We start from the raw sequence: 115343 nt of genomic DNA, 5'->3' as shown, positions 1-115343 counted from the left end.
GTTCTTGCCCGCGAGCCAGCTGTCGTACTTGGAGCGCTGGTTTCCCTCGTAGCCGCTGCCCTGTCCGGGCTTGTCCTCCAGGTAGTTGATGACGGGGCAGAAGATGTCGACGTCGTCCGTGGCGGAGTGGCCGTCCGCCTCCTGGATCGCGGAGGTGATGATGATGCGGGCGCTTGCGTCGACGGCGTGCAGCGCTTGCGCTTGTGCGATGAAGTTCGACCACTGACCGGCGTTCGAGCCCGGTTCGTCCACCGGGTAGTAGAACAGGCGATCGAAGAAGCCCTGCGCCTTGGCGTAGCTGATCCAGCTCGAGAGCGTGGATCCGCTGCCATCTAGGCGGATGGCCGTGAGCTGCGCGCCTGCGAACAGCGTATCTCCCGTGCCCGCCACGTAGGGCATCACGTGGGTCTCGTACGGAGCCGCGCTGGCGCCGAGGGGCGGCTGGAAATCGCTGTCGCTGATGGTGAAGCGATGATCGAGACCGGAGCGGAGGTAGCGCGACCTGAGCGTGTTGGCCTTTTCTTCGTTCCAGCTCGTGTCACAGGAGTCCTGACCGGTGTGCGCCAGGCACGGCGCGCTCCAGCCCATGCCGAAGGCGGACTTCAGCGTGGCGGTGCTGGGCAGCGAGAACGTGCCGACGTGCAGCGAGATGGGAATGGTCTGCTGCGTGGTTCCGGCAACCTGGATGGCGAGCTCTCCCGCGTAGTCCCCGGGAGCGGCGTCGGCCTTCACGCGCACGTCGACCCACACCACGCGGCTTTCGTTCGCGGGGACGTCGAAGGGAAACGCAGTGCGCTTCTCTCCGGCATAGGTGTCCACGTCGGGGATCAGCGGATCCGGCCAGCGCCCGCTGGCACCTTCGCTGTTCGAAGGCGTCCCCACGTCGTAGTAGCCCTCGCGATAGAGCGTGATGTCTGCCACCGGGATGGGTTTCTGGATCACGACGCTGACCCCACTCGCGGCGCCGGAGAGCACGATCTGGAACGGCTCGACTTCGTTCTGGGCGGCCCGTAGGTGTGCGGAGGTTTCGCCGGCGGGGGCATCGGTGGGGCGCACCTTCTGATTCGGACCGACGACGCCGGCCGTGACGGCCAGCGCGGCGTTGGAGCTCGAGAGAAGGGCAATCGCCAGCAATGTTCCCCGCATTCCAGAAAGCATATCAGGCGAAGCACTTCGCCACAGCGGTGCAGCTTGCCCCGGTGCACATCTGCCATTCCGTTGCATTTCTGCGGAGGAGCTCATTGGCAGCGTTCTTGCTGAGTGCGCTCTGCTCTCGTTTGGTTTGCCATGAGTCCGGACGTTCGGGACATCCTGCTGGTCGACGACAACCCCGCGAACCTCACCGCCATCGAGGTGGGGCTGGGCGACTTGGGCCGACGCGTGGTTCGGGCGGCGAGCGGAGAGGATGCGCTCCGACGACTACTGGAGCTGGACTTCTCCCTCATTCTTCTCGACGTCCAGATGCCCACACTGGACGGATTCCAAACGGCTCGTCTGATCCGGCAGCGGCCACGATCGCGAGGCACGCCCATCATCTTCATGACGGCGTTCGACTGCGATGACAAGGAGGTCTTACGCGCCTACGAGCTCGGCGCCGTGGACTTCTTGTTCAAGCCCGTCGTCCCGGAGATCCTACGCTCGAAGGCTTCTGTCTTCGTGAACCTCCAGATTCAAGCGGAGCTCATCCGCGAAAGCGTCCAAAAGGACCATGAACGACAACTCGCTGCGGAGCGCGCTCGGTGGGAGGAGGAGTCGCTTCGGCAGCGGATCGACGACGCGAGGCGTGTTGCCGAAGAAACTGCGCGGCGTGCACGAGAGCTGTCGGCAACCGTCAACGAGCTCGAGGACGCAAAGCTTCAGCTGACCCGGGTGAACGAAGAGTTGGCGACTGCGGATCGCCGAAAAGACGAGTTCTTGGCGGTGCTCGCCCACGAGCTGCGCAATCCGCTCGCTCCACTCTTGACGCACCTGGAGCTACTGGGAATGCGGGCAACGGAGTCCGCAGACGTGGGGCTGCAGCGCACCGTCGAAACGATGGATCGCCAGGTTGGACACCTGAACCGCGTCGTCGACGACCTGCTGGACGTGTCCCGCATCACGACGGGCGACATTCAACTCGTCTGGGAGCGGGTAGATCTCTCCGACGTCATCCAACAGGCGTGCAATATCGCTCGCCCTCTGCTTGCGACTCACCAGCATCAGCTCGTGGTTTCGCTGACGGAATGCCCGATGTTCGTGAAGGGAGACTCCGTGCGACTCACGCAGATTGTCGCCAATCTGCTCAACAACGCAGCGAGATACTCGGACCCGAAAGGGCGCATCTCGCTCACGCTCCGCCAAGAGGCGGACGAGGCGGCAATCCGCGTGGAAGACCGGGGGCGAGGGATCGCAGCGAATGCTCAGGAACGCATCTTCGAGATGTTCACGCAAGAGCGCAGGGGTGGGGGTGGTTTGGGTGTGGGCCTCGCGCTCGCACGGCGACTCGTCAGCCTGCACCAAGGGACGATTTCCGTCGCCAGCGAGGGGTTGGGCAAGGGCAGTGTGTTCAAGGTTCTTCTCCCAGCGTTGAAAGACGATGCGCCGAGCCCGCAGCGTCCTGCTGCTTGTGGAGCGGAAGCTGCTCTCGCGCCACTGCACATCGTGCTCGTGGAGGACGACGTCGACATCCGACAGGCAATGCTCACTCTTCTCCAGCGCTGGGGCCATCACGTGGAGGTGGCGGACACCGGCCCGCGTGGGCTCGACCTGATACTGAAAGCGGTACCGGACGTCGCCGTGATCGACCTGGGGCTGCCGGAGCTCGACGGATGTGAGGTGGCACAGCGAGTCCGCGACGTGCTGCCCAAGGAGCGTGTGTGCTTGATGGCCATGACTGGATTTGGCCGCAAAGAAGATCGCCACCGTGCGCTGGCCGCGGGCTTCGACGTGCATCTGGTGAAGCCAGCCAGCGCGCGCTCGATCGCGAAAGCCTTGGCCGACGTTCCGCGCCACTGACCCGACTGTCTGGAGGTATTCATGACACAGGCCATCACTGCGCAGCATCTCGACCTGGACCACAAGATGCTCCTTGGTGCGCTACGTGCATTTCAGCGAGGGGATTTCGCGGTGCGGTTGCCGGACGAGCTGATCGGCATCGATGGGGAGATATGCAGCGCCTTCAACGACCTCGCTCAGACGGCGGAGTCGCTATGCACGGACGTGACTGAGCTCCGCCGAAGTGTTGGTCAGGAGGGACGCACGCAGCACCGGATCAAGTCGCTCGATGTCCGCGGGGGCTGGGCGACCTACGTGTTGGCCGTCAACGCGCTGCTCGACGACCTCACCGCGCATAGCAACGAGGTCGTAAACGTGGTCGCTGCCGTCGCCCGGGGTGATCTGACGCAGTTTGTCGACGTGGATGGCGGAGAAGACATCCTCCAAGGGGACTTCCTGCGCTCCGCGCGTTCCGTGAACGCGATGGTCCGCCAGCTCGCTGTCTTTGGTTCTGAAGTGACGCGCGTCGCCCGTGAAGTCGGCATCGAAGGAAAGCTGGGGGCCCAAGCTCAGGTGGAAGGCGTTTCTGGCACTTGGAAGGAGCTGACCGACAACGTCAATCTGATGGCCAAGAACCTCACGGCGCAGGTTCGTGAAATCGCGCGGGTTACCACTGCGGTCGCCCAAGGCGATCTCAGCAAGACCATCAACATCGAAGTTCAGGGTGAGATCCAGGAACTGAAGCGGACCATCAACACCATGGTGGGTCAGCTCAGCGCGTTTGCCGACGAGGTCACGCGCGTGGCGCGCGAGGTGGGCACGGACGGGATCCTGGGCGGGCAAGCCCAGGTTCGCGGCGTTTCCGGGGTGTGGCGCGAGCTCACCGAAAACGTGAACTCCATGGCCAACAACCTGACCTTCCAGGTGCGAAACATCGCGGAGGTGGCCAGTGCCATCGCCGCGGGTGACCTTTCCAAGAAGATTACGGTGAAGGTCGAGGGAGAAATCTCGGAGCTGAAGAACACCATCAACACCATGGTGGATCAGCTCGGATCCTTCGCCGACGAGGTCACGCGCGTGGCGCGGGAGGTGGGCACGGACGGGATCTTGGGCGGGCAAGCCCAGGTTCGCGGCGTTTCCGGGGTATGGCGCGAGCTCACCGAGAACGTGAACTCAATGGCCAACAATCTCACGGACCAGGTGCGTAACGTGGCGGAAGTGGTCACTGCCATCGCCGAGGGTGACCTTAGCCACAAGATCACCGTCGACGCGCGCGGCGAAATGCTCACGCTCAAGAGCACCATCAACTCCACGGTCGACAAGCTCAACAGCTTCTCTTCGGAGGTGACCCGAGTCGCCCGCTTGGTCGGCACGGAGGGCACTCTCGGAGTTCAAGCCGACGTCCGAGACGTTTCGGGGATCTGGAAGGAGCTCACCGACAACGTCAACACCATGGGCCAAAACCTCACGGACCAAGTCCGTGACATCGCGGAGGTCACGACCGCAGTCGCAAACGGCGACCTCTCACGGAAGATCACGGTGGAGGTTCGTGGAGAGATCCTGACGCTGAAGAACACCATCAACAACATGGTGGACGCGCTCAGCTCCTTCGCGGACGAGGTCAACCGCCTAGCCCGCGACGTGGGTACGGAAGGCGTCCTCGGCGGACAGGCCGTCGTCGGTGACGTTTCTGGGATCTGGAAAGAGCTCACCGACAACGTCAACTCGATGGCGCGCAACTTGACGAACCAGGTGCGCAACATCGCCGGCGTTGCCCGTGCCGTGGCGGGAGGAGACCTCTCGAAGAAGATCACTGTTGACGTGCGGGGCGAAGTCCTCGACCTGAAGAACACCATCAACGCGATGGTGGACCAGCTGAATGCCTTCGGCGCAGAGGTCGCTCGCGTCGCTCGCGAGGTCGGCGTGGAAGGAAAGCTCGGCGGACAAGCGCGGGTCGAAGGGGTTCAGGGTACTTGGAAGGAGCTCACGGACAATGTGAACCTGATGGCCAAGAACCTGACGAATCAGGTCCGCGACATCGCAACGGTGACCACAGCCGTTGCCCGGGGCGACCTCACGCGACAGATCGCAGTGGATGCCAGCGGCGAGATCCTGGAGCTGAAGAACACCATCAACACCATGGTGGACCAGCTTGGTGCCTTCGCGGACGAGGTCACGCGTCTGGCCAGCGAGGTGGGGATCGAAGGCAAGCTCGGCAGCCAAGCAGATGTTCGTGGCGTGTCGGGCACGTGGAGGGATCTGACGGATGCCGTCAACTCCATGGCCAACAACCTTACCGATCAGGTCCGCAACATCTCGCAGGTGGCCACGGCCATCGCTCAAGGGGATCTGGAGAAGAAGATCGTGGTGGATGCTCGAGGAGAGATCCTCGAGCTGAAGAACACCATCAACACCATGGTTGACCAGCTGAGCTCCTTCGCAGAGCAGGTCACGCGGGTCGCTCGCGAAGTGGGAACCGAAGGCAAGCTGGGCGGCCAAGCGTCCGTGGAAGGTGTTCGGGGAATTTGGAAAGAGCTCACCGACAACGTCAACCTGATGGCAAGCAACCTCACCAATCAGGTGCGCGACATCTCACAGGTATCGACGGCGATCGCTCGGGGAGATTTGGGGCGCAAGATCACGGTGCAAGTGCGGGGCGAGATTCTCGACCTGAAGAACACCATCAACACCACGGTGGATCAGCTCAGCTCCTTCGCGGACGAAGTGACCCGAGTGGCACGGGACGTGGGCGTCGAAGGCAAGTTGGGCGGTCAAGCCGAGGTACGTGGGGTGTCGGGTATTTGGAAGGAGCTCACCGACAACGTCAACTTGATGGCGAAGAACCTGACGAATCAGGTTCGTGACATCGCGACGGTGACCACCGCCGTGGCCAATGGCGATCTTTCCAGGAAGATCACTGTCGAGGTTCGTGGCGAGATCCTGGAGCTCAAGAACACCATCAACACCATGGTGGATCAACTCAGTTCCTTCGCCGCGGAGGTAACCCGCGTCGCCCGCGAAGTTGGGACAGAAGGGATACTCGCTGGGCAGGCGGAGGTGCGCGGTGTTTCCGGCACCTGGCGGGAGCTCACGGACAACGTCAACCTGATGGCTAGAAACCTCACCGAGCAAGTCCGCGGGATCGCGCGCGTTGTGACGGCCGTCGCCAACGGCGATTTGAAGCAGAAGCTCACGCTCGGAGCCAAGGGCGAGATCGCGACGCTTGTCGAGACGATCAACAACATGATCGTGACGCTCTCCACCTTCGCGGACCAGGTGACGAGCGTCGCGCGAGATGTCGGGATCGAGGGCCGCCTTGGCGGGCAAGCAGACGTACCGGGCGCGGCGGGGATGTGGAGCGATCTGACCAACAACGTGAACGAGCTCGCCGGAAACCTGACGCGACAGGTACGCGCCATTGGAGACGTGGCGACGGCCGTGACCAAGGGAGATCTCAGCAGATCCATCACGGTAGAGGCGCGAGGCGAGGTCGCTCTTCTGAAGGACAACATCAATCAGATGATTCGAACTCTCGCCGAGACGACTCGAGTCAACATGGAGCAGGATTGGCTGAAGACCAACCTCACCCGTTTCACCAGAATGCTCCAAGGTCAGCGCGACCTTCTGACCGTGGCCAACCATGTGCTTTCCGAGCTTGCCCCGGTGGTGGACGCTCAGCACGGTGCCTTGTACATGGTGGAGCGCAGGGAGACCGAGACCAAGCTCCGGCTGTTCGCTTCCTACGCCAACGCGAAGCGCAAGGCATCGGCGTCGGAAATCGAGCTCGGAGAAGGGCTTTTGGGACAGGCAACGCTGGAGAAGAGCCGCATCCTCGTGACGGATGTTCCCAGCGACTACATGAAACTGGGTTCCGCCTTGGGCAGTGCGGCACCGAAGAACGTCGTCGTCGTGCCCATCCTGTTCGAAGGGGAGGCCAAGGGCGTGATCGAGCTCGCTTCTTTTCGGCCGTTCACCGACATCCAGCTCGACTTTCTGGACCAACTCTTGGAGAGCCTCGGCATCGTCGTAGCAACCATCGAGGCCACCATGCGCACGGACGAGCTCTTGAGACAGTCGCAGGGCCTCGCCGAGGAGCTGCAAACACAGCAAGACGAGCTGCAACAGACGAATGAAGAGCTCGAGGAGAAGGCCCGGCAGCTGACTCAGCAGAAGAACGAAGTCGAACGCAAGAACCGCGAGGTCGAGCTGGCCAAGCAAGAGCTCGAGGAAAAGGCGGAGCAGTTGGCGGTGACCTCCCGCTACAAGTCTCAGTTTCTCGCCAACATGTCTCACGAGCTGCGCACGCCCCTGAACAGCTTGCTGATCCTTTCGCGCCAGCTCGCGTACAACACCGACGGGAACCTGGACACCAGGCAAGTCGAATATGCCGAGACCATTCACCAGTCGGGAGCCGACCTGCTGACCCTAATCAACGAGATCCTGGACCTGGCGAAGGTCGAATCGGGGACCATTGCCCTCGAGCCGACGGACGTCGAGCTCGGCGATCTGGCGAACTACGTGGAGCGCTCCTTCCGGCAGATCGCGAGCGAACGTCGTTTGGCGTTCGACATCCGCGTGGACGATGCGCTGCCCAGAAGCATTCAGACCGACGACATGCGGCTAAAGCAGATCTTGCGCAATTTGTTGTCCAATGCCTTCAAGTTCACCTCCGAAGGCGAGGTGAGCCTGCGGGTGCGCGCCGAGAGCAATGGCGCAGCCCCCTGTGTGGCGTTCTCGGTGAGCGATTCGGGAGTAGGCATCCCCCGAGACAAGCAGAAGCTCGTGTTCGAGGCCTTTCAACAGGCCGACGGTAGCACCAGCCGAAAGTACGGTGGGACGGGACTGGGCTTGGCGATCAGTCGGGAGATTGCCACTCTTCTGGGAGGGGAGCTTCGGCTCACTAGCGAACCCGGCTTGGGGAGCACGTTCACACTGCTGCTTCCGCGGGGCGGTGGTAGCCCCCTCGGTCCGGAGTCAGGCACGCCGACTGCCAGCGCCGTGCCCGATGTCCGCGAGTCCATTGTGCCCGGAGATCGCATCTTGCTGTTGGCGACAGACGATTCGGCACTGGCACACCTGGCATTCGAACGCGGCGGCACGTTCGGCTTTCGTGGCGTCGTAGCCACGACCGGCGCGGAAGCTCTGGAACTTTCGCGCAGTCTCCGGCCCCACGCGATTCTACTGGATCTGTCCGTTCCGGACATGAACGGGTGGGTGGTGCTCGATCAGCTGAGCCACGATCCAGCAACTCGCCACATCGCCGTCCACGTCGTCACCGAAGAGCAGTTCCACAGGCGGGCGCTGGCCGCCGGCGCCCGCGATGTGGTCCCCAGACCTCCGAGCCAGGCGGACATGGATCTCTCGCTGCGCGAGCTGGGTGCGTTTCTCGCTCGCTCGGAGCGGCGCCTCCTGCTCGTCGACCCGGATGCTGCGCGGCGCGAAGCGCTCGCCGACTTTTTGGCTTCGAACGACGTAGCGATCGAGCAAGCCGCTTGCATGGGCGATGACGTCGACCTCGATTGGGCGGATTGCGTCGTCGCCGCGACCCTCGATGCGCTCGACGAGACAGACTCGGCTCGCCTTCCCGTCGTGTTGTGGCCCAAGGAGGCGCCTGACCTGAGCGCCTCAGCTCGCGAGCGACCCGTCGTTGCGAGGTGTCGCGAGCAAGTGCTGGAGGCAGTGTCTCGGTTCTTGCACCTGTCCATCGGGGACCTGAGCGTCGAACAGCGGAAGGCGCTGGAAATCTGCGTCAGGAGAGACCCGACGATATCCGGCAAGCGGGTGCTGATCGTCGACGACGACGTGCGCAACCTGTTCGCCATCGCGGCCGTGCTCGAGCAGCACGACGTCCTCGTTTCCCACGCGGAGAACGGCCGGGACGCGCTTCAGCGGTTGGCGGAAGGGCCCTGCATGGATGCGGTGTTGATGGACGTGATGATGCCGGAGATGGACGGCTACGAAGCAACCCGAAGGATCCGCGCTCAGCCTCAGTACGACGGTCTGCCAGTGATCGCGTTGACCGCCAAGGCAATGAAAGGTGACCGAGAGAAGTGTCTGGACTCCGGCGCGTCGGACTACATCACCAAACCGGTCGAGCCGGAACAGCTCCTGTCACTGCTCCGCGTCTGGTGCACGGACGAAGCTGACTCAAGACTTCGAGACGGAACATAGGGCCAGCGCGCCAGCCGCAGACGACGTTCGGGCTCGCCCGAGAACGATCTGGTGGAGCTCACGGGCCAGCATGGCAAAGTGGATCGGCTTGGCGAGCGCGGAAAAGAAACCCAAGGCCCGGTGTCGGGTCATCACACCATCGTTGCTTCGCGAGCTCAAGGCGACGACGCAGACCTTCGGATCGATGCCATGCAACTCCGCCAACGTCGTCTTCCACCCGACCACGTTAAGATCCAGGAAGACGGCGTCGAATAGCTCGCCATCTTCCGCGCTCCGCCGATAGCTCAGAACGGCTTCCTCACCCGTCTCGACCGCCTGCACACAGTGCCCCATTTCCTGCAAGCAGCCCTCCAGCACGCCTCGGTCCGACGAACTCGCGCCCACCAACAGCAGACGTACTGCACGCTTTGCGTACGTTCCCGAGACGCCAACCGTGGGCGACGAAACCTGCGAATCACAAACGCTTTTGATCTCGTTCAGCAGCGGCCGGACGCTCGGATGGACCGCGCCGCTTTCGAGAGCGAGCGCCGCGTTCGAGCGAATACGCGCGAAGGATTCGGATCGACGTGCGTTGGCCTCCGCGCGCAGCACGAGCACCACGCCGACACGGCGCTGTTCTTCCGCCAGCACTGCCGCCACGTTCTGCCCGACCGGCACCTCACGGCCGTTCCGGTCTACCAACACGAGTTCTGGATTGGACCCGTCCGACGATATGGGCACTGGCGCTCGCGTCCGCCGATCCAAGAGCCGAACCACGCGACTCAAGGGCTGCCGCAGTGCCTCGGATTCCGACCAACCCGTCAACCTCTCCGCAGCGGGGTTGAGAAGCGTGATGCGCCAATCCCCGTCCGCAGCGACAACCGCATCGCCGATGCTGCGAAGGATGGCAACTTGGCGCTGCCGGTCGGCGTAGATTCGACGCTCGAGAGCCAGCTCCTCGCGCAGTTGGGACTCTCTCCAGTAGCGGCGTTCTTGCTCCAAGCGCAGCTCGTGGTGTCGTCGCTCCACTTCACGCAACTCTTCCGCATGTCGAGAGATCTGAAGGGTCTTGTCGAACAAGTCGATGAATACCCGCACCTTCGCCAGAAGCACTTCGGGGATTATCGGCTTGAACAAGAAGTCGACTGCCCCGAGCGCATACGCGCGCATCACTTGGCTCTCTACTGGGTCGTGCGCGGTCAAAAAGATAATCGGGGTGGACTCGCTCCGGGGGCTGCTGCGAATCAACCGAGCGGTCTCCAGTCCATCTATCCCTGGCAGGTGTAGGTCCAGCAAGATGAGTGCAAATTCGCGGTCCATCAACAACCGCAACGCTTCCTCGCCCGAGGCGGCCGTGGTCAAGCGGACGCGTCGCTCGGCAAGGAGCGCGTCGAGCGCGCGCAAGTTCGCCGGATGATCGTCTACGGCCAGGACTGAAATTTCGGCGTACGGATCCATGTCGCTGCCTCGCGGTGACGACCCTCCACGACTAGGATTCGCTCCAATGGCGGTTCAGTCAATCGCCGACGGCGTGTCGCAAAACACCCCACCACAATCCGCAGAGAATTAGACCTGGCCCTGCAGCGCCGCCACGGTCAAGAGGTGCGCCGCCAGGTCCGTCTCCGCCTCGTTGCTGCTGACGATGTTCCGCTCCCGGCTGGTGCCGGAGACGGCGAGCAGCGAACCGCGCCGCGGTTTCTGCAGGCGGTCGTCGAAGAGAGCCTTGGGCGCGCGTTCTCTCAGTAGCGTCACCAGGATCTGGAAGTTCTCGTGAACGGTGCGACCGATGCGCTCTCCGAGCCCGGTGTAGCGAAGAGAGCCGGCGCGCAGCAGTAGGTGGCCACTCCCGCTCCGGTGCATCACGTACAGCACCGGCTCGCGCTCCTCGCTGCTCGACTGCTTGCTCACGGTGGACTTCTTGCTGAGCACCAGCCCGCCGCTGAGGGCCGCTCGGCTCAAGCTCAGTTTCTTCTCCGTGTGCTGTTCGTTCGTCTCCTCGTGCCGTACGTGCGTAGCGACCAAGAGCGCCAGCATGTCGGCGTAGCGGAAGTCGTCGAGGCCATCGGGGGTGAAGCTGAAGCTCCGGGGTGACGCCATCGCGTCGGAGGAAGCCACGCTCGCAGCGTCGCAGGCGACGGCGCCGTGGCCACGGCCGCGGAGCAGCGCGAGGACGCTCTTGGCGGCGTCCAGCTCGTTGCCCGTCCACAGCACCACCGGCGGCGTGGCCGCCAGCGACAAACGCAGCTCGTAGGCACCGACTCCGAGCACCGGAGCAAGAGCGCCCACCTCCCCCTCCAGGGGGCCCGCGGGAGAAAATCGGGTCAAGGCGACGACGAACACGACGTTCTCAGTATGCCCCTTGACACTAATTTATCAGTGGATAAGTTCCTGCCCGCCATGGCCCGCCCCGCCAATGCCGACGCCGACGCGACACGCCGCCACATCCTGACGGCTGCCACCGCCGCGTTTGGTCAGCACGGCCTCGATGGTTGCACAGTGCGGGAGATCGCCACAGCGGCGGGGGTCACCTTCGCAGCCGTCCACCACTACTTCGGAACCAAGGACGAGCTGTACGCCACCTGCCTCGATCAGGCGTTCGCGGAGCTTTCGGCGATCGGCGCGGAGATCGCTGGGGTGGTCGCGCGCTCCAAGTGCCCGGTTCAAGACGCCGTCCGTCACGCCTTTCGCGCCGCGCGCGCCAAGCCCGACCGCAGTCGCTTCCTGCTTCGCGCCTTCGTTTACGAGAGCTCTCCCATCGCGCAGGACCGGGTGCGCAAGGCGCAGCGGATGCTCCTGGGCAGCGCTACCGAACTGCTCGCGCCCCGCGACTATGGCAAGCGCATTCCACTCGTGGGCATCGGGATCCTGATCACGCGCTTTGCCGTGGCTCCGAAGAGCGAGCTGTCGCTGTTCGCGGAAGAGACGGGCGACGCGAATGCCGCCATCGAGGCGTATCTCGTGGATGTGGCGACACACACACTGGAGGCCGCGTGAGCCCGCGCCTACGCACCACGCTGCTCGTGATCGTGCTCGCGGGGCTGCTCGCCGGCGGCATCGCGCTGCACCGCACCGGCCAACTGCGGCCTGACGTGATTGGTGCTTGGATCCGCTCGCTCGGGATCTGGGCAGCTCCGGTATTCGTGGCGGCCTTCGCTGCGGGGCAGCTCTTGCATCTTCCGGGCACGGCCTTCGTGGTCGCGGCACGTACGGCCTGGGGTCCGGTGTTCGGTTTTGCCTTGGCCTATGGCGCCGCCGTGGTCGCCGTCACGGTGCCCTTCGTGCTCACGCGCCGCGCCCGCGGCACGGGCGAGCGCAGCTTTCGGCCCCGTTGGCGCTGGCTGGCGCGCCTGTTGGACCGAGTGGAAGTGCACCCGGTCCGAAGCGTGGTGCTCCTTCGGCTGGTGCTGTGGCTGTCTCCGCCTCTGGGTTACGCCCTCGCCTTCACCGGCATTCGCACTCGAGACTACGTGGTCGGCTCCGCGCTCGGGTTGGCCCCTTGCATCGCCCTCGTCAGCTGTGGGGTGGGATGGATCTTCGGATGATGAAAGCAATTCGATTCACGAGCTATGGCCCCGCGGACGTGCTCCAGCTGGCAGACGTACCAGCACCGGTCCCCGGTCCCCGGGAGGTGTTGGTGGCGGTGCACGCAGCCGCCGTCAATCCGGTGGACTGCAAGATCCGCGGCGGCAGCCACCGCGCCATCATCCGCCCCCGATTTCCCGTCGTCCCGGGGATGGACCTCTCCGGCGTCGTGAGCGCCGTAGGCAAGGACGTGACGCGCTTCCGCGTCGGAGACGCCGTGTTCGCCTCACCGAATCACCACCGCATGGGAAGCTACGCCGAGCTCGCCGTGGTGAGCGAGAGCGAGCTCGCCCGCAAGCCCGCGTCCCTGACGCACGAGCAAGCCGCATCACTACCGCTGGTGGCGCTCACCGCTTGGGACGCGCTCGTCACCCGCGGCCACCTGCGGCAGGGCGAACGGGTGCTGATCCAGGCCGGCGCCGGCGGCGTGGGCTCGGTAGCGATTCAGATCGCGAAGCACTTTGGTGCGGAGGTGCTGGCCACCTGCAGTCGAGGCAACGTGGAGCGAGTGCGAGAGCTCGGCGCCGACGTGATCATCGACTACGGCGCAGAGCGTTATGAAGACGTGGCTCGCGGAGCAGAAATGATCGTCGACAGCCTCGGTCCCGCTCACTGGCGGCGCGAGCTCACCACGGTTCAGCGCGGTGGTCGCATCATCGGCCTGACGACCGGACTGCCGGAAGCCGCCAAGCGGTTCGGCCCCGCGCTGGGCATGGCGTACGCGCTGACTCAGATCGCAAGCTTCGTGATCCGCGCTCGTTTGTCGAAAAATGTGCGCTTCGTGCCGATGTCACGGGCTCCCAGTGGAGAGACGCTGACGCGCATCGCGGAGCTCGTGGAAGCGGGTGCACTCCGACCGGTGATCGACAGCGTGTTGCCTCTGGAGCAGGCAGCGGAAGCGCATCGCCGCGTGGAGGGCGGGCATTGCCACGGAAAGGTGGTCCTCGCCGTCGCGAGCTGAGTCGCCCCATGCGTTATGCTCCTTCATGTAGCAAAGGAGCGTGGTGTGATCGAAGACGTCGAGGTGAAGCCAGGTCACCGCCTGGAGGACTACGAAGCCTACGCGCATCTGTCGCGAGCCGTCGACGAGCTGCGCCGGGAAGCAGAGCCCCTCGTGAAGGCGCTCTCCGGACGCACCGTGTGGATGGTGAACTCCACCGCCAAAGGGGGCGGCGTCGCAGAAATGCTGCCGAGACAGGTCGCGTTGCTCAACGAGCTGGGCCTCCAGACCCGTTGGTGCGTCATCGGCACGGAACGTACGGAGTTCTTCGATCTCACCAAGCGTCTGCACAACGCCATTCACGGCGCCGGCGCCCCCAGCTTCAGCGCGGACGACCGCGCCCTGTACGAGACCGTCGGCAAGGAGCTCGCAGCCGAGCTCGGCCCACGCCTCGCTCCGGGCGACGTGCTGGTGGTGCACGACCCACAACCTGCGGCCATGGGCGCCCGCATTCGCCAGAGTCAAGACGTCGTCGCCATCTGGCGCTGCCACATTGGTCTGGACGAGGAGAATGCGCAGACGCAAGCCGCCTGGAAGCTGCTCGAGCCGTACCTGCACGAGTACGACCACGGCGTCTTCACCGCGCCGGAATACATTCCGCACTTCCTGGCGGGGCGCTCCTCTCTCATCACTCCCGCCCTCGACCCGCTCACGAACAAGAACCGACCGCTCTCGGCGCACCGCCTCACGGGCATCCTGTGCAACGCCGGACTGATGCTCCAGCACAACCCGGTGCTGCCCGGCCCCTTCGCCAAGCCCGCGCTGCGACTCCAGCCGGACGGCAGCTTCGGACCCGCGGTGCAACCCGACGAAATCGGGCTCCTGTTCCGACCCACGGTCACGCAGATCTCTCGCTGGGATCGCCTGAAGGGCTGGAAGCCGCTGCTGGACGCCTTCACTCAGCTCAAGCAGCAGTACCCCGCCCTGGAAGAGCTGTCGGAGGTGCAGAAACGTCGCTTCTCGTTGTGTCGCCTGGTGCTCGCCGGTCCCGAGCCGGCCGCCGTGGCGGACGATCCCGAAGCCAAGGACGTACTCGAAGAGCTGATCCAGGGCTACGTGGCCTTGCCCAAGGACGTGCAGAAGGACGTGGTCATGCTGTCGTTGCCGATGGGGTCGACACGAGAAAACGCCCTGATGGTGAACGCGCTGCAGAGCTGCTCGTCCATCGTCGTTCAGAACTCCGTTCGTGAGGGCTTCGGCTTGACGGTCACGGAGCCGATGCTCAAAGGCGTGCCCGTGCTCGGCTCGCCGGCGTGTGGCATACGCCAGCAGATCCGCGACGGCATCGATGGCCGGCTGCACCACGACGCATCGGATCCCGCCGTCATTGCCACCGCGCTGGTGGAGATGCTGAACGACCCGGTCGGCCGCGCCGACTGGGGCCGCCACGGCCAGCGCCGCGTGTACGACGAGTTCCTGATCTTCTCCCAGCTCCGCCGTTGGCTCCGAACGCTCGCCGCCGCCGTGGATCGCGGCAGCCTCACTCCGCCGAGGCCGAGCAAGTTCCCGCCGTCGTCGCGCTGATCTTGCTGTGCGGCGACGACCGTGAAACCCTCTTCGGGTGAAGCGCTGGATTGTCCCGTTGGTCTGCCTCGCTAGCGTCGCCGCCTGCGACAAGAAGGAGCCCTCTCCCACCCCCGCGGCGTCCGCAGCCGCACCGGATCTGGGCGCCAAGTATGCTGCGATGACGCCCGATCAGCGGGTGCGCGCCGCGCGCTCGGCGTGCCTCGTCGGCGACGACTGTGATCCGAAGACCGCAGAGGCGTTGCTCGGAGCGGCGAAGGACGCGAAGGAGCGCGAGTCCCTCGCCGGTGCAGCGCGACCGGCGTTCGCTTCGCAGTACCAGCGAGCGCTGGATGCAAAGGGCAAAAAGGCCGACGCCGTCGTGGCCGATGGTGACAAGCTCGTGGTCAAAGGCAGCGCTTGCACGCGCTTTTTGCTCGAGAACTTCCTGGGCGGCGCCGAGCACGGTTCGGCCAAGGCGCTGGGCTTCCGGCGCATCGAGTGCGACAGCAAGGCCCTCAAAGCGGGCGCCGACCTCTAACGGCCGCGGTGGTGATACGCTCAGCAGCCGCATGGCTCACCCCCTAGAGACGGTCATCCGCAACGCCCACGGCTTCGTCGTCATCGGCGACTCTTCTCAGGGGCGCTTTCCGGCGCAGAGCTACAACAACTACACCAAGACCGGTGTGAAGTTCTACGCTTTGGACCTCGGTGGCCTGACGGAATCTCGCGGCGGCACCAAGGGTGGCAAGGTGTACACCAAAGTGGAGGACTTGCCGGACGACCGCGGAGACCTCGCCGTGATCTGGGTGAAGCCCAAGAGCGCGCGCCACGCGGTGGACGTAGCCCGGGACGCGGGCTGCAAGCGCGTGTGGTTCAGCTTCGGCTCCGGTCATCGCGAAGCGGTCGAGCGCGCAGCCGAGCTCGAGATGGAAGTCGTCGAGATCGGTCGCTGCCCAGTGCATTTTCTGGCGGACCAGGTACCGGCCTGCCGCGCCCACACCGTTCTGCTCAAGCTGACCGGCGGCTACGGCAAGCCGCCGCAGTTGGATCCGAACGCCCGGCGCCGCGAGCTGGTCTGATCCGCCCCGATGCGTCGGCCCCGCGTTCGCCCCAAGATCGAATTCGTGGTGGACCTGCCGCCGAGCGAGGTGCTCTCCCGCTTTCGCGCGTGCATGGCCGAGCACGACCGCGAGTGCAAGGGCAGCATCTTGGGCGAGTGCATCGAGGTCACGGTGATCGCGGACAAACAGCATTTCTGGTCGCCCCAGCTCAGTCTGCAGCTGTCGGAGCACGAGCGCGGCACCGTGATCTACGGTCGTGTCGGACCGACGCCCCAGGTGTGGACCATGCTGATCGCGCTCTATGCCATCGTCGCCATCAGCTCCATCTTCGCGATGTTCTTCGCGTTCTCCCAGTGGCTCCTGGATCAGCCGCTGTGGGCGCTGTGGGCACTACCCTTGGGCCTCGGGCTCACGGCCATGGTGTACGGCACGGCGTACGTCGGCCAGCGGTTGGGTGCGGATCAAACACACGCCCTCGCCAAGGTCGTCACCAGCGCGCTCGACCTGCCCGAAGACGCAATGCACGTGTGAGGGCCGTGCTACCTTTGCTTCGTGACGGATCCCGCAGCGAAGGCGCCGACGCTCGAGGACCTCGACGCCCTACCCCGGGACATCAAGGGCGAGATCATCGAGGGCGTGCTGTACACGATGACCCGCCCTCGGGGTCCGCACCAGCGCATCATTCGCTCCGTCGGAAGCCGCGTTGGCGACCCGTTCGACGCCGTTCCTCTCGACGTGGCCAGCTTCTGGCGCTGATTCAGCGTCCGAGCTCCACCAGATACACGTCGCGCGTGTTGCCGCGCTCTCGTCCGATGAAGAAGCGCGTCGGATCCCCGGGTACCATCGCCAGCCCCTCGTATTCCTCGCCCGGCCTTCCCAGCTCCATCTTCCAGCCTTGTCGCAGGTCCACCACGGCGAAGCGCCGCAGGCCACCATGCCCGACGAGGCGCATGCTTCCCGGCAAGAACTCCCACCACTCGTGCTCCGTCACCATCAGATCTCTCGTCTCCCCGCTGACGGCGCTGCCCACGACGAGGTGCTCCGGCGCCCCGAGCTTGGTGCGAGTGAGGTAGGCAACCTTCGTCCCAGAAGGATCGAACAACGGCTCGCTGTATGCCGGATCGCTTCGAAGCACGACGAGCTCCGGCTGAACGGTCGCCGTGCAGTTCACCTGTTGGTCCATCACGTAGCAAAGGCGCGAGAGGTCTCGAGCCACGCTCACGTTGGAGAGGAAGCTCATCGCGTTCGCGGCCTTGACGATTTCGTCTCGCCGACCACCGTCCAGCTGCAAGAGGTCGACGTTTGCGTAGCCTCGTGAGTGCATCGCCTGGAGCTCGGAGGACTCGCCCAGAAGAGCTCTCCCCGCCTCCGGGTCCAAACCGAGCACCGTGCCACAGTCCTTGCCCAGGCTCTTCGGGCGAGCCAGCGCGGATAGGGACACGGAGTAGAGTTCGCACTGGCTCGTGCGATACACGAGCGTGTTGCCGGCGACGTCGTACACCCGCACCCTCGGGATCTCGCGCTCCAGCGCCCCGCTCGGCAGAGAGAAGACGCGCAAGTTCCAGTTTTCGTCGGCGACGAGCAGGTGCTTCTCGTCGTCGCTGATCCGCACGCGGGTGCTGGCGCGCACGGGGATCGGCCGACTCTGGCCTCCAGCCCGAAGCTCGAGCTCCTTCCGCCGGTGCACCACCACGTAGGTGTGCTTCTTGGACATGGTGACGGTGCCGGCGTCCTTGGCAAACAGCGTGATCTCGACCCCGCTGGTGTCTTCGTCGCGAAGCGCTGCGTCGGTGACATCAAAGACCGGCTCCGGCTCTGCCACCACCACCGCTGGCGGCGGCTTCGCCGCTTGCTGCAGCGGAGGGGGTGGAGGGCGCAGAGGCTCGGGAGGTCTAGGTGGCGGAGGCGAGGCGCAAGACACGAGCAACGGAAGCACGCAGCAATGAAGTCGCATCGTCAGACCAACGCCGGGGTGAGACGTTTCCTTACAGGCTCTTGCCGTCGATAATGCCCACGTCCAGGGACATCACGTCGATGGCGTCCACGCAGCCGAGATTCACGCGATAACCGAAGCCGTCGTCCCCATGATACGGGTAGATGCCGCAGGTCTTGCAGAACAGATGGTTCACGTCGTGGTCACCCCAGCGGTAGTCCGACAGCTCCTCCACGTTCTCGATCGGTTCGAAGTCCTCTGCCGGGAAATACGTCGACGACATGACCGCGCCCTTGCGCTTGCAGATGGAACAATTGCATCGCTTCCCCGTCGTGATGGGCTCGCTCCGAAAAGCGAAGCGGAGTTTGCCGCAATGGCAGCGCCCTTCGTAGCGGATCTTGGCCATGAGGCGCGAGCTACCAGCCGTCCGGAATGCCGTCAACGGTGTGGCCGCGGCGCCCCGACAAACAAAATCAGAGCAGGCGGGCAACGGGAACGCGCAGGTGATCGGCGCCCAAGATCTCCGGCTTGTTCGCGATGCACAAGCGCTCTCCCGCTTCGATGCGCGCCTGCAGCTCGCGTTGGCTCACGTGATCTTCCGAGTCGATCCACTTCCACACGGCCGGACGCTCGACCTCGCCGTCGGCGTCCCGGGCGAGGTTCTTGAGCACGGCATCGCTGAGCGTCACGCCGTAGGTCAGCGTCCAGGCTTCACTGTGGGCGGGAGTCCAAGCGCTGAGCAGCTCGAGGGGACCCAGGCGCGTGTGGATGGAGAGCGCGCTCGAGTTCCATTGCGTGGCGCCGATCTGCCGGCGCGCGCGATACGTCTTGAGACCCACGGCCTTGGTGAGCCCACCGAGACCGGCCAGCCCCTCTTCCGGAAGCTGCGGCGCCATGCTGGCGAGATTGTGCGCCATCCAGATGCCCTGCTCGTGCGTGGGGATGGCGATGAACATGGCGAGGGGCACGAACTGACCGGAGCCGCTCTTTACCTTCATGGCTTCCCGAGTGCTCGGCAGCAGATCTGCCTCGTTGGCTCCAAAGCCCACGATGCCTCCCGGCAGCTCCGCGCCATCGAAGAACACCCAGCGCGGCATGGGCATGCCCTCGGGTCCGAAGGTGGCGCCGTCCAGATGACGAAGCAGCTCGAGGAACGGGCCCGAAGCGCTCTTCAACGGATCGAAGCGCTGCTGGATCTCCAGGCCGAAGGGACGCAGGTCGAAATGCTCTTGGTGCTCCGCCGTGGCCACCACGAAGGGCGAGAGCCGCTCGAGGAGACGCGGATTCTGCGGTGAAAGCAGGGTCATGCCGTCCTCCAGCGCACCAGCGCCCGTGGCGCACGACCCACGGCGGCCGGCGTCACTCCCGTGAGCTCCAACTCTTCTCCACCCTCGATGCGCGCTTGCAGCCGCTGCAGCGCAGGGTGATCCGCTTCGTCCACGGGGAACGCGTCGTCCGGTGAAGCCAGCGGTGGTTTCAGTGCCTGCTCTTGCGAGGCGTCGTCCACGGCCCACTCGAAGACACACGTGGCCGGATGAGTGTGCGCCGGCACCCACGCCGCGCGCACCGCGAGAGGCCCGAAACGCGTCTGCGCCGCGAGCCGATGCGAGCCCCATTGAATCGTACCCGTGGCGCGCTTCACCCGCAGCATGGCCAGGGCGATGGCCAACGTCTCTGCGGAAGTTGCCACGGTGTCGAAGTTCGGCACCAGCTCCAGCAGGGACGAGATCGAGTACACGAGCCAATGACCTTCCGCGACCATGGGCGTGGCCATGCACATGGTGAAGGGCACGAACTCCGCCGGCGCTATCTCCGAGCGCAGCGGTTCCGGCAGCTTGTCGTGGCTACCCCCGAGCCCAACGATGGCCCCCGGCAGCTCCGCGCAGTCGTAGATCGCCCAGCGCGGCATGCGCATGCCCAGCGGGCCGAAGGTCATCACGTCCACGCGATCGATGAGATCCACGAACGCCTCGCTGCGCCGCCGCGTGGGATCGTAGAAGCGGTCCTTCGAGAGCCGCACACCGAGGGGGCTGTCGTCGATGCGCCGGAGCAGAGGCGCGGTGGCGATCACATAAGGCTCGAGACCGAGAGCGTCGGCTTCCACCTTTCGACGCTAACATCAGCGGCTCCCATTTGTTGGTCCGCCGCGGAAACCGCCATGACGGACGCCAGTCGCTGTACCCGGCAGGGGTGGCTGCCCTGGCACAATCATCTACTATCACGCGAGGCGGGCTTGGAATGGCGGGACCGGAGTGCAGAGCGGCGTGGACGCAGCACGTGTGGAAGGGGATCGCGATGCTCCCCGATTCCACCGTTGGCGAGATCCGCGCGAGCATGCGTCGGGAACACCTCAAGGACCTGGAAGCGTCGCTGCCCATTCGCTGGCTGCCTCTGGCAGTGCACATGGACTTGCTGGAGGCCGCCTACGGCGCCTTGGGAGATACGCGGTACCAGCAGTTCTGGCGTGATCGCACCATGACCTCCCTGCAGAACCCGCTCCTGTTCGGCAAGGCCTTCAAGATGGCGTTGAAGACCTTCGGAAAGAGCTCCCTCGGGATCTTGCGAGGCGTGCCCGTCAGCATGCGCTACGCCATTCGAGGGTCGGGCGAGCTGCGGGTCGAGCTCGAGGGCATGGATCAGGCGCGCTTCATTCACGACGGATTTCCGCCGAAGCACTCCGAGGGACTTACCTGGGCGAGCTCCTGGCTCGGTGCCCTCGAGGGCGTGATGTCTGCCGCGGACCAGAAGGTCCGTGTGACCCTCGACAAGCACGAGCCCGCCCACGGCTACTTCGAGTACCTGGTGGAAGCGGCGGGCTGAGGTGCAACGCCGAAGTGCCAACCCCGGGTTGGCGGCGCGCGCGAATACCCCCGCACTTCGCTGATCTCTTCGCTGGCACATGGCTTGCTGTTACGGATCGGATGGCTCGGATCCGGAACTTCCCCGTCGCTGCATTGCTCGGCGTGGTGGCCCTGGTCGTATCGGTGGCGAGCACCTCCGGAGGTTGCTCCAGCAGCGCGCCGGAAGCGGCGAGCGACCGCTACATACCCGCTACCTGCGGCGACGGCGTGTGCAGCCACGACGACGACGAGGTGTGTGAGAACTGCCCGGCCGACTGCGGCGAGTGCCCCGTGTGCGGCAACGGCACTTGCGAGCTGGAGACCGGGCTCGAGTCGTGCGAGTCCTGTGCGGAAGACTGCGGCGCGTGTTCGGTGTGCGGGGACGGAATGTGCGCTGCCACCTCGGGCGAGAACTGCACCAACTGCGCTGACGATTGCGGCGTGTGCGAGGGCTGCGGCGACGGCACCTGCTCCGAAACGGAGACCTGCGAGTCGTGCTCGGCCGACTGCGGCGCTTGCGATAGCTGCGGCAATGGCACGTGCGACGCCGGGGAAACCTGCGACAGCTGCGAGGACGACTGCGGCGTGTGCGCCACCTGCGGCGACGGCACCTGCGACGCAGACGAAGACTGCAAGTCGTGTGCAAAGGACTGCGGCACTTGTCAGCGCAAAGGCTGCGTGCAGGGCGACTTCAAGTTCTACTACGGCGGACTGCACGCCCACACGCACATCTCCGACGGTCAAGGCACGCCGCTTCAAGCTTTCAAGCACGCGAGCCAGGTGACGAAGCCGCCCTTCGACTTCTTGTGGCTTTCGGATCACCGCAACGGCATCACTCCCGCCGAGTGGGCGGGCTGCAAGGCCGCAGCGAACAAGTACAACTCCGAAACCTTCGTGGCCGGCTGCGGTTGGGAGAAGACGGTGTTCGAAGGCGCCAAGGGCATTGGCCACTTCAACACCCTGTTCCCCGACAAGTTCTTCAACCCCAAGGCGAACATCCCCGGCATCTATCAGTCCATGGCGGACTGCAAGCAGTGCGTCGGGCAGTTCAACCATCCGCCGTGGCCCGGCACCTTCAAGAACTACGCGTTCTATCCGGTGGCCGAGGACAAGGTCCGGCTGATGGAGTTCAACGGCCACGGCAGCTTCCCGGACAAGCTGAAGGCCTACTTCACGGCGCTGGATCACGGCTGGCTGGTGTCGCCCTCGTGGAACGAGGACAACCATCACGGCGGCTGGGGAGACACCTCGAACGCCACACTCTTGTGGGCGGCAAAGCTCACCCGCGGAACCGTGCGCAGCGCCGTGCTCGCCAACCGCACCGCGGCCACCAACGACGACACTTCCCGCATCGAGATGGTGGCGGACGGCGTGTGCTGGATGGGCTCGAAGCTCCACGGCTTTGGCGACAGCAAGATCACCGTCACGCTCACGGACAAGCAGGCCAAGGACGGCTTCGGCCCGGTGAAGCTGTACGGCCCGGGACAGAAGCTCCTCGCCACCAAGAAGTGCGCCGGCAAGAATCCCTGCACGGTGAGCTTCCCGCTGAACGTCACCAAGAAGACCTATGTGGTAGCCATCGCCAACCAGCAGGACGGCGACGTGATCATCTCCGGACCGATCTGGTTCGAGAAGTAGCCTTCACACGGCCTTGGCGCGCAGGGTGGCGAAGGCGACGCCACCCTGGGTCGCGACGCCAGCGCGAAGAGCTCACGGTTTGGGCAAGCGAGCTCTCGGCTGATGCTGAGAGCTCGGTGTTTGTCATAGGCATCGCCAACGCGGAAGAGCGCGGAGACGCCTCCGCACTCGCACGTCGGCGTGCCGAACCAGGACCTCCAACGCCAGGTGGCGTCGTGAGCACCCGGCTGCCCCCCGAACACCTCCGCCTGTGGCGAGAGTGCAAGCTCGTGGTCCGTCTGGCTGTGAGCCGACCGGCGCCGTCACGAGCGGCAACGCGTTCACTGGGATCGCTACTCCGGCGCCTTCGCGGCGAGGCCGGGCTGACCCAGGCCCGGCTCGCGGAGCTGGCCGATGTCACCGACGCGACCGTCAGCAGGATAGAGAGAGCGCGGTTCTCTCCGAGCCACGACCTTCTGGTGAGATTGGCAGCGGCGGTCGGCGCCAACGAATCCGATCTTGTCGCGAGGAAGGCTTGCCGACAAGCCGCAGCGGCTCGGTCCCGCACAGGCCCGCCTACTGGCCATGGTCCGAGGCTGGGACGACGCGGCCATCGACGATCTCGTCCGGGCAATCAAGCTGATCACCGCTGCCGCCGTCCGGAGTGCAGGCCCGCCCGGAAAGCCCAGCGGGCAACAACAACGAGCGCGTCGCCGAAGCGGGCGTTGACCGCCTCCTCCAGCTTCAAGTACCTGCTGAACGCCTCGTCGCAGGCGGCGGCTCGAAGACGCTTCTGCATGCGGAGGATCTTCTTGGTCTGACGGTTGTAGTTGTCGTCAGCCTTGAGCAACGGGTCGATCGCCCACGTGAGGGCATCGTCGTCGAAAAACTTGCGGACGAGGGTCGGGGGCTCGCTCTGCTTCACAGGCGGTACTACGTTTCGACCAGCGTCCGACTTGTACCGGGTGCTTGCCAGGACTCCGGCACCAGAGCCTGAGTCGCCACTGCCCCATCGTTGTCGAGTTGGCGGGACGCTAGCGGCTGCGTGTCCCGCGAGCGTCGAGGCGTAGCTAGCGACGATTGGGATGGCAGGCGCAAGACCGCGTGGCCGCAGTACGTAGTACCGCCATGTGGGCCTCGCTCCGACGCCGAGCAACCTGCGAAAGCGGCCATTTCCATGCTCGTCCATCGGTGCTACAAGATGGACACGATGGGGCATCCTGGGCGCTGGCGGTAACCGTGGCGGATTCGCCGAGTGGCCTTTCGCCGAGCTGGCAACCCGACGACCAGCGTGCTCGGCGGCGCATTCGCTCGATGGCTCGCCACCTCCAGTCGGTACATGGCACTCCGGATTTGGGGAACCAAGCCGATCCCCTGTCCGAAGGTGTGTACATCTTGTTGACATACCAGACGGACCTGGAGCGTGCTCGTTCCGTCTATACTTCACTGCGAGCGAGATACACGACGTGGCAACTTGTCGCAGCGGCCCCGGACCTGGAGGACATTCTACGTCCTAGCGGGTTCCAGAAATCGCGTGCGCTCCTGGTGCGCAACCTGCTTGAATCTGTCCGCACGAGATTCGGGACGTACAGTTTGAACGCGCTTCGAGACATAGATGAGGCGGATGCCGAGCGAGAGCTGCGGCGCCTTCCGGGGCTAGACACCAAAGGTGCCCGGTGCATCCGCCTGTACTCGTTCGGCCATCGCGTCTTCCCCGTTGACTCGAACACGTTCCGCATCTTTCGGCGATACGGGGTGCTCAAGCGGGACGCCATCTACAGGCGCCGAGCCTTGCACAACGAATTACAGCAACTGGTTGCTCCTGCGTACCGACATGGGCTCCATGTGAACCTCGTCGCTCACGGACAGACGGTGTGTCGTCCAACAGCTCCGTCATGCGGCACCTGTACGCTGTCGCGCTCCTGCCAACGGAATCTCTTATGAGCAAGACATCGAAACCGCTCTCCGTCGATCTGTTCGCTGGTGCTGGGGGCCTCTCGGAAGGTCTTCGCCTTGCGGGGTATCAGACAGTGGTGGCCAACGACTGGGACGAGTGGGCCGCGGAAACCTACAGCGACAACCACACCAAGCACGGTACAATCTTCGTCCCCGGGGACATCACGAGCGCCAAGGTCCGGAAGGAGATCCTGACGGCCACAAAGGGCAAGGAGATCGACTTGGTAGCAGGCGGTCCTCCGTGCCAAGCGTTCTCACAGGTCCGCAACCACGATCGGGAAACGGACGACCCCCGCAACTCCCTGTACCGTCATCTCTTGGGCATCGTGCGGCAGCTCCAACCGAAGGTTTTCGTGATGGAGAATGTCGTCGGCATGAAGAACCTGGCTGGCGGCAAGGTCGGCGGCAAGATCCTCCGCGACCTTGGGATGAATGGCTCCTACAACGTGGCGTGGTCGATCCTCGATGCAGCGGACTACGGAGTTCCGCAGACTCGACGACGCGTTCTGATTGTAGGGGTTCGTTCCGACATGGGTCTTGATCCCCGCTTCCCTCGCCGCACCGGCGCTGCTGAGCGGTTCCAGCTCATCCGCTCCCTGGACCGGCGCAGCCGTCCATTCTATCGGATGCCAGAGGAGCAGCTCGCAATGGGGGAGATGAGCGTGCTCGATCGCCTCTTGGATCCGGACAACCTGGAGTTCGTCACCGTCCAACAGGCCATCGGGGACCTTGTCGGATGGAAGCCCGCCGAGCGGCTAGAGCGTAAGCCCTCGAACGAAGCGTTCCGCTACCCAGGAAAGGCAACGACCGCCTATCAGCGGATAATGCGGGGCTCGCTGACCGAGGTCTACAACGGCGATGTACCTTCGATCCGCGAAGACACGACCAGACGGCTCGCTGCTATCCCTCAGGGCGGGAACTTCCGTGACATCCCGCCCGAGCTGCAAGGTCGCTACCTGAACGGGACGAAGTGGGGCCCCGACATCGGCCGCGACGAGCTGAGCCGGAAGCACTACTACGCCTACCGGAAGCTGCACCCGGACTACTTTTCTTGGACGCTGAATACCAAGACGGATTGCGTCTACCACTACGAGGCCCTGCGGGCCTTGTCGGTCCGAGAATTTGCCAGGCTCCACAGCTTTCCGGACTCCTACACTTTCCTGAACGGCGACCGCCACAGCCGCTACGCCCAGGTTGGTAACGCCGTGCCCCCGCTGCTGGGCAAGGCCATCGGCGAGGCATTGCTTCCGCTGATCCGTCCGGCCCGCTACAAGGCGTCCCGGCAGCCTTCGTTCCGGGTGGCCGAGAGGACCGCTACGGTCTGAGGGTCTCCGCGTGTTTCAGGAGGTCGGCAAGCGAAAGGAGCCGAGCTTCCTCCTTGTAGACTTTCAACGGAGCGAACCGCTCGCCGTGGGTCTCTTCCAGTAGGTCCCGGTTCACGTGGTACACACGGTTGAAGTGGAAACCGCCAGGACCTTCGGGAGGTGAGAGGACATCACGCAGTCGGGCGACATCCATCTCGTTCGTCATCAGCACGAAGTCCACGGATGGGGCCTGGATCTTGTTGGCCCGGTAGTACGCGGCTTCCTGTCCAAACTGGTCGAGTCGATCCTGCCGCAGACTCCACTTCGCCGTAAGAATCCATCGCGTCAGGTCGCCCGCAGGCGTCGTGACCGCCAGGTCGGGCTTGGGCACCTTGTCCTTTCGCTTCCCAGCGGACGTGAGCGGCTTCTTGAAGCCCGGCAGGTTGTTGGCGGCCGTGCGCACGACCAACTGCTCCCGTGGCACGCCCGAGACATTCAGGAGAAGCCACTCCAGCGTGTCCTCGAAGCCTTCGCCGCGGACGTTCTGTCGCTTCTTCTCGATAGTGAAGTAGTGCTCGGCCCGTCGTTCAATCTCGGCTACGACTTCGACCAGTTCGCGGGTTTTCTCAAGCCCGAGTCTGGCCACGAGCAGATCGGCGATGTCGATGAGGAACTCGGAGACCGACTCTTCGACCTCTTCCGTTCCTCCACCAGCTTCCACGATCTGGTCCACGGTCCGTTCGACGGCACGTGCGAGCTGCTGCTCCCGCTGCTTGAGGTACTCCTCCACGCAGGCGCGGAACAAGTGGTCCAACGTGGGGGGCAGCTCTTTTCGTTCGATTCCCCAACGGCCACAAAGCAAGTCGGTGAACAGCACGGCGCGGCCATGGAAGCTACCGCCGGGTTGCATGTGATTTGAATCCATCACGTGCGCCAGCCTTGTCCGCCGGTCGATCGAGAGGAGCAGGTGGTACACGTGCTCCCAGGCGTTGTCGGCCGTCACCGCGTCGGTGTTCGCGAAGTATGCCTCGATGGCCTTCGCCCGAACTGCCTGTCCGAACGGAGACCCGGACTGTCGAGCCTGCTTCTTGGGGGCCATTCCGACGGCAGACTAGTGGGAGTCCCGCTCCGAGACCACCTCCTATCGACCGCCGTGCAGACGCGCAGACACGCACGGCGAGGATCTGCGATGCGCTCCGTCAACGAGTGCGGCGGGGATCCCAAGTCTCCGCAAAAGATCGGCAGCCTGAACCAACGTCCGGGGGTTCCAGGCCGTACTCGACGGCATGGAAGTCCTGCGCAACGACACAACTTCTGGGTTCGATAGGGTCGAGAGTGCCATCCGCGAGGAGAGCAAGCTACTCCGTGCGCTTGACCTCCGGAAGGAAATCTACGCTTTGACCGCTGCGCAAGAGGTGATCAGTTCGGCAGCCGACTTCGATGCAGACGAGATTCGAGCGAAGATAGAGTTGCTCCATGGTGCGGTAATTCCCGGGCTTCGTGCTCATTTCGACGGACCAGCAAGTCCCGAACAGAAGGTACCTCCCCTCCTTCTACTGATGGACGCCTACCGAACCCTTGGCACTTCGTGGACGCTCACGGGCAAGCAATCTCACGGGGCGGCGGCGTTCAAGAAGGGGCGCGGTGCTGGAGTGGAAATGCTCCACGTCCTCTTGGATGGCGGCACGCCGTTCGAGTTCTTCACCACAGGCTTGCCAGCAGCGCAGTTGCGTGTCGGTGCGATTCCCTCCCTTCGGGTGTCTGAGTTGGCGGTGATGCCGGAATCGGCCGACTTGATTCCACTCGCAGAAGTCCTCGACGACACGGCAAACAAGGAAGTTACGGCTCTCGGTCACGCGACGGGCCCTGCCCGCCTGCCCACGGATCTGGGCGTGGCGGAGGGCGAGCGTTTGGGTTTCGACCAGTGGGGGCGGGAACGAAGCGCCTCGTTCGTCGGACGAGTCGTTGGCAACGACGCGCCACGAGTCGGCGAGTGACCGTGGACGAACTCGCAGGTGTTGCCCAACTACCGGACGACGTTTCTCGGCAGCGTGTCACACAGGGTGAAGTGAACGAGTTGTCGGAGGTGCTGAACACAATCGCGGCGGCTGAAGACATCACCGGCGACGCAGGCTCACACTCGGTGACCTTGAAATCGTCGTCATGCTCTTCGATGTCTTGAAACTCTAAACCGGTAGACGGTATGAGCGGCCCGGCGGTATTCACTCATCCAATAGAACGCACCGCGAGCCTCCTAAAGGCGTCGCCTGAACGCGAGGGGTTCCACCCTCCAAGAGTCAGACACTGAGATCCGAAGCGATGCTGCTCGCGAACTATCAGCAGAGCTAGCGATCTCCGTTTCCGGTCCCGAGGTCAGCAGCATCAGCCATCGGAACCTGCTTCTGTTGGCGATCCGATGGCGATTACGCTCCAGCGAGGCACCCGAGTCGGAAGAAGATGATGACGAAGACTGACCGACCCGGCTTGCCGTACACGGTGGACGAGCAGGAAGCGAAGTGCCCTTGCGGGATCGAGGGGCTGGGCGTGCGCCACCCCGACATTAGCGGAGAGCGACACGCTCCAGGCGTTGATGCTGGCGGCTCGGTTGTTGGCGAACCAGCTCTCGGACTTCGTGGAGAAGGGCGGGAGGATCGCCCACGCCGGCACCGACGACCTGTTCGAGCTGGTGCAGGTGTTCGGGAGCTGGGTAGTCGAGGCGCCAATACTCTGGCTCGCTTGACCATTCACCGGCGGCGGCGTCCCTCGCTTCCTGAACAGCGGTTCACTTCGCCGCCGCCGCAGGCGCGTTTCTTGCGTCCCTTAGGACGCATGCAACAAACTGCGCTCAACTGTGGCTTGACACGGGCGCCTCTTGCGCTGGCGGGGCTGCTATCATTAGGCTTCGCCGCGTTTGAGGAGCCGGTGGAACTGACCTACGACCCGGACTTGAACCACCGCGAGAAGCACCGTGGGACTTCGGCAGTGGCTCGTGTCACCGAGGATGAAGACGGTGCCCTCGTTGGAAAGTGCTCGTCCGAGATCGACACCGAACTGGCGCAGCGACTTCTCGATGAGGGCGTCCGCTGGAGCCCAGCAACCGACCGCAGCCCGATCCCCAAGTACGTGTTCAACACCTACAAGGGCGTGCCCTACCGGGCCCACCGGCGAGGGAACACGCGCAACTACCACGGCTTTCCCGATGTGAAGAACCGCATCCCGCGAGCCGTTCGTGACCAGCTCCGGGCGCTCGCCACAAAGGAAGGCGCCCAAGCCGAGTTCGACAATTGGATGCAAGAGACCGAGAAGTACACCTAGATGGCTGACCCCGAACTCACGTTCGACCTCACCTGGGAGGAGCAGAAGGCGGACACTGATCCGACCTGGGGGCGGTTGTGCGTCAAGCTCGGCGACGAGGTGCTTTGGGGCCGCAAGACGGCGGACGGCTCGGAGGGCGTTCGGTGGACCTGGGGCGAGCTTGCGGAGCACCTGGCCGAAGTGTGGAGCTGGTTGGTTCTCGAAAACGGGTGGCCAGCGGGACCAGTGGTCCGCGACCCCAAGACCTTCCTTGCCATAAGCCAAGAGTGGCTGGACTCGATGGACGCGGACGAGGCGGCGGAGAACGAGAACATGATGTTCGAGTTCCGGCATCGGCATGACCTCGCTATGGGAGTTCAGGGCAAGCTCTTGCCGCAGCTCTGGGTGGTTCGCGAAGGGCTACGAGCCTGGGTTGTCGGTAAGACATCGGGCGCCTTACTTTCATCGGAGCTGGTGTTCGAGGCACTCGAAGGGGTTGTGGAGAAGGTGGTTCGACGAACCGCTTCGTCTACCGACGAACGCTGGACAGACCTTGCGAATGCGTGGCAGCGGCGGATGGATCGAAGCTCGTCCGAGCTTGCCGCAATTGCGGTCGGGGTGAGCACCGGCGAGCTGTCAGAGCTGGCTGATGGCGACGTATCCGGGACGTTCGAGATCGACCCGCAGCAAGCGCCAGACGCATTCTCGTCGAACGAACTTCTCGCTGCTGCAAGGATGTCGGTGCCTACGACGGATGCGTCCGTCGTAAAGGCAATCATCGCGTGCATGAGGGCGGCGCCCAAGGTGCAGACGCCAGAGCTTGACCAGATGGCGGTCAATGCACAAAGCGTACTGGGCGCTGGCAACGGCGACACGAAGCCCGCACTTGTCGGCTACCGAATGGCCCGTTGGTTGAGACAAAGGCTCAACATAGGGCCCGACGAGCGTGTCGAGCCTCGAACACTACTCGCACAGTGGAACGTGAAGATCGATGAACTCGGCATCGATGACGAGAACATCGAGGCAGTTGCGTGTTGGGGACCATCGCATGGCCCAATCATCTTGGTGAATCCCCACGGACGACATTCCTGCGAAGAGCCTGGACGACGTGCGACGCTTGCGCATGAGATCACCCACCTCTTGCTTGACCGGACTGCTGCGCTTCCCCTTGCAGAGGTCATCGGCGGCAACGTGTTCCGTCCTGTCGAGCAACGGGCTGGCGCCTTCGCCGCGGAGCTGTTGGTCCCGATGGAGGTCGCGGGCCGTGCGTTTCAGAAGGGCACAGACGTTTTGGGGGTGCTGAAGACCCTCCAGCAGCACTACGGCGCCAGCGCCGAACTGGTCGCTTGGCAGGCTTACAACAGCAAGTATGCAATGAGCTGGCCGACGTTCTCGGTTCTCCGCAAGCAGGTCTCCCGTCCCGACAGGTTCCTCTGGACGGTCGGTTCCGGTGGTCGGAAGTAGGCCGCACCAAGCTCCTTTGTGCGGCTTGGTGCAGTGGTGGATTCCAGGTCCGTTGGTGCCCCGTAGTTCCGTCGCCCAGACCTTGGTCTCTGGCATGTCGGCAGCGCAAGCCCGGGCTGTCGTGGAACTGTCGTGGCGTCGGACTTTCAGTCCGGTGCATGCGGGCTGGTGCGGGCGCGGAGCACCGAAGCTGAAAGAGGTTCCACACTTGGCCCCATCAGGCCGCAGCGCTGTCGTGGGACGGAGACTTCGAATCCGGTGTTCGGAGGTTCGAATCCGGCGGGGCGCGCCGAGATCGTTGATCTTTCGGGTACTGCCTGTCGTAGGACAACGCCGCCACGACAATTCGTACTTACAGCGCCTGCTCCGTGACGGCCTCCTGTCCTCGATCTTGATTGTGACGGCGGCCAACTCGAGTAGCCTTCACACCGCCTTGGCGCGGAGGGTGGCAAACGCGACGCCACCTTGGGTGCGCACCGCCACGCAGATTTGATCGTCCTCGGCGGGGGTCCAGTGCACCTCCCGTCCTTCGCCCTCCACGGCGCCATCGGCTTGCCAGCGAGTGCTGATGGCGTCGGGACCGCCGTTCAGCGTCACCGCGATGCGATCGCCATCGCGCACGGCCGAGAGGCGCACATCGGGCGGCGCAAACAGCGGCAGGTCGTCGCTGCGGCGCGAACGGCGCGGCGTGGTCTCGCGCCACTGATCGATGAGCTGGGCGTCGAGCCCCGAGTCCTGGGGCGCGGGATCCACGTTGATGTCTACGCCGGCATCCACCGGCGGCGGATCCACCACGGTGCTGTCGCTGCCGGCGTCCAGACCCGAGTCGTCGGGCACGGGGTCGACGACGATGGCGTCCTGGCCCGCGTCTGGCGGCGGAGGATCCACGACGGCGACGTCCTTGCCGGCGTCCTTGGTCACGCCGGTGGTCGTGCTCTCACCGCCGCAGCCGGTGACCGCACCAGTGCCCACGACGAGCGTGGCGCCGAAGGCCACGCTGCGGGCGATCCTGAGGGCACGCCGGGCGCGCGCGGCCGGCGCGGGGCGCCCGGCGCTCTCCACGAACGCCTCGAACTCGGCGTGCAGCGCGTCCAGCTCGCGCTGCCACAGGCCGTCGGCTGCCGCGACCTCCAGGCCGAGCAATGCGGCGCGCCGCTCGATCGCGTCGCGGTCGGAGAGGTCTGCGCTCTCCGCCAGATCGATGGCGCGTTCCAGGTATTCCGCCGTATCCAGCGTGATGCGCCGAGTCAGCGCTGCGGCGCGCCGAGACAGCGCGAAGCGCTCGCCGCGCGGGTCTTCGTAGAAGTGCTCGATCACGCGCACGGTGTAGCCGAGCCCCATGGTGCGGTTGGCCACGCCGTCGGGGCGGAAGTTCCGCTCGCGAAACACCGCCGCGACGATCCGGAAGAGCAGCTCCGTGCGATCGTCCCCGATGCGATAGTCGAAGCCCAGGTAGCTACCGCCCAGGTTGCTGCTCGCGGCCAGCTCTTCCTGGAGCGGCGTGCCCACGTAAGGTTCCGCGCGACAGAAATTCACGGGATGGTCCGCGTGGGCGCGCATGAACTCCAGATTGGTCTTCACGTCCTCGATGTGCGCGCCCGGCTCGAAGATCAGCAGGTTGTAGCAGGCGAAGATGCCCGCCTTCCTGCAGGCGGACAGCGCCGCGCCGATGGCCAGGTGTTGCTTGCCGCGACCCAAGTGCGCGGCGCCCTCTTCGCTGGCGTTCTCCACGCCGACGTACAGCCGGATCACGCCCAGCTTCGCCAGCTCCTGAGCCAGATCGTCCGTCAGGGTTTCCGGACGGCACTTGCCCACCATGCCGAGGGTGCCCACGCCTTGCTCGTTCAGCTCACTACGAATCGCGCGCAGGCGCCCGAGCGAGTCCGCGGGCTTGGGCAGCAGAAAATTGTCGTCGTGGAAGCAGAAGATGCAGGGCTCACCGGCGTGGTCGTACAGGTCCGCCATCTCCCGAGCCACGCTCTTCGGAGTCCGCTGCCGGAAGGTGCGTCCGCCTCCGGCCTGCTTTGCTTCGCGGTAGTAGCTGGTGATGGAGCAGTAGCTGCAGCGACCCCAGCAGCCGCGCCCCGCCATCACGGGAATGAATGGAATGCCGACGTGGCGGGTGTGCTCGCGATAGCGCAGCGGAAACGGCAGCTGGTCCAAGTCGTCCAGCAGACGCCGCGCCGGAGTGTGACGCACGCCGAGGGGACCGGATAGCGCGAGACCCGCCACGTTCTCGAGAGACATACCGCCTTCCAGGGCGGCCAAGAGCTCGCCAAAGGTCTCTTCGCCGTCGTACAGCACCACGCTGTCCACTCCGTGGCGACCTTCCAGTACGTCCTTGTTGGCCAGCGTCGCGAACTGTCCGCCGGCAACGATGTGCCCGCGGTAGCCCGCACGCCGTAGTGCACGAGAGAGCGCCAAGAACTCGTGCGCGCGATGCTGGAACTGCATGCTGAGCCCGACCACGTCGGGCTTCGCACGAGCGACGCGCTCGGCGATCCCCTGCGCCTGCGCCGGCACGTTGAAGGGCACCACGCCCACCGCGTGGCCCGCCTGCCGCGCTACCGCTGCAATCGCGCCGACGCCCAGGTTCTCTTCGAAATCCGCGCCGATGAGCACCACGTCCATGACCGCCTCCAAGGAAAGCGCCGGATCGTGCAATGCACGTGCCCCGACGGAACCACGCGATTGTTGGCGCGAGCTCGCGCACAAGTTGCGCATGCGCGAGGTCCCAGCGTGTTCACGCGCAAGGAGCGCAGCGACGGCGATCGCGACGGACCAACACCCATGTTATGCCCAGCCCGATGACGAAGCGGCATCTGGTCGTGGTCGTGTTTCTCGGGCTGACGGCGTGCGGGGCGGGGCAGGCACCCGGAACCACGCCCAAGCGGGAGTCCGGCCAGAGCGGGCTGATGGGTGAGACCTTCGCCGGCAAGAACAAGTGCAACCCGGAAAACCACGAGCGTCCGTTCGTCATCGAGTGGGATGCCACGGACATGTCCAGCTTCGAGAGCCTGGCGCAGCGGGACGTGGTGGTGGTTCAGTACGAAGGCTGCAAGCTCCGCATTTTGGATGGGTGTCGGGACGACGCGATACCCGGCGCGTACAGCGCCTACCGTCCGGTGTCGTGGACGGCAGGGTCACTGGAGCGCGTCGAGATCGGCTCGGAAGCAGATCTGTACGCCAAGCTCCCCCTGGGCGTCGGCGAGCTGAGCGGCCGCGTTGCCGGCGGCGAGAAGTTCCGCATGGAGTATTTCGTCGCGGGAACGCGCAATGCCACGCGCCCGGGGTTGTATCAGGGCGACATTCAGAAGAACCCCGCCTGCCAAGGCGCGACGCACTTCGTCTACGGCTACAACCTCGGCGCGTTCGCCCTGGGCTCCACTTCCGAAAGCAGCTTGAGCGCCGGCGGCAGCCTGTATGGTTTTGGCGCCGGCGGGGAGCAGAAGCGCCACGACAGTGCGGAGAAGCACGGCGGGGATCTCGCCAGCTGCACCAGCGACGCCGCCCACGAGATCGCGAGCTGCAAGGTGCCCATCCGCTTGACGCTGCGCCCCATCGAGCCCGGAGACAACCCGGACCACGCGGCGCAACGCGCCCCGGACACGGACAGCTCCTTGAACGCCGCCGGCAAGGTCGCCGAAACGGTCGAGATGTCCGCCGAGGCGAAGGACCGCTACCTGGCCGCGCAGGCGAAGCTGCGGGCCGGCGACGGCAAGAGCTGCCTGGCAGAGCTGGACAAGCACGACGCGCTGGATCCCAAGCATCCGTCCACGGAAGCGAGCTCCGGCCTCGACCTGGAACGCCCCAAATGCTTGATGCTCGCCGGCCAGTGTGACGCGGGTCGACAGCTGGCGCGCAAGTACGTCGAGCAGCGGGGCCCGGGGAAGTACTCGAACGACGACGACGCCGTGGACGCCCTGGTGGGCGAGTTCTGTCGCGGCAAGATGGCGCCGCGAGACCAGCTCCTGGTCGCGCTGCACACCATCGTGGAGGGCTACGTGAAGGGTGGCGCATCGGCGAAGGAGTGCGAGCAGTCGTACTTCACCGCCAAGAAGTTGCTCAAGACGATCAAGAACGTGCCCGCTCACGGCGCGGAGGACGGCATTCATCACTGGGCGGCGATCTGCGCGGCCCGCGCCAAGGACTGCAAGACCGCCTACAAGCTGTTCAAGGACGGCTTCAAGCCCACGCCGGCCTACGAGTCCCTGAAGACGCCGGCGGCGCGCGAAGGCTACATCCGCTCCGGCTTCAAGAACGGCATCGGCAGCGTCGCCGGTCAGTGCGGCGACTGACCGACCTCGCTCTGGAACTGGGACACGACGTCCCACACGTCGCGCTCCTCACGCCCGGCGGCACCTGCCGCGAAGGCGCTGGCGAGCTTGGGGTCGTCGAAGATCTTGATGGGCGTCTTGGGACGCACCGTCGTGATGCCGAGCCAGGCCATGGATCGCAGCATCGCGTTCAAAAAGCCCTCACCAAGGATGACGAAACCCACGGCGCCGAGCTTCTGGTCGTAGTCGCGCAGCATTTGGGAGAGCTCCGCGTTCATGCGGGTGCGGTCCGCCTTGGCTTGCGAGGGCCGGGCCAGGTGGACGGCGACGGCCCGTGCGCCGGAGTGGGCGACGGCAGCGTCCAACGCGCGTCGATAAGCCGCGTACGCGCTCGGCTCCGGCACGCCCTTGAACTGGGCGACGGCCACCCCGCGGTCCGCGGCGATCTGCACGAGGTCGTCGCGAACGAACCACTCGAGATCCGGCATCCTCCCCCACGTGTAGCAAATCAGTCGTCGAGCTTGAAGAAGCTCCGGATGCGCGCCACCAAGTCCGTCTTGGTTTCCGCCATGCGGCGCGCGGCGGCTTCTTGGCTGAGGTCCTCCCTCACTTGGTCCAGCTCCGCTTCTCGCCGAGCGAGAACCTCCGCCACTTCTTCGGCGATCTCCGGACGCCGTTCGAGGAGCTCGCGAAACACGGCCTGGTCGAGACGCCAGCACTCAACCTGAGTCCTGGCCACGATGGTGGCGGAGCGCGGGTCCCCGGTGAGCAACGAGCGCTCACCGAAGAACTCCCCCGCGCCAATGCGCGCGACCTCTTTCTCCGTCTTACCGTCGCGGATCATCACCGCGACCTCGCCGGACTCCACGATGTAGAGCCAGTGCGCTTCAGCGCCTTGTCGCGTGAGCGTTTCTCCTGCGGCGAAGGGCGCATAGCGCAGACCCGTCGCCAGTGCCGCGTGCTCGTCCGAGCTCAGGCTGTCGAACAGATCCAGGCCGGCGAGCATCCGTACCCTTCGCTCGTGCTCTTCCGTGCCCTTCTGAAGCTCGCGCTGGCTCGATTCTTCCGTGACGAAGATGGCATGCGCCGGGATCGACAGCGGAATGCCGGCGCGGCGGAGCGCAAAGTAGATGCGCACGCGCACGGCGCTGTCCGTGGGGTCGTCCACGGCCAAGTCCGTGAGCCAGTAGCGGGCGGCGTAGCGGCAGTAGCTCTCCTTGAAATCCATCAAGATGGCGTGAGCCTGGGGCTTGTCCGACACCCGTTCGATGGGCGCCGCCGCCAGCGCCTCGTTCACTGCCGCGAGCACGTCCGGCGGCGGAAAGCGAAAGTCCACGTTGAACCAGATCCAGCGACGCCACTGCGTCGGTTGCTCCTCACGACGCCCGAGGACGATCACCTGACCCTTGACCAACATGCTGTTCGGAAAGATCACCGTCTCCCAGTTGCGCGTCTCGATCGCCGTGTAGCGCCAGCGGATCTCCTTCACGCGGCCGACCATGTCGCCGACCTTGATCCAGTCGTTCACGTGGATGGAGTCGTCGGTCTGCAGCGCCAGGCCGCTCAAGATGTTGCCCAGCGTGTCTTGCAGCGAGAGGCCGACCACCGCGGTGAGCACCGCGCTGGTCGCGATCAGGCCGGAGAGATTGAGACCGGTGCGGGACGCCACCGTGAGCACGGCAATCACCGAAGCTGCACCGACCACCACGTCCTCCAGGATGCGCGGCACGCGAAGCTTGAGGCGCGCCAAGACCTGATTGAAGACGATGGAACCGAGGGCCGTCGTCGCGGCAATGGCTCCGAAGATCAGCGCTGCGAGGCGGGCCTCGGTATGCCCAGCGCTGCCCAGCCCTTTCAGCACGCCGAGCACCAGCACCATGATCAGGTGCAGCGCCAAGAGCACCAGCGGCGTGACCACCAGCCGCCGTTCCCGATTGGTGCGCGAGAGCAGCGTGTTCAGCAGCACCAACGCGAGGAGCCACAGCGTTCCCGCGCTCTTCGCTTCCGTCAGTGTATGGCCGAGCCAGCCCATGAAGGGCTGAGCATATCGCCTTAGTTGGCCCCTACCGAGCAAAGACGGCCATCGGATGCGTTCGATCAAGGCCCGCCCCGTCTACGACAGCGCGACGGCAGCGAGACTTCACTCTGGAGGGTCGAGACGCGGCCGCAAGATCACCAGACCGGCCTTTCCCGACTCCACTGGTCCCAGAGTCAGACGGCTGGGCGCCACGCCCAGGCGCACCAGTGCCTCTCGCACGACGTCGGCACGCCGACGTGCGAGTGCGGAGGCGTCTCCGCGCTCTTCCGCGTTGGCGATGCCTATGACAAACACCGCGCTCTCGGCATCAGCCGAGAGCTCGCGTACCCAAACCGTGAGCTCTTCGCGCTGCCGCGCCGAGAGCTCGACGCTTTCGGGCTGGAAGAGCACGTGGGGCGGACGAAGCCATGCATCGCTGATGTCCTCGCAGTCCCAACGGACGCCCCCACACGTGCAACGAACCGTCTTCCCGCCTTGTGTCAGGTCAATGTGCCAATACTTCGAGTACCAAAGACCACTGCGAAAGCACTTCGGAGTGTCGTCGGTGCGACACCGTCGTTTGCCATGCCAGCAGCCACAGCGCTGCCGACCCTGGAAGAAGACCGAGTCCTCCGCACTGGAGCAACTGGCACTCGTACGGCCTTCGCCGTGATCGCGGAGCGGTTGTGCGGGACGTCGCACGTCGCTCTTCGCAGCGCTACAGGCCGCGACCACGATCGCCGCCAAGACGAGAGGGAAGAACTCCGCGTCACTCAGCTTGGCGGTCAGCAGCTGCGACATCAGGCTCCCCAAGTCTGGCACAACGGGTTCGCCAGCGCCGAGGAGGGTATCGCCGCCGTCGCGACGCCCGGAACCCAGGGTCGCGTCGCGTTCGCCACCCTGCGCGCCAAGGCGGTGTGAGGGCTACTTGAGCTGGCCAAGCGAGAACGAGGACCGCGGGCCGTCACGGTGGCGGCGTTGTTGTACCTCGTTCAAAGGTCCACGCGCTCGGCGCGCCCGGGCGGGATGCGAACCCTGCGACCTCGGGATTCGAAGTCCCCGCACCGCGACAACGCTGCGGGATGATGCGGCCAATTGCGGAACCTCTTTCAGTTTCCCGGTTTGACTTCCGCACCAGCCCGCAGGCACCGGACCGAAAGTCCGTTGCCGCGACAGTTCCACGACAGGTCGAAGGTTCGTCGAGTCTGAGGCCCCGTCCCCGTCGGCTTAGTTCTGCGCAGCGGCCATGGCTCCAAGGGGGCTGTCCCACAAGCGGCTCCTTGCGGCGAGTGCTGACGATTCGCCGACAATTGGAGGGCCAAAGAGGCCAGGGATCGCTGTAACGTAGGTGACGGCACCCATGTCAGGCACAAGCGTCTACTTCGTGGAAGAACTCGGGCCCGACGACGAGGTTTTGCACATCAAGATCGGTCACTGCACGCAGTTCCGAGAAAGCTATCGCCTGAGCACCCTGCAAACTGGCAACCCTCGGAAGCTCAAGATGCGCTTTCACGCCGTCGGAACAGAGCGCGAAGAGCAATGGCTTCACTACTTTTTTAGAATCGCCCGCGTTGAGCAGAGCGAGTGGTTCCACCGGCATGCGTCGCTGGTGCAGTTCATCGAGCACTGCGAGGCCAAGAGGACTCTCGACCTTGTGCATCTGTCACCCTGTACGTGGAAGATCAAAGAAGGGCAGCGGACGCGGATCCTGCCAAGTTGCCAGGGCTGCGATACGTGCCGTGCCTCCTAGTGCGTCCGGTTTCTCGACTCGCTAGGGCGGGTCCCACTGCACCCAGGTGCACCAAGGGGCGTCCGAGATGACTCGGTCTACGCGAGGAGGCGCTTGAGTGTCTCGCCAGATGGACATCCAAGCCGCCGAGCCATCCAATCCAGCGCGGCGGACCAAGTCGAGCCGTGCCCATTCTCCACAGTGGCGTCCCAGCCGAACCCGCACTCGTCTTGTACTTGGTGCGAAACCTCGTGCCACAATGTTGTGCGCCACTCTTCCCAGAATAGGTAGCCTTCCGCTTCGGTGGTGCTCCACGTAGGCGGCTCACCGCTCTCCGAGGTCGCAGTACTCCGGACGACGCTGGCGTCATGTTGGGAGTATCGGGTCTCGATTCTACGGGGTGTTCCCCCGTACCTAGGGTCAACCTCCAGGTCGTCATCAGGGATTAACACCAGGTCCACGGGTGCCAGGTCGAGCACGTCGCAGAGCCACCTGTACTCGTCTTGGAAGAGCCGCTCATAGGAGACTTCGGACGACGCCATCTCACGAGCTTGGCACACGTGCGAAGCCCCCCTGGGTGCTCGGCAGGCGCTGAATGGCGCCGTTGGAGGCTCTATTTGTCCGCCGAGCCGGCGGTAGCATGCCCACCATGGGCGACACCATCGTTCCGCCGACCATCGATAGATACGTCAACTCGCTCGTCCACAAGCTGGACTGCCAAGATCCTCCTGTTCAGGTAGAAGTGCGCCCTACCGGCGGTGGCGTTGTCGGCGACTGCTTCGGGCGCGGACGGTGGGGAGGCCGTCTACGGTTGGTGCCTCTGGTTGTTCCCGGGCGTGTGGGTCGAGGCAGAATTTCACACCGTCTGGCGCAGTTCCGACGACGAATTGATCGACGTTACGCCGAAAGTAGGTGGCGAGAAGGCCATCATGTTCGTCATCGATCCGACCAGGCCGCCCTCGACCCGCCAGAGCACGTGTTTGCTCGGCCTGGGCGTCGATGGGTAGGGAGCCATCGTGGCGGGCAAGCCTCTACGGACCAACGTCCAGCTCCAGCACCACCGGGCCGTGGTCGCTGACCTCGTGGACGATCTTCGGCTCGTTGATGATCTCGCAGTTCACGACCTTCGCTACCCACGTCTTGCTGGAAGTGGTCGTCCTGGTACTGCTCCTTGGCCTGCTTGCCCCAGAAGCTCCAACCCTCCCGAGCGTGCTGGCGGTAGTAGGCGTCGAGGAAGCCGTTCTCGTGCATGTCCTCGAAGAAACTTGGCGTACCGCTTCCCAAACTTCCTGGCGGCGTTGAAGTCCCCAGCGATCACCGTTGGGTTGTTGAACAGCGTTGCGGCGACCTCCACGAGCTGATGAAGGCCGGCGAACTGTTTCTTCCCGGGGTAGACGCGCACACTGCAAAGGTCGAACGCCCCGTCGGACGTGGGCACCGTAGCCGTGGCAACGTAGGCTACGTTGCTCACGGTGATGAGCGGGCCGTCGATCACCGACAACCCATTCCGGACGACCACGGCAGTTCCAGCGTCTGCGCCCTCCACCGGATTGCAGACCTTGACGACGTAGCGGCCTTGCAAGGCATCGAGCTTGGAGATCAGGGTCTTTTTGAACCAGGGCGATGTCCGGGCGGAGGTCGTCCAGAAGATACGCCCACGCTCAATCGTGGTCCTTCGGGTAGCCAGAGTGTGGCGGCCCGCATCCCATGTTCCAGGTGACGATCTTGAAGGACATCAGCTCCTCCCCGCCGGTAGGCTATCCCACCCACTTGGTGAAGTACCGCCTCCAGATCGACCTCGTCGTTGGTCCCTGGATAGACGACCCGCGCGCCCTTGTCCTTGAAGTCCGACAGGCGCAGTGAGAGCAGCCGGGCCGCCAACATCAGCGCCCGGAGCGTGTCGTTGCCGCTGGTGTCGGGTAGGTGCTCATCGGTCCCGTCGATCCCGCACGGGCAGCTCATCCACCGTGAACGGGCCGCCAATCCAGATGCGCCCGGGGACTCGACGATGAGCTAGGTCACGTCCCGCGCAAAGATGATAGGAGCGCCGTCGCCGTGACCCAGTGGCCCGCCATAGTGGTCGATCGAGCCTTCGTGCTCGAGAATCGCCGCGATGTACGCGAGCCACGAGTCATTCCAGTGCTACCCATGGGCTGGGCTCGGAACGGCACTACTGATCGTGTCGTACATGCTCTGCGTTGGCTTGTCGCCGGTGCCGGAACGAGTCAGGCGAAACGTCTGCTGAGGCAGCGCCTCGATCGCCTTTAGAATCGAGGTCCACTCGTCATGCGTGATTGTCACCTTGTCTGGAGTAAGCGCCGCCCGCCCGACGCTGGAGTCTATGAACACGCCCTTGACGGTTCGCTTGTACTGGAAGATGCCTTCCTGGCCCGACGCGCTATGGCGCCCGATGGTTTGAAGAACTTTCACGGCATGGCCCTCCGACGCGGAGAGCCTACCCAGTGTCAGCCCAGTGCGCACCAAGGCAGCGCAAGCCACGATTTCGGGTCTGGACATCCTGACTCGCCCGCAATGGTGATGAACTGGATGTCCTGCACCATGGGCGTGCCGCAACATCCCGGCAGCCACCGAGCTGAACATCCATGGACGCCCGCAGGGGTGATAGCGGGGCGTTCAGGTCCGCCCACCGGGCAGCCAGGCCACCCCGGTGTGCTGCGTTGGCTTGAACGGAAGGAGGAACGAGAGTCCGTACTTCGCCTTTACGGATTCGAGCATCGCGGCCTCGTCACGAACGTCGGAGGCAGCGTCGGCAATGAATGCGGCCCCCGCAGCCTCCTCCGCCAGCGGGTCCAATGCCGCTTCACCGAAGAGCTGGCGGAGAGCACAAGCACAAACGCGATCCGTCTGCCGCCCGTGACTGTTGATGCAGAGTTGCCCCTGCGAGGCGGTCCCCACGACAGCGGCGTCCAGGTTCGGCAGCCCCATGAACTCGGACCAGGTGAAGAAGTAGCACCGCTTGCACTTGGCTCCGTCTGCACCCATCGTCCAGATGAGATCGACCGCCCCGTACAGCGTGGCCCGCACTTGTTCGACGTAGGCTTCTGCCTCGATGCCCGTCGCAACAAACCATGCGACCCTGAGCGGGTCTGAGACGGCAACAGGCGTGGACATGAGCTGCGCAACCGCATCACGTACCACCTTCGAGATACCGTTTCGGTAGCTAAGAGGGATGTCGCGCATCGCGAGGTTCTCGGCGTCAAACGTCCACGCTGCCTCGTCGATCCGCTTCACTTCGACCAAGTAGGTCTCGGAGCCGCGGCGGGCCAGGTAGTCGGCTCGCTTGGCCTGCTGGTCCTCCGGGATTCGCTCGACGTTGAACCCATCTCCTTCAAGGATCCGCCGGACCCTGGCTTCCTCGGGACGCTCGTCGCTGGCCATTCCGAGGCCCTATCCCTCGGGCACCACCAACGTCAAGCAAGCGGTACCGACGCGCCGCCCTCGGGGCCCACCGGCACAATGATCTACACTTGTTGCATGCCCCCGACCAAGGCTGAGATGTCCAAGCGTGACCTGCTTCGACGGCAACAAGAGGCAGCACGCGATGGTCTTCACTTCGCTGTACGGCACAGCTTCGACGGCAAGCCCTACAACCCACCTCGGTTTTGCCGGTCGCTTGCCGAGGCCGCAGCCGCTGCCAACGTCACCTTCTCCCGGGTGAATACGGCCGACGCGGATTCCCACCCCGACGACACCTTGAGGTCGATAGTCTGGGTCGAGCACTTCTCCGATGGCGCCTGGGCCGTGCTCGACGGGACGAAGCGGACCGGCTACTTCGACACTGCGAAGCGTCGAGGTCAGACGCGGCCAGGATAGATGGATGCCGAACGCTTCGGTTCCCATATCGCCCGAGTCACCTTTCACCGTATTCGTCGATGAGAGCGGCAACACTGGGGATGCCGCCAAGATCGTCGAGGCGTTCGGTGGGCAGCCCGCGTTCGCACTCGTAGGCATCGGCGAACCGCTCGGCTCCGGTCTCCTCGATCGGCTCCTGGACGACCTTCGCCGACGCCACCGGATCCAGGCTCCCGAGTTCAAGTCGAGCACGCTGGCTCGCCATCCTGGTCTCGGAGTCGAACTCGTCCGCGGTCTCATCGAGGCATCGACGCCAATCTTCATCGAGCTGATGGACAAGGCGTACTACCTGGCCACCAGCATCGTGAGCTACTTCCTCGGAGGGCCTTGGTTCGACCAGACTTCGCAGGATTCGCTCGACCTCGCCAACATGCTCGCCGAACTTCTGACGCATCAGGTGCCATCGAGCTACGTTCAGCCCTACCTCGTGTTCGCTCAGAACCCGAACCAGCAGACCGTCAGCGACTTCGAGGCCAGCCTCCGCGATGGCGTCCTCACAGCCCGACGGTGGGCGCCGCCGGGGCCTCGCGAAGAGCTGGGGACGCTTCTCGAAGTGCTAGACGTGGCGACAAGGGCTCGCCAGTTGGAGCCGGTCCCCCCCGACCAACTTCTTCCAGAACCGGACAGCAGGGGCAGGACTCGCTACGCCATGCTCCCTCACGTGAACGCCTTCACAAACCTGTACGCCCGGGTCAACAGAGCGGCGACCTCCTGGCCTGCGGCAAGCGTGGTCCACGACGATCAACCCCATGTTCGCCCAATCCTTGAACGGTACGCCACACTGCTGGAGTCGAACGCGAACGCGAATCTGTTGAGTACGTCAGTCGCCCAGGCTCTTGTGAATTGGGATTTCGGCACCGGAAAGGTCTCGCTCTCGTTCGCCACCTCGCATGAGGCAGCAGGAATCCAGGTCGCAGACCTGGTTGCCGGAATGTGTACCCGCCGATTGGGCTCGATCATCCAGGGCAGGGCGGAGGAAGCACCGTATCGAGAAGAGATCCGCCTGTTAAGGACTGTGGCCGGAGAGGGACTCGGCTTGAACGCGGTTACGTCCTACGACCGGGCTCGGAACCTGTTCGCCTAGTCGAACGGAAGCCAAAGAGGCCACCATCCTCCGTCGCATCGGTCAGCCGAACGGGGATCGCGCGCTCGTAGATGTGAGTACTGCATCGACGTCCGCGCGGATGGCATGAGTGTTCGGGGGCCAGCTCCGCACCGATCGCCAAGGCTTCCCGATTTGACGTTCATCGACACCATCGGAGATATGGCTATCGTGGATCACGAAACCCGGGCTTCGACCGTGCGTTAGGCTCAACAGCATCATGTCGAAGCAGAAGATTTGCATGTTGGTCACTCCCTTGCTCTTCGAGCCGTGGATCATGATCTCGAACTCAGGGCCGTTCTGCGTCGGCGTGATCGCGAAAGCACCCGCCTTCGAGTCCTCATAGAGCGCCGAGGAGATTTCCTGAAAGGTCAGAATCGCATCAGTGACCACGCTCTAGCCCTGGTTACTGGACCACCTACCTGGCCGGAGCTTTTCGAGCGTCTAGACGACTACGAAGTAACGGTCCAGGGCAGGACCGTGCCGCTGCAGTACGGCGTCGACTTGCCCCTCGGGCTCGAGGCGCAAGCGCGGTACGCGGACGACGATGGAGCCATCGTGGGAGCCCTCAGCGAGGACACCTACTACGAGCTTTGCGCCGGCGCGGGGCGTGCACTCTTCACTCTCGGCCACGAGATTGGACATGCCAACATCCATCCGGAGGAACTGGTCGACCGACGCCTGGCGCACGTCGATTCAACGGGGTTGGATCGTGGCGTCGTTGATGGGCACAAGCCGTACCTCGACACCGAGTGGCAGCGAATGGGTTCGCTGCAGCGATGCTGATGCCAGCAACCAGCCTTGCGCGACTCTAAGCCACTGGTCGCCTTGATCCGCTCGCCATGACGGAAGCGTCCTCGGTTTCCATCCCTGCAGCGGACCTCCGCTTCAAGATCTTCCACCAGCGCCGCCGCGAACTCTTGCGGTAGGCTTGTGTGCGCTCGCCCCGCCACCAAAGCGAGAAGGAGATGACCCGCGGCCCCACCTTGTGGCCGCACTCGGCGTGCCGCTTGTCGTGAGGCAGGCGTGGCCATAGGCCCATCGGACAAGCGCGTGGGCGCGTGGAATCCCGCGCGAACGAACCAGAGCAAGGTCACGCATGGGAGCCGCATTCGGCTCTACGCCGTAGTGTTACCTACGCGGCGGCTCCCTGGAGGACCTCGGCAAGGCACGCGTAGCGCTCGCGAAGGTCGCGACGCAGGCGCATCGCCTGGACCCGAAGCGCGTTCACTGAACCACCGCAGTTCTCGGCCAGCTCAGCGTACCGCCAGCCTGCGCCGATCAGGTGCGCACCCAGGGTGGCGTCGCGTTTGCCACCCTCCGCGCCAAGGCGGTGTGAAGCGGGCCGTCGAGCACCTGCAACCCATTCCGGACGACCCGGGCCGACGAATATCCCGGCCTCAGGGACGCGAGACCGGTCGCGGTGCCCCGACGTGATCCCCGCCCAGGACCACCCGCGCCTCGACCCCGGCGTCGAGCAGCGACCAGCGGAGCTTCTCCGCCTGGGTCTCGGCCATGGGCCCTACCACCAGGGCGAAGTGCTCGGCGCCGGGCTTTTCCGTCTCGTACACGTCCAGCACGGCACCCGTGAGGTGGATGCGCTCGGCGTCCTTCAAGAGCGACTCCACCCCCGCGGCGCGGGCGACCTCCACGTAGTGGGTGTCGTCCAGGAACACGCTCACGGAGCCGAAGACGTCGCCCTTGTCGGTCTTGGGGCGCGGCGAGAGGCCGTTGCAGAGCAGCGTGGCGTTGATCAGCACCGGGCTCTGCCAGCGGGCGAGCGGCTTCTCCACGCCGGCGGGGCGCACCTGGAGCTCGAAGCCCGCGACGGCGTCCTGCGCAGAGATCACCAGGGGCAACACGGTCCACTGCTGCTCGCCATCTGCCGCGGCGTGAGCGGGGGCGCAGGTGAGCGCGGAGCTCCCCGCACGGACGCACAGCTCCAGCTTGGAAACGTGGAGTCCATCGCGCAGGGCTTGGCCTTCCCCACTGAGGGCGAGCCCGCTGAGGCGCACGCGATAGCGCGTCTTCTGCAGCTCCTGAGCGGCACACGCGACGCAGCTCCGCCCAGAGCTGCACTGGGAAAGTTCCGGCTTGGCCAGCGCGCAGCGCGCGCCGGCGCAGCACGCCGTGGGGCAGCTCTCCGACAGCGCCACGGTGACCTCCGGCTCGGGTGGCGGTGCGGCGTCCGGCTTCGCCGTGGCGGACTCCCCCGCGGGCAGCGTGGTCGTCGGCACTTGCCCTTGGCGCCAGAGCAAGAGCGCCGCCGCCGCGGCCGCACCGAGCACTGCCGCCAGCGCGTGTGTGGCCATGCGCCGACCCCGGCCAATGGGCACCACGTTGTCGCGCTCCGGACGATATTCCGCGAGAGCTTCAGGCAGCGGGCCATCGTGCTCCACGCCGGCGTCTTCGGCCCACAGCACCTCGGACTCCGTGGTGGGGATCAGCTCGCCCTCGCGCGCCAGCGCGTCCGCCACCAGCTCTTCGAGCTCTTCGTCTCGGCTCATGGAGCCTCCTCTCGTCGCTCCGCCACGAAGCTCTTGAGCTTCTTCATGGCGCGGCTGCGAATCGCGCGGATGTTGTCGCTGTTGGTGCCCCAGCGTTGGGCCAGCTCTGCGCTCACCGCGTTGGGCAAGCGTTGGTTGTCTCCCGCGCGCAGGTAGAGCGCCGTCACCCGCAGCACGTCCCGCTCGCGCTCCGTGAGCTCTCCCAGCGCTCGTCGCATCAGCTCCAGCTCCGGCGAGGTCGACGGCTCGTCGTCGATGCCATCGCACGAGAGCCGCTCCAGGTAGGGTGTCGCCGACACCTCGCGCACGCGGTTCAGGTAGTCCGCCAGCAGGTTCTGGGCAATGCGCCCGAGCCACGCGCGCGTGCGGCGCCGCAGGTGGTCGTCATCGTTCACCTCGCCCCGCTGGAACGTGTGCGCACGCTCGAAGGCTCGACGAAACGTCTCCTGCACCAGATCTTCCGGGCTCACTCCGGCGACGCGCAGCAGGTTCTGTCGGTGCCGCTGCACGGCACCGTACAGGTAGCGCACGTGCCGCGCGTACAGCTCCGCCTGCGCTCGATGCGCCACGCCCGGATCCGCGGTGGCCACGCGAGCCAGGAGCTCGGCGTCGTCGCGCGCCTTGGAGCTATCGGGAGCGGGGGCCATTCGGAGTCCGGATCCGCTTGTACGCCGATCCGTGACACGCGGAAAATCCCGGAGAAAGCGTCACGGATCTCCGTAGCCGGGGTGTGATGAAGAAGATCCCCCTGCTGCTCCTGCTGGCCTCCGTGGGCTGCGCTGCAAACGCTCCGCTGCCCCCCGCGGCGACCCCGCCCCTCATCGACGCCCTAGTTCGAAAGACGGAAGCCGCCGTGGCCCGCGCGCCCGTCACCGCCGCCGTGCCGGCGCCGCCGGTCCAGAAGGTGAGCGCTCTTTCAGCTCCGCAGCCTGGGGTCGAACCGCGAGGTTCCGCGCCGAGCTGCCATCTAGATGCACCCAAGGACAGCCCGGCCGGTTTCTACTCCGGTGACGAGTGGCCCAAAGGCGAGGTCGTGCTCACCTTCGACGACGGTCCGCATCCCAGCATCACGCCGAAGGTGCTCGACCTGCTCCAGAAGCATCACTTCCCGGCCACGTTCTTCCTGGTGGGACACAACATCCGCCGCGACACCTATCGCCTGGTGCAACGCATGATTGCCGAAGGCCATACCCTCGGCTCCCACACCTACAACCACGACGTGGGCATGGCCAAGCGCGGCATCACCGAGCGCAGCGTGGAGTACATCCGCGGTCAGCACGAGACGACGCGCATCCTGATCGAGATCGCCCTGCTCGCGCGCTCGGACGACGATTTCGATCGCATGTTCGAGCGAGTGTTCCAGAAGAAGTCGGGAACCTATCTGTCGGCCAGCTCCCTGCGCACGGACTGGCGCGCGTTTGCCGAGCGTCACGCGCAGATCCTCTCCGAGCGCGGTTACTCGCAGGAGCACCGGCCCTACGCCTTGGTGTACTCGCGTCCGCCGGCAGGCACGCCCTACCTCGGTATGTCGGACGCGCCCCACAAGGTGCTGTACGAAACCGCGCTCAGCCGCGCCAAGCTCATCAACGTGATGTGGAGCGGGGAATCCGGCGACGCCGACCAGCAGCGCAAGCACGACTACGGCTTCCTCACCGGAAATCTCCGGCGCTTCTCCCAGAAGGGCGGCGTGATCCTGATCCACGACTACATCCGCCACGACGCCCTGAAGTCCGCCCTCGAACGCATGGACAAGGACGGCAACGTGAACGTCGTGCCCATCGAAAAGGCCGTGACGGATCGCTTCGGATGTGGCGCCGAAGACGTGTGGGCCACGTTGCGCGCGCCCGAAAAGCCCGAGGCCGTCGCTCTCAGCCGCTGACGGTTTTTCTTGTTGGCTCGGCGCGATGCCCGTCGCGCGACGACGTGCGTTACGGTGGGGCATGCGTCTCTTCGCCCTGGCCGTCGCTTTCGTCGCGTGTTCGCCCGCTCCGGCGCGTGCCCCGGCTCCGGCGCCCGTACGCGCGCCCGCTCCCGTCGCGTCGGAAGCGCCCTCCGCGGCCCCGCCGCCCGCGCCCCCCGCGAAGGCGACGGGCATGTCACCGCAGGCCGAGCTCAAAGCGGAAGAGATGCTCCCCATCGTGTTGCGCCAGCAAGATCGGTCCGTGCGGGTGAAGACCGCAGCGGAGCTCTTGTACGAGACGGAGAGCGGGCGCATCCCAAAGCCGGCGCTCGTGGCGCTGTTCGTGGCCGGCGCGCCCGAAACGGCCGACAAGCGCACGCGCATCTTGTTCGAGGCGCTGGACGATCCGGCGCTCGCGCCCGTGTGGCAGAGGGTGTGCACTGCGAGTGGGGAAGCGCGCACTGCCATGAGCCGCTTCGAAGCGCCGCCCCGCGAAACGACAGCGAAGGTGTACCGCAGCTGCGGCTGGGCCCAGAGCGGGCTGGCAGTGCCGGCAGGGGAGCTCGGCGAGCAGTTTCGGATGATCGTGCTCGGCCACCTGCTGCTTCCGTACTTGGAGGCGCAGGGCGGCATCGCCGACGTCGAGAGGCAGCTGCTCCGGATCCTTATCCGCGGCGGCAGGCTTCCCGAGCCGCCCTTCCAGGCGGCGGAGCTCAGGTAGTCAGCGAACGTTCGCTTGCACGAGATGCGCGCTGTAACGCTTGTCGGAACCCAGGATGTGGTTGCTCGTCCAGTCTTTCAGAAACCTCAGGAGCTCGATGCTGATGCGAGCCTCACCGGAGGTGAACTTCTTTTGAAAGTCGAGGACCTGCTTCTTCAGACGCTCGTGCTCGAGCTTGTGTTCTTTTGCGTGGGGATATCCAGATTGAGCGAAGAGCTTCTCTTCATACGCAAAGTGCTCCGCGGTGTACTTGATGAGCCCACCAAGGACGTGCCCGAGATGCTCCGTGCTCTTCCCCTGCGTCATGGCTTCGTGCAGCTCGTTCAGGAGCTCCACCAGCTTCTTGTGCTGAACATCGATCGAGGGGACCTTGACCGAGTATTCGTCCTTCCATGCAAACAGTGCCATTACCTCACCCCTTTCGGCGTGCGCCGAACACTTGAACGGCCGAAGCTCGGGGGACTGAAGGCGAATCCGGCGCAGGCTGGAGCTACGGCATGCTGTGCTTCGAGAGGAAGGGCCACGCGGTTGGCAGGAAGTCCGTCCCCCATTCGTGCCCGCCCGTCGCGAGGATGCTCAGCTGAACGTCGTAGCCCAAGGACTTCAGGCGGTCCGCAAGCTGACAGCTGTAGTAGGGCGACACGGTGCCATCGTCTGCGGCGTGGACCACATAGGCCGCGGGCTTGTAGCCGCTCGTTGCGATGGGGCCCGGCTTCTCGGTGCCACTGCAGGAGCACCAGTCCGCCTGCTGTGCGAGCGCAGCGCAGCTCGTGCCCGTGCCCGAGAAAGTGCACACGTCGGTCGTATCGCAACGCACCAGACCTCCGGACTTGGAGGCGAAGGCCGCGACCCGATCGTGAAGCGCCATGGCAACGAACTGAGCGAAGAACGCACCGTTGGAGAAGCCCGCGACGTACACTCGGCGCTCGTCGATTCCGTAAGCCGCCTTGGCTTCCGCGATGATCGCTGCCACGAGCTGCAGGTCCACGTTGGTCTCCAGGGTCACCTTCGGATAGGTCTCGAAGAAGGTCTGCCCCGCGGTGTGTTGATCCCAGTCCGCCTGCGGCATCACCCGCGCTTGCGGCGCAGCGACCACCAGCCCCTCGCTATCGGCGAGCTTTTCGCCGCCGGCTTCTGTCAGCTGCTCCGCGGCGTCGCCGTCGGTACCATGACACACGATCACCAGCGCCGGCTTTGCGGCTCGCTTCGCGGGCAGGTAGAGCGCAACGCTGCGCTTCGCGCCCGCTATCGTCAGCTGCGCGCTGGTGGCGCCCACCGCCGTGCTCGGAAACACACCCTGAGGTACCGGGCCGTCAGGCAGCGGTGAAGTCGCATCGGCGGTCGGCGCGGACGCCGCATCGGAAGCGGCGCCCTCTGCCTTCTTCGCCGGCTTGCAACCAACACCGAAGGCAAGGACCATGAGCGCGATCGCAGCGTTCCGAGCGTGACTCGCCATGGTCCAAGCAGTAGCAAGACCGCGCACAGGGTGTCATCGTGCCGTAGCGGCACCCTCGTGAAGCACGTCATGCGGTTTCGTCGCGAGAAGTGATATTCAAGGACCATGGCGAGCGTTCGGTTGCCGAGTCAGGTCGGAACCAGCTCCCTGTGGAGCCTCGCCCGGGTGGCGTTCGCGCTGGCGCCGGGCGTGGTGTTTTCTGTCGCCGGCGTTACTGGCGAGGGTCGCTCGCTCTGGCTCGTCCCGGGGTTGTTCCTGGTGGTGTACGCCCTGTTGCAGGTGCGCCATGCATGGCGCAGCCGGCCGAGCGACGCACTGATCGACGAGCACGGCGTGCGCTTCGAAGGGGGTCGGCAGCACGGAGCCCAGTTCGCGTTCTCCGATCTCGACGCGAGCGGCACCACGGTGGAAACGGTACGGGAGCCGCGCCTGACCTTCGAGCTGGTACTGGCTTTCGTGGTGTTCCGGCTGTTGTCGTCGGACCGCGAATCGATGCCCGACACGCGGGTTCCCGTTCGACGGCTCACGCTCGCGACGCGCGACGGCCGCCGGCTCCAGCTGGCCGAAGCCGAGCATCCCGACGAGCAGCGTTCGCTCGACGCCTTGTTCGGCACGCTACAGGCCAAGATCGCGAGTCTGGCAGATGCACCTCCGGCGCTGCACGGCCCGGCGCACGTACTCTCGTGCGCGGGCTGCGGCGCGCCGCTCTCGATTCCGGAAAGCGAGCAGGTATGCTGTCGCCATTGCGGCCGATGGACGCCAGTCCCCGTTGAGCTTCGCGAGCGAGTCCAAGCGAAAGCCCACGTAAAGCGAGCCCATGGCGACATCGAAGCCAACGTTCGCGCGCTCTTGTCGCAGCCCGGCGCACGCTTCGCGAGCTTCATCTTGCTCTTGGCGTTGGTCTTCTGCGGGGTGGGCTGGCTGGTCGTGCTCGGGGGCTTGGCGCTCACGGGCCTGGGGGACATCGGCGGCTTCGACGTGGGTTGGGCACTGTTCGCCGGCGTCGCGTGGTCGCTGTTCGCCCTCTTGCTGGCCCGCGGCGCCTTCGCCAAGCGACGCGCGCTCACCCTGCTTGCATCGGCCTTTGGCGCTCGCGCCCCAGCCGCGCCGGGCCAGCCGTCGGCGTGTCGCTGCTGTGGCGCGGGACTCGCAGAAACGCAATCTTTGGTCAGCGTCTGCGGCTACTGCGGGGCGGACAACGTGCTCGGCATCGATCTACGCCCCGCCGTTCGCCCGCTTCGCGAGCACGCCCTCGGCCTCGAGGCGTTGCTCACCCAGCGGCGGCGCGAGGTCCGGAATGCGCTCCTCGGCGCCGCAGGCTCTTTCGTCGCCCTCGGTGTCGCCGCCCTGATGACCGTAATCTCAGTTTCCGTCGCCCTCGAGTTCGCGCAAGTGAAGCGCGACTGCCGCGCCAACCAGGCCAGAGCCTGTCGCGAGCTGGGCACCGACTACAGCCTCGGTATCTCCGGCAGCGAGGACGACGACAAGGCCCTCGAAGCGTGGGAGCGTGGTTGTGAGCTGGGCGACGCGGAGGCGTGTTACTCGGCTGGCAGGGCGCTGGATTGGGGCATCGACGTGCCCGAAGACAAGGAGCGCGGCGCCGCCCTGATCGAAAAGGCCTGCAAGCTCGGTCACGCCGAAGCCTGCAAGCCCGAGTGATGGGCGCGGGCTCGTGCGCCGATCTTGCTCACGACACGAGCGGCGTCTCGTCCAACGCCGTGCACCATGGACGACGACAAGGAATGCAGGAACGTGAGCCCGACGAAGTACAAGCCGGGAGCCCGCGTCGCGACACCACTTTCGTGCTCTGGCCTCCCGTCTTCGTCGAAGATTGGCAAGTCGACCCAGGAGAAGCCCGCGTCGTAGCCCGTGCACCAGATCACGTTGTCCGCGTTCCCGCGGCTTCCGTCCTCCAACAGCGGCAAGCCGTCACGCACCCCCGAAACCCTCGGCGCCCGCACCACACCCACAGCCTCGAGGTCTGCCCACTTGGTGCGAATCAGCGGCCCGCTGTGGCGGAGCACGGTCGGACGCATCGCTCGTCCGATGGGCGTGCGCACGGTCACGATTCGATGAAAGATCACCCGCAAGACCAACCGTACCAACAACAGCCGCCCCCACAGCCCGCCGACCCGAAACGGGAGCTGGCCCACGTCGCGCCCCGCGAGGGTCGTGGCGAAGCCGGCGCGAGCCAGTTCCAAGGCGATCTCCGCGCCAGAGTTTCCTGCTCCCACGACCAGCACGCTACCGGGCGCGAGCTGAGCCGGACTCCGGTACTCGGAGGAGTGCATCTGAACGACGGAGTCGTCGAGCTCGGCAGCGAGGGCCGGCACCCTTGGCTGCTGATAGCCCGCCATCGCGATCACCACTTGGTCCGCCTCCAACACCTCGCGTTCCAGCTCCACGCGGTAACCGGAGCCCTGCATGGACAACCGTGACACCCGTGCGCCGGTGCGCACCGGCAGGCGGAAGTGGCGGGCGTACTGCTCGAGGTAGTCAGCCATCGCATCCTTGCTGGGAAACGAGGCAGGGTCCCCGGGGAACGGAAGTCCCGGCAGGGCGTCGAAGCGCGCCGGCGTGAAGAGCGTCAGGGAGTCCCAGCGTTTTCGCCAGCTATCACCGACGCGGTCGTTGCTCTCCAGAATCACGAAACGAAGCCCCCGCCTCGCGAGATGATGCCCCACGCTCAAACCAGCCTGTCCCCCACCAATCACGATCACGTCGTAGTGCGTGTCGGCGAGCTCACGCAGCGCCTCACCGGCCTCGAACAGTTCCTTTCCCATCGGTACCTCCTCGGGCACCGTAAGGTTCGGCCTCGATCGGCGCTTCGGGCAGGTCCCCCAATTTCGCGAAAATCAGCATGGGTGGTTTCACCCATGTCCCTCAGATCAATCCGTTTTCGTAGGCAAATGCCGTCGCTGCCGCGCGCGATGCAACCTGGGTCTTCTCGAAGATGTTGCTCACATGCCGGTCGATGGTCTTCTCACTCAGGCACAGCTCTCGTGCGATGGCCTTGTTGGTCTCTCCACGCGCCACGTGCCGCAAGACCTCGAGCTCCCGTGGCGTGAGTCCGTGCGACGAACGACGCCCTCGTTCCAAAAGCCCCGCCAGGTCCCGGGTCGCTCCCAAACGCTCGAAGGTTTCTCGCGCGGCTGCCAGCTCGAGGCGAACGCCATCCTGATCCCGAAGCGCTTGGCAGGCCGACGCGAGCAGCACCCGCGTACGGGCCGCCAGATAGGGCGCGTCGATGGCGAGCCACGCCCGCAACGCCTGACGCAGCGGTTCGAGCGCGGCGCCGGCGTCGCCCTCCGCCAACCGCACCGCACCACGACAGTCTGCGGTCATCGCACGCAAGACTTGGGTGTCGAAGCTCTCGGCGACGCGCTCGAGCTCGGAAAGCGCGCTCTGTGCCCGGGGTAGCTCGCCCGCCGCAAGCGATATCTCGATACACGCGGGCAGGTATCGCGCCCGCGTCAGCATGTCTTTCGTGCCATCCAGCACGCGCTGGACGGAGCTCAGGGCAGTACTCCGATCCCCTTGGGCCAGTCGAAGCAAGGCCAACCCCGGTTGGGGCTCGCGCCCGTGTGCGCTCGCACTTTCGTAGGCGCGTTCCGCTTCACCGTACTCTCCTCTCAACCTGTGGATCTCGCCCTGCTGGTAGCAGGCGTCCGCGACGGCCTCCGGATCCGGCTTGCCGGTGAAGCGTTCCTCGGCCTTACGCGCCTCCTCGAAGGATTCCGCCCACGCGCCCTCCATCTGCAGGACTTCGGCCCGATGCACCAAGCAGCTCCCCGTGAACGTCACCAGCTGGGGCTGCGCGGCACACCACTCTGCCAACGCCCCAGTCCATTCCCGCGCTCGCTCGAGGGCATACACCTTCTGGCACGTGGCGATGCCACCGCAGTACACAATCCCTGTGATCACCGGTGACAGCTCGCCCGTGGTGGTCGCAACCATGGCTTCGTCCAACAGCGCGAGGCTCTCGGCAACGCGCCCTTGCTGTGCCAAAGCGCGGCCTTGGAGATAGCAGCCCAAGGCCATCAGATCCGCATCGCCAAAGCTCTTGCCGATCTCCGTGATGCGCACGGCCAAGGCGTGCGCCTGTGCGCCGTCCCCGGTAGTCGCCGTGCGGTACGTCGCCGGCACCAAGAGGTAGCCGCGCTCGACACAGTCGCCGTCGTTGTCCTCGACCAGTCGCTCGGCCCGCCCGAGCCAGCCGCCCGCTCGCCCCATTTCCCCCAACGCGGCCAAGCGAGTGGCCAGCCAGAAGGCCGCGCGGGCCGCTCGGGCACATTGCCTCGCTTCCAGGTACGTTCGGTACAAGCGCTCCAGCGTGGCCAGCCATTCCGGATCTCGCCCGGAGAGGGCCGCCGAAAGGCCGAGCCGCTCCAGGTCGTCGGCTGCGAGTGGCTCGCTCCGATCCGCGCGTGACAGCGCGTCGAAAGCTTCCGCCCAGCGCCGCTGTGCATGGCATCGGCGCCCGTATTCCAGGTCGCTTCCCCTCACACCTCGAACCTACCACGCCTCCCCCGGAGCTCGCATCCCAGGGCCGTAGCGAGACGTGGCCGCGTCGCTCCAACAAGCAAATGCAAACGGGCGAAATGCGCGGTTGTCCCCTGCCTGCTGGACACGACCCTGCGCTTGGTCTTGTCTCCCTTCATGATCACGAGCTTCGACCACGTCCACGTGTACTCGAGAGATCTCACGGCGAGCCTCTCGTTCTACCGAGACCTGCTCGGAGCCGAGGTCAGAAGCCCTCATGCCCGCGCCGAACCCCGCAAGCGGAATTGCGCTCGAGCCGGACCCATCGGGCGCCGCGCGCTCGCAGTAGCTAGCCGCCGGAGCCCGACAGCGCGTCCACCCGACGACTCAACGCGACGATGTCCCCCTCGCAGCGTTCGAGCCGCGGGCGAAGGTCATGGGACGCCCGCAAGATCGCGGTCATTTCGCGGACCGTACCGGCCAGCTCGGTGATGGCCGTTGCGGTGCGCACCTCGGACTCCACGATGCGGCGCGATAGCTCGTCACGCATCGCCTCCAAACGCTGATTCGTCTGGTCCAAGCGGTGATTCGTCTGGTCCAAGCGCTGATTCGTCTGGTCCAAGCGCTGATTGGTGAGCGATACCTCGTCGCGAATCGCCCGTAGGACCCCGATGGTCACGTCGTCAGAACCCATGCTCACTCCTCACAGTGTAGCCGCCGGCGATGGCGGAGGCCACCTGTCGACTCCAGCCGCGGCTGGTTGCGTGTGTGGATAGGGTGGTCCCACGCGCAGTGGCTGCAGCGCTCAGCCACGTCGTGCCCCCGAATGTGACCTCCACTTGGTCACGATCGACATGCACGCGCAGCATGTGAGTCAGCGCGCGCAGGCGGGAAAGGGACCGCTGCGCTCGGCGTGCTGCGCTTGGGCGGCGCGGGCCATGGCTTCGATCTGCGGCCGGCACCCTGGTGGGATCGGGAAGAAGTAGCCGACGTCGGGCTCGAACGCCGTACCATCGCCGGAGCGACAAGCGCTGAAGAACAAGAGCGTGCCGATGGCGCGGGGATGCGCGGGGACCTCGGCGCCCTGTGACAGGCGCAGCTCGTTGGGCAGGGATGAGCCGGCGTACTGCTCGAGCACGCGGACGTCGTAGAGCACGTTCACGTAGCCGCCCGTGGCCTGCGGATCCGAAACCGACGCTTCCGTGATTTCAGCGAGTCCGGTTACGTCCGTGGCGCCGAGGTTGTCGGCGACCAGCTCCTTGGGCGGCAGCTGCTCCGTGTCGCACGCCGCAGCGGGCGGGTCGACACGGCTCGGCGCTTCGGCGCCGGCTGCTTGGCCAGTGCCGGCGCGCGGCACCTCCGCCACGGATGCCGCGGGGGAGGAGGGAGGCGCGCCCGCGCAGGCGCAGGGGACGACGAGCGACGCAAGAGCGAGAACGTGGCGCATCCGGGTGCATTGTCACGCAAGCTCGTTGCCCAGGCGAGAACGGAATCAGCGGATCTTACCGCCCATCACCAGCGGGTGCGTGCCCAGCACGATGCGACCGTCCACTTCGCGGAGCTCGTAGCGGAGCGCCCAGGCCGCGTCGCCATCCACCAGCCATAGCACCGCTTCGGTTCCCCGATAGCCCAGCGGCTTCTTGGTCTTCGCTGCGGCGGCGATCTCGCCGCACTCCCGAATCCCGGGATCGCCCATCAGCTGGAAGCGATCGTTCATCCACAGCTTGTGGGGCTCCAGAATGCGCTTCTCGTCGATGCCCACCAACATGCGGTCCAGCGTCTTGGACTGCAGCGCGGCAAGGACGTCCTCGCTGGGCTTCGCGACGCCCGCGAGCCAAGCAGGCAACGGAAGCCCGTCGACCCAGCGATGCTCGCGCACGCTCCCCACTTTCAGGCCCGCGCGGGTGAGCACCAGCTCGATCTCCACCGCCCCTGCGTTGCTCGTCTGGGGCCCGTACGTGCGGGGCAGCGCCTCTTCCTCGGGAAGCAGCACGGCGAGGAAGCGCACGTCGAAGAGCACGCTGTGGAACGCTTCGGCGTCGGGCCGCTCGTCCATCTCGACGAGATCTTCGGCGTTCGAGTACGGCTCGAGCTCGATTCCGGTGTCGGGCAAGCGGCCGCCCATCAACAGCGCTCGAGTCAGTACCTCGATGGAGTCCGCCAACGGCGTGATCGGACTCTGGGCGAACGCCGAGCTCTGTTGCACCGGCGGCGGCGCGGTGCTGTCGGGCACCGCCGCGGGCGCTTGCACCACGACGGGCGCTGGTGCCACGGGCGCTTTGCTGCCGGCACACGACGCGAGCAGCAGCGCGAACCCGAGCCGGTTCATCGCCCCAAGCATACGCAAGCGTCCGCGATGGAACCGCGCCGCCCCGACAAAACCAAACTCCGTGGCTTGGAATTCCTGGTTGTTGGTCCGGCGCGGAAACCGCCTGGCGTCGTCGGCATCGCCGTTGATCATGGATCTTCGGGGCACAAACCGCATAAGTTTCCGCGAGTGACCGGCGAGACGACCGACACGAATGACGGCATCCCGTGGGAGACGGGGCCCGACGGACCGACGGAGGAGGGACTGCACGTCGTCATCGCCTGGTCTTTGGAGGAGCCGGATCGCGTTGGCGAAGCGGCCCCGATCGAGCAGGCTTCAATGCTGGGGCGGGGCACCGTCGACGAGGACGGCAAGCGGTCCCGAGTCGTCTTCCAGAGGCAACGCCCGAGCGGCATGCGCCCCACGCCGCCCCTGGCGGGGCAACGCATCTCCCGCGAACAGCTCGTGCTCAGACCGCGGGGTCAAAGGCTCGAGGTCGAAAACACCGGGCGCTGCAAGCTCTACGTCAATGGTGTGCTCACCGACAGCGCCACCGTGGGGCACGGTGACGTGCTGCGGCTGCACTGGGCAATGGTGCTCTTGGTGGTGAGGCGCCCAAAGGCTTTTTCCCCGCTGAACCACTACCCTGGCGACCGCAGCTTTCCCTTTGGATCGCCGGACCCCGATGGAATCGTGGGCGAGAGTCCGGCGGCGTGGCATCTCCGCGACACGCTGGCGTTCGCTGCACGATCACAACAGCACGTGTTGCTCTTGGGCGACACCGGCGCCGGCAAGGAGCTGGCGGCGCACGCCGTACACACGCTGTCACCACGTGCCAAGCGCTCGTTCGTGGCTCGCAATGCTGCGACCCTGCCCGCGTCCCTGGTGGACGCCGAGCTGTTCGGCACCGTGAAGGACTACCCCAACGTGGGATCACCGCTGCGCCCCGGCCTGATCGCCGAGGCCGATGGCGGCACGCTGTTCCTGGACGAGATCGGCGAGCTACCCGCATCGCTACAGCCGCACCTGCTGAGGGTGCTCGATCGCGACGGTGAGTATCAGCGGCTGGGGGACTCCGCCATGCGGCGCTCCGACCTGCGCTTGGTGGCGGCGACCAATCGCCACATCGAAGAGCTGAAGCGCGACTTTGCCGCCCGGCTCAAGATGCGCGTTCGCGTTCCGGGCCTTGCCGAGCGCATCGAGGACATTCCGCTGCTCGTGAACCACCTGCTCAGGACCTTTGCCGCAACGCACCCAGACCTCACCGAGCGCTTCTTCGAGGCGGACGGGAGTCACCCGCGCCTGGCACCGGAGTTGATCGAGACCCTGCTCCGTCATGACTACCTGGAGCACACGCGCGAGCTCGAGCGAGCGCTGCTGGTCGCGTTCTCCACCAGCGGCGACAAGTTCATCGCGCTGACCCCCGAAGTCAGCGATGCCCTCTCGCGACACGCCTCCGAAGAGACACCCGAGCTCACCCGCGAGGCGATCGAGTCCGCGCTGTCCCAAGCCGGCGGCAGCGTGACACGAGCGGCCCAGGCGCTCGGGCTGAAGAACCGGTTCGTGCTCTATCGCCTGATGAAGAAGCTGGGCGTACCGCGCTCGGATGAGAGTTGACCTACCTCGTCCTTGACCGAGAGTGGCGAGAGCGCGCTACATTCCTAGCCGGATGTCGGAGGAGGATTGCCCAATCAGCGTCGGTCAAGTGATCGACGAGAAGTACCGCATCGAGCGGCTCCTCGGGCGTGGGGGCATTGGCATCGTCGCCAAGGCCCAGCACCTGGTCTTGAACCATCCGGTCGCGCTCAAGGTGCTCCGCAACGAGCTGGCCCAAGAGCAGCGACACGTGGCTCGCTTCCTGCGGGAAGCCCGCGCCGCCGTACGCTTGGAGAGCGAGCACGTGGCGCGCGTGCTCGACGTGGGCACGCTGGAAGACGGCGCGCCGTACATGGTGATGGAGTACCTGGAAGGCGAGGATCTGGCGCGCCGCTTGGATCGCTCCGGCCCCCTGACCCCAGAGCAGGTCGCCGGCTTTCTGATCGAGGCCTGTGACGGCCTCGCGGAAGCCCACGCGGCTGGCATCGTTCATCGCGACGTGAAGCCGGCGAATCTGTTCTTGGCGCGTGGCAAGGACGGCAGCGAGCGCCTGCGCGTTCTGGACTTCGGAATCGCCAAGGCAGCTCAATCGGTGAGCGAAGGCGACTTCAGCGCGACGGAGACCGGCGGCTGGATCGGCTCTCCTCGCTACATGTCACCGGAACAGATGCGGCCCAGCTCCACCGTGGATGCGCGCGCGGACATCTGGGCGTTGGGCATCACGGCCTACGAGCTGTTGTCCGGCGCGTCCCCCTTCGACGCGGAATCGATGTCGGAGATCTGCGGCGCCGTGCTGCACGTCGACCCGACCCCTCTCCACCAGCGCGTCGAGGTTTCCGAGGCCCTGAGCGAAGTCATAATGCGCTGCCTGGAGAAGGACCCCGCGCGCCGGTTTGCTTCGATACGAGATCTGGCGGCCGCCGTCGGTCCCTTCGCCCCGGCCACGAGTCAGGCAAAACTGGCTCGAATCCACCGCTGGAGCAGCGAGGCACCGAAGCCGTCCGAGCTGCAGCCCGCAGCGGACGCCCTCACCGTTTCTTCTCACGGCCCCCCGTCCGCGTTCTCCAGCAGCACCACGGACGGGCTCTCGCACGAGGAGCCGGTACGGCCCCGGTCCCGGCGGCGGCTGTGGTGGGCCGCGCTGGCCGCGGTGGTGCCCTTGGCGGGGACGCTGTTCTTGCTCGGTGGAGAAGCTCCGGCCTTGCTCACCACCGGGTTGCAGCCGGAACGCCAGGCGTACCAAGCGTTCCTCGACGCGCTCTCCCGCAAGCCATCCTCGGAGCATTCAACCACGAAGCCCGCGCCGCCCATGGCCAGCACGGAACCCGAGCCAACTCCCCGCACCGTGATCCGCCAGCGCCCCGAGCAGCCGAAGGAACCCACGCCGCCCACCAAGCGCAGCGGCACGGAAAACCCGCTATTGATGGACCGTGAATAGCTTTCGACGCTACCTGGCGGTCGTCTCGCTGCTGGCCACGCTGGTCATGGCTAGCGGGGCGAGCGCCGACGACACTGCCTCACAGAAGGCAACCGCCGAAGCATTGTTCGTGCAGGGTCGAGAGGCCATGCAGCGCGGCGACTACTCCGTGGCCTGCGAGAAGTTCGAAGACAGCCAAGCCACCGACGCGGCGGTTGGCACGTTGCTCAACTTGGCAACCTGTTACGAGAAGCTGAACCGCACTGCCAGCGCGTGGGTCACCTACAAGCGCGCTGCCGCCCTGGCGCGCACGCAACAACAAGCCGAGCGCGAAGCCTTCGCCCGCAAGAAGGCTGACGCGCTCACGTCCCGCTTGGCCTACGTCGTCGTGGAGCCGAGCGATCGTCCGGACGATCTGACGATCCGGAGGGACGAAGAAGAAATCCCTCGCCGCTTGTGGGACAAGCCCATCCCCGTAGACCCCGGGGAGCATCAGTTGGTCGCATCGGCTCCCGGACGCCAGGGCTCAGAGCAACGGATCATCGCGATAGCGGGCAAGACCCTTCGGGTGGTCGTGCCCGCCGTCGGCGAGGCGCCTCCCGTCGAGGTCGTCCAACCCCGAGCCCCCGAGGAGCCCGCTCCGGCTGCGGTGAAGCCAGCACCGCCGGCGCCCGCGCCGAGTCCCGAGCGCCCGAGCCCCGCCCGGGACACCGGCCGAGGCGACACACAGCGCTTGTGGGGTGTGGTCGTGGGCGGGAGCGGGGTCGTGGCACTGGGCGTTGGCGGGGTGTTCTTGGGACGTGCCATCTCCAAGAACGACGACTCGTCCGCCTACTGCCGTGGGGACGTGTGTGACAGCACCGGGAAGAGCTTGCGCGACGACGCACGGAGCTCCGGCAATCTGGCTACCGTCTTCATGAGTGTTGGCGCGGTCGCCACGGTCGGCGGCGCCGTGATGTTCTTGACCGCTCCGCGGGAGCCCACGGCCAGCTGGTGGCTCAGCCCCACCGGCGGTCCGAGGCATGCGGGACTTCTCGGCGGCGCCAGATTCTGAGCCGCAATTGGGCTACCCTGAACCTCGATGCCCCGACGTCGCGAAATACTCCCGGCCCTACTGCTGAGTGGTGCGCTGGGCTGCAACGCCCTGTTCGGCATCGACGACGCCACGCTGGAAGACAAGACCGACAGCGGTACCTCCGGCGGGGCAGCGGGTAACGGCGCAACGGGGGGCGGCGCTGGCGTGGCCGGGAGCGGCGGCGGCGCAGGCGGCGGCGGGCTGGCGGGTGGCGGCGGAGCTTCGGGCGGCGGTGGCCTCGCGGGCATGGGGGGCAGCGCGGGCGCCGCGGGCAGCGGCGGCTGCACCGCCAACGTCGATACCGACCCGGACAACTGCGGCAGCTGCGGTCACTCCTGCCTCGGCGCCAGTTGCGCCGGCGGACAGTGCCAACCCGAGCTGGTGACGACGGCGATCCACGGTTCCGTCAGCGTGACGCCCACGACGTCGGCCATCTTCTGGGGCAACAGCCTCACGGGCGATCTGTACAGATACGATCGCACGACCAAGAGCACCACGAACGAGCATGTCGGGGTCGACGTCTGGGAGGTCTACACGGAAGGCAGCTACGTGTATGCCTTCGTGAACAAGGGCGACGAGATCTTCCGCGCCCCAGAGGCCGGCGGCGCCCCAAAGAGCATCGTCAAGATTGGAGCGCCCACCGATTCCTTCAACGTGGACGCGAGTGGCGTGTACTGGGCGACGTGTGCCTCGGCTTCCAGCGGTGAGCTCTACCGCGCGAACCTGGACGGCACCGGAGTGGCCAAGTTGGTCGACATCACGCTGTGTCCGCTCACCGTGCGCCTCGATGCCGCTTACATCTACCTCGCCGGCGCCAAGTCGATCGCGATCTACCGCGTGCCGAAAGCCGCACCCCATACACCGCAGGCCATCGGTTCGCCGAACCCCGGCGCCATCGCTCTCGATGTGACGGATACCCATGCGTTCTTCGCGGACTTCGACAACATCGGCTGGGGCGTCGGCAAAGTCTACCGCGTGCCCAAAGCTGGCGGCTCGCCGCTGACCATTGCGAAGGACCAGTTGGTGACCAGCGCCGTCCTCTACGCCGATGGCAAGGTCTATTGGGCGAACCGCGGCACGTGGCCCACCTTCGGCGATGGCTCGGTATGGGTGGCCACGGTGCAGGGGACGACCGTTGGTCCCGACGTGTCGCTGGGCACGGGACTCGGCAATCCCGAATCGCTCGCAATGGACGCCACCCACGTCTACTGGCTGCTGTCCGGCAGCAATGCGCCCACTCAAGGCGCCATCTATCGCGTCGCGCGTTGACGTCCGCGGTGTTACCGCGGCGCATCGACCAAAATGAAATCCGTGATCGGTTTCTTCTGGATGTCGGTCCGCCGCGGAATCAGCGCGGACGCAAGCGCTTGCCGAGGCTCACGGCACTTTGCACCAATCCGGCGAGGCTCTTGATCACGTCGCGCGGGATCTTGCGCACGAGTCGTTCCAAGTCGATGGGCCCTTCCAATCCGGGAAGCAGCTTGTCGAAGACCTCGCCGAACAGCGCATACTTACGCCCGAGCTCGTCCAGACGCTCACGCAGCACGTCCGCCTCGGGTCCCGTGGCGTCACCCAAGAGCTCCAGGCTGCGCTCGACCAGCGCGCGCTTGTCACCCACGACCTGACGCAGCCGCGAGATGTACGCCCCCACGATCACGTCGGGATAAGCGCCGCGGAGGGCGAAGGTATCGTGGCGAATGCCGGGCTCTCGGCGGCGCTCGACGATCTGCGCGGCTTCCAACGCCCGCAGGTTGCCGAACACGTTGCTCTTGGCGCGGCCGAGCTCGGCGCTCAGTTGATCCATGCTGCGGGGCTCGCCGGCGAGGTACAGCGCGGCGACGATCTGCCCGCCCAGGCGCGTGATGCCTGGGAAAGAAGCCGCGACCTCGCGACCCACGCCCTCGAGCAGAGTGCGTCGAGCGTGCGCTACTGGATCCTTGGCTTCCTTGCGCGCGGCAGCGGTCACGAAGGCTCCCCGCGCCGAGGTCGGCGGCGACGACGGCGACGCGGCGCGCGCTCGGTGCTGGACTTGCTCTTGTCGGGAGCCGGCAGCTCCGCCGGCGGCGCATGTCCGCGCGCAGCGGAGAGCATCTCCAGCACTTCGAGAGCGAAGGGGTAGAGAGGTGCGCGCGTGAAGCGCCCCGCGCGGCCGGCCTCCAGACGCGGCAGCATGGCCACCAGCCGTCGCACCGCATCCGCAATCCTGCGCGGCACGTTCAGACGATCCACCACCGGCTCGAAGAAGTCGTAGGCGGCCTGCACGCGATCCTTCACGCCGACGCAGGCTTCACGCATGGGGCCGAGCAAGAGCACGGTGACCAGCACCACGTCGTCCAGAGGCTCCCCCCGCTCTGCCGTGAGGCGATCCACCTCGGTGAACAGCCGCCAAATCTCGCCGTCCTCGTGCTCGAGATCCGAGAGGTACGCCGAGAGCTCCGGCAGCAGCACGTCCAGCACACCGGTTTCCCAGCACAGCCACAGCGACCGGTGCGCAGCGCCCCCGCGCATCAGACGCAGCACTTCCTCGAACAGGCGAGGGCGCGCCGCCATGGCGAGAGAGCCGCGGCAGTGAACGATGGCGTCGTACACCTCGGGGGAGATGCCGAAGTCGAGCCGCGCCGAGAACTTGATGGCCCGCAGGATGCGAACCGGATCTTCCATGAAGCGCACGGTCGGGTCGCCGATGGTGTGCACCACGCGACGCTCGATGTCCGGCATGCCGCCCACCCAGTCGAGGACCTGACGGCGATCCACGTCGTAGAACAACGCGTTGATGGTGAAGTCGCGGCGCAACGCATCTTCGTGGGCTTCGCCGAATACGTTGTCGTTGCGGATCAGGAGATCTTCGCTGTCGCGCTGCTCTTCGTCCTCTTGCGGGTTTCGACGGAACGTCGCGGTCTCGATCACCTTGCCGCCGCCATAGAGCACGTGCACCAAACGAAAACGCCGGCCGATGATGCGCGAGTTGCGAAACAGGCGGCGCACGTCGTCCGGACGAGCGCTGGTGGCCACGTCGAAATCCTTGGGGCGGCGACCGACCAGCAGATCCCGAACGCACCCGCCGACCAGATAGCCTTCGTAGCCATTGCGCACGAGACGCCGCACGACCTTGGCGGCGTCGGAGTCGAGTCGTTCTTCGTCCAGCTCCACGTCGTAGACCTTGGGCTCGACGGTGTGCTTCACGGGCTTGGGCGGCGCGTCCTCCGGCAGCCCCTCCGGCGGCATGTCCTCCACCGTGTACTTGACGCGATGCGTTGAGTCGGCGCGCGGACGCCTCCGACGGCGATTGGCTCGCGGAACGGGAGCGTCGGCATCCGCGGCTTTGCCTGCGGACGGCCGAGACGACGTCGGATCTGTCATGAAAACGGTGGAACGCTCGGCCCTGGAGGCCGGGAGAAAGCGAGTAGGCTCAGTGCAGGCTGTAGCAGGAGCCGGCGACGGATACCAGCCCGGAAGTCGGCGAATTCCCGGAAAAAGCTCGGTATTTGCTAGCCTGCTGCCATGCGCTGGGTCGCCCTGCTAGCCGCTCCGGTCATCGCCTGCGGGGGTGCCGCCTCCACACCAACGACCCCGCCCGTGGTGGCGGTCCCGACCGCGAGCGCGATGGAAAGCGATCCCACGCCGCCGCCGGCGGCGCGCACCATGGGCGACGTCACGCGAGGCCAGGCAATCTTCCAGAAGCGCTGCACGCCATGCCACGGCGAGCACGCCCAAGGGCGCATTGGTCCCAACCTGACGGACGACTGCTTTCTCCACGGCCGCGACCGCCAGAGCATTTTGCAGACCATCACCGAGGGCGTGCCGACCAGGGGCATGGTTTCGTGGCGCGTCCAGCTTCGTGAACAGGAGCTCGAGGACGTCGCCGAGTATGTCCACTCCCTCCAAGGCACCTACGCGCCCGGCGGCAGGCCGTGTCAGGAGGCGCCCTGAGGTCGTCGCGCGAAGGCGACCCCGACGGCCGCGAGACCGAGCACCATGGGTAGTGCTCCGAAGCCGAGGCCCAGCTTGGTGCATTGTGCGGCTTCGGCGTAGCCCACCGCTTTGAGACGCTCACGCTGGTCTGCCGTCACGACGCCCAGGACGGAGTCCACCTTGCTACGCCCCAGGTAGGTGCCGACCACACCGGTTGCCGCGGGCGTCAGGGTGATACCGAAGGCGAGCACGGCCAGCACCAAGGCGAAGCGGTTCTTCGTGAAGGAGAGCAGCAAAGCGACCAGGCTGAACGCGAAAGAGACGAGTCCGAGCAGCAAGACCGCCCACGCCGGCCAACCGCACTCCAAGAACATTTCCATCAACGCGAGTGTCGCATCGGCCTCGCGCTGATGGACAGCTGTTTCACACGGCCGCGGACTTGCGGCGTTTGCCGCGCACCTTCTTGGTTTCGACTTCCTCGAGCTCGCCCTCGATGCCCTTGAGACCCTTCTTGAAGTTGGAGATCCCTTCGCCCAGGCCTTTACCCAGGGAAGCGATGCGGCCAGCGCCGAAAAGCACCAGCAGTATCAAAACGACGATGGCAATCTGCCAGGGACCTGCGGCCATGGTTCGGTTCTCCTACGAGCTCACACGGTGAGGGGAAAGATGTCGGTGTACACGGGGCGCTTTCGCAGCGGGACGGGGCTCATGACTGGAACGGTCTCGGCCGTCTGCGAATCCGTTTCGTAGAGCTCGTACTCTTGAATCACCAAGCGGTGCTCCTTGTCCAGGTAGGTGGTGGGCAGCGGCAGCTCCCCGCCCCAGTACACGACGTCGTCGGTGGAGTTGGCTTCCACGAACGAGGGCAGCGAGACGACGTTGCCGACGCGCACCCAACCGAAGTCCTCTGAAGGCGAGTCGCGGCGCTCGATGCTCGCTTCCACCAAGCGGCCGGAGCCCGCGGCAAGGCTCGGCACCAACGCCTGAAGGCTGGGTTCACCGCCCCCGCCCCCGCCTCCGCCTGTGCCGGTGCCGCCGCTGCCGAGCGCGGCGATGGGCGCGATCCTGTCGCCGAGCTCGCTGCGCGGAGCAACACCCGAGAGCAGCACCTTCACCGCGTTGCTCTTGTACGTCAGGGTCGCTGTCCGGTCCGCCACCAACTGGGAGAACTCGGTGCGGACGACCTTGGAGAGGTGCAGGTGGGGAAGCGAGTCCGGCTGGTACCGCGCGAGGGCCAAGCGCACGAAGGGGAAGTATGCACCCTTGGCGTCCATTTCGATGTCGACGTAGTGCAGCCTTCGGTCGGCGTTGTAGCGCGGCGCGAAGGCCGCCACGTTCACCTCGTACTTCGCTTCATAGGCGTTGGCGGCTGCAGGCATGAGCTCCTCGAGCTGGAGCGGCGCACTATTGGTGATGACCTGATCTTCCGGATCGCCGGAGACGGGAATGAAGTCCGCCGCGGTGACCTCCGCATTGGGAGTGCTGCCGTGAAACGACGGATCGCGGCCCCATTCGGAGATGTAGCGCCGCAGCTTGTCGTCCGGAGCGTTGTCTCGCGGAAGGATGGCAGCCAGAAGCTCACCTTCACCCGACGACCACCAGGGGCGGTCCAAGTAGATGCGCAAGCCTCGACCAATGCGCTTGCGACCGTGGCTGGTGTCTTCCCAGCGAAAGGTCGGAATCACGTACAGCACCTCGGGCACGTCCGGCCGGGCCGAGCTCGGGATGTTCCGGACCAGGGGCGCGCCGGACTCGGTGATCAGATCGATCTGATTGTAGAGCTCGGGGCTGAAGTACTCGCGATAGCGAGTGGTCGCGCGGGGGGTGTAGTCGATGACGCGATGCTTCGTATCTCCGAACTCCTGGCGCGGGCGTTCGTCGTTGGTGCCCTTGGGGAAGAACGCGTTGCCCTCGTCGTAGCCGACCTCGCGGGTGAACACGGAGGCATTGCGGGGTTCCTGCGCGGGCGCAGGGTCGGTCAGCCGGTCCTCGTACTCCACCCAGTTGGCCAGCATCTCGATGGATCCGGTCGACTGCGGGTGCGCGGTCTGGAACACCCCATCGAGCTCCACGAAGTTGTCCCCCGGCATGCGATACGCCGCCATCTTCGGGTAGATCACCGGCGCCGCCAGCGGCTTCTCCACCGCATGCACGAAGGTCACCTCGCGCCAGGGCGTGATCATCCAGTGTTGGTTCAGATTGTTCTGCACCGTGCTCTGCATGGCGGGGCTGAACTTCTGATAGCGAGCCAGGAGCGGCAGGCTCTCCTTGGCGATGGCCGAGCTCATCTTGACGGTGACTCGCGTGCCCTTCGGGATCTTCACTTCCGTCTTGAAGATGCTGCTAGCCCAGCTCTCCGAGCTGCCCGAACGGAGCTCGAGGGAGAAGGGCTTGTAGTTGGGCCAGTCCTTCAGGCCGTCGAACAGCTGCTCGATCATGGGTTGACCCGGGAAGCCTTGGATCACCCAGCCGATGGCCAGGGGATCGGGCAAGTAGGGCAGATCGAGGGTGCTCACCGTCTGGATCGAATACGTCGACTTGGGCAGCGGGTCGCCCCGCTTGAAGGTGCTCGGGAACGCCAGCTTGTTGCCGTCGATGTCGATCAAGGCGACACCCGGCAGGGTTGGATCGTTGAACGTTCCCGCTTCCTTCGCCGCCACCGCGTAGGCCTTCAACGGGTCGTTGAAGAGCGGATCGAAGGCGCCGTGAACCTCCGCCATCCACTGCGATGACTTCGGGGCGGCCACGAAGCGCAGGCACTCGCCGTTGAACTGGCTGTCGAACGCACTGGGAAGCGATGAATTGACCTTGGTGCGGATCACCAGGTGCTCGACCGACTCTGCCAAACCGATCGGCTGGCGCATGACGAGCACCGGAGGAGACAGTGGATCATAACGGAGGTACTCGAAGGCCTTGGTCTGTCCCCAGTTCACCCCGAAGTCGCCGTCCATGTTCGGCAAGCTGTTGCCCGCCATGTCCACCACGCGAGCGCGCACCTCGTACTTCTTGCCGAAGCGGAGACGCGGCAAGCTGCCGGGCACGGCCGCCATCTGCGGCTGCAGGGGAAACTCCGAAGGCGGAAGGTTCGGTTCTTTGCGAATCGCGAGGGTCTGCGTCATCTTCGTATCGTCGCGATCGAAGGAGATGCTGTTGCCGGGACGTGGCACGACGAGACTCCAGTTCTCCCAGCCAAATACCGACTCGTGCATGTACATGTCGGGAGGATTGGTATTGCCGGAGTCGGGCACACTGGTGGCGGAAGCCGCCTTGATGTAGCCCTCGTCGGGCTCGGCCTTGACCGTCCCAAGAGAACCGATGTTGAAGGCGCCCTGGCGTGCACTGAGGGAGTGCCAGCGACCATCGACCTTCATGTCCACGCGGTAGCCTCGCGTGACGTCGTTGCTGAAGACGGTCTCGCCCGCGAGGTTGCCGTCGATCGCCTTCTGGTTCTGGAACGCGCCGGTCAGTGCCGTGTCGCGGTTCTTGCGCAGTACGGTGATGCCGCCATTCTGCTTGGCGGGCAGGCTCTGCGGATTGGGTTTCGAGCTACTGCCGTTCTTCTTCAGCAAGATCTTCATGTTGGACGCGAAGTCCATGGTCTTCAGCACGCTACCGTCGACGTCCATCTGGGCGACTTGAAAGAAGTCCTCGTTGCCGAGCAAGAGCACACCTTGGGCTTGATCCGTGCCCTTGCGCTCCTGCGCCCGGAAGCCGGCCGCATCGATCACGTATTGAGTCCACGGTGTCTGGTCGAAAATGGCATTGTCCGCCCAGCCGACCTTCACCCGCAGGCGATCAGTGGAGTAGGGCGAGAGGCCGTGCGCCGCCAGATCGATGCTGCAATCGATGGCCACGCCGAGCATGCGCATGAGCTGGGGATGATCTCCCAGCGCCGCGATCACTTCGTGGAAGTCGAAGCTGGGCGGCTTGATCGGCGGCGGCACATCCGCCGGGTTCACCGGATTGCGCTGCGAGACGTACTTCTCCGGCGGCGTGCGGTGATAGAACCGCCAGGCGTTGTAGAACGCGGGCAGCGGTGCCGCCGAAGACAGGTTCTGATAGTACCCTTCGGCTTCGGCGTCGGGATGCGGGCCCGGCCGCCACTTGTTCAGCTTGGTGATGTCGTAGGCGGAGTTCCGAACGTGCCCCACCGAGTCCACCATGGTGCGAAGCGGCCCGGGCGCGTTCAGGTCGGGGAACTGGCTCGGGCTCATGTTGCCGATCGTGGTGTACAGCTGCTCGATGTACTCGTGCAGTTGATGCGCCGGATAGCAAAACAGTGGGCGGATGCTGTTGTCCTCGAACTGAAACGGGTGCACCAAGGTGTTCGGCTTGAACAGCTCGTTCCAGATGTCCGGGCGCAGCGGGCTGGTGTCGATGGAGACGGGCACGGATGCCCCCAGAGCGTCGAAGTGCGCCGAGATCCCGCTCGTCGCTGCCAGGTGCAGCACGCGACTGGGCCAGTTGTCCAAGCTGTAGTCGCTGAGCAGATTTCCGCCCGCACCCAAGCGAAAGGACGCGAACACGGAGAAGACCAGCTTGGTCCCCTCGGCGTACTTGGGGAGAACGGTCCAGATAACTGTGGGTTTTATCGCCATTTGTTCCTCTAGCGACTAGGCCGCAAAAGCGTTCAGGTATTCGGTGAAGGGGTGGTAGTTGCCGATCGGCGCCATCAGCTCGGCCAACGTCGGGTCTTCGTTGTCGCCGGCGAACTTGCGCTCGGCCTTGATCTTCACGGTCCCGCTGAAGCACAGCACGGAGACCTCGATTTCAATCGACGCCTTGCCCGTGACCTTGTGCGACGAAAACTCGTACTTGAGCTCCATGTAGAGCTCGATGGACGCGCTGATGAGGCCCAGCACGTCCACTTCACCGCGGGCACGCAGATAGCCGGTGAGCTCGGCCGTCTTCGGGCCCATCGCGAAGTAGATGCCGGCCATGATCGAGATGCTGCCGCTGGCGACCCCGAAGTCGACGGACAGCGAGGCGCCGAACTCGAGACTCGCTTCCAGGAGCTCCATGCCGTTGGGTGAGCAGGTCAGCCCGAAGAAGCCGCCGCCGCCGAGCATGGCGACCGTCAAACGGAAGGGTGACTCTCGGCTGCAGAAGCCGAAGTTCACGGTCATCGGCGGCCCGAAGAAAGGAATGTGGAACCCCGCCGAGAGCGCCATGTTCTCCAGGCTGAACATACCCACCGCCAAGTTGGGCAGCGGCAGCGTGAACATGGCCTTCAGGCCTTCTTCGGTGACGTCCACGTTCGGCGGATCACTGAAGCCTTCCAGAGGAATGATCTCCGACAGCTTCCGAACGAAGGCCAGCACGCCATCGAAAGCGATGTTCTTGAAGATCACGTCGATCTCGGGCTTCTTGCCGTTGACCACGCGGAACTGGAGCCTGTCGAACTCGAGCACCATGAAGGTGGCCTGGTTCCCGAGCAGGTTCAGGTTGAAGTCCGGAATCGCCGCGATCAGATCCACGCCCGCTGGCTTTCCGGGCAGGTCCTTGGCACGTGCCTCCACGGACAGGCGCATCGGCTGGTGGGGCTCGAAGAACCCGAACGGGTCGCCCTTCAGCTCGGGGCGCCACTCCAGCCGCACGGTCTGGTTCTTGGCGAGCTCCTGGGCGTTCTTGAACGCTTGGAGCGCCGCATTGAAGCCAGGGTCAGTGATCGTGCGTTGGAAGTCGGCCGTCACTCGCTTGAGCAAGCGGACATCGCCATCGGTCGATCCGCCCAGCGACAGGGTGTCGACGTCATCGAAGAACGGCGTCAGCTGCGACGGGTTGATGCTGGTGAACGCGTCGGCACCGCTGGCGATCGTCGTCAGAACTGGCGGCGGTGAGATAGGCAGCACACCAGCCAACTGAACGAGCTGTTTGGCGTCCCGGACGACGCTGCCCACCACGTCGAGCGCTTGCGTAGCAAACGTCGGTGCGCCTTCGAGGCCAGTGCTCGCGACGATGTCCTTCAGCGAAACGCAGCCGAAGAGGTAAGCGTCGATCTGATCGAAGAACGACGAGGCATTGAACTGCCCAGCGGCAAAGGCATTGACGTCGCCGCCGATGGGGCCCTTGGTGCGCGATAGCCCAGTGATCTTGATGCCGGGCTGGATGAAGCCGCCGCTGTTCTTGCTGTTGCCGGAGAAGGACAGATCCACCGGTGGCGTGGCTTCCAAGAGCACTTGGCCTTGCGCATTGCTGCCGGTGAAGGCCTGGCTCAAGTACGGCGCCGCGTAGACGACGTCCGCGAGACCGCCGGCGCCCCCCAAGCTCCGCACCGCTTCGACTTGCACCGTCGCCTGCACCAGGCCGGGACCGAACCCGGGCTTGTGGCCGTTGCTCCCGTCGGACACGGCCTTGAAGGTCATCGATCGCGTCTCGAAGACGGTGTCGTCCACTTCCTCTTCGGGTGCGTATCCGAAGCGCTGGCCCTTGATGTCGACGGTGTTGAAGGACTCGCCGCCGTACTTCTCGTTCGCGTAGATGTGGGCGGCGTTCCAGTTGCTGCCGTCAGCCTCGATGGCGTAGCCCGTGCCGCTGTCGAGCGGGATCCACATCATGGGCATGCCGAAGAAGTGGCGGTGCTCGTTTCGGTCCAACACCTCGACGGGAAAGCGGTAGGGCTTGCCGTCCACCTTGACCAGCAGTGGGAGCGGCGTGGGCAACGTCTCCCCTTGCTTGGGCTTGTCGAAGACGCGGCACTCGTCGAGGGGCGGCGTGACCAGCTGACGAACGTGCAAGAACTCGAAGGGAATGTCGCGACACTCCCCCGGGTAGTGCCGAATCGGTTCCTTGCACACGATGTAGCAGCGCTTGTAGAGGTACGCCGTGTGCGGCTGGTCGGGGTGCTTGAGCTTGCGCTCGGTGATCACCACGAGAGTGGCGCGGTGACCGCAGGGGTACAGGTAACCGTTGTAGGCAACCTTGACGAAGTTGTCGCGACCGAGAGCCGTCTTGTGCTCCCAGAGCGAAACCAGCTGGTCGTCTTCCCACTCACCGCGCACGTCCAGATAGCCACCCAGGCTGGTGAGCATCAGCTGCTTGGCGTCGACGGGCCGCGGCTTGATCAGCGCCGTGTAGTTCGCTTGCTGATTGACGAGGTGCTGGCGCGTACCGAAGTCCAGCGCCTCGTCGAAGGTGATGTTGGAGGGGTTGTTGGCGTGGTTGTCGTTGTCCCGCGTCCAGATGGCGCGCAGCGTGCGGTAGTACGACGAACCTTCGTGGAGCGATCCTCCGTCGAACACCGCGAGCCGCGAATGCCACAGCTCGACACGATTGCCGGACTGCACCGGCGATCCGGCGTGTGTGAAACCCGAATGCGAGTTCGGTGACAGGATCAGCCGATAGGGCAGCTCGATGGCGGTTTCGGTGTGCTCCGGGGCAACCGGCGGCCCTGGGTTGACGCTGATGCTGGGCTCGGAACCGGCCGCGGCGTATCCAACGGAAACACCACTGCTCGTGCCCATTCTACTGAGCGAGAGTTGCGTCGACGTGCTGAGCTGCTGGGACTGCTGCTGAGAGGTGAGGACCAGACCACTGCCATCACCCAAGGGCGCTGCGTTCGGATCCTTGGGCAGCGCCGTCGCTGCCACACTCAAGCGCAAATCCTTGAGCGCCGTGAGCAGACCGTCCAAGTTGTAGGGGATCGGGGTGAAGTTCTCCGGGACGGTGAAAACCACGCGGCTCGGCCCGCTCAGCACCGTCTGAACCACCGGCGGGTAGTACGCGGGCAGCGGCTGCTCCTCGAAGATGGTCTCTTCTTGGATGTGCTGAGAGGGGAAGTGCACGATGATCGCGAACGGTCCGTCGCCGTTCTTGACCAGGTTCTCCTTCGCGGTATCGAGCTTCAGCCCGATGAACTCGAACCGCAGCTCGAGGAAGTCCTGAGGGCGCTTGGCGCTGATCGCGAACACGCGCCCCAGCGAGCCGGACTTGAGGGTCGGGCCGACTTCCGTCGCGCAACCCACCAGTCCGGGGCTGAGCGCAGCGCCAACGCCGATGCCGGACAGCTTCATGAAGTCGCGGCGGTTGATGCGGAAGGTCGTGGGGCCGAGCCCGGGCTTCTTGTCGGACGGTTTCATGGGGTGGCGGTCCCCTCAGCAACCCCCGTGCCGCTGCCCTTCCATGGAAATTCCCCGCGGTTTCCCTGCTGAGATCCGTGCGGCGCACGTGCGCCGCACACGAACGCACGACGGCTCCCACTGCGCAGTGCGCGCACACGACGCACACGTTCGCGAACACCCACGCTGGGTCGGAAACTCGCAGGAAAGCGCCCTCTGAGAGTGGGTACGCGGATTGCTAAACGGCGGCCTCACTCAAAGGAGGACAGTTCTCGTGACACTTCTTCGTAAATTCGCACTCTTCTCAGCGTTGAGCTTCGCCGCATCCCTTTCCGGCTGCTCGGGGGACCGCTCCAGCGATCCAGATGACATTGCGGCGCAGTCCACGCCCGTGGTTGGCGCCAGCGGCTTCGACGAGCCCGATCCCAAGACCGGCCTCTTGCCATGGGCCAGCCATTCCTTCCGCAAGCGGACGTTCGGTCCCGAGGAGCTTGCCCGAGATGCGATGGACAACCGCATCCAGATCAAGTTCAAGGTCGGTTCCGGCGTGCGCTCTCGTGGCGGGAAGCTCACCATCGAGAAGGACAAGGTCGAGGGAGAGCCGGCCTTCAAGGCCCTCGATGCCGTCCGCGCCACGCTGGACAAGTACGACCACAAGGTCAGCGTGCGTATGCACGAGCTCAGCGAGAAGTACCTGGAGAAGGCGCGCGCGGAGGGCCAAGCAAGGACCGGCCGCGACGTTCCGGATCTCAACCTCTGGTTCTACTCCTATGTCGAGCCCAAGGATGCGGAGCACATGTCGCAGCTGCTCGACGAGCTGAACAAGAACCCGCTCGTGGAGCTCGCCTATCCCTGCTTCTTGCCCGTGTCTGCCGAGCTCGGGAAAGCAGGGCAAAAGGCTACTGAGATCCTGCAGAAGGCGGCGCGACACGCCCCGGTACCCGATGCAGATCGTGTCGCCAAGCTCGAGAAGGGCATCGACCCTCAGGTGCAACGCTCGATCGATCCGCCCGGCATTCCGACCCCGCCGCCGGCGCCCCCGGGAGACTACTCGCCTTTACAGCACTACGCGCAAGATTGGCCCCGGGGCATCAACGCCATCGACGCGCAGGCGACCTACTTCGGCGCATACGCGACCAACACGGGCTATGGCGACGTCGAGTACGCGTGGCGTACCACGCATCAAGACCTCACGTCGCTCAGCAGCAGCAACCTCGTGAGCGGCACTCCACATTCCAGCATCAACATCACGGACTTCCGCAATCACGGCACCGCCGTCACTGGCATTCTGAGCGCGGCAGACAACGGCTTCGGCGTGACCGGATTGACATCGGAAGCCGAAGTTCGCCTATCGACCGAGTTCCCGACCACCGGCCCCAATCGTCCCGCTGCGGTCAGTAATGCCTCGGCCAATCTCTGGCCGGGCGGCGCGATCCTGATCGAGATGCAGACCTTCGCCGGTTTCGACTGCAACGGCGACAACATCGCGGCATCCGACTACAATCAGGCGTCCCTGCCCGACTTCGTTCCCGCCGAGCACGACCCCGCGGTCAAAGACGCGGTCAAGCTCGCCACGGCAAACGGGCGCCACGTGATCGCCACTGGGGGCAACGGCGGCTGCAACCTCGACCTGCCCGGCTTCCTGGGCGCGTTCGCCATGTATGACGAGGTCAACGTCAATGCGAGCGTCAATGCCCAAGACTCCGGCGCCGTATTCGTTGGAGCGGGAGGCGCCAACGTGCCGGCGTCCTACTGGGCGTTCTTCTCGACCTACGGCAGCCGCTTCGACGCGCAAGCACAGGGCGACTCGCAGATCGTCACCACCGGGTACGGCGACTTCTACAACAGCGCCAACGCCGAAGACACCTTCTACACTTCCACCTTCGGCGGAACGTCTGGGGCAGGGCCAATCGTCACCGGTGCAATGGTGGCCCTAGAGGGCATCCTGTTCAACAACCACGGCGGCGCCTTCACGCCCAAGGAACTGCGGCGCATGTTGAGGCGACACAGCACGATCCGAGACATCCGCCTCGAGCCGTCGTTGCTCTCTCAGAACCCAAACGGCATCGGCACGACCTACATCAAACGCACGCGCGTCGCGCGGCCGGACTTGATGGAGCTCGGCGAGGTCATCAACGCGCGCCACTTCTGCGGGCGCTCGTCGGACTTCGACGGCGACGGCAAGGCGGACTTCGCGCTCTACCGCACCTCCCGCGGCTTTGGCGGGCTGTGGAAGATCCGCTACTCCGGTGGTGGTGAGGATCTCTTCCAGTGGGGACAGGACGGCGACATTCCGTGTCCCGCGGACATCGTTGGAGATTCCCGCGCCGAGCTCGTGGTGTACCGCCCGAGCACGACTCAGTGGCTGATCAAGAACCTCCAGAATGGTTCCACGAGCACAATCACCTATGGGTCGTTCGGAGACATTCCGATCGCTCTCGACTTCGATGGGGACGGCAAGGCGAACCTGGCGGTGTTCGATCGCTACAGCTACTTCCCCCACGGCCGTTGGTACATCCGCGACCAGACGCAGAGCGCTACCCTGGCCCAGCTACCCGTGGGCGAGTTCGACTCGACCCCCCTCACCGGTGACCTCGATGGCGATGGCGCCGACGACCTGATCACGTTCAAGGGCGGAACGTGGGAAATCGCCAAGACGTCGAATCTCAACTTCAGCGCGTTCATACCGTTTGGCAAGCAGGGCGACATTCCGCGCATTCATCACGACAGCGGCGGCGACAAGCTCGCCTTCTTCCGCCCAGACGAAGGCAAGCTGTACCTGCAGACGGGCAACAGCACGTCAACGTCGGTGAGCTTCGGAGCACCCGGAGACATTCCGATCTTCGCGGACGTCAGCGGGGATGCCACAGATGAGCGCATCCTGTTCCGAGCGCCCGAGGCCTTGCCCTACACTGTCGCGCCGTCTCAGCCGCTGTTCTACCAACAGAACCAGGGCGTGGTCTGGTCCGACTCCTACGAGGTGACCTGGATCCCCGTCATGCGTTGACTCGAAGAGGCGCGGCGCTCAGCGAGCGCCGCGCTTCGGACTGTGGCCGCGCGCCGCGCTACGGCGCGGCGGCGCGGCGCCCAAGTGCCGCAGCGCGCTGCACACTACGGCATCGGTGCAGCCGCCCACGTGGCCATGGTGCGCCGGAAACTCTGGGCCGCCCAGGGCGCCGGCCACGCGGATGTCCGGCCCCCGCCAAGCGGGAAACGTCGCCGTCAGCGTCTTTTCGCGCTCCCGCGGCGTGGGCAGACCCAGCGAGAGATCCGGCAACAGCCCCACGCCTTGCAGCGGGGAGCCGTCGGGCATCGCGAACAGCATCGTGGTGAGCCGCAGCACGCCCACGCCGGAGCGATCGTCGAAGTACTCCTGCACGCACCCCTTGCCGAAAGTGCGAGCGCCGATCATCTCACCGCGTCGGTAGCTGGCGAGCGCGCCGGCGATCATCTCCGCCGCGCTCGCCGTGTAGCCGTCCACGAGCGTCGCGACGGGGCCCGGCCAACGCATCGCGCCGGACGGTGCGGGGGAACGCTGCACCTCGACGGCGCCGCCGCGACGCCGGAGCGGGAACATGGGCGCCCCCGGGATGAAGACGCCGATGGCGCCCGCCGCGCCGTCGATGGAGCCCCCGCCGTTTCCGCGCAGGTCCAACAAAATGGCCAATGGCGTTGGGCTCTCGCTGCGAAGCTCGCTGACGGTGCGACCCAGGTCTTCCCCCAAACCGTCGGGCACGTCGGGCATCGCGATGACGGCGACCTCACCGTCGCCATAGCTCACGCGCGTCACCTCGAAATCGTCGCCCAGAGGCTCGGCCGGCGCTTCGTCGTCGAGGGACACGCGAAAGCGACGCGGCAGCTTCTCGCCTTTGCGCAACACCACGACGTCGCGCACCGTCTCGCCGCCGGCGGGCTCGAGGCGTGAGAGCTGCTCGGCTTGCTCCACGCTCAGGCCGGCCGTGGCGATGCCGCCGATGGACAGCACTAGATCGCCCTGCTCCAAGGGAGGCGTGGGATCTTCCAGCACCACGATGCCAAGCGCCGTGCGCATCATGCGCCCCCACAGCCGCGGACCCACGTCCAGCGCGGAGTCCGCCGCGTACAGCGACCATTCTTCATCGAGCGGCGCCCACTGGCCGTGAGCATCCACCGCCGGAACGTAGGCACGCACCGCCGCGGCCAGCACCGCGCCGGCCCACTGCTCCACGCTCAACTCGGGAAACAAGCGCGCTTCGGCCTTGCTGGCGGCATGCTCTGCGTCTCCGTAGGCGGCGCGGAAGCTCTTGCCGCGGGCGCCGAGATCCCGCGCCAGCTGCCGCGCGGGGCGCTGCACGGGATCGTCTTCGAACACCGCAGCGGTCGCCAGCGGGTAGGCGCGCTTCGGGCTGTCGCTGGTGGCAGACTCGTAGATCTTGCGCAGGTCGTTCACCCACAGTTGCGTGGCGCGACCGATCTCCCGTGCGACGGTGCAGTCGCTCCCATCTCGCGGGCTCTTCTCGATCTCCGCGATGAGCTCCGCCGCGTGGCGGCGGATCAGCGCCTTGGCCGGCGCGTCCGGCGCGGCGGACCACAGGCCGTGGGGATCGAGCCAACCGGTAGTGGCCGAGGCGAACGCGTTCGGAATGGGCTCGCCGGCGGGAGCCGCGAGACGCGCCCGAACCTCGCTCACCACTCGACGCGCATCGCGGCAGCCCAGCACCGCGGGGCCACCGGTTGGCATCGAGAGGGGGCGCACCGAGCATTGCGCGGCGGGATCCAGCGGCGCAGGGCCGCGAAAACGACCGAGCCGCGCGTTGACCCGCTCCGGCGCTCGTGAGCACAGCCCCACGGCTACCGCGCCGCCAATGGCGGCGAGGGCACCCAGGGTTACGAAGCGTGCGCGCCGCATGGGCCGCGAAGCGTACACCGTGGAGGCACTACGAGCTATTTACGTGGGGCGGCTTCGTCGAAACGCGGTAGCTCGTTGGCCGGAGCGTACCAACTCGCCTGGAACGCGCAGTAGATGTTGCGGGTCGGCCGCACGCCCGGGTCGCCGTCCAGCGTGCCCGCGGGAATGATGTACGCCTTGCCCGTCCGAGACAGCCAGGGGAGCGCCGAGCCACATGTGTCGCAGAAGCAGTGGCTCCAGTACTTGGCTTCCGGCAGATCGAAGCGCCGCACGTGCTCGTCGCCCTCCACGAAGGCGAGCTGTTCCGTGGCCACGAACAGGTTGGCCGCGTGCGCCGCCCCGGATGCCTTGCGGCAGCGCTGACAGTGACAGTACTGAAATGCCATGAAAGGTCCGCGGACCGTGTAGCGCACGCGGCCGCAGACGCAGCTTCCGCCGAGGGTTTCGTCGCTCACTCCCTTACTCCTTGGTCGAACCCTACGCTATGGTGGCGCCGGTGTCGCTGGATGCCATCGTGCTGCTCGGTTGCCGCGTTGAAGCGGATGGCCGCCCGTCGGACGCGGGGCGGCGACGCGCGCGTGCCGCCGCCGAAGCGTTCAAGGGCGGCGTGGCTCCCCGGATCGTGGTGTGTGGAGGACGCCGCTGGCATGGCGTCTCGGAGGCGGAAGCGCTGTCGGCGGAGCTTCGGAGGCAAGGCGTGCCGGAGAGCGCGATCGTGCCCGAGCTCCTCAGCCTCTCCACGACGGAGAACGCGCGCTACGCGCTGCGGCTTCTGGGCGCGCACCCGCACGTGGCCGTCGTCACCTGCGACTGGCATTTGCCGCGAGCGCTGGCGAGCTTCCAGCGCGTGGGCTTCCGTGCCGAAGGGATCCCGGCGCCGTCGCCGAGCATTTCGGGGACCGCATGGCTGGTGCGCTCGCTGAGGGAAGCCGTCAGCGCCGCGGTGGATCGCGCGGTGGGCCCATGAAGCGCGCCGCACTGCTGCTTTCGCTGCTGGTCTCCGGCTGCAACGGCTGCCAGGGCAAGTCCACGCCGGAAGCCGGAGCGCCCAGCGCCAGTCCGAGCGCCAGCCCCGCTCCCGACAAGCGCCTGCGGGTCATCGAGACGGCAGAACAGACCCGCACGGCCAGCGCCATCACCCCGGCGGATCTCGCGAGCCGAGACGTGACGCTGCGACGCCGCGCTGCCCGCGCTCTGGCCCGCATCGCCGACGGCGCCGCTGCCGACAAGCTCAACCGCGCCCTGGCCGACGAGGATCCGGTCGTCATTTCCTGGGCGGCCTACGGCCTCGGCTACACCTGCAAAGGGCGTGAGCCGCAGACGGTCCGCGCGTTGGTGGCGCGGGCCGCGTCGCTGGCCGCTTCGCCGCCGCCGCCCGTCAAGATGATCGACGGTCCCGAGGCCGCCATCGCCGACGCCCTCGGCCGCTGTGGCAACGCGGAAGCGGAGGCCACGCTCCGGGCTTGGCTCAGCGGACCCACGCCGCGCGCGGAAGCCGCGGCGCTGGCCCTCGGCCGCCTCGCTTCGCGCAGGAAGCGGCTGAACGACGCGTCCGTGGTCGCGTTGCTGGACGCGGCGAGCGACCCGGAGCGTCCCCTGGTGAATGCGCTGTTCGCGTTCACGCGGCTCTCGAGCGTGGACGACAACGTAGAAGCGCGCTTGCTCGAGGTGGCTCGAAGCGCGCTCGGCAAGGCGGGACGGCAGCGGACGTTCGCGGTGCGCGCCCTGGGCCGTGCGGGGGATCCCGCCATCGACGTGCTCGAGAAGTTGGTGAGCGACGACAAGCTCAGCGCGAGTGAACGCGCCGACGCTGCGCGGGAGCTGGCCAAGCTGGGCAAAGGCGGTTTGGCCGCCCTCGGTCGCGCCCTCGGCGAGCTGGTCCCCGGCCCGGAGGCGCTCAGTGAGAAATCCCTCACCAGCGACGCCTGGGGCCCCTTGATCACCACGCTGAGCGCGCTCGAGCCACCCCTCGCCGGTGGCGCGCGCGAGATCGTCGAGCGACTGCAAGAAGCGCCCATTCCGGACAAGGCCTCCGCCACCCTCACGCGGCGCCTGGTCACGGTGCGCTGCACCGCAGCGGCGTTGCTGGCGGGAACCGCGAGCCTGTACTCCAAGCTCAAGAGCTGCGACCCGACGGAGAACGGCGAGACGGGTCAGCTGGCGGTCATCCGCGTGCTCGATCGCGGTCCGCTGAAAGGCGCCCGGGCTACGCGCTTCGAGCAGCTGACGCGCTCGGAGCACCCTCGCGTCCGCGAAGCCGCGCTGGAGCTGCTCCCATCGCATCCGGAGATGCCGGGCACGCGCGAGATCTTGGCGCGAGCGCTGGCCGCCAAGGATCTCGGCACCATGACCACCGCCGCCCAGGTGATCGCGGCCTACCCCGCTCGCGCCGCGAAGGAGCCCGTGACCGAGCCCGCCGAGGGCGAGGCCCCGCCCCCCATCGCACCGGACCCCAAGATCGTGAGCGCCCTGAAGGCGGCCTTCGAGGCCCAGCGCCCGGCGGACACCATCGAGACCACGTCAGCGCTCCTGGGCGCCGTCGGCGCGCTGCAGCTGATGAGCTTCAAGCCCGATGTCGACAAGCTGTGCGCAAGCGACAACCCCACGCTCCGGGCCGCCGCCGAGAAGACCCTCGGCCTGCTCGGAGATCGCAGCAAGAAGTGCAACGCTTCGAAACCCGGCGCGCCACCACCGGAGCTTGCCAAGCTGCGAACTTCCGTCGTCAAGCTTCGCCTCAGCACGGACTCCGGGGATCTGTCGCTGACTCTCGATCCCGCGCTGGCTCCCGTCACCGTCACGCGCATCGCGGAGCTCGCCAAGTCCGGCTTCTACGACGGCATCGTGATCCACCGCGTGGTGCCCGGCTTCGTCGTGCAGTTCGGAGATCCCGAAGGCGACGGCTATGGCGGTGCGGGCAAGGAACCCCTGCGCTGCGAGACCTCGCCGGCCCCTTTCGACACCGGCGCCGTGGGCGTGGCCCTGGCCGGCCGCGACACCGGATCGAGCCAGCTGTTCGTGACCCTCGGCCCCTACCCGCATCTGGACGGCGACTATCCGTTGATTGGGCACGCCGAAAAGGGCTGGGACCGGGTGGCGCAAGGTGACGTGATCCAGAAGATCGTCGTCTCCCAATGATGTCGGTTCGCCGCGGAAACATCCCGTGTCTCGCCGGTCCGGCGGGCGGCGACGGTGATACAGTACGCCCGTGCTCCTGGCGGTCGACATCGGCAACACCAACGTCGTCTTCGGTCTGTACGACGGCACCACGCTGACACGCACCTTTCGCGTCTCCACCGTGCGCACCCGCACCGCGGACGAGTACGGCGTGCTCTTGCACCAGATGATGACCTTGCACGGGTTGCCCCCCGGGCGCGTGGAGGCGGCCATCGTCGCCAGCGTCGTGCCGCCGCTCACGGACGTGATGAGCGACGCCATTCGCCACGCCTTCGCGCGGGAGCCCCTGGTCGTCGGTCCCGGCGTGAAGACGGGTATCTCCGTCCTGTACGACAACCCGCGGGACGTGGGCGCGGACCGCATCGTCAACGCCGTGGCGGCCTTCGAGCGCTTCCGAGCGGCGGTCATCGTCGTGGACTTCGGGACTGCCACGACGTTCGACTGCGTCTCCGCCAAGGCGGAATACCTCGGCGGCATCATCGTGCCGGGCATCATGGTCAGTCTGGATGGATTGCTCGGCAGCACCGCAAAGCTCATCCCGGTGGAAATCGCCGAGGCACCTCGCGTGGTGGGCCAGAACACCGCCCACGCCATCCAGTCCGGTATCGTGAACGGCTATGCCTCCCTGGTCGACGGCTTGATCGAGAAGATCGTCGCGGAGCTCGGCTTCGAGTGCCAGGTGATCGCAACGGGTGGACTCGCGCCACTGATCGCCAAGCACACCAAGGCGCTCGAGCTCGTGGACGAGAACCTCACGCTGGAAGGCCTGCGCATCATCTTCGACAAGAATCGGCGCACCGAGGCCCCGAGCCCGCGCCCGCGCGCCACGCGCTGATGCCCAAGGCGCTCTCCGTCTCGCTGCTCCTCGCCGTGCTGCTCGTCATCACGGTGGCGCTGGCAGTGAGCTTCGGCGGGCAGGCCATCAGCCTATCCCGGGCCTGGAGCGACGCCTCGAGCCTGGACGCCACCATCCTGTGGACCGCACGGGTGCCGCGGGTGGCCCTCGCCGCCCTCGCCGGCGCTGCCCTCGCGGTGGTGGGCGTCGCGTTCCAGGCATTGCTCCGAAACCCGCTGGCCGATCCCTACGTGCTCGGCGTCTCCGGCGGCGCAGCGGCGGGAGCGACGCTGGCCATCGTGGCGGGCGCCAGCACCTTCACGCTGCTCGGGGCAGCGCTGGTGCCGGCCGCCGCCCTGGTCGGCGGCCTCGCCGCCACGCTCCTGGTCTACGCCATCGCCCGAGCCGGCGGCGAGGTGAGCGGCACCACCATCATCCTGGCCGGCGTGATCGTGAACGCCATCGCCGCCAGCGTGATCACGTTCATCAAGACGTTGGTGAGCGCCGCCAAGGCTCAAGAGCTCTTGTTCTGGCTGATGGGCTTTTTGGACGTGCCCTCCACGCCGCAACTGGTGGCGTGCTCCGTGTGGGTCGCCCTCGGCACCGCCCTCATCGTGATGGACTCCGGCCGCCTCAATCTGCTCGCCCTCGGCCGGGAGCCCGCGGCGCACCTCGGGGTCGAGGTTCCGCGCCTCGAGCGCCGCGTGTTCTTCGCGGCTTCAGCCATCGCCGGGGCCGTGGTCAGCCTCACCGGCTTGATCGGCTTCGTGGGGCTCGTCGTGCCTCACGCCGTGCGCCGTATGTTCGGGCCGGATCACCGCGTCGTGGTGCCCGCGTCCCTGTTCCTCGGCGCCATCACGCTCGTGCTCTGCGATCTGCTCGCGCGCTCCGCCTTCGTGTGGCTCGGCACCGAGCCGCCGGTAGGCGCCATCACCGCCTTGGTCGGCGGTCCGCTGTTCCTCGTGATCCTGTATCGGACGCGCGCCCGCGCTCACTGACGCTCGTCCGCCCCCAGATCCGGCGCGTTCACGTCGTGCGCCTCGCCGTCCATGTCCACGCCGGCCTGGGGCACGCTCACGCCCTTGTCGATGGCGTTCGCTGCCCCGGCCGTCAGGTGGAAGTCCACCGCGTTCGGATCCGTGAAGTAGCTCTGGGGCGTGCTCTCCAGGTTGTGGTCCACCGTGCCCTGAGCGCTGTCTCGCTGGGTGATCTTGCGCGTCAGGTTGTTCTGGATCACCGCGTCCGTCTCCGGGTAGCGGTAGTCGATGCTGGAGAAGAAGCCGCTCGCCGCCGACGAGCTCACCACGGTGTTGTGCACCACGATGGGCTTCTTCGCGATGTCCAGCTCGATGCCCGTGTCGTAGTACGGGATCGTGTTCCAGATCACGTTGTTGCGAATGATGCCGTCGTAGTGCGCCAGCTTCTGTCCACCGTACGGATTGTCCGGATACACGCGCTCCCCAGTGCCGTTGGTCAGGCCGAAGCCGATGCCCCGGGCGCAGTTCACGATCACGTTGTTTTCCACCAGCGTGTCGCGGGAGCCCTTCCAGAAGTGGATGGCGTGCTCCGCCAAGCCGGCGCCGTCGCAGTAGATGCCTTCGAAGCGGTTGTTGCGCACCACCCACTTCCACCCCGCGTGCACGTCGATACCGCCGGTGTAACAGCCACCGCAGCAACTCTCCACGTGAGGCCGCCCGGCGTTGGTCATGATGAATTCGCTGCACTCCACGCGGCCTTCGTCGATGTAGCCCGTCTGCCCGGCGGTGGGGTTCACCTTCAGGAACTGCTCGCCGCTGTCCATCAGGCGCACGCCGTACACGAGGGTGTTCTTCACGTCGACGCCGGCTCCCGGCGGATACACGTGAATGGGATGGTCCACGGCGTGGGTCAGGGTCACGTGCGCCACCGTCACGTCCGACGCGGAAATCGCGATCAGCTCGTTCACCGTGTAGGTTCCGTCGATGGTCACCTTGGTGGCATCGTTCGACACGCTTCGCAGCGTCACGCCGCTCTTACCGAGCTGCAGCGTGGAGGTGATCTTGTAGGTCCCGTCCTCGAGCAGGATCGTCGTGCCCGGAGCGGCGTTCATCACCGTCTGAGGCAAGCTGCCGGCCTCCGTGTTCTTCACCGTGACGGTCGCCCCCGTCGGCGCCGGAAGCGGCGCGCAGTCGAGGCTCGGCATGCCGCCCGTGCCACCGCTGCCGCCGGCACCACCGCCGCCCGCCGCACCCCCCGTGTTCCCGCCACCGCCAGCGCCCGCAGCGCCGCCGGAGCCACTCGCGTTGCCCGTGCCGCCGCTGCCGCTCGCGTTCCCCCCACCTCCCGATCCGCCGTCGGTCACCGCGCCGCTGCCGCCGCTGCCGCCGCTGCCGCCGTCGCTCCCCGAATCTCCGCACGCGCTGACCGCCGCCACCACGCACACCGCCGCCGCTACGCCCAAGATCGCCCGCATGCCTCGAGTATCGCGCCGCCCCCCGCCACGGTCGAGGCCAGCGAAATTTCCGCCTCGTTCCAGGGCATGTCGGGGCGGCGCGAACCCCGCCGCGCCGCGCGAAACCTCAAGGTTCCGTCGCGCAACGACTCCCAAATGACGACGCGGAAGCCTCCGCTCGGGAAGCCTCCGCGTCGTTCAGGGCCGCTGTGGCTTACTTCTCGTAGACCTGAGCGGCGGCGATGCCCTGACCGCCCGCAACCTCGACCACCATCTTCACCGGCAGGGCGAAGGGCGCGGGGTTCTTGTAGCAGTTGGGCTTCTTGCCCAGCACCGCCTGCGGGCCCGTCGTCTGATCCTGCGCCAGCACCATGGCCGAGCCCGGGATCGGAGTGACGGCGAGGAACTTCACGTTGACCTCGCTGATGGGCGGCAGGCCGGCGGCCACGACGGTGTAGCACTTGCCGGACTGCAGCTGGATCTGGGTCTCCAGCGTCTGACCCTGCTGGAAGTTGCCGACCAACGCGGAGCCCATCGGCTTGGCGCCGGCGGGAGCTTCGCTGGTGGCGAGCTGGTTCAGGATCGGAGTGGCCGCCGCACCGAGCGACGGATCCATCTGCTGCGCGGAGCCACCACCACTGGTGCCGCCCGCGGTGGGCATTCCGGGGATGCCCGGCTGCGCCGTGGTCGTCGGTTGCGCGGTGGGCTGGGTGCCCGGCTGCTGGTAACCCGGCTGCTGCTGGTAGCCCGGCTGCTGCTGGTAACCCGGCTGCTGCTGGTAGCCCGGCTGCTGCTGGTAACCCGGCTGCGCCCCGTAGCCACCCTGCTGGTAACCGGCCGTCTGGGCATCTTCGTCTTTCTTCTTGCAGCCAACGACGCTCACCAGAACGACGCAGCCAACGACCCCAAGGATGAACTTACGCATGAGCTCCTCGTTACTTCTCTCGGTTCTTGCCGACGCCTGTCTAACGTGCGGCGAGCGCTGGGCTTACGAGCACCCGGCGCGGAAGGCTACATTTAGACGACGGAGCGGGTCCAGGGAGTCACAAGGCTGCTGCAAAATGGAGCATAACCTACTGAAATTACGCATGATTTTAATCAGTGCCGAGCGCGCCGCAGGCTTCGATTTTGTCGGGAGGGCCGCGTCTGGGAGGCGCGACGGGGATCGCGCCGCACCAACATCCAACTGAAAACCCGTCGGAGAGATCAGCTACCGTCGCTCTTCATCGTGCGCTTCGCTCTGGTCACGGACATCCACTTCGGTCCTGCCGCGCGCTTCGAGGGCAAGCTGCGCAAGCTGAGCCACGAGGCCGGCCGCCTCACCACGGAGGTGGTGCGCGTGCTGAACGAGCGTGAGCGACCGGAGCTGGTGGTGAACCTCGGGGACGTGATCGAGGACGAGTCCCGCGAGCGGGATCTCGAACGCTATCGCGAGTTCCTCGCGGCGATGGCGCCGCTCCAAGCGCCGCTGGTACACGTGGCGGGCAATCACGATCAGATCCACCTGAGCGACGACGACCTCCGAAGCTTGTGGCAACACGCCGGGCCGCTCCATTACGCGTTCGATCAGGGCGGCGTTCACTTCGTGGTGCTCGACACCCTGGAGACGAAAGACGTCGCCGTGCGGCTACCGCCGGAGCAGCTGACGTGGCTGGCGGAAGATCTGCGCACGGCGTCGGCGCCGGTCGTGATCTTGATGCATCACCCGGCGAGCGAGATGCAGCTCGAAGGCAACCGCTGGTTCGAGAAGGCGCCGCACATCTGTCGCGTCGCCGAGCGCCGTGAGCTCCGCAAGGTGCTGGAAGCGAGCGGCAAGGTCGTCGCCGTCTTCAACGGCCACGCGCACTGGAACCACCTCGACGTCATCGCCGGTATTCCGTACCTCACGCTGCAGAGTCTGACGGAAAACCTCGACGACGACGCCCCCGGGCGCCCGGCGGGGGCCTTCGCGGTGTGCGATCTCGCTCCCCGGCGCCTTTCGATCCAGGTGCACGGCGAAGAGCCCGCTCGCTTTCAATTCGAGCTCTGAGGCCTTCTACATTTTCATGTCGGCACGCCGCGGTGCCGTCAGATGCAGTCACACACGCCGTGCCACGTCCCCTTCACGTTGCACACGACCGTCCTTTTCAACCAAGCACACGAGTCCTTGGGACAATCTGCCGTCGTTTCACACATCACGCCGCTCATGCCGTCGTCCGCCCTTTGACAGAAGGACGACCCCAGCGCGATGCGACACAGCTCGCCACTCTGGCAGTCGGAGTGCCGCGCGCAGCCCACACTGAAGATGGGGCGCCCCTCGCTGCGCCATGCTGCCACCTGATCGTTGGCCTCGCAGGTTGGGGCTTCGGGCATGTCCGGATTCGGATTGATGCACGTGTGTGTCGACAGATCGCACGCGACACTGCCGCACTCCACGGTGGCGGACTTCCTGCACAGGCCCTGCACGCAGCGGGTGCCCGGCGCCTCGCACGGAAGATCGTCCGTGCACGCCTCCCCGTAGCTGCACGCGAGCTGTCCGGCTTCTGCGGCCTTGCACATCACGGCTCCAGCGCCGCCGTACAAGAGCTCGTTGCAGCAGAGCTCGCCGCCAGGGCAGTGGGCGGAGCTCCGACAGCGAGCGATCTCGCTCAGGGCGACCTCGCCCGGGACCGCCTCGCAGCGCTCGATCTGAGAAGCCCACAGTTGGGGGGTGTCCGGGGGATCCGGCGGCGCGTTTTCCACGCAGTGCCCTTCGTCGCTGCTCTGGCAGCAGGACTCCACGCCCACGCGACAGCGCTCGTCGCCGCAAGCGAAGCTGGAGGCCGGATCGCGGTGCACCGAGGGCGGCAGCTTGGAGGAGTCCTCCGCGGCAGCCGCCGTCGTCACGGCCACCACGGACGGCTTCGTTGCGGGCGCGGGCGTGCAGGCGGCCACCACGGCCAACGCCGTCCAGGCGCTCGCTCTCATTCAGGCCGGCTTGGGAGCGAGGTCGTCGTCCTCGTCCTCGTCGTCCGCTACGGGCGCTTCCTCTTCCTTCGGCTCGTCCGCGTCGGCTTCGACGACCTTGGCCTTCTTCGCCTTTCGCTTCTTCTTCTTCTTTTTCTTTTTCTTCTCGACGACGACCTCGCGCTCTTCCTCGTCCTCTTCGGCAGCAGGAGCGTCGGCATCTTCCTGCTCGAGGGTCGCCCCCTCGCCCAGGCTCATGGCCGCTTCCGGATTCTTGCGGGCGGAGTCGAGCAGCGTGCCCCAGACGACGGCGGCCGCGACGCCCGTGGCCAGCGCGATCCACTGCGAGGTGGACAGCTGGATCGTCGTCGAGGTCGCGAAGCTGGCTGGCTTCATCAAGAAGTACAGCGCGATGGCGGGCACCGCAGCGAGCACCTGGGTCGCGCGCCGCACCGTCACGTTGGTGATGGAGCGCGCGGGACCATAGGCGTAGGCCACCGCGAACACCAGGAGCGCACCCGGTATCAGCAAGTAGGCCGCGATGTAGGGGCCGTACTCGCCCCGCTCGATGTCGTCCCGCAGGATCTCGATGAGGAACCGCAGGATGCCGTAGCCCAGCGTGAAGGCCAGAAACACCTCGCCCCGAAAGCGCTGCTTCTTGCGCACCAAGAACACCACCGCCAGGAGCAGCGCCCCGGCCAGCATCTCGTACAGCTGGGTGGGGTGCACGGGCAGCGATGCCGTGGCCTCCGGCGACAGCCCCCGCTGGTTCACGTGCTGGATCCACGCCGGAGAGCCAGACCCCTCCGGCAGCGTGCCATCAGCCCAACGCGGGAAGGTGCCGAGCTTCTGCAACCAAGCGGGAGCGTTCTCGCTGAGCGGCTTGCCGAAGTCGCAGCCAAACAGGTAGCAGCCAACGCGCGTGATCACGAGACCGGACGCGAGGCTGGGCACGGCCACGTCCGCCCACGCCAGCAGACGGATCTTGTGCCGCCGCAGAAACCACCAAGAGCCGAGGAAGCCGCCCAGGAAGCCGCCGTAGGCGACGAGCCCGCCACGGCGTAGCGCGAACAAATCGCGAAAAGCTTGGAACTCGCTCGGGTTGGTGGCGACGTACAGCAAACGCGCGCCGATCAACGCAGCGATGGCCGTGACGAAGTAACAGTTGGCCATCGTCTCTCGCGGCAGCCCGTCACGTTGCGCGAGACCGAGAGTGAGGTACCAGCCGACGACGATGGACAGACACAACATCGCGCCGTAGCTGTAGATGGGCAGCTCCGAGAGCGTGTAGACCTGGCCGCGAAAGCTGAACGCGGCAATGCCGCCGGCCACGGCCATGCCCGCTCCGATCACGAGCAGGTCCACCGCCTTCTTGCGCCAGCCGAACAAGCCGAGGAGCGCGCCGAGGGCGGCCACCACCAGCAGCGTTGGGAACAGCGGGATGGTCCAGCCGGGGAAGGGAATTCGGAACAGAATGGGATGCATCGAAGAGGGGCCTCTTTACCCAGGAAATCGCGCCGAGGCCAGGGGCCGGGTCCGCTGCCCCAGGGGCCACGTGTGCTAGCATGGCGCTCGTGATCGGCCGCTATTTCTGCCTCGCCCTGGTCCCGCTGGCGGCAGCCTGCGTCCCCAACGACGACTCGAGCAAGACGCAGAACTCCCAACCGCCCACGGCTGTTCCTCCGGCGCCCAAACCGGTGCCGAAAGCCGTCCCGCCCCGGCCTCCCCGCCCTGCGCACAGCACGACGCCAGCCCCCAGCGCGAGCGTCGCGGCGTCCGCCAGCGCGGCGCCCGGTCCTGCGTCGGATCTCGAGGCCGTGATCAGCGAGCGCTTCGTGGACAACTTCGATCGCGCCCAGCTCGGCCCGGAGTACCTCAGCACCTCACCGGTGTGGCGGATCCAGAACGGCCGCCTGTGCGGTCAAGATGCCAAGAACCACGGCGTTTGGCTGAAGCGCCGACTACCGGTCAACGCCCGCATCGAGTTCGACGCCACCAGCGCCTCCCCGGACGGCGACTTGAAGGTGGAAGTGTGGGGCGACGGCCACAGCTACGCGACCGCCACCTCGTACACCAACGCTTCCAGCTACGTCGTGATCTTCGGCGGCTGGAAGAACCAGTTCCACGTCCTCGCGCGCATCGACGAGCACGCCCCCAACCGGCCCCAGGTGAAGGTCGACCCGGACGGCGCGCTCAACGCTCGACCCGTGGTGCCGAACCAGAGCTACCATTTCAAGGTGGAGCGTACCGACGGCAAGACCATCCGCTGGTTCGTGGACGACATCGAGATCATCAGCTTCACGGATCCCGAGCCGATGAAGGGGACCGGTCACCAGCACATGGGTTTCAACGACTGGGCCGTGCCCGTGTGCTTCGACAATCTGCAGATCACTCCCCTCGGAGGGAGCTGACCTCGAATGGAAGGCTCCGAGGCCGACATCGATTTCGAGCTCGAGGAGCTCGAGACGCGCCTCGAGCGGCTGCGCGCCCTGTACGAGCAGTACTTCCTGGGCATCGAGAAGATCGAGCCCGCCGTCGCGCGCAAGGACGTGGATCGTCGCATCTGGACGCTGCGGCGGGCGAAGTTCCGCAACACCGCGAAGCGCTTCAAGCTGCAGACGATCGTGATGCGCTACAACACGTTCCAGCAGTACTGGCAGCGCATCTGCCGTGAGATCGAGAATGGGACGTACAAGCGCCACCTGATCAAGGCGGAGAAGCTCGGCGGCGGTGAGCCGCTGACCATCGCCGCGCGCAAGCGCCTCGGCATGTTGGCCAAGGGCAAAGAGGCGACGGAAGCGCGGGAGCGGGCGAAGCGCGCCGCCGACACCGCCTCCGAAGACCTCGCCGCGATGCTCGAGAGCAACGTCGATCCGCTGGAAGAGGCAAAACGCGCCGTGGACGATGCCCTGGGGGCGATCGCGGCGAAGCCGGCCTCTGCGGAGCCCGCCAGCGCGCGGGGGGCGTCGCGCCCGCCGCCCCGGCAGCAGCAGGGCCTGGGGCGACTGGATCTGGACTTGGACCTCGACGGCCTCGACGCCGTGACGCCGCCCCCGCGGAGAGCGCCCCCGCAGACGATCAGCCAGGACGCGGAAACGCCGCGGCCGCTGCCAGTGCGCACCGCGCCGCAGCCGCGCACCGCGCCGCAGCCGCAGCCGCAACCCCGCGCCGCGCCGCAGCCGCAGCCGCAACCCCGCGCCGCGCCGCAGCCGCGCACCGCGCCGCAGCCGCAACCCCGCACCGCGCCGCAGCCGCAACCCCGCACCGCGCCGCAACCCCGCACCGCGCCGCAGCCGCAACCCCGCACCGCGCCGCAGCCGCAACCCCGCACCGCGCCGCAGCCGCAACCCCAACCCCGCACCGCGCCGCAGCCGCCACCCCGCAACGCACGTCCACTCGCGCCGCCCCTCGGCGGCCCGCCGCAGCGCCCCTCGCCATCCCCGGCATTCCGGGCTCCGCGCCCACGCGACCCCGGCCGGGCTCCGCTCCCGTGCGCCCACCGGCAAGCGTGGCCGGAGTACCCCAGCGCCCGCGGCCGCGCCGCAGCCTCGCCCCGCCGCACCGGCCGCTCGTCCGCAGCCCGCCGCTCGTCCGCAGCCCGCCGCTCGTCCGCAGCCCGCCGCTCGTCCGCAGCCCGCCGCTCGTCCCGCGCCGTCGGCCGGTCAGGGCGCCATGTCCGACCAGCGCGTGCGCGAGCTCCATCAACGGCTGGTGGACGCCAAGCGTCGCACCAACGACCCCAAGGCGGTCAGCGTGGACGGCTTGGCGAAGACGCTCCGAGCCACCGAGGACCGGCTGCGAAAGCAGCACGGAAATCGCAAGATCGACTTCGACGTGGTCATCAAGGACGGCAAAGCCGTCGTGAAGCCAATCGTCCGCTGATCAGCGGGCTACGTCGCCGGAGGAGGTCGCCAGCCGGCGTCCAGGGCGTGATTCCACCAGGACCTCGTCCTCGCAGAACAGAATCGCGCAAGACCCGCGCCCGACTTCGCGCAGGCGGCTGCAGAGCTCGACCAGCTCTTCGTCCGAGTCCACCACGTCCCCCTCGATGGGCTGGAGCGTGGCTTTGTCGTAGCGGCAGTTGTCGAGGGCCACCCACTGGCCCTTGAACTCGTCGGATCGGCAAAGCTTCTGCCAGGTCATCCGGGTCTTCATTCAGCAAATCCTTCGAGGTGGACGAAAATCCCAAAAACAGGGTGCTTTCCCCCAGAAAAGCGCGGACTGGAGAACCTAAGCTAGCTGGGGCTCCTCCTCGGAAGCGACCGGGACGGAGCTAGCCACGCTCCCGGAAATAGGTCAAGGGAACGGTGTTGCAAGAAAGCCACACACCGCACAACTCTGTGACATTGCGCAGGATTTCCGCAGTTCCGTTACCACTGCAACCAGTGCTGTTTCCGCGCCGATCCAACAAACCCATCCCCAAGGTTCATGGGAATGTCGGTCCGCCGCGGAACCACTATTTGCAGCTGGTGCCGTTGAGGGCGCCGCTGAGCTGACCGCTCGACGCGCCCATGGCGTTGGCGGCGCCGATGATGGCCTTGGCCTGGCCGCACTGGCCGTTGAGGGCCGCCCGCTTGGCGGCGGCGGGGGCAGCGGCGCGGGCACGAGCGCTGCACGAGGCCTTCTTTCCGGCGTCGGTGCAGCTGCGATAGTAGCTGGCAGCGCCGGAGATATTTCCACTTTGGGCCGCGGAAATGCAGCTGTCACAGGCGGCGGTGTTGGTGGCTGGCGGCTTGCTGCCGGTGGTGGTGGTCGGCGGCTTGCTGCCGGTGTTGGTGGTCGGCGGCTTGCTGGTGTTGGCCGTGGGTGTGGTGTCCGGCGTATCAGGAGTGTCGGGCGTGTTGGCGCTGCCGGAGCTGGCGGGGTCCACCTGCGGGGCGATGCTGGTCTGACCGCTGGACGCGCTGGTGAAGGGGTTGGTCAGGGGCTGATCGTCGTTGGAGTCGGACTTCATCTGGCGGGCTGCCACCACCACGATGCCGATGAGCAGGATCGCGCCCACGCCCGCGAGCCCGAAGATGAGGCCCTTGCCGCCACCGCTCTTGCCCGTGGCAGGAGGGGGCGGAGGCACCGCCACGGCCGGCGGGCTGTGCTGCATGGCGGGAGCGTGCACGGGAGGGGACATGGGTGCGGGGGATGCCGGCCCGCCGCCACCGCCCGCGCTGATGGCGGCGAAATCGGGGGCGGCGGCCATGGCCGCGGTGCCCGCGCTGCCGAGGGACTGGGGCGCGACCTCGTCCACGGTGATGCCGCCACCGCTGGACAGATCACTGAAGAACTCCTTGGCGGTCCCCTGGCGGTCCTCCCGGTCTTTGGACAAGGACCGGAGGATGGCCTTGCGCATCGGCTCCGGAATGTTCGTGGCGGGCGCCGTGGCCTCGAAGGGCAGCGGCTGGGCGGTCATGTGCTGTGTGGCCCACTGCCACGGGGTATCGGCCTCGAAGGGCAGCCGCGCGGTGAGCATCTCGTAGGTCATGACGCCGAGCGAGTAGATGTCGCTCCGCATGTCGAGCGCCTTGCCCGTGAACTGCTCGGGGCTCATGTAGGGCGGCGTTCCGAGCACCATGCCCTGTTGCGTGAGCTTCTGCTCCTTCTGCGCGTCCGCGGACTCCGAGCGCGCGGCGATGCCGAAATCCAGCACCTTTACGAAGTCTTTTTCGCCCGCGCGATCCGTGAGGATGATGTTCTCGGGCTTCAGATCGCGGTGGATGATGCCCTGCTTGTGGGCTTCGTCCAGGGCACCGCAGACCTGTTTCATGATCTTGAGGACGCGGTCCGGTGCCATGGGCCCGCCCTTCTCGATCACGTCCATCAGAGGCTCGCCTTTGACGAACTCCATGGCGATGTACAGCGTTCCGTCCGCCGTGGAGCCGAAGTCGTAGAACTTGATGGTGTTCGGATGCTCGAGCTGAGCAACGGTGCCGCACTCGCGGTGGAAACGCGCCAGAACCGAGGGGTCCTTGGAGAGATGGGGATGCAAGGTCTTGATCGCGACCTTGCGAACGGTGGAGCCCATCTGCTGCTCGCCGATGTAGACGACGCCCATGCCGCCTTCGCCCAGCACGCCGGTGACCCGATAGCGGCCGCCGACGATCTGGCCGATCATCGCGTCTTCGGCCTCTGCCTCCTGGACCGGCATCAACGCGCCGCACTTCGCGCAAAACCGCGCACCGTCGACGTTTTCGTGCCCACAGGCCTCACAATTCATGGCGGCGTAAGCGTCGCACGAAGGGGGGTCGGCGCGCTAGCTTCGGTCGTCACTCGTCAGGGGTGGGACCGGAGTCCGGAGCACCCGCGTCGGGGACGGCTTTTTTCGGCGGCATTTTCGTGCGCGGCGGGCCGAGCGGCGCGTCCGGGGGCCACGGCAGGATCTGCTGCTCTCCGGTCGCGCGGTCGACCAGCAACGCACGGGTGGCGCGCGCGCTGGCCGGCACCAACACCTTGCGTGTGACCACCGCGCCCGCCGCGAAGGTCGGCGGCGCATGGAGCGGCTTCCGCTTCTTCTCGGGCTCCTCGGCACCGAGCAGCGGAAAGTCGAAGCGGATGCGATCGACCAGCTCCTTGCCGATCCACAGCTCGATGGCGTAGCGCCCCATGTGGCGCTGGCTCGGAACCGGCGTGGAGTAGTGCAGCAAGCGCACCTTCTGCACGCTCACCTTGCCGTGGTCGTAGAGGATGTCGTACTCCCACTGCCGCGCTTCGTGCAGCGCCTCGGGGTCCGGCAAGCTGCCCTTCGGCTCGGGCTCGACCAGCTTGGGCGCAGCGTCCGCCCCGGCGTCCGCGGCCGGTTCGTTCCGTCCCTCGGCGAAGTGCGCCGGCAGCGTGACCCCCGGTCCGGTGTTGTTGTCGTAGCGAGCGGCGGTGCACGCAGCGAAAGTGCACAGCCCGAGCAGGACGAGAGCGGGACGCAGGGTCACGCGCGCATCGTGGTCGGCTCGGGCCCCTCAGGCAAGGCCTGCGGATCTCCGCCGACGGTGCGCCAGAGCTCCACCAGGTCCGGGGGAAAGGGCGCATGAACGCGGAAGCCGTCGTCGAGCCCGACCCAGACGGCGTGCAGTGCGATGCGCCGGAGCGCGTGCACGGAGCCGTTGGCGGCCACAACGCGGGGCGGGCCGCCGTGGGCGCGATCGCCGAGCAGCGGACAGCCGGCGGCCGCGGCGTGGACGCGGATCTGATGCAGCCGCCCAGTGACGGGCTGGAACGCGACGAGCGCGGCGCCCTTTGCGGTGGCCAAGACGCGATAGCGAGTTTCGGCCTTCCGCCCTGCGACGGGAGCCGTCCAGGTGCCCTCGGGCGGCGCGGGCGGCCGCGTCGTGATGCCGAGATAGCGCCGCTCGACGGCGCCGCGCTGCTTGGCGGCGGACAGCCGCCGCCGCGCGGCGGCGTCCGCCGCCAGCAGCACCACGCCGCTGACGCCCACGTCGAGCCGCGACGCGGCGTGCACCTGCGGCACGCCGAGCTGGGCGGCCACGGCGGTGCACAGCGACGCGAGCCCCTGCCGGTCCGGCTCCGTGGGGAGCTCCGGCGGCTTGTGGGCAGCCACGAGCCCGGCGTCTCGGGCGAGGAGCGTCACCTCCGCAGACGTCTCGCGCGGCGCGCGGATCTCGACGACGTCGCCCGCGCGCAGCAAATGATGGCGCGCGCTCATACGCCGCCCGGAGACGAACACGCGGCCCTCCGCCAGGGCCGCGTGCTCGCCAAGGCGCGCGAGCAGCGCGCCGAGGGGCTCGTCGTGCTCCACGGCGCGCCGCACCTCCCGTCGCTTCACTCGGTCACCCGCTCGACGACGCCGCGCTCGCCGTCCACCCGGACGCGATCGCCGTCTTCGAGCACGGTGCGCGCGTCGGCGACGCCCACCACGGCGGGCACCCCGAGCTCCCGCGCGAGCACGGCGCCGTGGGACAGCGTGCCGCCGCACTCCGCCACCAACGCCGCGGCGTTGACGAACTGCGGCGCGAACCCGACGTCGAGGGAGCGCATCACCAACACCTGCCCGGGGTGCGCCGGTGAGCGCTGGCCGTCCACGATGCGCACCACCCCCGTGGCGGCCTTGCCGCTGGTCGGCTCCCCACTCAACGCGCGGCTCGACGGCACACTGAAGGGCGGCGCACAGCCCACGAAGATCTCCGGCGGATCCGCCCGCATTTGATCGCGCTGCCAGCTCGCTTTGCGAGAAAGCACGATGGCCGCCAGGTCCGCCCGGCTGTTGCCGACGGCGCTGGACAGCTCGAGGGGCGTGCAGAAAAAGGCCGCGCCGCGCGGCAAGCGCGAGTCCAGACGACACAACCGACGATCCACGTCGAGCACCACGCGCCGCATCATGGCCACGGTGCGGGCGAACCACGCGCGCATCTGCTCGCGCAGACGCAGCAGCGCACGGCTGCGCGTCACCAGACTGCGGAGCAGCACGGCCTCCACATAGGACAGCTGCGCTTCCAACGTCGCGAGCTCGCGGTCCGCATCCACGCGCACGTGGCTCATGCGCTGCTCCGAATCCACCGCCAGCGAGCCCAGCGCAGCGGCGACCATGGACAGCACGGCACCGGGAGTCTCGAACCATCGCGGGCTTGCGAGCTCCGCCTCCACCACCGCGTGATCGCCGTAGGCATCGAACCACGACAAGAGCGCCTTCTTGCCCGGGCCCGCCGGCAGTGCCGCGACGTCGCTGGCGCCGGAGAGGATCGCGTCCTTGGCCGGGGCGTCGGCGCGCAGGATCTCCGTCACGTGCGAGAGGGCCAGGGCGGGCTTGCTGGTTTCCAGCTCCCCCACCCCGGCGGTCACGGCGTGCGCCAAGCGCGACGCTTCCGCGGGCAAGCTGCGGGCGATGAGCGCGCGCAGCACCAAGTGCACCGAGAGCGACGTGAGCGTGCTTCCGAGCAGCAGGCGCGCCGTCTGTCGGAAGAACGCCTGCGTCTCCCGAAGCGTGGTCTTCAGGGAATCGTCCGGCAGGATCGCGAGATCCATTTCGGCGAGCCAGCGCCGCTGCTGCTCTGCCTCGCGCTCGTAGCGCGTGACCTCGTCCGATAGTCGCTTCTGCCGCGCCAAGAGCCGCGCCGCCGCGAGAGAGAGCGCCGCCAGCGACGGCGACTTCCACTGCGCCCCGAGGGCAGCGGCCACGTCGTCGTCCGCTGCTCCGCGCACGAGCTCGAGCAAGCTGTGCGGATCGATGCCCGGCAGCGTGCGCGCCACCGGCAACAGCGCCGACAGATTGAAGTAGGGTCGACCGTGCACGCTCATCACGAGCTGGGCGCTGCGCGACATCTTGCCGCCCAGCTCCCGCACGGCGTTGCGCAGGCTCGCCTCGCTGAAGCGCTCTATGAGCGCGCCGGTGAGGGGCGTCGGCACCCGCGGCAGCAGCGCGTCCAGGCCCGAGCGCGACCACACCGTGTCCGCCGCGCCCCCGCTGGGGAAGCCCTGCCCCACGGCGCTTTGCACAGCCACGACGCGCAGCGTGGCACCCCGCGTGACGTCGAACTCCACGACGACGGGCTCCGTGGCATCGAGACGCTTCACGGCGGAGTCGAGGTCGGCGCGCGCGGAGGGAGTGAGCGCCAGCTCACGCCGGCGAGCGGGCTCCACGTCCGCGTGCGTCACCTTGCCGTCTTCGATCACGATGGCGGTCGGCTTGTTGGCGATGCTCACGGCGCGCTCCGCGCCGTCGTGCTCGAGCACGAGAGCGTCGCGCAGCGCGACGCCGTCCACCACGGAGGCTCGCGCGCCATGGGCGGCAACCACCGCCCATGGCCCCGCCTCTCCGCTCTCCGCGCGTGGGTCGTCGTTGAGCTCCGGCGAGAAGCGCCAGAGCCGGGCCGGCTCGACGCTGAGCGCCAAGCCGTGGGCAACGGCCGCTTCTTGGCGTTGGATCACGATGCCAATGGCGAAGTCCCGTACCTTGCGGTCCCGCAAGGTGTGCAGCACTCGCTCCTCGAAGGCCCGGGCCCACAGCTCCCGCACCGCCCGCGCCACTTCGTCGATGCCCCCCGGCACCAACTCCGCGAGGTCGAGGCCCGCGAGCGTCACCAGGGTGTCGTCGGCGACGTTCACGCTTGGTCGCAGCACCCAGCCCCACTCCGGCGCCCCTTGCTCCGAAAGCAGCTCGCCGAAAACGTCGAGCACGCCTTGCGGGAGACTCCCGGTGGCTAGCCGCTCGCGAGCCCGCGCCGCCCGTTCCACGCCGCTCGGTTTGTGGATCGACCGCAACAGGGAAGCGGGGTCGTGCCCTGGAGGCAAAGCGCCGTCGACGACCTCGCGGAACGCCGTCGTGGGCAGCACCCAGCCCGGGGCCACCGGCAGACCGCGGCGCTGTGCGTCCGCCAGCGCCACCGCGGCGCGACCGAAATCCTGAACGCGGGCGCCTTCGGCGACCACTTCGATCAGCGAATAGAGTCGCTCGCGTTGGCGCGCCACGCTTCGGAATTAGCAGGCCGGAAAGATCTCCTCAACCTGGAGCGATGCCAGTGGCCTTGCGCACGAGATCGACCAACACGGGATCGCTGGAAAGCTGCTCCCGGAGCGAGCTCTTCACGAACTCGAGCTGCTCCGGGGACAGCTTCCCTTCGAGGGCCTGGGTCGCTTGAGTCACGCTGGAATCCAGATACTCGTCCAAGCCGATCTCTCCGCGCTGCAGCCGACTCAAGGCCTCGCTGGGCCCCGCACCTTCCGCCGCTGCCGGCTTGTCGACCTTGAACGTCTCGCCGGTGCCGCCGACCTTGCCCGGCCCCTGAACCGGGGGGATGCCCGCGCCCGGGGGCTTGCCGATGCCATCGATGCCCATGTGAAAAGCCTATCTCAGCTGCGGCGGTGAAGCACCCCCGACGCTGTCAACGAATGTTACCGATCGCGTTCTTGACGGTGTCGTGGCGCGCCTTGAGCACGTTGGACATCGCGCTGTAGGCGCGGCTTTCCGCACTGATCCGCTCCTGCAGCTCCAGGTAGTACATGTTCATGTCCGCGTTCTGCGCGAGCACGTCCTCCACACCGCCACCGCCGGCGCCGGCTACGCCGGCAGTCCCCGCCGAGCCTTCAGCGGTGGAAGAGGCCGCACCCGTGGCGACGCCGGAACCACCGGGACGCACGGCGGCGGCGAGGATCGGCCCCCCAGGCAAGCGCCGCACGGCAGCTTCCGCGCCGTTGACGATGGCCCCGGCGCTGGCGTTCATCACCTGCTTGAAGGGGCGCGCAGGAGCCGGCGTGACTCGCGGAGCGCTGGTGGTGGGGGAGACGCCGGTGGCAGGACCGCCGGACTGGACACGAGTGGACATGAAATACCTCCGATGAAAAGGGACGTCCCCCCTTCGTCGAAGGCTTCAGGGCGGTTGCGAGAAAAACGCGGCTCAGATCCCGAACCACTCGGCGGGGTCCACCGTCTCCGTCCCCGACCGGATCTCGAAGTAGAGCATCGGGCCCTGGCCCATGTCGCCCACGGAGGCGATGCGGGTACCGGCGGTCACCTCGTCGCCGGCTTTCACCAGCAGATCTTCGAGGTTCGCGCTCACGGTGTAGTAGCCACCGCCGTGATCCAGGATCACGGTCTTGCCGTAGGCGGCGTAGGTGTCGGCGAAAGCAACTCGCCCGGCGTACACGGCACGCACCGGCGAGCCGCGGGGGACCCGCATCTCGAGGCCCGGACCGTCGGCTCCGGGGCGCCGTGCGGATCGGATCTCCGCGCGCCCTGGCAGCGGGAAGGGGAGCCGCCCCTTCATGCTGCCAAACCCCGCGGTGAGCTCCGAAGGGTCGCTCGGCCCGACGCCGGCGCCATAGACGGCGGTATGCTGAGCCGGGCCGCTGCTCTCGAAGGCGCGCTGGAACGCGAGGGCGCGATCGCTCTCGGCCAACAGCGCCGTGCGTGCCTTCGCCATGGCTTGCTGCTGCACTTCGAGCGGCCCACGGCGTGCGCGCAGGTCATCGAGCTTCTTGGCGAGCTCGACGCGACGCTTCGCCACTTTGCGTTCGAGCTCCACGTCTCGCGCCAAAGCTCGACGCAGCCGCTCGATGCGCGACGCGTGGTCCACCGTCGCTTCGAATCCGCCGCCAATGGGCAGCAGTCCAGCCCGTACCAGACGCACGTAGGCACGCCCCCGAGCGATGGTCCGTGTGTGCGCACGCTTGGCGTCCTTGGCGAGCTCGTCGAGCTCACGCTTCAGCTCCCGCTCCTGCTTGTCGAGATCGTCGAGCATGCGGTCGACGTCCACCGGCGCCGTGGCGACGGGCCTGGTTGACGGATAGCCCTGGCCCGACGCGGGAACGGCGATCCCGGCGCCGAGGGCGACGACCACAGGGAAGACGGCCCGGAGCTTCACGTCACACGACCAGGAGTTTGCGTAGGCTGGCGTAGGCCGCCGAGGCACCCAAAGTGCCTCCCAGCGCGACCATCGCGAGCGCCACGGTCCAGGGGAGAAAGCTGGGCGCCACACCCAGGAGCGCCGCGAGGTGCGCGTCGAAGTGCCCGCGCACGACGGCGTACAGCACGCCGAGAATCAAGATGGCGAGGGCAGCACCGATGGCACCTTGAGCAGCGCCTTCCACGACGAAGGGCCGCCGCACGTAGGAGTCCGTGGCACCAACGAGCTTCAGGATCTCCACTTCGATCCGGCGACGCTGAAGCGTGAGCCGGATGGTGGAGCTCACCACGCTGATCACCGCGGCGAGCACTACGATCGCGAGGATGATGGCGGCCGTGACGCCGCCCGCCAGCAGTGTTCCCAAGCGCTGACCCCAGGCCTGGTACGTCTCCACGGATTCCACCGCGGGAAGCGCGTCGAGCTGCGCGCTCAGCTTTCCCACTCGCGTCGATTGGTCGTCATCCGCCAAGTGCACCTCCAAAGAGGCGGGGAACGCCTCGGCGGGCAGGGCGGCGAGCACGTCACTGTCGGATTCGCCCACGACCTCGCGGCGCGCGTCCTCGCTGCTCACGAAGTGGACGTCCGTCACGCCCTGAGTCGCGCGCAGTGCGGACTGGATGGCCTGGATCTGCTCCGGAGTCGCCTCTGGAGTCAGGTACACGGAAGCGCGGCCGCTCTCGGCCCAGCGAGCTTGCACACCGTGGACGTTCACCACGACGAGCAGCGCGCTCGCGAGACACACGAAGGCGACGGCGACGGAGAAGATGCTGAGCAGGTGCAGCCGCCAGTCATTTCGGCTGCCGCGCCACGCTCGTTCGATGGGAGTCATCACGCCACCTTCCGGCCGAGTCGTTCCAGCCCGTCTGGGACGTCCGTGGCCTTGCCTTCGTCCAGCACCACGACGCGCCGGGGACGCACGTCCAGGAGCGAGCGGTCGTGGGTCGCGAACAGGACCGTGACGCCGGTCTCGTGGATGTCTTCGAACAGCCCCAAGATGTCGATGGCCAGCTGCGGATCGAGATTCCCCGTGGGCTCGTCCGCGAGCACCAAGGCCGGCTCCCCGACGATGGCCCGGGCGATCGCCACGCGCTGTTGCTCACCCCCGGAAAGCGCGCCGGCTCGGTCCGGCCCGCGGCCACCCAGGCCCACGCGCTCGAGGGCTTCGCCCACCCGCTTGCGGATCATGCGAGAGGAGAGCCCCAGCACCTCGAGGGGCATGGCCACGTTCTCCAACACGGACCAGTTGGGAACCAACTTGAAGTCCTGGAACACGATGCCGATGTTCCGGCGCAGAAAGGGAACGGAATCGCCGGTGAGGCGCCCCACTTCCCGCCCCATGAACAGGATGCGCCCGGCGTCGACGAACTCCGATGCGTACAAGAGGCGAAGCAACGTGCTCTTTCCCGCGCCGGAGGGCCCGGTGATGAACACGAACTCCCCGCGCTGGATCTCGAGGTTCAGACCACGCAGCACCGGCGCATCGGCGCGGTAGGCCTTGTGGACGTCCTCGAAGACCAGGATTGGCCGTCGCGCGGCGAGGGGATCGAAGCGCTTGTCGCCGGCACGCAGCACCGGGCGGAAACCCCGGCTGGTGGCCCCAGTCTCCATGGAGCCGAGGTAACAGCGTGCGCGAAATCCGAACAACTTTTCGGCGCTTCCGGGGTATCACCCCACGGCGTGAAAATCGCGGTCTTCGGCCTGCCGCTGGCGGCGCTGCTCTTGGCTCGGGACGGCCACGAGGTGGTTTTTGCAGTCCTCTCGCCGGTCGCCGCACCAGGCGAACGCCGCCTGACCCGCCTCCTCGGGGACCAGCGGGTGGTGTCCGCCGCCCGAGAGGAGCCCTCTGCCCGGGTGGAAGCGTTGTTCGACGAGCACGGGCCGGATCTGGTGGTCAGCTGGTTCTGGACGCGGAAGCTGCCCATCGAGTGGCTGGCTCGGGCTCCCGCCATTGGCGTACATCCGTCCCTCTTGCCTCGCCATCGCGGCCCCAATCCCTTCTTCTGGGCCATCGACGCGGGCGACCCGCTGACTGGCGTGAGCGTTCATCGCCTCGAGTCGGAGTACGACGCGGGTGAGGTTCTGGAGCAGCGGACCCTGCCGGTAGCGGAGATGGACTCCTGGCAGCTCGCCCGAGCACTGGATCGCCCCTCTCTCGCAGCGTTGCGCGATGTCGTCACACGGATCTCGAAGGGCGAAGTGCTCCGCGGGCGAGCCCAGGATCCCGCCCAGGTCAGCTGGGCTCCGGAGCCGGACGGTCCGCTGCTGCGGGTCGATTGGGCGTGGCCCACGGACCGTGTCTTGCGCCGCATCCGAGCGCTGAGCCCCGACCCGGGGCTCGCCGTGGAGGTGCGGGATACCCCCCTGTTCGTGACGCGGGCGGAGGCGGCGAAGGACTTCCCCTCCGCCCTCGAAGCGGGCGAAGCTGCGCTGTGGGGAGAGCCACTGCACCTGGTCATCCGCACCGGCGACGGGGCGATTCGGGTGAATCGAGCCACGCTGGCCGAAAACGACCAGATCCTTTCGGGAAAAGAGGTCGTTCACGCGATCGCGTCCCGCAAGGACGTGGTGTTAGACTGACGCCGCCACGGAGGAATTCTGAATGAGCGATCCGATCACGCTGGCAAAGACCGCCCGGGAAAGCTTGGCCCGCGGCTTGAACGCGCTGCAGACGCCCGGCCTACCCAATGATCTAGGTGGAGTTGCCGAGCCCGTGGCAGCAGCGATGAGCTCATTGCATCGGATCGAAGCTTCCAGCGGCGCCGCCTTGGGAGAAGCCGCACCGCAGGCGCTCGACGCCGTGCGGCGCGCTCTTGCCATGCTCCAAGCTCACGCCGGCAGCGGACACCCGGCCGTCGAACAGGCGACGGAGGCGGTGGCCGGCTCTCTGGGGATGGTGCACTCGCTGTCGCAGTTCCAGGGACCGGCGACGCAACCCGTTCCGCAACAGCCCGCGCCGCAACCGCAACCCGCGCCGCAGGCGCAACCCATCGCGCAGCCCCAACCCGTCGCGCCGCCGCAACCCGTCGCGCAGCCCCCTCAGGCGGGCTTCGCGCTGGGCGGGACCGCGATGATGGATCCAGGGCCGCAGCAACCTCAGCCGGCTGCGGGTTGGGGCGCGCCGCCGCAACAACAGGCTTTCGCCGCGCCGCAGGCCGCGCCGCAGCCGCAGGCCGCGCCGCAGCCGCAGGCCAACTACGGGCCCCCGCCGCAACAGCAAGGTTGGCAGCAGCCCCAGCAAGCCTGGCCGCAACCCCAGCAACAGCCGGCGCCCGCCATGGGCTCGCATCCAGGCTCCCACCCTCAAGCCGCCATGGGCTCGCACCCTCAGGCCGCCCCGGGTCCGGCCCAGCCGATCCAGGTCCCGCCGGGCACCAAACGTCTGGAGGCGAACCTCGGCGCCCACAGTCCGACCAACTTCTACAAGGGGCTGAGCGGCAACGACGTGATCGACTCTGGTGGCATCTTCGTCGCCACCTACCAAATCCCCAATCTGGGCGAGACCATCGCCATCCACGTCACGCTTCCGGGCGGCTACGAGTTCGAAGCGCTGGCGGTGGTGGAGTGGACGCGAGAGGCGCCGAACTCCTCGGCGGGCGTAGAGGCTCCCCCGGGATTCGGAGCCAAGTTCACCCAGATCTCTCCGGAAGGCCGTCAGCTCGTGTACCGCTACGTTCGCAATCGCGAGCCGCTGTTCCACGACGACTTGTGATCAAGGAATAACGCGCGGCGGATGCGCTCTCGATCATGAACTCGGCGCGCCGCACTGGTCTAGCGGCACTCGTCGGGCTGGCGCTGTCCGCCGTGGCCGCGCCGGCGCGTGCCGGAGATCCGTACCTCGAGTGGTACACGGTGAAGTCTCCGCACTTCCGCGTGACCTATCACAGCGGGCTCGAGGTACCGGCGCAGCGCGTCGCCACGTTGGGCGAAGCCGTCTATCGCCGGCTGGTGCCGGAGCTCGCCTGGGAGCCCAGCGAGGTCACCGAGGTGCTGCTCACGGACGTGACGGACTCCGCCAATGGCTCTGCCACGGCACTGCCGTACAACGCGGTGCGCTTGTTCGTCAGCGCGCCGGACGACATGTCGCCGCTGGGTGACTACGACGACTGGCTGAGCGAGCTCATCACCCACGAGTACGTGCACATCCTGCACGTCGACAACATCAGCGGCATTCCGGCCATCCTCAACTCGATCCTGGGCAAGACCTACGCGCCCAACCAAGCCCAGCCGCGGTGGATCCTGGAGGGCCTGGCGGTGGCGCTGGAGAGCGAGCACACGGGTGGCGGGCGTCTGCGTTCGTCGCAGTTCGACATGTACCTCCGCGCCGACGTGCTCGAAAACCGCCTCGCGCGCCTGGATCAGATCAGCAACCCCGCCCGCCGTTGGCCCAGCGGCAACCTCTGGTACCTGTACGGCGGCAAGTTCATCGGTTGGATTGCCGACGTGTACGGTCCGGACACCTTCGCAGCCGTCGCCACGGACTACGGCTCGAACGTGATCCCCTGGGGCGTCAACCGCTCCATCAAGCGCGCCACGGGCAGGACGTATCCCGAGCTGTACAAGGGCTGGGAGCATTACCTATCGCAGAAGTACGGGCGGCAAATGGCGGAGGTCGCGCGCCGCGGGCTGCGCGAAGGGACGCGCCTCACGCATCGCGGCCGAGTGGCGTCGAGCCCGCGCTTCGTTCCAGCGTGCGCCCGCGCGGGCAGCCGCGAAGAGGTGCTCTACTACCGCGACGACGGCGACACCCCGCCGGGCTTTTACCGCGTGCCCCTCGACGCGCGGGATCGCGCCGACGAGAGCGACGCGGAGATCGTCAGCAAGAGCGCGGGACGCGTGGCGAGCTATGAGCCGAGCTGCGGCTTCGTGTTCGACAGCGTGGCGCCGTCGGAGCGACGTTACTATTTCAATGACCTGTTCCGGCAGCCCAAGGGGACGACGGCGCCCCGCGGGCTTTCCAAGAGCCGGCAGCGCCTCACGAAGGGACGCCGCGCGCGCGATCCGGACGTGAGCCCCGACGGGCGGCACGTCGCCTACGTGACGAACCACGCCGGCACGAGCACGCTGCAAATCGCCGAGATCACCACGGAAGGCCGCATCGTGCGGCAGCGCACGCTGGTGCCCAGCGCCCGCTACGAGCAAGCCTTCACGCCGCGCTTCTCGCCGGACGGGCAGAGCGTCGCGTACAGCGCCTGGACCGCGGGTGGCTACCGCGACGTGCGTGTGGTCGACGTGAACAGCGGACGCTTTTACCAGGTCACGCGGGATACCGCGTTGGACCAACAACCAACCTTTTCACCGGATGGGAAGCGCGTCTTTTTTTCTTCCGACAGAACCGGCATCTCGAACATCTACGTGTACGAGATCGAGAGCGGCAAGCTCTCGATGGTCACCAACGTGAAGACCGGCGCCTTCATGCCCGAGGTCACGCCGGACGGACGCACGCTGTTCTACATTGGCTACACCGCCGACGGCTTCGACCTGTTCAGCATGCCGCTCGACGCCGCGCGCTACCTGAAGGCGCCGCCGCCCCCCGGCCCGCGACCGATCCCGCATCCCGATCCACCACGCCGCCACTACCCCGTCGAAGAGTACAATCCGCTCCCCACGCTTCGCCCGCGCGCCTATGAGCTCAAGCTCGGCCCCGGCACCTTCGGCGACGCCCTGAGCATCATCACCCGCGGCTCCGACATCGTCGGACACCACGCCTTCGCGCTCTCTCTCTTGGTGGAGTCGCCGGACCAGGGCGAAGTGAGCGGCAGCGCGGCCTACGCCTATCGCCGTTTGCCCTTCGACTTCTCCGCTTCGCTCTTTCGCCGCGTGGCGCCTCGCACCGGTTACCGCTACGGCGACCACCAGCCGGTGTTCGTGGAGCGGCAGATCGGAGCCCGCACGGGCATCGGCTACTCGATCCCGGGCGAGTTCGACGCGCAGTTCTTGAACCTCAGCTACACCGCGATGAAGTTCGACTCCGACCTGCCGGTGGGCACCCTCGGCGATCCCTACGCGCAGGTCACCCGCGATCCGCATCGCGGCTTCTTGGGGCAAGTGAGCCTCGGCTACTTCTACTCCAACGCCGACGGCACCGTGTACGGCATCGGCCCCGAGCGCGGCTTCACCCTGGCGTTGGGCGCCGACTTCGCCGGCGAAGAGACCGGCAGCGACGACACGCTCACCTCCTTCACCGGGCGCGCCACCGGCTACTTGCCGATGCCCTGGGCCGACCACCACGTGATCGCCGCGGCCCTCTCCGGCGGCGCCGCCGTGGGCACCTATCCGCGCCGTGGTCTGTTCTTCGCCGGAGGCTTCGTGGACCTACCGGTGCTCGATGCCTTCACTGATGGCGTGTACCAGAGCGCCTTCGTGCTCCGCGGCTACCAACCGGCGCAGTTCATCGGCACGCAGTTCAACCTGCTGAACGCCGAGTATCGCTTCCCGATCCTGTACGCCGATCGCGGCATCAGCACCTTGCCGGTGTTCCTGCGCACCATCAGCGGCTCCGTGTTCGCCGACTACGGCGGCGCCTTCAACCAGATGGACCTCGAAAAGCCCTTCGACCTCTACCACCTGGGTGTGGGCGCGGAGCTCTGGTTCGATCTCGTGCTCGGCTACTACGGTCGCGGCAACGTCCGCATCGGCCACGCTCGCGGCACCGACTCCGAAGCCGTCAGCGGCGGCCAGACCTACGTCGTCGTCTCCAGCGCCTTCTGAATTTGTTTGTTGGTCCGCCGCGGTACCGTCAGCACGGTGACTACTTGCGTTGCGCGCGCTCGAGCGTGGAGCGCAGGACCGGAAGCACCGCCAAGTCCTTCGGACGGCCAGCTCGTTCTTTGATCTCGATCAGGCGCGCCAGCGACAGCACGGCGATCTTCATGCCCTCCACGTCCACCGTGACGGTGTCCTCGAGCAAGTCCGCGTACTCCGCCGACTCGTCGATAGTGCCCAGGACGTCGAGATCCCCGTGATCGGTTTCGAGCAGCTTGTGTCCCATGGATTCCAAGTGAGACACGTTGGGCACGATTTGACGCGGATCGCCACGGAACCGGGCGTTCACCTCGCTCAGCGCCGCGGCGAGGCGAGCTATGTTCGTCGGCGTGCGAGCGTAGAGGATATCGACGTCCAGGGTGATGACCGGTGCGCCCTGCAGGACCCCTGCGGTCATCCCGACGACGATGTGGTCCACCTTGTGGAGCGCGAGGGTCCGAAGCAGCGCAACGGTGTCAGCGGGCATCTTGGCTGAGCGCGGCGACGGAACGGCGTGCCGCATCGAACCACCGCAATCGCTCGGCGGGTGTACGCTCCAGCATGCGGTCGATCTGAGTCACGTCGACTCCGCGCGAGTCGTAGGCATGCTCGAAGCTCTTGTCCACGTCCTCGGTGGCGCTGTCGCGGATCCTGACCTCGAGCTCCCGCCATTCCTCGGGCGAGAGGGCACCCTCGCGTTCCGACAGCTTCCCGCCGACCCAGCGCGCGCTGCCAACGACCTGGTCGTGCCGAGCCAGCACCACCCGATCCGTTTCCCAACGAAGCTCGAGCTCGGCCTTCACTGACGTTGACGGTAGCCCCGCATGTCGGCGCCCGCAATTGCCGCCCACTCTTCGCTCTGCCCACTTCCGCGCCCCTTCAAAGAGTGGTTCCGCGGCGGACCAACATCACCCGGAATTTTCCCGAATCCTTCCGGCCCTGCTAGGGACCGGAGCCATGCGGTCGAAAGGCGTGCTCCTCAGCCTGGCCCTCGGAGCAATGACTCTGGCGGGCTGCCTCGCTCCTCCGTCCCAGGCGTCGCGGGTGACGGACGCTGCACGGGAGCTGAACCTGGCCACGCGCTTCGGGCGCATGGACATTGCGCTGTCTCACACGGCCAACGGCGCCCGGGATGCGTTCCTCGACCGGCGCGGCCAGTGGGGCAAGCACCTGCGCATCGTGGACGTGGAGCTCGCCGGGCTCGCGATGAAGGACGAGCACCAGGCGACGGTGCAAGTGGACGTCGCCTGGGTGCGCGTGAACGACGAGAACCTGCGGACCACTCGCGTGGCGCAGGTGTGGCGTGACGACGAAGGCTGGCAGCTCATCCGCGAACAGCGCTTGGCCGGAGACCTCGGGCTGTTCGGCGAGCCGATACCGGTGACCGCTAGCGAGGCGCGCGACGTTCAGTTCCCGTCGCGCACCATTCGCTGACGATCACTTCGACTTCTTCTTCTTGCCGCTTTCGGCCTTCTCGGCCTTGCCCTTCTCGGCGCGGCGCTGCTCGCGCTCCTTCTTCTTCCGCTGTCCTTTGCGGCGGCGCATCTTGGAGCTGTGGCGGCTATCGAACCTTCCCATGATCTCGTCTCCGTAAGCTGTGCCCTCGAGCGAAGGTCGCCCGAAGGGGTAGCCCCATTACCCAACTCTTGGCCGAGACGCCAGTCGGTTATCCGCTGGATGCGTCCTCGAGAGCGCGTTCGCGATCGCGCACCTCGAGGCGATATCGACTGTTGACCGTCTCGATGTAGAAGACGTCACGCGAAGCGAGGCGCAACACGCGCTTCACTGGCGTCGTGACGTACTCGTGCATGCCGTCCGAAAACTCGATGACCACGACCGAGCCTTTGCGGGGTGCCCGCACCAATCGCCCGGTCACGGCGCGTGACCCTCGCCCGAGCTTTCGGAGGACGACTTGCACGAGGTTAATCTAGCAAGTGGTTTCGGCGAGTCCAACCCCGGACTTCTCGGCCCGTCTCATCCGTCATGTGGATGGGGGGCGTATTTGTTCACCCTCACGGTGCGTGCACGCCCTTCACACCCTTGGTGGCGAAGTAGGCGCGAAGGACATTTCTCGCCAACTCCGGCCCTTTGATGCGCCAGGTGGGAGTGTTCACCACAAGCGAGGCGATGGCGACTTCGGGCTTTTCCGCGGGCGCAAAGCCCACGAACCAGGTGTAGAGGCGGTTTGCCTTGTGGCGGGTGAGGGTCCCCGTCTTTCCAGCCACGGTGATCCCGGGCAAGTACGGCCGCCCGCGGCGGTCGTGGAAGCTCTTGTAGGCGGAGCCGTTGGCCACCGTCTCTTTCATCATCTGGGTCACCTCGGCGGCCGTCTCCGGCTTCACCGCACGCCGCAGGGTGGTGGGCTCGTCGGTGTCTTCCCACACCTTCTCCTGACCCTCGTACACCGCCCGCACGATGCGCGGCTGGAGCGCGACGCCGCCGTTCGCCACCGTCTGCGCCAACACCACCGCCGCCAGCGGCGACAGGCTCGTGTGCCAGAACCCGGCGGACGCTCGCGCGAACTCGAGCGGGTCGTTCGGCATCTCGATCTTCGGCGCTTCGTTGGGGATCACGAAGGGCACCGGCGCGCCGAAGCCATAGGCGCCGCCCATCGCGGTCTCGTCCTCGGGCGTCAGGTGCTTCTGCGCCAAGCGGGCGAACACCACGTTCAAGCTGCGGCCGAGAGCCATGGCCATGGTCGCGCACCACTTGTCGCGCTTCGGGTCCTCCCGGAGCTCGTCCGCCATGATGCGGCTCCGACCGCCGTGGTAGCACTGCTCCGTGTGGGCATTGAGGCCGGCCTTCTCCACCAACGCGGAGGCCGTCACCACCTTGAACACGCTCGCCGCCGGCGCTTCTGCCCGGGCGTTGACGTCGAACTTCTCGCCTTGGTTCACGTAGCTTGCGTAGGCGATCAGGTTGCCCGTCTTGACGTCCATCACCACGACGCCGGCCTCCGGCACGCGGTACTTCTTCATCTCGCCTTCGGCCGCCCGCTGCACCACCGGATCCAGCGTCAGCTCCGCGTATTTTCCGTCTCTGAGGGGCGTGAGCACGCGTCGGGGCCGGAGCTGCAGCCGCATCAGGTCGAGCCCTTCGAAGCTCGGCCCCTTGGGCTTTTCCGCCACGTTTTGCGCTCGGGGGGCGAGCTTTCTGAGTGCACCATCGAGACCGATGTCGCCGCGAACCACCGGCACCAAGGCCGAAATGATCCCTACGGCGGCGCCGACCCCTATCCATCTGCTCCACCGTGCCATCGCCCTCGGGTTACCGGGGGTCGCGGTCTCCGGCCAAAAAAACGACCTTCCTGGTTTGTTTGTTGGAGCGGCGCGAGCCCCGGCGCGCCGCCCGGTCAGAACATGATGCCGGCGCGTGCCCCGAGCTCGTGGAGCGTCGTGCCGCCCGGAACCTGCGCTCGGTCCGTCGTCTCGGTGGGCGTGCGGTAGAGGTCGTAGTTCAAGCTCAGCCGCGCGTGGCGGGTCGCCCAATAGTTCACTCCGAGGCCGAGTCCCAGCACCCGGATGTCACCGTCGATGCCTTCGGGATCCGCGGCGCCCTTGCGCTTCGCCGAGTCGTAGCGGAGGCCGAGTCCCTCCACGCGGACCAGCGCTTCGATCTGCTGCGCCGGTACCACCGGGTCGTAGTGGGCGAAGTCCAGCGACCGGGGACGGACGCCGGTGCCCGGCTGGCCGCGCAGGCGCGGCTTGCCCCACAGCGTGACACCCGCCACCAGGTAGCCCCCCACGCCCGAGAGCGTCCCGGTGCGCTCGGTGTTTTGCGACTGAAAGCCCTCCACGGCTTCCCGGGTGTCGTCGTCCATCAGCGTCACTTCGCCCCGCAGGTCGAGCACGCCGAGGAGCAGGGACGCCTCGAGCCCGACGGCGCGCTGAGCATCTGCGGGAATGACGTGCACGCGACGCCCGAGCGAGTCGGCGTACACCGGCTGCCACAGGGCAAAGCCTTGTTGCGTGCGGACGCTGGGCACGTCGTAGCGGACGGCATCGCTCTGCCGCCACCCGCCGCGCACGCTGGCCCCGACGACGAGGCCGCTCTTTTCACCCAGCGGCGTGAGCGTCACCCGCGCGAGGGCGTCCCCCCGGCGATCGACGCCGGGGCGGTTCCTTCCATCTCCGGAGACGAATCCGAGCTGATAGCCGAGCAGCGCTTGCGGCACGTCGCCCCACAGCATCGCGCCCACGTCGCGCACGTTGGGGCTCGCCACGGTGCGCGTCGCGATGGACCGCTCGTGAAACGGCAGAGACCCGAGCGCGGTGCTGGTCTCCATGCCGAACGGCTCCCGGAACTGCCCGACCATCACGTGCAGCTCGTCCGCCGCCTTCAGGTCGACCCAGGCGTCGAGGATGCCGGTGGCGTTGCCGGGCGCCTGGGGACTCTCGTAGCGCGCGCTCGACGCCGTCGGCGTCTGTCCGGGGGGCGCCGCGTAGATTTGCTTGTCGCCACCGAGCGGCTGTCCGTCGGCGGCGAGGGTGAGCTGCCAGCCGATGCTACCGAGCACCTGACCGCCGAGGCCCACGCGCGCGGCCCGCACCACCGTGCGCGGTGCGAACTGCGCCGTCGCGGTGTTCTTTCCCATCCACGCCTGACCGTCGACCAGCAGCATGGCGCTCGGATACAAGCGGAAGCTGTCGGACGCGTCTCGCAGATAGAAGACGCCGCGGTGGTAGCCGGCCAGCGGGTTTCCGTCGTGACCCAGCGACCAGGGCGGAGGCTCCTCCGCCCTCGCCGTGGCCGAAAACAGCAGTGAAACGACGAGCACGGGGAGGAGACGAAGCGACGACATGGCGCGGACGGTAGCGCATTCGAATGGAAAGCTGCGACACTCGCGGTAAGCTGGGCTCGATGGATGCCGCCCCCTACAGCGAGAGCCTCGAGGTCGAGAGCACCTCGGTGCTGCTGGCGCTGTCGGGGCCGCAGAACGCCCTGCTCGGCGAAGTGTCCCGGCAGAGTGGCGCCGAGGTGAGCCTGCGCGGAAACGTGATCTACCTTTCCGGCGTGGAAGACGACGTGCGCGTCGCGCATCGCTTCCTCACGGACGCCGCCACGTTGGTCAGCCGCGGCTACGAGATCGGCCCGCACGACGTCGCGCGCTCGCTCCGCGGGCTACGCAAGCACCCGGAGTCGTCCCTCGTCGATTTGCTGGACGAGGTGATCCTCATCACGCCGCGGCGGCGACCGGTGGTGCCCAAGGGTCCGGCGCAGCGGCTGTACATCGAGGCCATCAAGAACCACGACCTCACCTTCGGCATTGGCCCGGCGGGCACGGGCAAGACGTACTTGGCGATGGCCATGGCCGCCAGCGCGCTGATGCAGAAGAAGGTGAAGCGCATCATCTTGACCCGACCTGCGGTGGAGGCGGGCGAGAAGCTCGGCTTCCTGCCCGGGGATCTGGCCGAGAAAGTGAATCCGTACCTGCGTCCGCTGTACGACGCGATGCACGACATGCTCGAGTTCGACAAGGTCGAGCAAATGCGGGCACGCGGGCAGATCGAGGTCGCGCCGTTGGCGTTCATGCGCGGCCGGACGCTGAACGACTCCTTCGTGATCCTGGACGAAGCGCAGAACGCGACCAGCGAGCAGATGCGCATGTTTCTCACGCGCCTGGGCTTCGCCTCCAAGGCCGTGGTCACCGGTGACATCACGCAGACGGACCTGCCGTCCGGCGCGCGGAGCGGCCTGCGAGAGGCGCGGGATCTGCTGTCGGAAGTGGACGGCATCTCCTTCTGCGCCTTCACCGACGCGGACGTGGTGCGTCACCCCCTGGTGCAGAAGATCGTCGTGGCCTACGAGGCGCGCGACGAAGAAGTCCGGCGGCAGAAAGAGGAGCGGCGGGCCGCGCGAGAGGCGGAGGCTGCGGAAGGGGAAGAATCGTGACGACGAGCGTCGTAGGCAACGGCGGCGGGCGGAAGCTGAGCCCGCGGGCGGAAAAGAGCGTGGGGCTCTTGTCTCGGGTGGCTTTAGAGCTGTCGCAGTCCCCACGCCTTTCGGGAGCCACGGTGAGCCGGCCGCATCCGCTTCTGTTGCAGGTGAGGCGTGGTTCGCACTCCGTCTTGCTGGCCCCCGCCAGCGTGTGGGACAAGGGGCGTGACCTGCTCGCGCCCTTTGCCGATGGCATCGCGGCCTACGAGACCCGCGTCATCCTGATGGGACGCCCCAGCGACGCCAGCCTGGACGAAGCCTTGAATCGCGGTCTCGCGGCGCTGGTCTCGGAGGAACCGTCCACGGCGGAGCTCACGGTGGCCCTGCACCAAGCCTTCGAGCTGATCGAGGTGAAGGCGCGCAGCGAGAGCCGCGGCAAGTGGATCAACCGCTACCGCTACGAGCTCGGCGAGCTGATCGAAATCGCGCGGGCGCTGACCACCGAACGCGAGATCGACAGCCTGCTCTCGCTGATCTTGGAGAAGAGCCGCTTCGTCACCGGCGCGGACGCCGGCAGCGTATACGTCGTGGAGGGCGAAGATCCGGACCTCACGCGCTGCTCGCTGCGCTTCAAGACCAGCCAGAACGACTCCATTTCCTTCGACTCCCGCGAGTTCACCATGCCCATCAGCCGACGCAGCATGGCGGGCTACGTGGCGCTGGAAAAGAAGACCGTCGGCATCGCGGACGTGTACGAGATGCCCGCGGACTCGCCCTTCGGCTTCGACCGCTCCTTCGACGAGAAGATTGGCTACCGCACCAAGAGCATGCTGTGCACGCCGTTGGTGTCCAAGGGCGGCGACGTGATCGGCGTACTGCAGCTCATCAACAAGAAGCGCGAGCCGTCGCAGAAGCTGCTTTCCAAGGACGACGCCGAGCGCATGGTGGTGCCCTTCGACGAACGTAGCGAGCAGCTCCTGCACACGCTGGCGGCGCAGGCCGGCATCGCCCTCGAGAACGCGATGCTGTACGAGGAGATCCGCAGCATCTTCGAAGGCTTCGTGCGCGCCAGCGTGGACGCCATCGAGCAACGGGATCCGACCACCAGCGGTCATTCGCGACGCGTGGCGGAGCTCACCGTGGGGCTCGCTCACGCGGTGGAGCGAATCGACGCCGGCCCCTATAAAGACGTGCTCTGGAAGCGTGAGGACATCCGCGAGATCGAGTACGCGTCCCTGCTTCACGACTTCGGCAAGATCGGCGTGCGAGAGCACGTGCTGGTGAAGGCCAAGAAGCTCTATCCGCACGAGCTCGATGCCATTCGAGATCGCTTCGACTTCGTCGCGCGCACCATCCAGGTGGACGTGCTCACCAAGAAGGTGCACGCCGTGGAGCGCAACGCCGCGGCTTCGGAGCTCGAAGCTCTGGACAAGGAGCTCGAAGAGCGCCTGGCGGAGCTGGAAGAGGCGTGGAACACCATCAGCCACGCCAACGAGCCCACGGTGCTCGCGGCGGGCGACTTCAAGCGCATCGGCGAGCTCGCGCGGCAGACGTATCACCGGCTGGATGGCAGCCAGTCCGCGCTGCTCCTGGATCCCGAGGTGAAGTCCTTGAGCGTGACGCGGGGGTCGCTGACGGCGGAGGAGTTCGACGAGATCCGCAGCCACGTGACCCACACCTATCGCTTCCTCTCGAAGATCCCTTGGGGCAAGACGTTCTCGCGGGTGGCGGTGATCGCCGGGGCCCATCACGAGCGCCTCAACGGCACGGGCTACCCGAATCGCCTGCACAGCGCGGAGATCCCGCTGCAAAGCAAGATGATGACCATCAGCGACATCTTCGATGCGCTGACGGCGAGCGATCGCCCCTACAAGCGGGCCGTGCCGGTGGAGAAGGCCCTCGACATCTTGGGCTTCGAGGTGAAGGACGGCCACGTGGATGCCGAGCTCGTGCGCATCTTCACCGAAGCGAAGCCCTGGGAGCAGATCATGGGTGCTCTGTACTGAGCCCCATGGAAATGTTTTTCCCGCCGTGAATTGTTTGCGTAGCGCACGGTGGACCCAAGCTGGCGATCTTGCGGGAATCTCCGGCTGCTGAGGGGTGCGTGCCGGAGGCACGGGTCCTGCTAGTGTAGCGACGGATGAGAATGCCTGTGACGCGACGCGTCAGCGCGGAGTGGCGGGCCCGATGGGCGCCCCACCGAAGGCAGGCAACGACGGCCTGGGAGGCGTGATGCGGGGCTCACCTGAACGCATGTTTCGGCGCACGTTCTGGCCACGCTTGGTGGTGTTGGCAGCGTGCCTTGGTGTGGCGATTCCAATCGGCTGCTCCGGTGACGACAAACCTCTTCCAGCAGCGGGGGGTGGCGTCGGCGGGACGGGCGGATTCGGGGGTGGGCTCAGCGGCACGTGCACGACGGAGGGGGAAACTCGCGCGTGCGGCATCACCCTTGGCCAGCACGACGGCGTGCTCTCCTGTTACGAGGGGACGCAGAGCTGCACCAATGGTGCTTGGACCACCTGCGGCGACGGCGAGGTCGTGAACAAGGCGGCGCCGCCGAATCGCCAAGACAGCCCCAACTCCAACACCCAAGCGCTGGGCCCTTCTCAGGACTGCCTGAACAACCCCTGCGATCCATTCTGCGAGACCTTCGACGAACAGCCGGACTCCGGCGTTACCGCGGAGGCGGGCGGCACCGTTTACACCTGGCCCGGTGGCAGCCTGGGCGATCTACCGCCCGGTTTGATCAACAAAGGCCTCAAGGAGCCGTGCAAATCTGCCGCCGATTGCCAGTTCAATCAGTACTGCATCGAGCCTTCGACCAGCTCTTCCTGCGAGCACAGCAAGTGCTCGACGGGCCTGCCACTCACCGACACCTGCGATCCCTGCGTCACTTCCATCTGCGCGACCAATCCCAGCTGCTGTACTTCGGCCAGCAGCACGTGCACGCATGACCCCTGCACCACGGGCGGGCGACTGAAGAGCAGCTGCAACTCGTGCGTCGCCTCCATCTGCGCCGTCG

General features: G+C 66.5%; 100 protein-coding genes (1 of these 100 running past the window's edge). 45 read left to right on the top strand and 55 right to left on the bottom strand.

Annotated features, from left to right (window positions below; genetic code table 11):
- Positions 1-1146 carry the 5' portion of a DUF4091 domain-containing protein gene (locus H6717_41470; protein MCB9583577.1) on the bottom strand. Its footprint begins 759 nt before the window's first position, so the window shows 1146 of its 1905 coding nt (coding positions 1-1146); it begins with the start codon at positions 1144-1146; its stop codon lies off the left edge, out of view.
- Between the two features lie 141 nt (positions 1147-1287).
- Here H6717_41470 and H6717_41465 point away from each other — a divergent pair, with 141 nt between their 5' ends.
- On the top strand, positions 1288-2994 hold the full coding sequence (locus H6717_41465; protein ID MCB9583576.1) for a response regulator: 1707 nt from the start codon (positions 1288-1290) through the stop codon (positions 2992-2994).
- 21 nt (positions 2995-3015) lie between these two features.
- Complete coding sequence (locus H6717_41460; GenBank protein MCB9583575.1) at positions 3016-9144, top strand: HAMP domain-containing protein; 6129 nt, start codon at positions 3016-3018, stop codon at positions 9142-9144.
- Here H6717_41460 and H6717_41455 read toward each other — a convergent pair.
- Both H6717_41455 and H6717_41450 read right to left on the bottom strand, forming a co-directional pair.
- Positions 9121-10581 carry a response regulator gene (locus H6717_41455; GenBank protein ID MCB9583574.1) on the bottom strand — a complete coding sequence of 487 codons (1461 nt, stop codon included), beginning with the start codon at positions 10579-10581 and terminating at the stop codon, positions 9121-9123. The genes H6717_41460 and H6717_41455 overlap by 24 nt on opposite strands.
- A gap of 108 nt (positions 10582-10689) precedes the next feature.
- On the bottom strand, positions 10690-11463 hold the full coding sequence (locus H6717_41450; protein MCB9583573.1) for a hypothetical protein: 774 nt from the start codon (positions 11461-11463) through the stop codon (positions 10690-10692).
- 57 nt (positions 11464-11520) lie between these two features.
- Between H6717_41450 and H6717_41445 the strand changes: the two genes are divergently transcribed.
- Genes H6717_41445 through H6717_41410 form a run of 8 tightly spaced genes read left to right on the top strand, consistent with a single transcriptional unit; the run spans position 11521 to position 17028 of the window.
- Complete coding sequence (locus tag H6717_41445; protein MCB9583572.1) at positions 11521-12117, top strand: TetR family transcriptional regulator; 597 nt, start codon at positions 11521-11523, stop codon at positions 12115-12117.
- Positions 12114-12665 carry a VTT domain-containing protein gene (locus tag H6717_41440; protein ID MCB9583571.1) on the top strand — a complete coding sequence of 184 codons (552 nt, stop codon included), beginning with the start codon at positions 12114-12116 and terminating at the stop codon, positions 12663-12665. Before H6717_41445 ends, H6717_41440 begins: the two co-directional genes overlap by 4 nt.
- Positions 12662-13666: an NADP-dependent oxidoreductase gene (locus H6717_41435; protein MCB9583570.1), complete on the top strand. Its 1005-nt coding sequence runs from the start codon at positions 12662-12664 to the stop codon at positions 13664-13666. Before H6717_41440 ends, H6717_41435 begins: the two co-directional genes overlap by 4 nt.
- Positions 13667-13711: 45 nt before the next feature.
- Positions 13712-15229, top strand: a complete 1518-nt coding sequence (locus tag H6717_41430) for a glycosyltransferase (GenBank protein ID MCB9583569.1) — start codon at positions 13712-13714, stop codon at positions 15227-15229.
- Positions 15230-15266: 37 nt separating this feature from the next.
- Positions 15267-15749, top strand: coding sequence for a hypothetical protein (locus H6717_41425; GenBank protein ID MCB9583568.1), 483 nt, complete (start codon positions 15267-15269; stop codon positions 15747-15749).
- A gap of 31 nt (positions 15750-15780) precedes the next feature.
- Entirely contained in the window at positions 15781-16290 is a 510-nt protein-coding gene (locus H6717_41420; GenBank protein ID MCB9583567.1) for a CoA-binding protein, read from the top strand.
- Between the two features lie 9 nt (positions 16291-16299).
- On the top strand, positions 16300-16803 hold the full coding sequence (locus H6717_41415; GenBank protein MCB9583566.1) for a hypothetical protein: 504 nt from the start codon (positions 16300-16302) through the stop codon (positions 16801-16803).
- Positions 16804-16824: 21 nt separating this feature from the next.
- Positions 16825-17028, top strand: a complete 204-nt coding sequence (locus H6717_41410; protein ID MCB9583565.1) for a hypothetical protein — start codon at positions 16825-16827, stop codon at positions 17026-17028.
- Position 17029: 1 nt separating this feature from the next.
- Here the strand turns inward: H6717_41410 and H6717_41405 are convergent, their stop codons facing one another.
- From H6717_41405 to H6717_41390, 4 genes are all read right to left on the bottom strand, one after another.
- On the bottom strand, positions 17030-18208 hold the full coding sequence (locus H6717_41405) for a hypothetical protein (GenBank protein ID MCB9583564.1): 1179 nt from the start codon (positions 18206-18208) through the stop codon (positions 17030-17032).
- Between the two features lie 49 nt (positions 18209-18257).
- The gene (locus H6717_41400) at positions 18258-18602 is read right to left on the bottom strand and encodes a GFA family protein (GenBank protein ID MCB9583563.1); all 345 of its coding nucleotides are present in this window, start codon (positions 18600-18602) and stop codon (positions 18258-18260) included.
- A 76-nt stretch (positions 18603-18678) separates the two neighbouring features.
- Positions 18679-19512 carry a hypothetical protein gene (locus H6717_41395; protein MCB9583562.1) on the bottom strand — a complete coding sequence of 278 codons (834 nt, stop codon included), beginning with the start codon at positions 19510-19512 and terminating at the stop codon, positions 18679-18681.
- Positions 19509-20309, bottom strand: a complete 801-nt coding sequence (locus H6717_41390; GenBank protein ID MCB9583561.1) for a hypothetical protein — start codon at positions 20307-20309, stop codon at positions 19509-19511. The genes H6717_41395 and H6717_41390 overlap by 4 nt, the downstream gene beginning before the upstream one ends.
- Before the next feature lie 191 nt (positions 20310-20500).
- Here H6717_41390 and H6717_41385 point away from each other — a divergent pair, with 191 nt between their 5' ends.
- The 5 genes from H6717_41385 (at position 20501) to H6717_41365 (ending at position 25943) form a co-directional block, all read left to right on the top strand.
- Positions 20501-21025, top strand: coding sequence for a hypothetical protein (locus H6717_41385; GenBank protein ID MCB9583560.1), 525 nt, complete (start codon positions 20501-20503; stop codon positions 21023-21025).
- Between the two features lie 101 nt (positions 21026-21126).
- Positions 21127-22683: a hypothetical protein gene (locus tag H6717_41380; GenBank protein ID MCB9583559.1), complete on the top strand. Its 1557-nt coding sequence runs from the start codon at positions 21127-21129 to the stop codon at positions 22681-22683.
- Positions 22684-22967: 284 nt separating this feature from the next.
- Positions 22968-23483 (top strand): helix-turn-helix transcriptional regulator, encoded by a 516-nt coding sequence (locus H6717_41375; GenBank protein MCB9583558.1) that lies wholly within the window; start codon positions 22968-22970, stop codon positions 23481-23483.
- Between the two features lie 307 nt (positions 23484-23790).
- Entirely contained in the window at positions 23791-24606 is an 816-nt protein-coding gene (locus H6717_41370) for a hypothetical protein (protein MCB9583557.1), read from the top strand.
- A complete protein-coding gene (locus H6717_41365) occupies positions 24603-25943 on the top strand; it encodes a DNA cytosine methyltransferase (protein MCB9583556.1) in 1341 nt (446 codons plus the stop codon). The genes H6717_41370 and H6717_41365 overlap by 4 nt, the downstream gene beginning before the upstream one ends.
- Here the strand turns inward: H6717_41365 and H6717_41360 are convergent.
- The gene (locus H6717_41360) at positions 25933-27021 is read right to left on the bottom strand and encodes a hypothetical protein (protein ID MCB9583555.1); all 1089 of its coding nucleotides are present in this window, start codon (positions 27019-27021) and stop codon (positions 25933-25935) included. The two genes, H6717_41365 and H6717_41360, sit on opposite strands and share 11 nt — an antisense overlap.
- A gap of 187 nt (positions 27022-27208) precedes the next feature.
- Between H6717_41360 and H6717_41355 the strand changes: the two genes are divergently transcribed.
- The 4 genes from H6717_41355 to H6717_41340 all read left to right on the top strand — a co-directional run bounded on the left by H6717_41355 (position 27209) and on the right by H6717_41340 (position 30680).
- Complete coding sequence (locus H6717_41355) at positions 27209-27919, top strand: hypothetical protein (GenBank protein ID MCB9583554.1); 711 nt, start codon at positions 27209-27211, stop codon at positions 27917-27919.
- A gap of 593 nt (positions 27920-28512) precedes the next feature.
- Positions 28513-28662, top strand: coding sequence for a hypothetical protein (locus H6717_41350; protein MCB9583553.1), 150 nt, complete (start codon positions 28513-28515; stop codon positions 28660-28662).
- 89 nt (positions 28663-28751) lie between these two features.
- Positions 28752-29237 carry a hypothetical protein gene (locus H6717_41345; protein ID MCB9583552.1) on the top strand — a complete coding sequence of 162 codons (486 nt, stop codon included), beginning with the start codon at positions 28752-28754 and terminating at the stop codon, positions 29235-29237.
- Positions 29238-30680, top strand: a complete 1443-nt coding sequence (locus H6717_41340) for an ImmA/IrrE family metallo-endopeptidase (protein ID MCB9583551.1) — start codon at positions 29238-29240, stop codon at positions 30678-30680. It begins immediately after the preceding gene.
- A gap of 423 nt (positions 30681-31103) precedes the next feature.
- On the opposite strand, the gene H6717_41335 is transcribed toward H6717_41340, so the two are convergent.
- On the bottom strand, positions 31104-33311 hold the full coding sequence (locus H6717_41335; GenBank protein ID MCB9583550.1) for a cobalamin B12-binding domain-containing protein: 2208 nt from the start codon (positions 33309-33311) through the stop codon (positions 31104-31106).
- 176 nt (positions 33312-33487) lie between these two features.
- Here H6717_41335 and H6717_41330 point away from each other — a divergent pair, with 176 nt between their 5' ends.
- The gene (locus H6717_41330) at positions 33488-34978 is read left to right on the top strand and encodes a hypothetical protein (GenBank protein MCB9583549.1); all 1491 of its coding nucleotides are present in this window, start codon (positions 33488-33490) and stop codon (positions 34976-34978) included.
- Here H6717_41330 and H6717_41325 read toward each other — a convergent pair.
- The 6 genes from H6717_41325 to H6717_41300 all read right to left on the bottom strand — a co-directional run bounded on the left by H6717_41325 (position 34963) and on the right by H6717_41300 (position 42102).
- Positions 34963-35445 (bottom strand): hypothetical protein, encoded by a 483-nt coding sequence (locus tag H6717_41325; GenBank protein MCB9583548.1) that lies wholly within the window; start codon positions 35443-35445, stop codon positions 34963-34965. The two genes, H6717_41330 and H6717_41325, sit on opposite strands and share 16 nt — an antisense overlap.
- A gap of 20 nt (positions 35446-35465) precedes the next feature.
- Positions 35466-36989: a mechanosensitive ion channel gene (locus H6717_41320; GenBank protein MCB9583547.1), complete on the bottom strand. Its 1524-nt coding sequence runs from the start codon at positions 36987-36989 to the stop codon at positions 35466-35468.
- A 108-nt stretch (positions 36990-37097) separates the two neighbouring features.
- Positions 37098-37775, bottom strand: coding sequence for an OmpA family protein (locus H6717_41315; protein MCB9583546.1), 678 nt, complete (start codon positions 37773-37775; stop codon positions 37098-37100).
- Positions 37776-38337: 562 nt separating this feature from the next.
- On the bottom strand, positions 38338-38634 hold the full coding sequence (locus tag H6717_41310) for a hypothetical protein (GenBank protein ID MCB9583545.1): 297 nt from the start codon (positions 38632-38634) through the stop codon (positions 38338-38340).
- A 2211-nt stretch (positions 38635-40845) separates the two neighbouring features.
- A complete protein-coding gene (locus tag H6717_41305) occupies positions 40846-41133 on the bottom strand; it encodes a hypothetical protein (GenBank protein MCB9583544.1) in 288 nt (95 codons plus the stop codon).
- Between the two features lie 204 nt (positions 41134-41337).
- Positions 41338-42102 carry a hypothetical protein gene (locus H6717_41300; GenBank protein MCB9583543.1) on the bottom strand — a complete coding sequence of 255 codons (765 nt, stop codon included), beginning with the start codon at positions 42100-42102 and terminating at the stop codon, positions 41338-41340.
- A 96-nt stretch (positions 42103-42198) separates the two neighbouring features.
- Here H6717_41300 and H6717_41295 point away from each other — a divergent pair, with 96 nt between their 5' ends.
- Both H6717_41295 and H6717_41290 read left to right on the top strand, forming a co-directional pair.
- Positions 42199-42537 carry a hypothetical protein gene (locus H6717_41295; GenBank protein MCB9583542.1) on the top strand — a complete coding sequence of 113 codons (339 nt, stop codon included), beginning with the start codon at positions 42199-42201 and terminating at the stop codon, positions 42535-42537.
- 4 nt (positions 42538-42541) lie between these two features.
- A complete protein-coding gene (locus H6717_41290) occupies positions 42542-43660 on the top strand; it encodes a DUF3800 domain-containing protein (protein MCB9583541.1) in 1119 nt (372 codons plus the stop codon).
- A 42-nt stretch (positions 43661-43702) separates the two neighbouring features.
- Here H6717_41290 and H6717_41285 read toward each other — a convergent pair whose 3' ends face one another.
- From H6717_41285 to H6717_41270, 4 genes are all read right to left on the bottom strand, one after another.
- Complete coding sequence (locus tag H6717_41285; protein ID MCB9583540.1) at positions 43703-44071, bottom strand: DUF2326 domain-containing protein; 369 nt, start codon at positions 44069-44071, stop codon at positions 43703-43705.
- 51 nt (positions 44072-44122) lie between these two features.
- Positions 44123-44323: a hypothetical protein gene (locus H6717_41280; GenBank protein ID MCB9583539.1), complete on the bottom strand. Its 201-nt coding sequence runs from the start codon at positions 44321-44323 to the stop codon at positions 44123-44125.
- A 755-nt stretch (positions 44324-45078) separates the two neighbouring features.
- Positions 45079-46185: a hypothetical protein gene (locus tag H6717_41275; protein ID MCB9583538.1), complete on the bottom strand. Its 1107-nt coding sequence runs from the start codon at positions 46183-46185 to the stop codon at positions 45079-45081.
- Positions 46182-46832 carry a sigma-70 family RNA polymerase sigma factor gene (locus tag H6717_41270; GenBank protein MCB9583537.1) on the bottom strand — a complete coding sequence of 217 codons (651 nt, stop codon included), beginning with the start codon at positions 46830-46832 and terminating at the stop codon, positions 46182-46184. Before H6717_41270 ends, H6717_41275 begins: the two co-directional genes overlap by 4 nt.
- An 86-nt stretch (positions 46833-46918) precedes the next feature.
- On the opposite strand from H6717_41270, the gene H6717_41265 reads away from it, so the two are divergent.
- Together H6717_41265 and H6717_41260 are read left to right on the top strand one after the other, a co-directional pair.
- Positions 46919-48064: a polysaccharide deacetylase family protein gene (locus H6717_41265; protein MCB9583536.1), complete on the top strand. Its 1146-nt coding sequence runs from the start codon at positions 46919-46921 to the stop codon at positions 48062-48064.
- A gap of 214 nt (positions 48065-48278) precedes the next feature.
- On the top strand, positions 48279-48806 hold the full coding sequence (locus H6717_41260) for a hypothetical protein (GenBank protein MCB9583535.1): 528 nt from the start codon (positions 48279-48281) through the stop codon (positions 48804-48806).
- Here the strand turns inward: H6717_41260 and H6717_41255 are convergent, their stop codons facing one another.
- Positions 48807-49214 carry a hemerythrin family protein gene (locus H6717_41255; GenBank protein MCB9583534.1) on the bottom strand — a complete coding sequence of 136 codons (408 nt, stop codon included), beginning with the start codon at positions 49212-49214 and terminating at the stop codon, positions 48807-48809. It abuts the gene before it with no gap.
- A gap of 82 nt (positions 49215-49296) precedes the next feature.
- Entirely contained in the window at positions 49297-50262 is a 966-nt protein-coding gene (locus H6717_41250; protein ID MCB9583533.1) for a prolyl oligopeptidase family serine peptidase, read from the bottom strand.
- A 105-nt stretch (positions 50263-50367) separates the two neighbouring features.
- On the opposite strand from H6717_41250, the gene H6717_41245 reads away from it, so the two are divergent.
- Positions 50368-51921 carry a sel1 repeat family protein gene (locus H6717_41245; GenBank protein ID MCB9583532.1) on the top strand — a complete coding sequence of 518 codons (1554 nt, stop codon included), beginning with the start codon at positions 50368-50370 and terminating at the stop codon, positions 51919-51921.
- Here the strand turns inward: H6717_41245 and H6717_41240 are convergent.
- The 5 genes from H6717_41240 to H6717_41220 all read right to left on the bottom strand — a co-directional run bounded on the left by H6717_41240 (position 51894) and on the right by H6717_41220 (position 57073).
- Positions 51894-53045 (bottom strand): NAD(P)-binding domain-containing protein, encoded by a 1152-nt coding sequence (locus H6717_41240; GenBank protein ID MCB9583531.1) that lies wholly within the window; start codon positions 53043-53045, stop codon positions 51894-51896. The genes H6717_41245 and H6717_41240 overlap by 28 nt on opposite strands.
- 100 nt (positions 53046-53145) lie before the next feature.
- The gene (locus H6717_41235; GenBank protein MCB9583530.1) at positions 53146-54768 is read right to left on the bottom strand and encodes a helix-turn-helix transcriptional regulator; all 1623 of its coding nucleotides are present in this window, start codon (positions 54766-54768) and stop codon (positions 53146-53148) included.
- A gap of 325 nt (positions 54769-55093) precedes the next feature.
- Positions 55094-55444 carry a hypothetical protein gene (locus tag H6717_41230; GenBank protein MCB9583529.1) on the bottom strand — a complete coding sequence of 117 codons (351 nt, stop codon included), beginning with the start codon at positions 55442-55444 and terminating at the stop codon, positions 55094-55096.
- A 174-nt stretch (positions 55445-55618) separates the two neighbouring features.
- Positions 55619-56191, bottom strand: a complete 573-nt coding sequence (locus tag H6717_41225; GenBank protein MCB9583528.1) for a hypothetical protein — start codon at positions 56189-56191, stop codon at positions 55619-55621.
- A gap of 45 nt (positions 56192-56236) precedes the next feature.
- Entirely contained in the window at positions 56237-57073 is an 837-nt protein-coding gene (locus tag H6717_41220; GenBank protein MCB9583527.1) for a hypothetical protein, read from the bottom strand.
- 318 nt (positions 57074-57391) lie between these two features.
- On the opposite strand from H6717_41220, the gene H6717_41215 reads away from it, so the two are divergent.
- Genes H6717_41215 through H6717_41200 form a run of 4 tightly spaced genes read left to right on the top strand, consistent with a single transcriptional unit; the run spans position 57392 to position 62409 of the window.
- Complete coding sequence (locus tag H6717_41215; GenBank protein MCB9583526.1) at positions 57392-58669, top strand: sigma 54-interacting transcriptional regulator; 1278 nt, start codon at positions 57392-57394, stop codon at positions 58667-58669.
- Between the two features lie 52 nt (positions 58670-58721).
- On the top strand, positions 58722-60086 hold the full coding sequence (locus H6717_41210; GenBank protein ID MCB9583525.1) for a serine/threonine protein kinase: 1365 nt from the start codon (positions 58722-58724) through the stop codon (positions 60084-60086).
- Positions 60079-61119 carry a hypothetical protein gene (locus H6717_41205; protein MCB9583524.1) on the top strand — a complete coding sequence of 347 codons (1041 nt, stop codon included), beginning with the start codon at positions 60079-60081 and terminating at the stop codon, positions 61117-61119. The genes H6717_41210 and H6717_41205 overlap by 8 nt, the downstream gene beginning before the upstream one ends.
- A gap of 27 nt (positions 61120-61146) precedes the next feature.
- Complete coding sequence (locus H6717_41200; GenBank protein MCB9583523.1) at positions 61147-62409, top strand: hypothetical protein; 1263 nt, start codon at positions 61147-61149, stop codon at positions 62407-62409.
- Positions 62410-62488: 79 nt separating this feature from the next.
- Here H6717_41200 and H6717_41195 read toward each other — a convergent pair whose 3' ends face one another.
- Positions 62489-63106, bottom strand: coding sequence for a hypothetical protein (locus H6717_41195; protein MCB9583522.1), 618 nt, complete (start codon positions 63104-63106; stop codon positions 62489-62491).
- Positions 63103-64365 carry a polynucleotide adenylyltransferase PcnB gene (pcnB, locus tag H6717_41190; protein ID MCB9583521.1) on the bottom strand — a complete coding sequence of 421 codons (1263 nt, stop codon included), beginning with the start codon at positions 64363-64365 and terminating at the stop codon, positions 63103-63105. Before pcnB ends, H6717_41195 begins: the two co-directional genes overlap by 4 nt.
- A gap of 276 nt (positions 64366-64641) precedes the next feature.
- On the opposite strand from pcnB, the gene H6717_41185 reads away from it, so the two are divergent.
- On the top strand, positions 64642-65070 hold the full coding sequence (locus tag H6717_41185) for a c-type cytochrome (protein ID MCB9583520.1): 429 nt from the start codon (positions 64642-64644) through the stop codon (positions 65068-65070).
- On the opposite strand, the gene H6717_41180 is transcribed toward H6717_41185, so the two are convergent.
- From H6717_41180 to H6717_41165, 4 genes are read right to left on the bottom strand one after another with little or no spacing between them, the layout of a single operon-like run.
- Positions 65055-65432, bottom strand: a complete 378-nt coding sequence (locus H6717_41180; protein ID MCB9583519.1) for a hypothetical protein — start codon at positions 65430-65432, stop codon at positions 65055-65057. The two genes, H6717_41185 and H6717_41180, sit on opposite strands and share 16 nt — an antisense overlap.
- Positions 65433-65475: 43 nt before the next feature.
- A complete protein-coding gene (locus H6717_41175) occupies positions 65476-65679 on the bottom strand; it encodes a twin-arginine translocase TatA/TatE family subunit (GenBank protein ID MCB9583518.1) in 204 nt (67 codons plus the stop codon).
- Between the two features lie 20 nt (positions 65680-65699).
- Positions 65700-69650 carry a hypothetical protein gene (locus H6717_41170; protein MCB9583517.1) on the bottom strand — a complete coding sequence of 1317 codons (3951 nt, stop codon included), beginning with the start codon at positions 69648-69650 and terminating at the stop codon, positions 65700-65702.
- Positions 69651-69665: 15 nt separating this feature from the next.
- A complete protein-coding gene (locus H6717_41165; protein ID MCB9583516.1) occupies positions 69666-73130 on the bottom strand; it encodes a hypothetical protein in 3465 nt (1154 codons plus the stop codon).
- 289 nt (positions 73131-73419) lie between these two features.
- Here H6717_41165 and H6717_41160 point away from each other — a divergent pair, with 289 nt between their 5' ends.
- Positions 73420-76116, top strand: coding sequence for a hypothetical protein (locus H6717_41160; protein MCB9583515.1), 2697 nt, complete (start codon positions 73420-73422; stop codon positions 76114-76116).
- An 18-nt stretch (positions 76117-76134) separates the two neighbouring features.
- Here H6717_41160 and H6717_41155 read toward each other — a convergent pair whose 3' ends face one another.
- Both H6717_41155 and H6717_41150 read right to left on the bottom strand, forming a co-directional pair.
- Complete coding sequence (locus H6717_41155) at positions 76135-77997, bottom strand: hypothetical protein (GenBank protein ID MCB9583514.1); 1863 nt, start codon at positions 77995-77997, stop codon at positions 76135-76137.
- Between the two features lie 35 nt (positions 77998-78032).
- On the bottom strand, positions 78033-78383 hold the full coding sequence (locus H6717_41150; protein ID MCB9583513.1) for a GFA family protein: 351 nt from the start codon (positions 78381-78383) through the stop codon (positions 78033-78035).
- 110 nt (positions 78384-78493) lie between these two features.
- Between H6717_41150 and H6717_41145 the strand changes: the two genes are divergently transcribed.
- The 4 genes from H6717_41145 to H6717_41130 all read left to right on the top strand — a co-directional run bounded on the left by H6717_41145 (position 78494) and on the right by H6717_41130 (position 83004).
- A complete protein-coding gene (locus H6717_41145; GenBank protein ID MCB9583512.1) occupies positions 78494-78964 on the top strand; it encodes a YdcF family protein in 471 nt (156 codons plus the stop codon).
- Between the two features lie 1589 nt (positions 78965-80553).
- Positions 80554-81132 (top strand): peptidylprolyl isomerase, encoded by a 579-nt coding sequence (locus H6717_41140; protein ID MCB9583511.1) that lies wholly within the window; start codon positions 80554-80556, stop codon positions 81130-81132.
- A gap of 70 nt (positions 81133-81202) precedes the next feature.
- Positions 81203-82006 carry a type III pantothenate kinase gene (locus tag H6717_41135; protein ID MCB9583510.1) on the top strand — a complete coding sequence of 268 codons (804 nt, stop codon included), beginning with the start codon at positions 81203-81205 and terminating at the stop codon, positions 82004-82006.
- Entirely contained in the window at positions 82006-83004 is a 999-nt protein-coding gene (locus H6717_41130) for an iron ABC transporter permease (protein MCB9583509.1), read from the top strand. Before H6717_41135 ends, H6717_41130 begins: the two co-directional genes overlap by 1 nt.
- On the opposite strand, the gene H6717_41125 is transcribed toward H6717_41130, so the two are convergent.
- On the bottom strand, positions 82998-84458 hold the full coding sequence (locus H6717_41125; protein MCB9583508.1) for a hypothetical protein: 1461 nt from the start codon (positions 84456-84458) through the stop codon (positions 82998-83000). The genes H6717_41130 and H6717_41125 overlap by 7 nt on opposite strands.
- 193 nt (positions 84459-84651) lie before the next feature.
- Positions 84652-85362, bottom strand: coding sequence for a hypothetical protein (locus H6717_41120; GenBank protein ID MCB9583507.1), 711 nt, complete (start codon positions 85360-85362; stop codon positions 84652-84654).
- 300 nt (positions 85363-85662) lie between these two features.
- On the opposite strand from H6717_41120, the gene H6717_41115 reads away from it, so the two are divergent.
- Positions 85663-86466 carry a metallophosphoesterase gene (locus H6717_41115; protein ID MCB9583506.1) on the top strand — a complete coding sequence of 268 codons (804 nt, stop codon included), beginning with the start codon at positions 85663-85665 and terminating at the stop codon, positions 86464-86466.
- A 38-nt stretch (positions 86467-86504) separates the two neighbouring features.
- On the opposite strand, the gene H6717_41110 is transcribed toward H6717_41115, so the two are convergent.
- Both H6717_41110 and H6717_41105 read right to left on the bottom strand, forming a co-directional pair.
- Positions 86505-87383: a hypothetical protein gene (locus H6717_41110; GenBank protein MCB9583505.1), complete on the bottom strand. Its 879-nt coding sequence runs from the start codon at positions 87381-87383 to the stop codon at positions 86505-86507.
- Positions 87384-88847, bottom strand: a complete 1464-nt coding sequence (locus H6717_41105) for a prolipoprotein diacylglyceryl transferase (protein MCB9583504.1) — start codon at positions 88845-88847, stop codon at positions 87384-87386. It lies immediately after the preceding gene.
- 80 nt (positions 88848-88927) lie between these two features.
- Here H6717_41105 and H6717_41100 point away from each other — a divergent pair, with 80 nt between their 5' ends.
- Positions 88928-89773 (top strand): hypothetical protein, encoded by an 846-nt coding sequence (locus tag H6717_41100; GenBank protein ID MCB9583503.1) that lies wholly within the window; start codon positions 88928-88930, stop codon positions 89771-89773.
- A 221-nt stretch (positions 89774-89994) separates the two neighbouring features.
- Here the strand turns inward: H6717_41100 and H6717_41095 are convergent, their stop codons facing one another.
- A complete protein-coding gene (locus tag H6717_41095) occupies positions 89995-90723 on the bottom strand; it encodes a hypothetical protein (protein ID MCB9583502.1) in 729 nt (242 codons plus the stop codon).
- A gap of 311 nt (positions 90724-91034) precedes the next feature.
- Here H6717_41095 and H6717_41090 point away from each other — a divergent pair, with 311 nt between their 5' ends.
- Complete coding sequence (locus H6717_41090; protein MCB9583501.1) at positions 91035-91244, top strand: hypothetical protein; 210 nt, start codon at positions 91035-91037, stop codon at positions 91242-91244.
- Here the strand turns inward: H6717_41090 and H6717_41085 are convergent, their stop codons facing one another.
- The 10 genes from H6717_41085 to ftsE all read right to left on the bottom strand — a co-directional run bounded on the left by H6717_41085 (position 91245) and on the right by ftsE (position 101311).
- A complete protein-coding gene (locus tag H6717_41085; protein MCB9583500.1) occupies positions 91245-91517 on the bottom strand; it encodes a hypothetical protein in 273 nt (90 codons plus the stop codon).
- A 301-nt stretch (positions 91518-91818) separates the two neighbouring features.
- Positions 91819-93570 carry a protein kinase gene (locus H6717_41080; GenBank protein MCB9583499.1) on the bottom strand — a complete coding sequence of 584 codons (1752 nt, stop codon included), beginning with the start codon at positions 93568-93570 and terminating at the stop codon, positions 91819-91821.
- Between the two features lie 49 nt (positions 93571-93619).
- Positions 93620-94279 (bottom strand): hypothetical protein, encoded by a 660-nt coding sequence (locus tag H6717_41075; GenBank protein MCB9583498.1) that lies wholly within the window; start codon positions 94277-94279, stop codon positions 93620-93622.
- Positions 94276-95130: an RluA family pseudouridine synthase gene (locus H6717_41070; protein ID MCB9583497.1), complete on the bottom strand. Its 855-nt coding sequence runs from the start codon at positions 95128-95130 to the stop codon at positions 94276-94278. Before H6717_41070 ends, H6717_41075 begins: the two co-directional genes overlap by 4 nt.
- Entirely contained in the window at positions 95127-97769 is a 2643-nt protein-coding gene (locus H6717_41065; GenBank protein MCB9583496.1) for a hypothetical protein, read from the bottom strand. Before H6717_41065 ends, H6717_41070 begins: the two co-directional genes overlap by 4 nt.
- 31 nt (positions 97770-97800) lie before the next feature.
- Positions 97801-98136 carry a hypothetical protein gene (locus H6717_41060; GenBank protein MCB9583495.1) on the bottom strand — a complete coding sequence of 112 codons (336 nt, stop codon included), beginning with the start codon at positions 98134-98136 and terminating at the stop codon, positions 97801-97803.
- A gap of 46 nt (positions 98137-98182) precedes the next feature.
- Positions 98183-98623: a hypothetical protein gene (locus tag H6717_41055; protein MCB9583494.1), complete on the bottom strand. Its 441-nt coding sequence runs from the start codon at positions 98621-98623 to the stop codon at positions 98183-98185.
- Positions 98624-98695: 72 nt separating this feature from the next.
- Positions 98696-99661, bottom strand: a complete 966-nt coding sequence (locus tag H6717_41050; GenBank protein ID MCB9583493.1) for a peptidoglycan DD-metalloendopeptidase family protein — start codon at positions 99659-99661, stop codon at positions 98696-98698.
- Position 99662: 1 nt separating this feature from the next.
- Positions 99663-100532 carry an ABC transporter permease gene (locus H6717_41045; GenBank protein MCB9583492.1) on the bottom strand — a complete coding sequence of 290 codons (870 nt, stop codon included), beginning with the start codon at positions 100530-100532 and terminating at the stop codon, positions 99663-99665.
- Complete coding sequence (gene ftsE / locus H6717_41040) at positions 100532-101311, bottom strand: cell division ATP-binding protein FtsE (GenBank protein MCB9583491.1); 780 nt, start codon at positions 101309-101311, stop codon at positions 100532-100534. Before ftsE ends, H6717_41045 begins: the two co-directional genes overlap by 1 nt.
- Before the next feature lie 69 nt (positions 101312-101380).
- Here ftsE and H6717_41035 point away from each other — a divergent pair, with 69 nt between their 5' ends.
- From H6717_41035 to H6717_41025, 3 genes are read left to right on the top strand one after another with little or no spacing between them, the layout of a single operon-like run.
- Complete coding sequence (locus tag H6717_41035) at positions 101381-102280, top strand: hypothetical protein (GenBank protein ID MCB9583490.1); 900 nt, start codon at positions 101381-101383, stop codon at positions 102278-102280.
- Between the two features lie 22 nt (positions 102281-102302).
- Positions 102303-103412, top strand: coding sequence for a hypothetical protein (locus tag H6717_41030; protein ID MCB9583489.1), 1110 nt, complete (start codon positions 102303-102305; stop codon positions 103410-103412).
- A gap of 35 nt (positions 103413-103447) precedes the next feature.
- Complete coding sequence (locus H6717_41025) at positions 103448-106411, top strand: PD40 domain-containing protein (protein MCB9583488.1); 2964 nt, start codon at positions 103448-103450, stop codon at positions 106409-106411.
- Positions 106412-106451: 40 nt separating this feature from the next.
- On the opposite strand, the gene H6717_41020 is transcribed toward H6717_41025, so the two are convergent.
- A complete protein-coding gene (locus tag H6717_41020) occupies positions 106452-106931 on the bottom strand; it encodes a hypothetical protein (protein MCB9583487.1) in 480 nt (159 codons plus the stop codon).
- The gene (locus H6717_41015; GenBank protein MCB9583486.1) at positions 106921-107247 is read right to left on the bottom strand and encodes a hypothetical protein; all 327 of its coding nucleotides are present in this window, start codon (positions 107245-107247) and stop codon (positions 106921-106923) included. The genes H6717_41020 and H6717_41015 overlap by 11 nt, the downstream gene beginning before the upstream one ends.
- Positions 107248-107401: 154 nt before the next feature.
- Between H6717_41015 and H6717_41010 the strand changes: the two genes are divergently transcribed.
- Positions 107402-107878, top strand: coding sequence for a hypothetical protein (locus H6717_41010; protein ID MCB9583485.1), 477 nt, complete (start codon positions 107402-107404; stop codon positions 107876-107878).
- Positions 107879-107881: 3 nt separating this feature from the next.
- On the opposite strand, the gene H6717_41005 is transcribed toward H6717_41010, so the two are convergent.
- The 4 genes from H6717_41005 to H6717_40990 all read right to left on the bottom strand — a co-directional run bounded on the left by H6717_41005 (position 107882) and on the right by H6717_40990 (position 111245).
- The gene (locus H6717_41005; GenBank protein ID MCB9583484.1) at positions 107882-108022 is read right to left on the bottom strand and encodes a hypothetical protein; all 141 of its coding nucleotides are present in this window, start codon (positions 108020-108022) and stop codon (positions 107882-107884) included.
- Positions 108023-108110: 88 nt separating this feature from the next.
- Complete coding sequence (locus H6717_41000) at positions 108111-108320, bottom strand: hypothetical protein (protein MCB9583483.1); 210 nt, start codon at positions 108318-108320, stop codon at positions 108111-108113.
- Positions 108321-108456: 136 nt separating this feature from the next.
- On the bottom strand, positions 108457-109641 hold the full coding sequence (locus tag H6717_40995; protein ID MCB9583482.1) for a penicillin-binding protein: 1185 nt from the start codon (positions 109639-109641) through the stop codon (positions 108457-108459).
- A 155-nt stretch (positions 109642-109796) separates the two neighbouring features.
- Complete coding sequence (locus tag H6717_40990) at positions 109797-111245, bottom strand: hypothetical protein (protein MCB9583481.1); 1449 nt, start codon at positions 111243-111245, stop codon at positions 109797-109799.
- A 59-nt stretch (positions 111246-111304) separates the two neighbouring features.
- Here H6717_40990 and H6717_40985 point away from each other — a divergent pair, with 59 nt between their 5' ends.
- The 3 genes from H6717_40985 to H6717_40975 form a co-directional block, all read left to right on the top strand.
- Positions 111305-112336 (top strand): PhoH family protein, encoded by a 1032-nt coding sequence (locus H6717_40985; GenBank protein MCB9583480.1) that lies wholly within the window; start codon positions 111305-111307, stop codon positions 112334-112336.
- Positions 112333-114327, top strand: coding sequence for a GAF domain-containing protein (locus H6717_40980; GenBank protein MCB9583479.1), 1995 nt, complete (start codon positions 112333-112335; stop codon positions 114325-114327). Before H6717_40985 ends, H6717_40980 begins: the two co-directional genes overlap by 4 nt.
- A 226-nt stretch (positions 114328-114553) precedes the next feature.
- The coding region (locus H6717_40975) for a hypothetical protein (protein ID MCB9583478.1) at positions 114554-115343 on the top strand (790 nt) is incomplete at its 3' end.

Source organism: Polyangiaceae bacterium, assembly GCA_020633235.1.
Lineage (GTDB): Bacteria > Myxococcota_A > Polyangia > Polyangiales > Polyangiaceae > JACKEA01.
Note: the sequence above shows the minus strand (reverse complement) of the source record. Positions and strands in the feature narration are given on the sequence as shown.

Coding starts and splice junctions, on each gene's coding strand:
- H6717_41465 (MCB9583576.1), top strand. CDS start 1,288: ATGAGTCCGGACGTTCGGGACATCCTGCTGGTCGACGACAACCCCGCG.
- H6717_41460 (MCB9583575.1), top strand. CDS start 3,016: ATGACACAGGCCATCACTGCGCAGCATCTCGACCTGGACCACAAGATG.
- H6717_41455 (MCB9583574.1), bottom strand. CDS start 10,581: ATGGATCCGTACGCCGAAATTTCAGTCCTGGCCGTAGACGATCATCCG.
- H6717_41445 (MCB9583572.1), top strand. CDS start 11,521: ATGGCCCGCCCCGCCAATGCCGACGCCGACGCGACACGCCGCCACATC.
- H6717_41435 (MCB9583570.1), top strand. CDS start 12,662: ATGATGAAAGCAATTCGATTCACGAGCTATGGCCCCGCGGACGTGCTC.
- H6717_41420 (MCB9583567.1), top strand. CDS start 15,781: ATGGCTCACCCCCTAGAGACGGTCATCCGCAACGCCCACGGCTTCGTC.
- H6717_41415 (MCB9583566.1), top strand. CDS start 16,300: ATGCGTCGGCCCCGCGTTCGCCCCAAGATCGAATTCGTGGTGGACCTG.
- H6717_41395 (MCB9583562.1), bottom strand. CDS start 19,512: ATGACCCTGCTTTCACCGCAGAATCCGCGTCTCCTCGAGCGGCTCTCG.
- H6717_41385 (MCB9583560.1), top strand. CDS start 20,501: ATGCTCCCCGATTCCACCGTTGGCGAGATCCGCGCGAGCATGCGTCGG.
- H6717_41380 (MCB9583559.1), top strand. CDS start 21,127: ATGGCTCGGATCCGGAACTTCCCCGTCGCTGCATTGCTCGGCGTGGTG.
- H6717_41370 (MCB9583557.1), top strand. CDS start 23,791: ATGTGGGCCTCGCTCCGACGCCGAGCAACCTGCGAAAGCGGCCATTTC.
- H6717_41365 (MCB9583556.1), top strand. CDS start 24,603: ATGAGCAAGACATCGAAACCGCTCTCCGTCGATCTGTTCGCTGGTGCT.
- H6717_41360 (MCB9583555.1), bottom strand. CDS start 27,021: ATGGCCCCCAAGAAGCAGGCTCGACAGTCCGGGTCTCCGTTCGGACAG.
- H6717_41355 (MCB9583554.1), top strand. CDS start 27,209: ATGGAAGTCCTGCGCAACGACACAACTTCTGGGTTCGATAGGGTCGAG.
- H6717_41350 (MCB9583553.1), top strand. CDS start 28,513: ATGCTGGCGGCTCGGTTGTTGGCGAACCAGCTCTCGGACTTCGTGGAG.
- H6717_41345 (MCB9583552.1), top strand. CDS start 28,752: ATGCAACAAACTGCGCTCAACTGTGGCTTGACACGGGCGCCTCTTGCG.
- H6717_41340 (MCB9583551.1), top strand. CDS start 29,238: ATGGCTGACCCCGAACTCACGTTCGACCTCACCTGGGAGGAGCAGAAG.
- H6717_41335 (MCB9583550.1), bottom strand. CDS start 33,311: ATGGACGTGGTGCTCATCGGCGCGGATTTCGAAGAGAACCTGGGCGTC.
- H6717_41330 (MCB9583549.1), top strand. CDS start 33,488: ATGACGAAGCGGCATCTGGTCGTGGTCGTGTTTCTCGGGCTGACGGCG.
- H6717_41325 (MCB9583548.1), bottom strand. CDS start 35,445: ATGCCGGATCTCGAGTGGTTCGTTCGCGACGACCTCGTGCAGATCGCC.
- H6717_41320 (MCB9583547.1), bottom strand. CDS start 36,989: ATGGGCTGGCTCGGCCATACACTGACGGAAGCGAAGAGCGCGGGAACG.
- H6717_41315 (MCB9583546.1), bottom strand. CDS start 37,775: ATGTCGCAGCTGCTGACCGCCAAGCTGAGTGACGCGGAGTTCTTCCCT.
- H6717_41310 (MCB9583545.1), bottom strand. CDS start 38,634: ATGCACAAGGTCGAGAGTCCTCTTGGCCTCGCAGTGCTCGATGAACTG.
- H6717_41300 (MCB9583543.1), bottom strand. CDS start 42,102: ATGGCCAGCGACGAGCGTCCCGAGGAAGCCAGGGTCCGGCGGATCCTT.
- H6717_41295 (MCB9583542.1), top strand. CDS start 42,199: ATGCCCCCGACCAAGGCTGAGATGTCCAAGCGTGACCTGCTTCGACGG.
- H6717_41290 (MCB9583541.1), top strand. CDS start 42,542: ATGCCGAACGCTTCGGTTCCCATATCGCCCGAGTCACCTTTCACCGTA.
- H6717_41280 (MCB9583539.1), bottom strand. CDS start 44,323: ATGTCCAATCTCGTGGCCGAGAGTGAAGAGTGCACGCCCCGCGCCGGC.
- H6717_41275 (MCB9583538.1), bottom strand. CDS start 46,185: ATGAGCCGAGACGAAGAGCTCGAAGAGCTGGTGGCGGACGCGCTGGCG.
- H6717_41270 (MCB9583537.1), bottom strand. CDS start 46,832: ATGGCCCCCGCTCCCGATAGCTCCAAGGCGCGCGACGACGCCGAGCTC.
- H6717_41265 (MCB9583536.1), top strand. CDS start 46,919: ATGAAGAAGATCCCCCTGCTGCTCCTGCTGGCCTCCGTGGGCTGCGCT.
- H6717_41260 (MCB9583535.1), top strand. CDS start 48,279: ATGTCACCGCAGGCCGAGCTCAAAGCGGAAGAGATGCTCCCCATCGTG.
- H6717_41255 (MCB9583534.1), bottom strand. CDS start 49,214: ATGGCACTGTTTGCATGGAAGGACGAATACTCGGTCAAGGTCCCCTCG.
- H6717_41250 (MCB9583533.1), bottom strand. CDS start 50,262: ATGGCGAGTCACGCTCGGAACGCTGCGATCGCGCTCATGGTCCTTGCC.
- H6717_41245 (MCB9583532.1), top strand. CDS start 50,368: ATGGCGAGCGTTCGGTTGCCGAGTCAGGTCGGAACCAGCTCCCTGTGG.
- H6717_41240 (MCB9583531.1), bottom strand. CDS start 53,045: ATGGGAAAGGAACTGTTCGAGGCCGGTGAGGCGCTGCGTGAGCTCGCC.
- H6717_41225 (MCB9583528.1), bottom strand. CDS start 56,191: ATGCGCCACGTTCTCGCTCTTGCGTCGCTCGTCGTCCCCTGCGCCTGC.
- H6717_41220 (MCB9583527.1), bottom strand. CDS start 57,073: ATGAACCGGCTCGGGTTCGCGCTGCTGCTCGCGTCGTGTGCCGGCAGC.
- H6717_41215 (MCB9583526.1), top strand. CDS start 57,392: ATGCTGGGGCGGGGCACCGTCGACGAGGACGGCAAGCGGTCCCGAGTC.
- H6717_41210 (MCB9583525.1), top strand. CDS start 58,722: ATGTCGGAGGAGGATTGCCCAATCAGCGTCGGTCAAGTGATCGACGAG.
- H6717_41200 (MCB9583523.1), top strand. CDS start 61,147: ATGCCCCGACGTCGCGAAATACTCCCGGCCCTACTGCTGAGTGGTGCG.
- pcnB (MCB9583521.1), bottom strand. CDS start 64,365: ATGCCGCCGGAGGGGCTGCCGGAGGACGCGCCGCCCAAGCCCGTGAAG.
- H6717_41185 (MCB9583520.1), top strand. CDS start 64,642: ATGCGCTGGGTCGCCCTGCTAGCCGCTCCGGTCATCGCCTGCGGGGGT.
- H6717_41180 (MCB9583519.1), bottom strand. CDS start 65,432: ATGGAAATGTTCTTGGAGTGCGGTTGGCCGGCGTGGGCGGTCTTGCTG.
- H6717_41175 (MCB9583518.1), bottom strand. CDS start 65,679: ATGGCCGCAGGTCCCTGGCAGATTGCCATCGTCGTTTTGATACTGCTG.
- H6717_41170 (MCB9583517.1), bottom strand. CDS start 69,650: ATGGCGATAAAACCCACAGTTATCTGGACCGTTCTCCCCAAGTACGCC.
- H6717_41165 (MCB9583516.1), bottom strand. CDS start 73,130: ATGAAACCGTCCGACAAGAAGCCCGGGCTCGGCCCCACGACCTTCCGC.
- H6717_41155 (MCB9583514.1), bottom strand. CDS start 77,997: ATGCGGCGCGCACGCTTCGTAACCCTGGGTGCCCTCGCCGCCATTGGC.
- H6717_41150 (MCB9583513.1), bottom strand. CDS start 78,383: ATGGCATTTCAGTACTGTCACTGTCAGCGCTGCCGCAAGGCATCCGGG.
- H6717_41140 (MCB9583511.1), top strand. CDS start 80,554: ATGAGCTTCAAGCCCGATGTCGACAAGCTGTGCGCAAGCGACAACCCC.
- H6717_41130 (MCB9583509.1), top strand. CDS start 82,006: ATGCCCAAGGCGCTCTCCGTCTCGCTGCTCCTCGCCGTGCTGCTCGTC.
- H6717_41125 (MCB9583508.1), bottom strand. CDS start 84,458: ATGCGGGCGATCTTGGGCGTAGCGGCGGCGGTGTGCGTGGTGGCGGCG.
- H6717_41120 (MCB9583507.1), bottom strand. CDS start 85,362: ATGCGTAAGTTCATCCTTGGGGTCGTTGGCTGCGTCGTTCTGGTGAGC.
- H6717_41110 (MCB9583505.1), bottom strand. CDS start 87,383: ATGAGAGCGAGCGCCTGGACGGCGTTGGCCGTGGTGGCCGCCTGCACG.
- H6717_41105 (MCB9583504.1), bottom strand. CDS start 88,847: ATGCATCCCATTCTGTTCCGAATTCCCTTCCCCGGCTGGACCATCCCG.
- H6717_41100 (MCB9583503.1), top strand. CDS start 88,928: ATGGCGCTCGTGATCGGCCGCTATTTCTGCCTCGCCCTGGTCCCGCTG.
- H6717_41090 (MCB9583501.1), top strand. CDS start 91,035: ATGTCCGACCAGCGCGTGCGCGAGCTCCATCAACGGCTGGTGGACGCC.
- H6717_41085 (MCB9583500.1), bottom strand. CDS start 91,517: ATGAAGACCCGGATGACCTGGCAGAAGCTTTGCCGATCCGACGAGTTC.
- H6717_41080 (MCB9583499.1), bottom strand. CDS start 93,570: ATGAATTGTGAGGCCTGTGGGCACGAAAACGTCGACGGTGCGCGGTTT.
- H6717_41060 (MCB9583495.1), bottom strand. CDS start 98,136: ATGGGCATCGATGGCATCGGCAAGCCCCCGGGCGCGGGCATCCCCCCG.
- H6717_41055 (MCB9583494.1), bottom strand. CDS start 98,623: ATGTCCACTCGTGTCCAGTCCGGCGGTCCTGCCACCGGCGTCTCCCCC.
- H6717_41045 (MCB9583492.1), bottom strand. CDS start 100,532: ATGACTCCCATCGAACGAGCGTGGCGCGGCAGCCGAAATGACTGGCGG.
- ftsE (MCB9583491.1), bottom strand. CDS start 101,311: ATGGAGACTGGGGCCACCAGCCGGGGTTTCCGCCCGGTGCTGCGTGCC.
- H6717_41030 (MCB9583489.1), top strand. CDS start 102,303: ATGAGCGATCCGATCACGCTGGCAAAGACCGCCCGGGAAAGCTTGGCC.
- H6717_41025 (MCB9583488.1), top strand. CDS start 103,448: ATGAACTCGGCGCGCCGCACTGGTCTAGCGGCACTCGTCGGGCTGGCG.
- H6717_41020 (MCB9583487.1), bottom strand. CDS start 106,931: ATGCCCGCTGACACCGTTGCGCTGCTTCGGACCCTCGCGCTCCACAAG.
- H6717_41010 (MCB9583485.1), top strand. CDS start 107,402: ATGCGGTCGAAAGGCGTGCTCCTCAGCCTGGCCCTCGGAGCAATGACT.
- H6717_41005 (MCB9583484.1), bottom strand. CDS start 108,022: ATGGGAAGGTTCGATAGCCGCCACAGCTCCAAGATGCGCCGCCGCAAA.
- H6717_40990 (MCB9583481.1), bottom strand. CDS start 111,245: ATGTCGTCGCTTCGTCTCCTCCCCGTGCTCGTCGTTTCACTGCTGTTT.
- H6717_40985 (MCB9583480.1), top strand. CDS start 111,305: ATGGATGCCGCCCCCTACAGCGAGAGCCTCGAGGTCGAGAGCACCTCG.